This is a genomic window from Candidatus Clostridium helianthi (genome assembly GCF_045310795.1).
Lineage (GTDB): Bacteria > Bacillota > Clostridia > Clostridiales > Clostridiaceae > Clostridium > Clostridium helianthi.
Genome location: NZ_JBJIAB010000018.1, coordinates 1 through 106,937, shown reverse-complemented (window position 1 = coordinate 106,937; position 106,937 = coordinate 1). Strand labels below are relative to the sequence as shown.

Here is a 106,937-nt window from a genome sequence, read left to right as displayed (position 1 = left end):
TCAATTAGCTTTCCGCGTGCGTTAGCAATTCCATAATAATTAATCCATCCTCTTGTGATTTGATTTAATTTTAGTAGTCTGTATTCCATTCTAATTCCTTTATTTCTGTTAGTATAGAATTTAACCTTTTCCTTAAATCTATTTATGGATTTCTCATGGATTCTTATTTCTGCTCCGCTTTTCGAAAAGTAAAATGAAAATCCTAAAAATCTTCTTCTAGATACAAAGTCTACTGCACTCTTATTCTTGTTAACTTTAAGTTTCAGTTTATTCTCAATAAGATTTGTCATAGAATTCATTACTCTGACTCCTGCTCTTTTGCTTCTAACGTATACATTATTATCGTCTGCGTATCTACAGAATTTGTGTCCTCTTTTTTCAAGTTCTTTATCAAGTTCGTCTAGAATTATGTTTGCTAATAATGGACTTAATGGACCACCCTGTGGTGTTCCTTCTTCACTCGTTATCGAGATGCCGTTAATAAGAATTCCGCTTTTAAGATACTTTCTTATTAATGATAACAATCTTTTGTCTTGTATTTTCTTTTCAAGTTTACTCATGAGAATATCATGATTAACTTTATCAAAGAATTTCTCTAAATCCATATCTACAACCCATCTATTGCCTTGATTTATATATTGTTTTGATTTCGTTATAGCATCCTTTGCTCCTCTGCGAGGACGGAATCCGAAACTATTCTCTGAAAATAATGGTTCATATATTTTAGATAATACTTGAGCAATAGCCTGTTGAATCAATCTATCTTGTACAGTTGGTATCCCTAAAAGTCTAACTCCACCATCTGGTTTGGATATTTCTTTTCTCCTTACAGGTGACGGATTATACTTATTTTCTAGTAGTTTAGCTTTAATTGTTTCCCAGTGTTTCTTGATATGCTCACGAAGTTCATCGGTCTTCATTCCATCTACACCGTGGCTCCCTTTATTGCTAATTACTCTTTTAAGCGCTAAAATCATATTATTTCTTTCTAGAACTTCTTCAAGTAATCTACTATTATCAAATGCTCCACCGTTTACGCTTTCTCTATTTGGTAAAACCATAGAATTACTCGGCACCTTTGATTTACCTTGAAGTTCCACTTCTACTTCCATCAATTGGTCTCTATATTGAGTTTTCTGCTTTCTTTGCAATTTCTTTGATTTATCCAAAGTTGTAAACCTCCTAACGTTCAGTCCTTCATCCGCTATCGCGATTAGCGGAGTTACTATGACTTCTGCTGACTTCTGATAGTTCAGCTATATATCACTATATAGGTTGTATCCTAGAAATTTAATTCATTTGGTACGCATCTATCAGACCTCCCCAGGTAAGAGCACGCACTTTCACCTCATCTATCTGCCACATTTACTCTAGCTATTTCGGATGGTTATGGGGCTTTACTTTGTCTAGCAAGTTTGCCCATAGCTTTGAGCCTCATATGTGATTCGTGTACCTCAGACCAAGGTTTTGCTTTTGGCTTCCTTCAGATTCCACCTCACGATGGACACCCTTGCCGTTAGCTAAATGGTTGGCACTATCAGCCCCCATTACGGACTTTCACCGATTAGTACGTGCCCATGCTGGGCACACTAGCAAAAAGTATCACTTATCATATGATACGTGATACTTCAATTTACTATTTATTTTTACAACTGCATACAATAATTCATTATCTATTGTTATACCATTTTTTTATGACTTCTGTACTTTCTTGGCTGGGATAATAATGTTTGTCATTGCTTTGTTCACCCACTGCAAATATAGAAAATCCTAGAAACCAAGGTTCGTCTTGAAACTCTCTTCTATAGGCTTCAAAACAATTAGCTTGCTCAACATTATTAATGTCATTATTCTTATATGGATTCCAATTCCAAGGCTCATATGACGCATAATCAAATTTAGGAAAACCAAGTTCTCCAAAGAAAATAGGCTTATTCCATTTATCATAGAAGTTTTTTATTTCTTGTTTTATATTCTGGTGTCTAACTTGTCCACCAAAATCTATCTGAGAATTTTCTATTGCGCTTGTAAGATTTCCAACAGTATTTGTAGGATTGTTTGTAAGTTCGAAATAAGCTGCTATAGAAATAAAATCAACTTTTGAAAATAACTTATTATTTAACTTGTTATTATATGCGGTAATACTGTCAGGGGCCCATGAAGCAGTGTCCCATTTATTTGTTCTGTATGTTACCAATCCTTTATAATATGTTCTAACGTAATCTATCGTATCGCACCAATTGTTTTCTTCTGATTCCATGTTAACTAGATTACTTCCTATATTTAGGGCTGTTACATTATATGGCACTGCAATATCAGTTATCAGTGTCTTTAATATATTGGTTTTCCAATTTAAAAAGAAAGCATTCATGTTATTAGGTTTCCATTCAGTTTCAGCCTTTGTCCCCTGCTCTATCCAAGGATATGGCTCTAATATTACATTTATATTTGCATTTGTATTCTTCAATTGTTTAATTAAATCAATTGCCTTTTCTTCACTTATTTTATCAACTATCATATTACTCGAAGAAATATTATCAATATCTATCATTACAGGTATATTTAAGGTATTCAATTGAAACTTATTTATATCATTTAGCACTTGTTCAGTATTATAGTCTGTTGATAAACTACCTGATTTAATCTTCTTCCCATCAATTGTCCATCCGATTTTAGAATTTGATGTTTGATCATTTGTAAGAGTTGCTGCTTGTACATTAGATGAAATAATAAAAAAACTAATGAAAATAATTGCTATTAAAATTATATTTTTCATTTTATTTACTGCTTTGCAATTGTTTATATATTTCATGTATTTATTTCTCCCCTAACTGTGTGCTTTTATAAGTTCTATTTGATATTCACCTTTGTAAATATATTCCTATTATAACACAATTTAAGGTAACACATTAGTTAATTTAAAAAACATTTTTATTTGTTATGTGAGCTTTACAGATCGCTCCACCATATGAAAATAATATCAAATCTTGCTCTCTCTTTTATTAATTTCATCTGTTATTAACAATTTTGAAATATACATTGCATTTATGATATTCTTAAGGCGAGTATGATGAGATGTACCTTCCTCAAATTTTAGTTTAGCTTTTTCACATTTGCTGATAATAGAAGCTACTGGTGGTAGTGCTTCCATTAATTCTTCTTTTGTATATTTATCCACAATATCTTCATCTATTATTAATGATTTTGAAATATATAGAGCTTTTAGCCTATTTTTAAGAAGAGTATGTTGTGAGGTGCCTTCTGCAAATTTTAGCTGCGCTTTTTCACAATTATTAATAGTTGAAGACACAACTTTTAGTGCATCTACCAATTCTTCTCTTGTGTATTTTTCCATGGAATTTTACCTCCTAAATATCCTTTTGATTTATATTTTTTACTATAATGATTTTTCAAAACACTTCAAATCTTCCCATATTACATTTTGAAAATGAAATTTTGTTGTACCTACATAAAGATATCCAATCTTAGGATATAGCGTTGCAGCTGGAATATTGCCTTCGTAAGTATCAAGGCGAATAACTTTATATCCTTGCTCTTTTGAGTATTTTTCAATAAATTCCATCATTATTTTTGCTTTACCTTTGCCACTTGCAGAAGGTCGAATACACAAAGTATGAATGACCATAATTTCACTTGGTTTTGCCTTTGTAACCCACGAAATGTTGTCATATTCTTTGGGTTGAATACTATTAAGCACTACGCATCCATATATTCCTTCTTCGTCTTCACCAACAAACATTGTATTATTATCAATAGCACTCCTAGCATAATCAACTGTTGGATAAAGCCCCTTTTGCCAATTTGTATAAGACACTGTTTGTTCTTCATAATCCAAAATCTCATTATATATCTTTTCTATTTCCAAAATATCATCTACAGTAGCAACCCTGACCATCGTCTTTCTCCTCCACAAATCACTATTTTTTCTTTCACTTATTATAACATATCTTGTAAACACCACACTTCTAAATTTTTAAATAGCATTTTATACCTTACCTCATAAATACTATATATGTGAAATAAAAATCTTGTTTATGAAAATAGAGCAGCTTTAAGCCACTCTATAAAATTATTTATTTAATTATTATTTATGACTAAACGCTTACTACAATCTTATTTTGATTTACACCAGATCTACGTAAAAGTTGTTTCATTGCTTCACTCTTTACATAAAAGTTGGTATTTTTACATCCACCAAATGCACTCATTCCTATTTGAGTTACACTGTTAGGAATTGTCATGCTTGTTAAGTTAGTGCAACCTGCAAATATACTAGGTTCTATAGATGTCAAACCACTTGGAATGTTTGCACTTGTTAAGTTTGAACATCCGATAAATGCACTATTTACTATACTTGTTACACTATCAGGAATTTTTATCTCTGTTAAGCCTATACACCCTTCAAATGCTCTGTAATCTATGGTTTTTACACCATCAGGAATTTCTATGCTTGTTAGGTTTGTACATTTACTAAACGCACTATTTCCTATAATTATTACACCACTCGGAATTGTATAATTTTTATCTACTTTTGCAGCCGGATAACATAGTATATTAGTTCCGTTTTTACTATATAACACTCCATCAACACTTTTATAACTTATATTATTATCATCTACAGATATATTTGCTAAGCTACTACAACCTATTAATGCTTTTTCCCCTATAGATTGAACGCTTGCTGGAATATTTAAGCTTGCCAAATTTGCACAGCCATAAAATGCAGAGTCTTCTATGTTTGTTACACTATTAGGAATAATTATAGTTTTAATATTATTGTGTTTATAAAACGCCTTATTACCTATACCTGTTACTGCAACATTATCAATTTTATCTGGAATTACTACATTGCTGTCAGAACCTAGATATGCTACTATTTCACCTGATAATTTGCAAAAAGCCCATGCTCCATTTACTGTGACATTTGTAAATTGACCATCATCATTTAATCCAACTTTATCCCCAAAATCATTTGGCTTACCATGATCCATATATCCTTGTGAATCAAAAAAATATAAATACCCATCTATTACTCTAAAACCTTCAGCCCATGAGTTTCCTTCTGTATACCACCAGCCTTTTGCATCCTGTCTCCATTCTGCATTTGCTCCTATTGGATTTAATGCCAATACTGAAGCTGCTACTAATATACTAGCTATTACTTTTGTTAATTTTAACTCTTTCATATTTCTCTCCTATATCCCCTAAAACTTAATAAATATTAATAATATATTAAATTTTACCATTCCTATAAATAATTGTCTATAAATCTTTTAATCCTTTATAATAAATATAATAATCCTACTCGCATTGTCGCACTTTAAAGCTGCAAAAAAAATACCACATTTTCTAAATGCGATATTTCAATTTATTATTTATTTTTGCTTGTAAATAATTATAAAATATTATAAAGACATAAGTTTTTTAGCAAAACCTTTTGCATTTTGAAAATCCTTATCATTTGGTCTGCCTTTAGCGATTCCACCGATTAATTTAAATGGTCCAAAAGTATCATAACCCTTGCATGCAAAGCTACCAACAACATTAAACCCTTTTTCTTTTAGCTTTTGTTCAACAAAACCATTATATTTGGTTTTACCCTGTCCACTCGTAGAAAAAACAAATACTTTTTTATTAGACAAAGTTGGTAACTTGTCAATTAACTCAAGAATATTTTTATGTAACTTCCCATAATATATTCCAGAACCAAAACCTATTAGATCATATTCATTTAATGTATTTATCTTTAAATCTCTTGTTTCTATTATATCAGCATTTATAGATTCGCCCATTACCCTTGCTATTTTTTCCGTATTGCCATGATGTATAGATGAGTAGATTAATAAAACTTTCATATTAATATCCTCCTAAAAATATACTATAAACCAATTATAACATATTTTGTAAATATTCAATTGTTCTGTTTTCATATATATTACAATTCACAATGCACATTTCACAATTACGGCTAAAATTCTTGTAATATTTTTAGAATTATAATGAAGAATTATTTTTGCAACATATATATTGTGGTTAATAGTATTTTAATTTAAATATTATTATATAGATTTATTTTTAAAATATCTTCTTCTGTATCCTTCTTCACTTATACTTTCAGTTAAAAATTTATCGAGCTGCCAGGTAAAAATATTGTTATCCTAGTACCAATGCCTTTTCTGCTTAGTACAGAGAAATATCCTTTATGTCCATCAACAATCCATTTTGCTATAGATAATCCTAACCCAGTGCCACCGTTCTTTCTAACTCTTGCAGTATCTGCTCTAAAGAATCGCTCAAATATATGTGGTATGTCCTTTTCATCCATTCCTATACCATTATCCTGAATTGAAAAATAAGGTTCCCCTTTTTCATTTATTCCTGTTTTTAGCATTATAACTTCATTTTCTCCAGTATACTTAGCTGCATTTTCAATTAATATTCTAGCTGCCTGCTTAAGTAAACCAATATCACCATGAACTATTATTTCTTCCGAACTATGGTATTTATATATGTGCTTTTCATCTATCATCTTCGACTCTTCAAGTACTTCATTCATCATATCATTTAGTAAAAACTCTTTAGGGTTAATCTGTGTTTTGCCATTAATCCCTCGAGCTAAAAATAACAGCTGTTCTACTAGATTTTTCATATTTTCAGATTCACTTTTAATGGCTTCAATAGACTCGTTTAATACACTTTCATCATTTTTTCCCCAACGATCCAGCATATTAGCATAACCTTGAATTACTGAAATTGGAGTCCTAAGTTCATGGGATGCATCAGAAACAAACCTTGCTTGTTGTTTATAAGAATCTCTCATTCTTTCCAAAAGATTATTTATTGCCTCCTCTAACCCATGAAGCTCACTATCTCCTGTATATATTCTTTCATCAGAGATTACAGGGCTAATCTTAGAGATGGCCTCCTCAAGATTTTGAAACTTTTCTTCATCAAATGTCATATTACTAAGTCTGCTTGCAGTTTTAGCTATTTCATCAAGAGGTTTTAGCGTCCTTCTAATTTTCATTGTTCCAAATATGATTTCCTTCAATAAAAATATTCCCTCTATAATTGCTATAGATTGAGCTACCATTTGAATTATATATAAATAACTACTTGCATCTTTAATCATAGTTTTACCATTATCAAAAACTACTGTATATGTGGAACTTTCTATGGGAAAAATGACAAATGTTCTTTTGGCATTTAACAAAAATTCTCCATAGAAATTAATTTCCAAATCAATGCACCAATATCCAATAAGAAAGAGTATTAAAAATATGTCAATCCAAAGAAACTTTGAAAATAGCTTTCTTACAAAAATAGAATTTAGTTTTATTGCAATAGATGTAACATTTTTTGATTTATTAACCTTACTCATCTTTTATAACGTATCCAACCCCACGTACTGTGGTTATTATCTTTGTTTTAAATGCATCATCTATTTTAGTTCTTAAAAATCTTATATAAACATCTATTACATTAGTTTCTCCAATATAATCATAGCCACATACTTTTTCCATTAGTATATCTCTAGTTAATACTATGTTCTTATTTTCCAATAAAATTTTTAGTAAAGTAAACTCTCTGTTTGTTAATTCTATTTCTGTATTATCATACGTTACCTTATGTCTAATCTTATCTAAAGACAATAATCCGCAGCTTATTATGTCTGTATCTCTTTTTTCAATAACAGTTCTTCTTTTAAGCGCTGTTCTTATTCTTGCTAATAACTCTTCTATTGCAAAAGGTTTTGTTATATAATCATCTGCTCCTGCATCAAGTCCAGATACTTTATCCATAACAGCATCCCTTGCAGTAAGCATTATAACAGGCAAATCTGAACTTTTTCTAATTCTACGTAATACTTCTAATCCATTTATTTGCGGAATCATTATATCAAGAAGTACTAAATCTACTTCACCCTTCTCAGCTATTTCAAGACCTAATCTTCCATTATCCGCTTTTAAGATTTCATATCCTTCATGTAACAATTCTAACTCTACAAATCTTGCAAGTTTCTCATCATCCTCAACAATTAAAATTTTAACCATTTTTAAATCCCCTCTTTAATTTACCTTTTATCTTTTTAATATTTTCTGATATTTCCTTAAGTACATGATTAATCTTATTTATTTCTACCCTATTTCCTGATATTGAAAACTCAAAATCAAAGAAAAGACCTACTATATATAAAGGTATAACTGCCCAAAACGCAAATATTAATAATACTATAATCACTGTGACTGGAATTCTAAGAAATATCTTATTCTCTTTCTTTATCTCAAAGAAAATATTATTGCATATGTCTATTATTTTGCATACTTTTACAAAAATCCCTTCAAATCTATTATCCCTTTTTGTATTATTATAATTATTCCCTTGATTCTTATTATTAGTTAACAAGCTATTTTTATGATTTTCCTTATATTCATTGGTATAAAAGATACTAACAGAGGGCTTTTGAACTTTACCCTTTTCTTCCAAATAAACAAACGCATCTAAAATGTCCCAGTTTGACTGCTCAAGCGCAATTTTTGCTTCTTCATAACTTATATTAGCTTCGTTTTTTAATTTTTCTACAAGCTTATAATCTTCCATAGTAACCCTCCATATCCATAGCTATCTGATAAAGTGAAACTTTTCAGGCGGAGTATACTCCAGCTGAATTTAGTTTAACTTATACCCACAAGGAGCACCTAGTACAGTAGCGTGCAGCCGTTATCTCCAATTGGAATAAAGGGGAGCGTTACGGATGCTAGCTATCGCATAAATTATACCATTTAATCTAATTCTTTTATATATACAAAATTAGAGGCTTCGAATAATTTCAAAACCTCTAGTGCTGTCATTAGATTAATCCTATCCTTTATAGCTTTCTTTAAAATCACTTTTTATATTATCTGCTGATTCTGAAGCTTTATCCAAAATATCATTAACCTTATCAGTATTAATATCAGGACCTTCTATTGAATATTTATATCCAAAAAATAAACCAACTAATAATAATACTGAAACAGGCCAAAAACCGATTATTAAAAGTAACGCTGCTATCGTAAGTGATATCCTTATTGGCTTTTTATTTTCCTTTTTCATTTCAAAATAGTTTTCATTTCCTTTACTTATACCCTTCCCTATAAACTTAAATACTCTACCAATAATTTCTCCAATGCCCCCACTTTTCTTTTTATGATTTTTCTCATTTTCTTTTTTATTTTCTTCATTATTATCTACAGCCACTTCTATAATTGTATTGGCTCCATTATTTTCAACTTTTCCTTGTCTTTCTAAATAAATTATAGCGTCTAAAAGATCAAAGTCACATTCTTGCAACACTTCTTCTGCTTCTTCATAACTTACTTTAGTCTTTTCCATTAAAATTTTAATCATTTCATTTCTTTCCATATTAATCATCCTCCAAAACTTTGTATTGACTTATCATGTTTATATAGTACTTAGAGAAAATTAATCTAAAATATAAGAAAGATTAAAATCAGATTAAAAATGCATAATTTTTTATAATAATATGATAACAGACGCAATCAGCCAAATAATTATATCTTTCATTTTGCTATACTAATACTTAAAAATATTGTTAATTATATTATATTTTCTATAGCCTGTACCGCTTTACTTGTCCCTCCTAGATTTAATAATTTTTCTCCTGCTTTCTTAGAATTATCTGCATATATATTATTTGTACTAAATTCATTGACTATTTTCTTAATCGTTTCTGCATTAAAAATATTTGTTTCTAATGAGACACCTGCCTTCAAATTAGATATTGAAGCCGCATTATACTTTCTCTCAAATACATTTCCAGGGCATACAATTTGAGGTACGCCATATATTAAACCCGTCATAATACTATTTTGACCACCATGGTTTATATAAGCTATGGCTTCTGGCATAAGTTTGCTAAAATCAAATCTTTTATCTACATTAATATTATTTTTCGTGTATGGTTTCACTTGTTCTGTTGCAATATATATTTGAAAATTAGTTTGCTCAAATGCTTGCGTTAAAGTGTATATAACTTTCTTCGGTAAAATTGTCCCGTTGCCCATGTATGCTATAATTTTATTTTTATTATGATATTCTGATTTAAAATTAGGTACAAAAAACGGACCTGTAAAAACTAAATTTTCATCATTAATGGGTTCTAACTCATAGGAGCTCGGAACTATTTTTAGATCCGCCCAATTAAATATATCAAGTGCTGATTCGATTGGAGGTAGTTTATTTTCTTGAATAAATCTTTTAACTCCTGTGCTATATTCAGAATTAGAGGCAAAATACTTCGAAGCAGGATAACTGAATCCTGTAACAACTTTAATATTTTCAAGTTTTGAAGCAACAATAGCCGCAATTCTAAATTCGGCATATACCACATCCGGCTTAAAATCTAGTATTGCCTTTCTTATACAAGACACATCTTCTGAAAAATGCTTGTACGTAATTGCTCCAACAAAATGAAGTACCTGTTCATAACTATTAACCTTTTTCTTCTGTTGAATTCCAAGTAATTGTCCAATTTTAAACATTCTTTTTCCCAAAGACATAGGCATTCCAAATGGTGATGGAATTGGCGTATAATAATTCTTTACACTTTCTATTTTTTTATAATTTATATCTTCTGCTGCGCAAAATGCAACTTCATGTTTTCTTTCTATTAATTTATTACATAAAGCTGCTGCTCTTGAAAAAGGGCCACTTGTCTCCGCCATTGCTGCCATAGGTGCTATTAAAATTTTCATAGTTAGTCATTCCTTTTTATATATGATACAGTATTCTAATATTTTATACTTAATAAGCTTCTTATATGAATATTTTCCCTCACAATTCTATCATTATAGGCAAACCTTTTAATTATCTAAAGCAATTTGCTTTTTACAAAAGTCTTCTCTCTTTTTCAATTCAATTTTTATTTCATCCTCAATTATTTAAAAACACACTCCATAAATTTATTAATACTCTCAAAACTTTTCTCTGCTGATATTAGAACATGTTCTCATATTTTAAATAACGTAAAAATCTATGTTTTCTTAAGGTTGCGGCCTTCAACTCCGCATTATTCAAGCATATTCTGAAGAATATATATTCTAGTATTCTTCAGAATAAATATGGCTTAGAATATATATTCTTCACCATATTTATGGTAGATAATATTAGAATACAATGGTGCTTGTGAATCGTTTTTGCTTAGAAATAAAATTATAACGCTGGCAAAAGCTGCTACTACTTATTGCCAGCGTTAATTGTATACCTAATCATCTGTTTTTCCTTCTTAACTTAGCTACTTCTGCTTATAGATTATCTGTGTTGTTTTATAATTTTCTTATTTCTAAGTGAGATAAATTGTGATTTATTTAACTCTTTTGAACATTTGATGATTTTCGTTAAACTCAACCAGATCCCACAAGTTACCATATAGATCTTTAAATACTGCAACAATTCCATAATCCTGTTCTTTAGGCTCTCTCACAAATTCTATTCCTATTTCTCTCATTTCATTATAATCACGCCAAAAATCATCAGTTCCTAAGAAAAGAAAAACTCTTCCCCCTGCTTGGTTTCCTATAAAATCCTCTTGTTCAGGCTTAGATGCCCTTGCAAGCAGTATTGTTGTTCCACTTGAACCTGGCGGAGATACTACTACCCATCTTTTCTGTTGTTCTGGCTGGTATGTATCTTCCACTAATTCAAAATGAAGTTTTTTTGTGTAAAACTCTATTGCTTCATCATAATCTTTCACTACTAAAGCAATATGTACAATTGATTGAATCATTATTTATCCCTCCATTACTTCATTAAAATCAATACATGAATCACATTTATCTTTCAACATAATTATCACGAGTTTCTTTTATGGCTGACCATTCTAATTACTATTTCCATTGACTCCATGCTTCATCTGAAAAATTATTACATTCATACAAATATATTTTATAATTCCTATGACTCTTCCTAGATTATACTAGGTCAACTACATTAAAACCTTGTTTCTGTGCTTCCTCAATAAAATTTTCTCCATCAATATGAATACAATAAACTTGATTTCTATATTTGATAGGAATATTTTCACTTAACACTCTTAAAGAAGTGTGTACATTCTCTTTATTATCATTAAGGCATGCATCATGATAAACTAAATTTCCCGACTCTAGATAAGGAATTAAATCAAAGTTTGTCTCATATGTATCTCCACTATAAAAAATATCATTTTCTTTATCAAACTCTAATTTATAAGAATAAGTATTCAATGTCTTGACGTGATTAGTTACCGATGCTGAAAATTTCAATCCCAATGAGTCAATTCTCTTATTATCAGCATTATCCACAATAAAACTCTCACCTTCTTTTAATCCGAGAAGTTCTAAAAACATACTTATTTTTTCTTTTTCATTAAAATAAACCTTAGTCACTATTTTATATTTCCAATAGCAGAATCCTATAAATCCACCTAATGAACCAATATGATCTGAATGCATATGAGTGATTAATACATGTATCTCTTTAATTCCTTCAAGTAATTCTTTTTCCAAAATCCTTTTAAATACAGTTTCACCACAATCTATGAGTAAAAATATTTCGTTTTTTCTTATATAGGCAGCAGTATTTCCTTCTTTAATGTGATACCCTGATCCTCTTCCTAAAAACTCTAATCTATTCATAACTCCCTCTCATTTCTATCATAATTTATACTTCGCTCATAATATATTCCAAACAGCAGATCTTATAAACATGCTGTAATTTCATTTCTATTATAACATTTTTTAACATTCCGTTTCTTGGAATTTACATAGAAAATAATATTGCGCAACCATTAACTCTCCCTCATGGAGCTAAAACTTTTCTTTGCTGATATTAGGACTTGTTTTCCTATTTTAGTTAACATAAAAATCTATTTTTTCTGAAGAATATATATTCTTCACCATATTTATGGTAGATAATATTAAAATACAGTGGTGCTTCTGGATTATTTCTATTTAGAATCTGTGCTTATTACCATGTAACACTGATTGTAAAGTATACTTCAGCCTGTTATTCACTTTTAATCAAATTTAACTATCTCTATATCATGATGTCCACTTGAATTATTAAAGTTACATCGTGTCATTGCTAATATAATTATAATAAAATTTAGGAACCTTTTTGCTATTTATTTTCCTTTCATTAAGTGGTTGTCCAATAATTTTTTTTATGTTATATCCATCTGATATACGAAAAAAAGTAAATAATCTATAGTTAATAGCAGTTTTAGGACAAGAGTAAACACATCGCATACAACTGCAGCAAGAAAAATTAAATTTAATTTTACCATTACTCTCATATATATTTCTAGTTGGACAATTCCTTATGCAAAGTCCACAATGATTGCATAATTCGTTAGCACTTAAATCTTTTCCAAGCAAAGGAAATATCCATCGAGTTATTGACACAACTCCTGTCATAAGCACCTTAATACCAATTCCTGTTTTAAGTATTCGACTTTCACCGTTAATAACTTCTTTACACATGATAGCTATCTTTTTAGTTGTTGCCTCATAGAGTTTTTTAATAATTATATCATCAAATTTATCTATCCAATTGCTGCTTATAGAGAATATCCTCTCATAGAAAACCTCATATCCTTTTTTCGAAAGTTTTCTTATTATTGGTCTTGAGGAATTATAATTAATTGGTGCCACCCCACCTGCCGTTCTGAAAATAAACATCTTTTTGTGCAATACTTTAGGCATACTATTAATAAACTTATATACTATATTAGGTATACCAAATCCAATAACTTGACATCCAATTCCAACCAAATCATATTTCTCAACGTCTATTTCAAGATTTTTCTTTAAAACATCTTCAATTTTCACTACACTAACTCTGTATTTGTAATTCGTAAATCCTTCTTTAACCATGTTAGCAACAAGTTCTGTATTACCTGTTCCTGAAAAATAATAAATTATAACTGATTTCATATTCTAATAACCTCCTTACCATTTTTTTAAATTTTTAAATCTGATATCTTTTCTTTATTTTGCCTTTCCATTTGCTTCTGATTGCTTGATAAAATCCATACAAATTGGTATACTATCGGTATACTAATATACCATCAGTATACTTTTTTACCTATTTCTTTGTCAATAGATGGGAGAGATGTTTTTTGAAGGAATTAACAAGACAAGAGAAAGAACGATTAGAACGTGAAAATATCATAGTATCTACAGCTGAAGATCTATTTTGTAAATATGGATTTGAAAAAGTGTCAATGGATAATCTAGCTAAAGAATGTGAGTTTACTAAGAGGACAATTTACAGATATTTCACTTGCAAAGAAGACCTATTCTTTGCAGTTTCATTACGAGGCTATAAGAATCTTTTTAAGATGATACAAAGTGAAAGCCAAAAAGGGAATACAGGCTTTGAAAAAATACGCTTATCTTACTATGCTTATTATAATTATTTTTGTAACTTTCCTGAAATGGTTCAATTAACAAATACGTGTGGAGTTATAAAATCAAATTCTGAAGGGATGAATATTCCTTATCGTGACAAATTTACTGATTTAGATAAATGCTTGTTTGAGGAACTAATTAAGATATTTCGTGAAGGAAAAACTGATGGAAGTATTCGTTCTGATTTAGAAATATCTACACTTGCCCTTTCCTCAATTTTTGTTGTTACAGGCTTCTTCCAGATGCTTTCTTTATCAGGTAATACCTACACAAATTATTTTGGTTTAGACAAGGAAGCATTTATTAAATTCACAATTGAGATGCTATTAGATTCTTTTAAACATCAGTAGCCTAAGAGTTATCATTTTTGCACTTTCTCCTTAATTTTCTAAGAGTATTCCATTTCATTTCTATCAAATAAATAAAAATTATTATAGTAAAATAAAATTATAACGCTGACAAAAGCTTTTACTGCTTATTGCCAGCGTTAATTTAGATATCTTATTCATTACCACATTCTATATAATTATTGATCTTCTAAACATAAAAATATGATCTTTTTATTAACTTATAAGAAATTATTCAGCTACCACTTTATTTTCAAGAGCATCTTTTACTGCACCTATTATACCTTTAGATGAATATGTAGCACCTGAAACAACATCAACATCTGTAGACTGTTTTTCTAAAATTTCATTTATTACACCCTTTTTGGCTTTACTGTAATAATCCCAGTCATCCTGCTGCTCTAGTACAGATACTTTAGTAATCTTGCCATCACTAACTCCTACCTTAACTTTTATATTACCCTTATACCCAGCACTGTTACCAACATAATATACAGAACTATCAGCTTCTTCTTTTTTGGGCGCGGTTGTTTCTTCTTTTACTACTCCCTCTTCTGATTTTATATTAGTCTGCTGCCTGTATTGATTTATACAAAAAAACATCAATAATACACCCAGAGAGCAGGCAATTTTTATATTACGTGCTTTACCTTCAACCATCCCATATGTGAGGGTATTTTTTTTAGGACAATTTTTAATACATTCAAAGCAGTTTATACAATTAAGCGAGTTAACTGTTTTGTTGCAGGTAGATATTTTAATATTCATATCACATGCTTTATCGCAGCGCTTACAATTAATGCAGGAGTTTGCATCTCTTTTTATTGTAAACAACCTCAAATAACTAGCTAGTCCATATTTTGCTCCTTGAATACAAAAATATTTACAGAAAATTTTATTATAAAATAAAGACAAAGCGGCAAATCCTAAAATGCTTACAAACATAATAATTTTAGCTGGTTTACCCGTTAGAATTAAGAACAAATTAGATCTCGCATCAAATTTTAATAAAGAACTTATAAAACCTATAGAGAAAAAAGTTACTAAAACAAATAGTACATATCTAAGCAATCTCAATATCTTATCAAGTTTATCTGGTATTGTTTTCTTTTTTATTTTGAGCTTCTTTCCTACTGCAGAAGATAACTCTTGTAGTAAACCAAAAGGACACAAATATCCGCAATAAAAGGAGCCACAAATTGCCGCTATTATAACTAGTATAGTGGCACTATAGCTAAAATTATTTATAAGCATTATAGTTAATGGGAGCGCTGCTATTAATTGAATTATCTTTCTTATTCCGATTTTTTTTACATTTACTTTCAAGTTATTTCTCCAACTTTCTAATTATTTAGCTTTTAATAATGCTTCTAAAGTACCAATTCTAACAGCTTCACTTGATAAAGTAGCACCAGAAATAGTATCAACATCTGTAGATTGTTTTTCCACAATTCTATCTGCAATAATATCAAAAGCTCCATTAGATCTATCATCTTGAGGAGTTGCTTGATTAGCTTTTACATTTGATACTTTGCCATCCTTAACTGTGACTTTAACATTTACAGGACTTTGCATAAAACTAATTGAACTGCCTTCATATTCTCCGTCCTTAAGATCTTTTAAATCAGCTACTTGTCCACTTTTAGCTTTCTCTGCTAATTCTCTATAAGCTTGAATTTGAGCAAAAGATGCTTTCCATTGTCTCATTGCATACTCGTTATTATCTTCAAAACCTTCAAAATATGCTGGATTTTTGCTATCAACACCTTCCTTACTTATTTTATCTGTTAGTTGCAAGACTTTATCATAATCCCCATTTGAAAAAGCATAAGCTGCCGAACCTACATTTGAAGTTGCAGTCTTTAATTTGCTCTTTTCCTTAAAGTTATCTGGATTTGATGCAAATTCAAAGGTCTTATATGCTTCTTCTTTATCACCTAAAGCTCCAAGTGCAAATGCTATTGTTGAAGCATCAGTTGGGCTATCATATTCAATCTCTTTATTCTTAGCCTTAAATTCTTCATCATATCCTTCAACTGCTAATATCTTTAAAATCATAACTTTTGCATTACTACCTAAATTTAAATCTTTCTTTGTATTTTTTACTATCTTACCGTCTTTTCTAGTTTCACTAACAACTGTATCAGCTGGTAAATCTATTACTTTTGTTAAATAGTTGTATGCTAACTTATATTCACCTACTTTTAAAAGACTATCCCCAAGGTTATACATCCAATAGTAATATGAAGGAGTCTCTTCTGATGGTTTTGTATTTTCAATTAAATAACGTAGCTGTTTAATATTATCATGAGCACTTTCAAGATCAATGGAAGATCTTAATTGGAAAGTTGCATATTTCACATCCTCATCTATATCTACTGCACTTGGCTCTGCCCACTCTGGCCAAACATTTTCTTTTTTCTCCCAAGCTGCAAAAGTTGGTTTTGCAGTTGATGATTTTTCGGCTGAATTGAAATTTGCACAGCCTGTAAACACGCTGCTCCCCACAACCAATAATGATATTAATAATTTGCTTTTCTTACTAAGCATAAATGACCTCCTAAATAATAAAATATGTGTTTAAGCTATCAATTTCATTGATTTACTTAAAAGTAATGTATTAAAATAATGCCATTAAAACCTTTTTATCTTTTCGTCTTAATATAAAAATTTTATGTAAATTATTTATAAGATTAAGATATAAAAACTTTACTACAAAACAATACCATAGTTGATAATGATTTTCAATATCTTTTTTCTTGAAAACTTTTTGAGTCTCTTAGCTGACTTTCTAATATAAAATACAATTATATAAGTTGCATTAAATATTTTATAAAAGATTATCAGCAGTTAAATTTTAAAATTAACTGCACTCTAAAATTTTTATTCGAACTTATTTCATTCGCAAATTTCCTTTTAGACACATGAAAAATAATAATATATCTGAAACTTCTATCATTACACTAATGTAAATCCATCAGTTTTAAAGAAAGTAAACTCTTCCTTTAAACCTTTTGTAACATGTATTTCTTTATCTTTAGTTATAAATATAGCCTCCATATCTTCTTGGCTGTCAATTAACTTAATTCCATCCTCAAGTCCTAATATAAATATAGCTGTGGACAGTGCATCTGCAGCTATAGACTCCTTTGATACTATAGTTGTACTCATTAAAGAAGACTCAGCAGGATAACCTGTTCTAGGATCTAAAATATGGTGATATTTTTTATTATCTTTTTCAAAATATCTTACGTAGTCTCCAGACGTAACAACTGTTTTATTTGCTGCATTCACTGCTCCTAAACATTTCCCTCTTTGAAGCAATGGGTTTTGAATACCAACTCTAAAAGGATCTCCATTTGGCTTGTTACCAAGAACTGCTACGTTGCCTCCAAGATTTACAAAAGCCGATTCTACTCCATATTGTTTATATATTTCAATTGCTCTGTCAGCAGCATAACCTTTTGCAATAGCCCCCAAATCCACGCATTGCCCTGATTTTTCAAGTTTTGATGTCTTCAACTCATTATTTATACTTAGGTAATTATGCCCAGTAAGTTTTAAAGCTTCATTAATTTCTTCTTGTAAAGGAATTTTTTCACTACTAGTAAAGATTCCCCATAGTCTAGCAAGTGGAGCTATAGTAATATCAAAGCTCCCTTTACAAATCTCTGAATAATATTTCGCTTTATTTAATACAAATAAAACTTCATCACTAAGCTCAACTTCATATTGGCCAGCCGCTCTATTTAACTTACTCACTTCGCTAGATTCTAAAAAGAAACTCATAAGTCTCTCTAATCTTTTCATTTCATCCTCAACTTCAATTGCTGCTATTTTTGCATTTTCTCCGTAAACCTTCTGACTTATTATTGTTCCCATGCAAAAGCTTTCCATTTCATAAAATCTATCCATAAAAATCTCCTTTTGTAACTCTATAATACTTTGCGCAAGTTGATATTTTATATCAATTGATAAATTCTATCAACTGTTCCTTATTATATACTGTTTTGCTATTTATCACAACGGTTTATTAAAAATTTTAATATGGATATGATATGACTAGACAGTTAGAAGTGCTTGTGACGAAAAAAAGTAGCCACTACTCACATTTAGTTGCTACCATCTTTGTTTAAATTTATTTAACTTATCTACTTTTATAAATTATATGTTTTTTTAGATATCCCTATTCATTTACATGGATAGTCAAACACTTCTGCTAGTTTTAAAACAAGCTGAGTATGACTAGTCAATTCTTCATACCCGTCGTTTTGCAGGCACCACTTAATTGCAGTCATAACAAGTGCTGCATATAAGTCTGATATATAATCTAAAATTTCAGGTGACTTTTTATTTTTTGTTTCATACTGGTCATAAAAGCTTCTCTTTAAAAAATTAGACATATCATCATACAGATGAATCGTATCTGTATGAATGGTAAAAAGAGCTAAAATTTCTTCTCGTTTAACAGATAATATGTGATATAAAGGTTTTATAACCATAATTGCATCTTCTACATTAGCACAGTCAAATCTATCTTTTACACCAGTTTTTAGCAAGTCAAATACTTCATTGCAAAGAGTTTCAGCTAGTTTGTATTTATCTGCATAATGCTTGTAAAATGTAGAGCGATTAATCAAAGCCTTGTCCAATATATCTTGTACTGTTATTTTGTAAAAGTCTTTTTGCCCAAGTAAATAAATAAAAGATTCTTCTATGTTTCTTTTTGTCTTTATAACACGCAAATCATTTTCATTCATATGTAGCTCCTCCATACCATTATTTTAAAGAAGTTTATATAGATAAACAACACTTTGTATAATTTTTGTAGTTTAAGTGCATAAACACTTAGATATTGATGTTTGAAGCATTAAAGTAAATGAGTAAAATAAATAACAAAGGGGGAATGAAAAATGAATGAATTAAAATGGTTTGTATGGCTTTTTCCGTTATTATTTATTGTACACGATATGGAAGAGATTATTATGGCAAAGCATTGGTGCAAAAAGAATTTAAAACAATATGTCCGCCTTCCTATAACACCCTTTGGAGGTACAAAGAGTACAGCTGGATGTGCAATTGGTGTATATGAAGAATTGATTTTGTGGATTATAGCTACTATGATTGGTAACGTTAGCGGATTTTATGGTTTGTGGTACGGTTTACTTGTAGCAAATATCGTTCATCTGATCTTATTTCATATTATATTATTACGATTATCCTACCGTCATTATGTCCCTGGTGAAATAACAGCATGGCTAACAGTTATTCCATGTTGCTATATTTTAAAACTTGCCCAAAATATCTTGGGATACTCCGCTATTGAAATTTTTATTTGGGTAATTATAGGGATTGTATTTGTTTTTGCAAATGTAAAGATACTGCATAAAAACATTAATAAATTATCTGAATTGGTGGGATGATTATATGTTAATGAATAATAGGGTGTAACGTCCAACGTTACATCCCCTATTCAAAATTGGGATACACTATTTATCTAATTACAATATCTTTATCATACATTAATATTGCTTCTACATTTTACAAAAGTATAATTTATAAAAAAATCTCAAATCTCTATAGCTTTTTTCTTCTTTCTAAAAATGTAACATCTAAAAAAGCCAAACCAAAGGATAAACTCAAGGCATGAGAAGCAGCCTTAATTATATCTATATTAGGACTTTTAAAAATATAATCAAAAACACAGTTAAGTGCAAAAAATATCACAAACTTAATAGCAAATTTACTTAATACTTTTCTAAGATAATCCCATTTCAATTTTCTCGCATTAAATAAAGTAATTATAAGCACATACAATAACATAAATAGAGCAAACACAGCATAGCCAATCACAAATTTTAAAGCCATACTATTATCTATGTTGCCATAAACAATGATACATGTAATTATTGTACATATAAAAAATATTGAATAAATAACTTTGGTAAAGAGTAATGTTTTACTCATATAATACCCCCAACACTCTATATTAAGAACATTAATTTAGTACAACAAATAAGTTATAGTATATTTCTGTAAAATCACATTTTATAATTTTTGTTTAAAAAATTATTCTATAGTGGTATAAGTTTACCATTTGCTAGAGAATCCTGCAATTTCTACTGAAGCTCTGGTTCATTTCCTACTATTTTGTAGCTGCGTTCTTCAACAACTGTTCCATCTGATTTCGTTTCTTTAAAAGTGATTACATCATATCCATCAGCGCTCTTACTTTGAGATGTTTCATAAATTAGCCTTATTCCATTTTCCACACGCTCTTTTGTTCCTATCCAATAAGGACAGTCATTTAGAAATGAGTCATGCTTCCCCAAGTATACAAATAGTTTATTTTCTGCTGAAACATTAATATTAGGACGTTTTTTCTCAACATATTTTGAGCTTACCTCAGCAGTTCTACCAATTTGTTTTAGGTATTCTTTAGCCTCTTTCTCTTTTGATTCTGCAAGCTGCGAATAGCTTTCCTGACCTTTTAAAACCTTGTCCCATAACTTTTCTGGAAACATCTGTTTTATAGAATTTTCACATTCTTCTCCATCTTCAGGTTCTTTATATTGGATTAATGAATAACCACCATTTGAATTTTTAGAAAATGTCATTATCGTAGGAATAGCTCCACTTCCACTGATTTCTGTAAAAATCCCATTTTCAAAGCCAAAATAACCAAAACTTGAAATAGTGTAAACTTTCACGATATTATCTTTTTCTTCAACATCTAAAACTATGTGCCCTTCTGTAGCCACTTCTCCCCTTAGATAATTTTCCCCTCTACTCTTTATGGCTTTGCTTACAGCTTGGTCAATATTTTCAGTAATGTTGTTCTTGTTGATATCTGTTGTATTTACCGTATTGTTTGATGAATTGTTTTCCTTCATTTGAATCCATGCTCCATCAGCACTTAATTCATAACCGCCAACACTAGTATTTTTAGCCATTTCTCCGCTATCATATAAATAATACCAATTGTTTTTATCTTTTACCCATCCTGTTTTCATATATCCGTTGCTATCAAAATAGTACAAGTTATTATTAATAAACTTCCATCCACTTGACCATGAGCTTCCTTCTGTATACCACCATCCGTTATTATCTTTTTTCCATTCAGCATCTGCACCTATTGGAAACATTGCTAAAACTCCAACTAATATCAATCCCTTAACAATTAATTTTTCTATACTTTTTCGACCCATTTTGTATCCCACTCCCTTTACGATTGGTAATTTAAAATTTGCAATTGCAACACTTTTTAAGTAACTTTTTGTTATTAGCATGATTAAGGTACTGAAACTTAATTAATCATTTTAATTTTTTTAATGGAAACAATGCAGGTATTACAACAATAACAATCATTGAGTAAATCACAATCCCAAAAGCACTTATTAAACGAAAGTTACTATCTTCAAAAATAGGCATGGCAGAAACAAAGAATGCCATTTGTACAAAAAAGCTCCACCATGGCAGTTTACTTTTACGAAAACAATATGGACATGTGATACGTTTTGTGAAACGAGAATCACCACCAACTTTTTTCCAAAAAGTAATGGTTTTAAATTTACAATGCGGGCATTTAAACATAACTTTCACCTCAATTACGTTAATATGTAATCTAATATAATATAAAATGTCTAATTTTGACCTCCAACTCTAATACTAACTAATTTACTAATACTTTCACTTCCATTTATGCTTGGTGTATATGCAGGTCTAAATAAAAATATAATAAGAGCCAATATAATTAAAGTACTTACTCTTTGAATATTTTTCTTTTTCATATATTTTCTCCATAACAATTTCTTATATTGCGTCAATTTGTACAAATTCATAATATAAAAAGAATTTAACAAAAAAATTTTATGTGTTAAAAAGAAGAAAGATAGCAGCAAAATAATTTATTGGTGCTAAGCTAACTATAATTGCTTTATTATATAATTTTGATTTGAATAAAAGAAAAAATGACATCATTACTGATATTAATATGACTGCTGGAAGTGAGAAAGTGGATAGGAAAAATATCCATGTATATATGCTTTCCGTCGAACCTGGTGAATCAAATGCCATAGGTGAAACCATTGCTATTACTATCGCTACTACCACTGCGATACAAATAAACTTAATAAGTATTGACATAAAATTAATTGCTGTAGAATTAATTTGCATACAAATCCCCCCAGTAGTTAAAAAAATATTCTCACAACCAAATTCCAACAAATATATTCCTAATTATAACATATATTACAAGTATCCTATTGTTCAATTTTCAAAAAACACTATTTTTACTAATTATCTTGCATTCATATACCATTTTCTAATATGTCAGTTCCAAAGCCTTTTCTCAAATCTCTTATATCTCTAAGTGGTGGCTTTCCATTTTCAAGGCCTTATAAATAAATCCAGAAGTTCCTCATCTGCTTTTCCTACAAATGCTCCTAAATAAAGTTTCTTATTATTTATATTAAAAAGGCGTATCCTTGAAGATGAATCAATTGTTTCTATTGGTGATCCAGCAAAAATGGTCAAAGCTATGATTAACAGTGTAGACCAGCAAGAGGCTCCAAAAAGAATTACTCTCGGTAGTGATGCCTATGATTCAATTCATCAAGCACTATTTGATCATCTTAAAGAACTTGAAGCACAAAAAGAGCTTGCTTTTTCCACTGATTTTACTGTCTAAGTCCAAACTATACTGTTTTGGAATAGAAATATTAGTGTATTTTAAAATTCGCGGTAACTCATTGAGTTACCGCGAATTATTATATATCAAAAATCAATATCAATATATTTCTTATTAGATTTTTATAAGCAAATATCAAATCATATTTTAATCTTAATTTTTCAAAATATATCTCAGTTTTAATTCTTACTTTTCTATTTATTGCCATCTATTAATTCTTTCAAACTAATACTAGGATTAGTATAACGTCCCCTGCTTTGTGTCTTATTCTTATAGTTAATAGCCTGCTTTGGACACCATTGAACGCACGCCATACATTGTTCGCAATTGTGCTTAAAACTCGGCTTTTTGTTTTTCATTACTATGTTGGAAACAGGACAAACTGCCTCACATGTTCTACAGCCTGTACAACTATCAGAAACATTAAAACCTTTGTCTTTTCTGGCATATATTAATTTTTGACCAATAGCAGTCGATATATTAAGTGGCTCGTTCACCTTACCCACTGGCTGCTGTGTTTTAGCTACTATCTTTTGTACTAATGCAGGTATATTATCAGTAGCAATTTGATATTTCTCTGAATTTCTCTCGTTCATTTTATACATCGCGACATAATTTTCAACCATAATAATTTTCTCTGCGAAATTAAGTGTCGCACCTTTTTTTGCTAAAATTTTAGCAGGGACAGTTAACGCAACACCACTTATATTACCACATCCAGTCACAGCAAAAAAATATGCGTTTTTACTTTTTTCAAGCGACATTTCGCTTATAAATTGTGTTACTCTTCATGGCAAATTCAAGGCATATGTAGGATATACAAAACCGATATAATCGTACACTTCATTGCTGTCATGTTTCCCTTTACCCATGGATACCAACTTGCAATCCGGCAATGCCTCAGCTATTTTTTTAGCTACCTGTAAATTGTTTCCTGTTCCTGTAAAATAATAAATAACACTTTTCAATTTTAATTACCTCCTTATTTCTTATAATCAATATCATCCATATACTTATTTTTTATAGTTATTATCAAAAATCACTATTATTAGCTATTCCTTGAAGGAACTTTCATATTCTCCTCACTTAATTTATCCCATTGTAATATCATATTTTTTATTTATCTTGGATATAAACCTTTTAATGGTTGCTTCATTTTAAACAAAAAATCATGTGCAACCACCCAAAATATGTCGAATATAGTTATGGCTAATCGTAATTGCTCGCGCAAACTCTGTTAAAGCTCTGAACGAATATTACAAGTTACATTAATATATTTTTGTAACCTATGATGCTAATATATCACACTCCACTACAAATTACAATATACTAAATATGTAACTTATTATAAATTTTATACTAAGAATGTTTTTCTTTTTTCATTTTGACCATGCTTTTATAAAGTGTAGTCAAAGTATTAGACTGCAAATAAATAAAGTCCTCAGCAATTCTTCTCAGAAAGTCAAGGACTAAAAATTTTAGCTCATCATATTTGGATTTTGGATTCATTTATCTTGCACTATAATCTCTTTAATACTATTTATCCCGTCTTTTATACTTTTTCTATTGAACCCAACATCATAAAATCATCTGCACTTACTGTCTAATCACTATCATTGATATCTCAAATACTTCTTTTATTGTACTCTTTTTCAAAACTGATTAACTATAGATATTAAACTCAAATCCATGTTCTGGTTCCCCTATTTCAAAACCTAATATTGTCGAACACTTCGTCTTAAATAATTCAAACCATTTATCCCATTCTTCTTGCTGCATTTCAGCATAGAATTGCAAACCACTAGGTTCAACTGAAGCATTAATCATTCTTTTGTCATTATCTTTTGCATACCAATGAGGAATTCCATCAATAAAACCACTCCATCCTGGCATTTCAGAATATAATTCAGCTAATTTATCCCATATATAATCTGGTGATGAGTAATGAATATTCAAATTATGATTGTGTATTTCCATAAGGAATTCTCCTCCCCCTTAACATTGCAATCTAATCATTACTAGCCTAATTTTGAGCCACTACAGCACATCCAATTATATGAATAATTAGAAATTGTATTTTATTTATGACATGGTTACCGTAAGTCTAATAACTATACTTTAATGCAAATCTTATTAAATATCGATTTTTGAGGAGACTTCAATAACAAAATCTTTAAATATTTTTGCAGAAGGAATCATATATCCATTCTTCAGCCATCCCATATGCACTGTTCTATAACAGTAAGGTTCTTTTATTCTTAGTACTGATAATCCATCAGTTATTAAATTAGGGGTATCGGGAACTATAGAAATACCAAGACCTGCACTAACAAAACCTGTTACAACCATACTGCTCTCACTAGGTTTCATAGATACTTTGGGAATAAAACCAGCACTTTTAAAAATAGAACACATTTTTCCTTTTATTCCTTCTGAAAAAAACACAAAAGATTCTTCTTTTAAATCTTTTAGTAATACTTCTCTTTTATCAGCAAGGTGATGATTTTTAGGTACTATTATAACAAGTTCCTCATTTTTTATAGGAATTGACTCGATTTCCTCATATTCTTTAATATCTCCGAATTCATCATAAAAGCCTAAATCAAACTTCCCAGCCTTAAGGCCGTTTAAGATATTGGAAGTTGATTCAATCCCAAACTCGAATTTCGTATTTGGACTTTCCTTCAAAAAATCACTTATAATCGAAGGAATAAAATGTGTTCCAATAGTGTAAAGTGAAGATACGGAAACTGTACCTGCCATAGGATTAATTATATCCTGTAATTCCTTTACTCCTTCATTTATCTCTCTTATTGCAGCATTTGCACGTATTAAAAACATATCTCCAAAACGAGTTAATCTTATATTACGACCCTTCTTTTCAAATAATGGTACATTTAGCTCTTCTTCTAATTTTGAAATAGCTTTACTCAAAGCTGGTTGAGTTACAGAAAGCAAATTAGCCGCTGATGTAAAATTCTGTGTTTCCGCTACGGTTTTAAAATATTCTAATTGCTGCCAGTTCATAAATACACTCCTTAATTTATAATATTTTAAGTTATAAAGCATTAATAACAATCTATAACTTTTAGTTATTAATTCAATGAAAAATATTAATTAGACATATGATATACATATTGATATCATTATATTACTTTATAAATTACATTTAAATTTTGATAGATTAATTATAAATTTAATTTATGTATTAGTCAAAGGTGATGATGTTTTTTTATTAAGCAAAAATCTTATATATTTATTACCATTTAGTAAATATAAAAATTAAATTAAAATGTCTTTTAAATTGAAAGGAGAAAAACTATGAATGAAATAATTCAAAATATCTTAACAAGAAGAAGTATAAGAACTTATAAAGAAGATCAAATTTCTGATGCAGACTTAAATACTGTTTTAGAGGCTGCCCAATTTGCTCCAACAGCTATGGGCAAACAAGGCTGGCATTTCACAGCAGTTCAAAATAAAGAAAAGATTGAAAAGCTAATTTCTGCAATAAAAGATGCTATGTTAAAGTCGTCTATAGAACAATATAGAAAAATGGGCGAAAATCCCAATTTTAATCCATTTTATAACGCACCTACAATAGTCATTACGGCTTATGATAAAACTTTACCTACAAAGGAATCTGATTGTGCTGCTGCACTTCAAAACATGCTTTTAGCTGCTCATTCACTTAATATTGGATCTTGCTGGATTCATATATTAGCTATTACTGGAGAAGATCCTAAAGTTAAAAGCGTACTTACAGAACTAGGTGTTCCTGAAGATTATGCAGTGTTTGGTACTGCTGTTTTGGGCTATAACAGTAAAGAAGAAACTAAAGCAGCACCTAGAAAAGAAGGAACTTTTAATATAGTAAAATAAAACTCTAATCTGGTTTCCTTGATAGTATCCTGCTATGGTAATGTAAACTCCCAGCTAAATGTAGAAACCAGAATAAATAGATACTCTTCCGCCAGAAATGGCGGTTTCTTTTTTGTACTCTCAATTCATGCAAAGTCATTTTTGAAAATAAAAATAGATGAGCCCACTAGCTACGTACAATATCTCCAAATAACTACTAATATCTTAATGCGTTGATACAATAATTTACTTTTTTCATAATATCAATGCTAATTAAATTCACAAACTGTTTCCACTATCTTAAGCCTATACCAATGAAATGTAATGCAAAGATAGGATGCCACCTACGTTTATTGAAAAAATAACCATTTCTATCAATCCAACTTTATAATAAAAATTACAGAGCCATCTGCTTTTTACAAAAGTCTTTTCTCTTTTTAATTCAATTTTTATTTCACCCCTAATCATTTAACAAATGCATTCCGTAATTTTATTACTCGATTAAAATTTTTCTCTACTAATATTTAAGGCGTATTTTCCTATCTTAAACCACATAAAAATCGAACTTTTTTTAAGTCCAAAACCTTCAAACCCGCATTATTCAAGCATATTCTTCAGAATATTAGAATATCAGAATATATATTCTAGTATTCTGAAGAATAAATATGGTGGAGAATATATATTCTTTACCATATAAGAATATTGACTAAATGTTTTTGAGCTTGTTTTAAATCTCTCTCTAAATTTTACAAAGCCTTATGAAAATTCTTGCGCCCTATTGCTTATTAGCTTAGTACATTCATAAAAATAAAAAAGGAATACCAAAAGCTCTTATTGCTCTAAGTATTCCTTCTAATTATATTGGTGTATTATCATAATATACGTTTATTTTTATTCTTGCTTCTCTATAGGGTTTCTCATTGAAAATTTGAAATGTCTCAATCAGATAAATTTGATACATATTTGTGAAATTTTCATAGTCATATGGAACAAATATGTATTCAATTTCCCCCAATATGCACATAAGCTCAACTCTCAGTTCAGAGCCCCTATATAATAAAACAATTACAATCTGAATCTATACTCTGAAATATATCCCAACTAGAAAGCAGAAACATTTTTATGCAGCAGGCATTTAAAAATAAGCTGTTAAAAGTTCTTAAGCAGAGAACCCGAATCTTTGATTTGGTGAGAATCGCTTACTCAGCGAACGAACGTGAGTCGAGTTTCCGCTAGCGGTTGTTCCACTAATGCTTGTCACAATGAAATCGGGAACAAGCACTAGTGATGCAATCTGCAATTTAGTACTTTCAGCGAAATTTTCATAGTCCTGCGAAATAACAATGTTTCTACTTTCGGGGGATTATTACATAAGCTTAAATCTAATGTTGTTTATCTAGGGTTTCTATTTTTATCTTTTAACTAAAGGAAATGCAATAACATCTTTTATTGTATTTGATCCAGTTAGAAACATTATCATTCTATCAATACCAATACCTAGGCCTCCAGTTGGTGGCATTGCTGTGTCAATAGCTATAGCAAATTCTTCGTCCATTGGACTTGCTGTTTCTAGTCCTCCTCTTAATTTTTCAGCTTGGTCATGTAATAATATACGCTGTCTTAATGGATCATTTAATTCTGAATAAGCATTTCCAAGCTCTACTCCATAGGCATATGGTTCAAATCTTTCAATTAAATCTGGATTTTCTCTATGAACCTTACAAAGTGGTGATGATTCTTTTGGAAAATCTATAACAAAAGTAGGTTGTATTAATTTCTTCTCGCTATATGCCTCAAAAAGGTTTGTTATTAATTCTCCTTTAGAAGCTTCATTTATATTTAAACCTTCATTTTGTTCTTCAATCAAAAGAGAATTCTCTTTAATTTTACTTATAATTTCTTCTTTAGTTAAATTCTCTACATCAATTCCTGTATCTTGTTTTACAAGATTGCACATAGTTTCTCTTTTCCATGGAGCTTTAAAATCAATTTCTTCTTCACCATATTTTATTTTAGTAGAGCCATTAACAGACATAAACACATATTCATATATTCCTTCCATAATTCTCATCATATCTTCATAATCCGCATAGGACATATAACATTCCATTAGAGTAAATTCTGGATAATGTGTTCTATCAATGCCTTCATTTCTAAAAGATCTTGCAAATGTATAAACTCTTTCTATTCCTCCAACAATAAGTCTTTTTAAATATAATTCTGGAGAAACATTCATATATACTTCACAATCTAAATCATTAACAAAAGTTTTAAATGGTTTTGCTTCTCCTCCACCATATTTAGTGTCAAGTACAGGAGTATCACATTCAATAAAATTCATATTATTTAAATACTCTCTAATTGCAGTAATTGCTTTAGAACGTTTAATAAATCTTTCTTTAACGTCTGAATTCATTATCATATCTAAGGATCTATGTCTCTGTCTTAAATCTGAATCTTGAATCCCATGATATTTTTCAGGAAGGGTTCTTATCGATTTAGATAACAATTCAAATTTGTTTGCTCTAATAGTTATTTCCCCTGTCTGAGTCTTAAATACGGTTCCCTCTACCCCAATAATATCACCGACATCGATTAATTTTAAAACATTATAATTTTCACTTCCAATTAACTTTTTACTGAAAAATATTTGTATATTTCCTCTTTCATCTACTATATTAGCAAAAGTTGCATTTCCCATTCTTCTAAGAAACATTATTCTTCCTGCTAAAGAAAACACTTTACTTTCATCAATAGTATCAAAATTATCACATATCTCTTTTGTATAAGTTTTTTTGTTAAAATCGTAATTATAAGGATATGGATTTATTCCTAGCTCACTAAGTTTATTTAACTTTTTTATTCTCTCCACTATAAATTCATTTGCATCTGTCATTATATTTTCTAATTCATTTAGATTTTCATATTGCTCATACATTTTTGTTACCACCTTTACTTATTTATTGATTAATTTAGGCATATAAAAGAAAATAACACTTTCAATTTTGCCTTAAGTTTTTTATCAGGCAAGAAAGCGGATTTACTTGTTATTCTTCTGATATCGCCTTAATACAAATAAAAAAACCTTCACCTCCAAGATTTCTAATCTTGAGGACGAAAGTTATAAATTCGTGGTACCACCTCAGTTTATGTATGCGTTGCCGTATACACCTCTTCAAGTACATCAAAAATGAGATACTCTATACCTATAACGGGGTATTCCGTCACATCCTACCTCTATTAAGTGAAACTTAATTCATGTTGGGTTTTTATCCCAATCTAAATTCTAGTTTAACTTATACCCTCAATGGGTACCCTGTCCAAGAGCGTGCGTAGCCGTTATCTTCCACTTATGTGTGAGAATACCACGGATACTAGCTATAGGATAAAATAGACTCAGTGTGCAGCTCCAAGACCTTCTTCAATAAAAATCCATTGCCCCATTCCACCATCTAGAGCTCTCTGAAAATGAATTATTTTATCTACTCTTCTTTTCATTGCTTTTAATATAGTTTACAATAAAAGCCTGTTTTTGTAAATATAATACTAAAAAACTCTCTTCATAGTGTTTTATCTTAAATTAACAATCTTCTGTTTTTCTTTTTGTATATTTTAATATAGTAATGCCATTCTCAACAAAAACCTCATCTAGATGCAGCTTTATTGTTGGATTGTTTTCTAAAAACAAAGGTCTTCCTTTGCCCAGTATAGTTGGAATTATTCCAACTATAAATTCATCAATAATATCAGCTTTAATAAAATTATCTACAAGACCTCCACCACCAAATAAGTAGATATCTTTGCCGTCCTTTTCTTTTTCTTCTTGAATTATCTTAATAATATCTCCGCTAATAAAATAGAGATTATCTTGATCTTCAATCTTTTAAAATGATACCTATAGACTGGACACATGAAAAAAAGTGTTTAGTCTGTAGGTATTTTTTTATATAATGAAAATAACAACGGAGGATTAGAATGAGTAAGATTTTATTTTCAAAAGAAGACATTATAAATTTAGAAAAAAATAATAATATTCTTAGAGTTAGTGAACGTTCAATAACATATACAAATGAATTTAAAAGACTTTTTATTGAAGAATATATGGGTGGAAAATTGCCTAGAGAAATATTTGCTGAAAATGGATTTGATATTGATATCATAGGGTTAAAAAGAATTGAGCAATCAGCAGCCAGATGGAAGAACTTATATGAGAAAGATGGAATTATAGGTTTAGATGACAGCCGAAAATGCGCTAGCGGACGGCCACGTTCAAGAGAATTGAGCAAAGAAGAAATAATTGAAAGACAAGAAGCTAAAATAAAGTTACTTGAATCACAGGTAGAACTATTAAAAAAATTAGACACGACAGAAAGGTTGCTGATAAACAGAAGTAAAAATCTAAAAATTAATGATATATTTGAATTAATAGGTACTACAATAAAGGAAAATAATTTTAAAAATTTAACAGGATATTTTTGCAATTTGCTATCTGTTTCACGGTCGGGATATTACAATTATATTAATTCCAAAGAGCATAGAGCAGCCCGTGAAAACAAAGATTTAGAAGCTAAGAATATAATTCTAAAAGCATTTAATCGTCGTGGATACAAAAAAGGCTCTCGTTCTATAAAAATGATTTTAGACAATGAATTTAATATAGTCTATAGTCTTAAGAAAATACAAAGAATAATGAGGAAGTACAACATTGTATGTCCTCATAGAAAAGCAAATCCATATAAGCAAATGGCTAAAGCTACTAAGGAACACAGGACTGTCCCTAATATACTGCAAAGAAACTTTAAGCAAGATATACCTGGAAAGATATTATTAACTGATATTACATACTTGCCATATAACGGAAGTGATATGGCTTATTTATCGACCATTCTAGATTCATCAACTGGTGAAATACTAGCCCATCACATATCTAAAAGAATTACCATTGATATAGCAACTGAAACAATTTATAAATTAACAAGGCAACGAAGAGTTAAATTGCATAAAAATGCCTTCGTCCATTCCGATCAGGGATGTCATTACACAAGCCCTATATTTCAGGACTTACTCAAAAAAAGTCACTTAGGGCAATCAATGTCACGACGTGGAAACTGTTGGGATAATGCACCTCAAGAATCTTTTTTCGGCCATTTGAAGGATTCTGTTAAAACACGAATATGCAAAACTTTTGAAGAACTTAAAAGTAAAATAGACAAATATATAATATATTACAATAATTATAGGTATAAATGGGATCTAAAAAAGATGACTCCTGTTCAATACAGAAATCATCTTTTAAGTGCTTAACACTCTTTTTTAAATTGTCCTTGACATAGGTATCAGATTATTTTGTGATGTTGCTACATACACTTTTTTATTTTTATAATCATTATGCATATTTTGGTCATAGCATTTTTTACCCATAACTACTATATCTATACCCTCTAGAAAGTTATTAAAATCGAATTTATTTTTAGTATTTAATGTATCGTCTCCATCTCCAACTATCCAATCATATCCACCATCTTCTGAAGCTATATATCCATCAAGACTTATTGCCAGATTTAAAATTATCTTTCTTTTCATATAAGGGTCCTCCTTAATTATCTAAGTTATTTTAATTTTCACCTGTTTTATTACTATTATTGTTTGATTGTATAACTAATAATAATTCATGATAATTGACATCCTATGTCATATAACATGAGGAAAATAGTGATGGTAGACAAATTAATTGTTCGCATTTATTATTTCCTTCAATGTAACATTTTGATTAACAAATCTAGCCTTACTTTTTTCCTTTTTAACTCTTATTGCATTATGCGGACAATTATTAGTACATGCCAAACATCGTTGACAATTATTCATAAATAAAGGTTTATTATCTACTTTTATATTATTTACAGGGCATACTCTTTCACAAGTTTTGCAGCCAGTACAAGTATTTTCTACAGTAAAATTCTTTTCAAATTGATCATCATAAGATAATTTTTCAATTAGTATTCTAAGACCACTTGCAATAAAAGAATGTTTTTTAATATATTTCTTTTCTTCATTAATATCTTTAATTATTTTTTCTAAGTTCTCTTCTATCTTTTTCTTAGGTTCTTTTTCTAGCTCCTTATTTATATCAAACCCTGGAAGATAATTATCAATCATAACTATTTCATTAATATAAGAAAATTCAATTCCATTTCTATTTCCGATTTCTAAAAGATGTCTTGTTGCAGCTCCTGCATACATTCCATAAGTTGCTATTCCAAAAATATATTTACTTTTAAATTTTGCTTTATTTAGAAATTCTTCAACGATTTTAGGAACCCCTCCACCATAAATTGGAAATACAATCCCGATTTTTTCGTCTTCTAAATCATATTTACCTTCTTTTATTAATTTAGGAATTGAATAATAATCACTTCCAAGGCTTTTTGCTATATATAAACTATTACCTGTTGCTGTGAAATATAAAATTTTCATGATATCCTCCTTAAATTTCAACGTTACAATTGTAACACTTATTTGTGTATAGTATAATGTGAGCAAAAGAATATTTCAATAGAAGATAGATCAAACGTTACAAAAGAAAGGATATTGTTATGGTAAATAAATCTACTAATATACAGAATATGATAACAAAGGAAAGTATTTTTACTTCACTTATGATTTTAATGGAAAAAAAGAATTTCAAAGAAATTTCCATTACAGAAATAACAAAAAAAGCTGGAGTCTCTCGAATGGCTTTTTATAGAAATTATAATATAAAGGAAGATATTATAACCACATACCTTGATGAACTCTTTAATGAATATTCAAAGGAAGTAATGCAAAAAGAAACCCTATACAATTATGAAAATCTACGCCTATACTTTTCTTACTTTAGAAAACATGAAAAATTAATTTCTAATTTAATCAATTCCAGTTTAACTAATATACTTCTTGAAAAATGTATTGAATCTTTTTATGAGCTATCCCAAACGATTTTCTGCAAGAATTCACTTCTTCCAGAGAAGCATAAATTTTGGATTGAGTATATGGCAGGTGGATTATATAATGTATTAATTGAATGGGCTAAAAATGGTATGAAACAAAGTGATGACTATATGGCAACGACAGTTTCTGAATTTATAAATAAGTAATATAGGGGTTATCTATATTAGAATCTCTTTTCTTTAATAGTTCCAGTGTTTTCTATTAATACTTATTTATTTTCAAGCATATCATACGAAAAATCGGCCATATCTAATTATTGATTAGGATTACCAGATTTATAGTATTCAGGTACTTTAGTTGGGTCATATCCTTCAAACATTTTATACCTCAATTTAAAATTTACACGAACTAAAAAACTGCCTAGTTATTTGTGTTTAAAAACCACTAAAATTATTTATAAATAGGTGAGTCTAAAGATTCAAGCCTGGGAAGTGATATCCCTAGTCTACGTGCTTCAGCAAGAGTATCGCGCACAAATATCACATTACTTTCAGCTTTTAGATTTTCTCTCCCACTAGCACTTCTCATTATTTCTCTTGGCAGCTTACCTTCAGCTAATGCTAATTTCATTACAAAAGCCACAAGACCTGCAGGTAAATTCACTGCGATATTTATTATTGTACTGACCTTAGAGCCCTTAGCTGCCATCAATGGTGTAAGTTCCCTTAATATTAAAGCAAAATCTTTAAGGGCATTTGCAGAATCAAATAGATTATTAAGCGAACCTACTTTTGATGCTGCCGCCATCATGCTTGCGTTAGTAATCACGTGAAACCATAGCCAATTACGCATATCTTTCTGTTCAGAAATACCAAAACCTGCATTTTTAAATAAGCGAGTTACCATATCATATCTAGCTTTATTAGTAGTATTATCAATGTAGCCCATAAATATGTTTTTCATGAACCCACCATCTAATGTGTTTTTATTTATAAAAGATCCACCAGCTCCAGGAAATCCCCAAACAACTTGCTCTTTTGGAATTGATCCAATTGAATTTAACGGTTCATCAATAATATTATTAAATATTAGAACAGTTGAATTCTTAACAAGTGGTTCTAACCAATTTATTATAGTACTTAATTGATTATGGTTTACGCTAATCATAATCAAATCAAAATCATGGTCAGATGGCAATTCTTCTATCATTTTAATTTTCCAAGATTTATTTACTAAATCACCTTTTTTATTCTTTCTGCCATCTAATATTTTTAAATTCACTATATTACCATACTGATTGATTCTTCCTTTACGCACATAAAATGTCACATCATTGCCTGCTTGTTCTAAAGCCCATCCATATTGTGTTGAAATTACTCCTCTACCTATCATTAAAATTTTCATTATATTTCCTCCTATTAAACATGTGTTGTTTAAAATATAAGTGTATGTTAATATAATATCTGATTACTCATAAAGCTACAACCAATAGATTTTTAGCTATGTTGTATAAACAACATTTTATTAAATCTGTTGTTTTGTCAAAGGAGATTAATGATAAATTATGAATGAAAAAGATCCAAGAGCAGTAAGAACTAAAAATTTGATTAAAGAGTCGTTTATCCAATTACTTGAGGAAAAAGATTTTAAATATATAACAATTAAAGATATTACAACAAAGGCAACTATAAATAGAGCAACTTTTTATGCTCACTATTTAGATAAGTATATTTTGCTAGAAGAACTTGTTATAGATTGTTTTGAAGAAATGTTACCAACAGAAATTTTAAATGCTACAGATTTAAATGAAGAAATTATAAAGGAACTTATTTTCTTCCTTTATGAATACAATATCTCATTTTATCAAAAGCGTAAAATTGATTCTACATCTATAGCTTCTACTGTAGATAATTTATTAAAATACAAAATAGATAATCTTATCGAAAAAATATTAAGTAGTATGGTATCTAGAAATGAGTTAGATTTTAGAGACACAAATATATTAGTCAAACTAATTTCCTCATCAGTCTATAGTTGTGCTCAATATTGCTATTTTAGTAAAAATAATAAAGAATACAATATTGAAAAAACTATTAGCTTTATTATGAATGGGATGAAGGCTGTTAAATAAAACCTTTCTCTAAATAAACCATACTTTTTCTCCCTGATATTTTCCTCCTCTTACATATGTAAGAGGAAATTTATCAATTATTCTTAGTCTAAGTTTAATATTGTTTCATCTTTATTTAGTTTTGATAATTCAACGCTTGTCCTCCATAAATCTCTTCTATTTTCTTTATTATAGGAAAGCCTCGAAGTTTTTATTTCCCTTGTGCCTTTAAAATATTTACCTGTAATTTCATTAAGTTCAGGATTAATTATGAGTGATGCTAATGCTTTACCTGATTTGCTAGCAGTATTAGCACTTGGACGAACTAAAGTAAAAATAGGAAGAATATAATCACAGACAAATTTCATTAAAGGAGGAAAAGTGCGTGAAAACCCTGTACCTGGCATCTGTCCAGGATCAAAAGCATTTACTGTAATATTTTTATTAGTTTGTTCTTTTATTCTTTCGGCTAACTCATATGAGCAGTATATATTGCATAATTTTGAAGTTGTGTAGCGACGTTGACCAATTATCATCATATTTTTACTTTCATGAGCATCCTTAGGATAAGCTAATAATCTTGCATTTTCATATACAGGCTCAGCTATACCTGTTTTTTGCAATGGATCATGAGTTCCACTACTAACAAAGACTATTCTACCTGAATCAGTCATCTTTTCTAGCAGCATATTGGATAGTAGAAAATGTCCAAGATGATTTATTCCAAAGGTACTTTCAAAGCCATCTTTAGTATAATGAGTTTTATCAACCATAATTAATCCTGCATTGCAAACTAAAGCATATAGTGGTGGATAATTTGATTTTGAAAATTTGCTCACAAAATTTCTTACTGATTCTAAGGATGCAAGGTCAAGTTCCAAAGAAGTTATGTTGTTATTGTTTGTTTCTTTAATTAGTGAATTAACTGCATCATTTGCTTTAGCTGCATTACGGCAAGCTAGTATAACATGATTATTAATATTAGCTTTAGCAATGTTTTTAGCACATTCATAACCTAATCCTGAGTTCCCCCCAGTTATAATAATTGTTTTTTTATTTGAATTCATTTCATTTAACATAATAACACTCCTTCTTTGCAAGTAAAGTTAACATATTTTATCATTGACACCGTCAACTTGAATTTATTATAATCCCTAACATTGACGGTGTCAACATAGTGTTGTAAAATTATTTATAAATATATTGGTAAAAGAGGTTCATATGAAAAATAGTAATGATACAAAACAAAAATTGATTGATGTCACAAGGCAAATGATTGATACAAGTGGTGTTGATTCGGTTAGTATGCGTGACCTTGGAAAAGAAACGAATTTATCTAGAAGTGCAGTTTATGTATATTTTAAAAATAAAGATGATTTACTTGCAGCCATTGTAACTGAAAATTTTGATACGCTAAAAAACCGTATTTCAAAATTAATTGGAGAAATAAATGATCCTAAAAAACTTGTTTATGAAGTCTTATATGCATTTTATGATTTTGGCATAAAGAATCAAGAGCATTATCCATTAATGTTCCGCAAGCAATGGAATAAGGAGCAATATCCTACCCTGCACATTTCAGCCATTGAAGTATTTGCACTCTTGTATGAATGTTTGGAAAAAGCTCATGAACAAAAATGTACTGTTAATAAATCGCCGAAACAATTAACAGCAATGGTATCTTCATTTATTCTTGGTCTTGTTGAGCTTAACTCTACTGGACATCTAGAACCAGAAAAAGGATTAGATGATCCAACTGATTTAATTAATTCATTTGTAGATGTGATTTTTATTTAAGTAATAAAACATTAACATGAAATTTTAGAATTTATTTTATGAGTTATTTACTATATAAGATGGGGTGGCGGTTTTAATTCGGACTTTACAAATTGTCCCCCCTCATTTCCTAAAAACTTTGAGCATAAAAAAACACACCATTCATTTTAAATAAGCGTGTCTCTTGAACCAAAGTCGGAAGGTCTGTACGCAATCCCATCAAATGCAGAAGAATGGCCATTGCAGTCAGGTTTACCTTTTGGATAATTTACAGTTGCAATACCAACCATATTTTCATATGCTCTTGATCTCAACTGTGAAATGCGGTTTATCTCCATAGGGCAAGCATTTGGTACTAAAATAATCTCAACGCCTTTTAACCTAAGAATTCTTGCGCTTTCTGGAAATTCCCTGTCATAGCAAATCATTGCACCTATTTTTACATTACCTTGGGAAGTGCCTAAATCGGCAACATAAAAATCATCACCGGCTGTTAATCTGCATTCATCTCCAAAATCACAGGTATGAACCTTTGCATAGGTAAGTTAATTATATTCGTTTATATTATCCATTCTTTTAAATAGTCTGTTATACCTATCTAATTCTGCTTTATCCTCGACTATAATTCCTGAATTATAGAAAGTGATATTGCCATGCCCTTCATTCAATAAATTCATTTCTTTCAAAATTCTTTTAAGATTTTTTGCAGTACCAATATTTCCATCAATTATACTAACATTTGAAGGCACTAATTTTCTAACCATATCTTTATAGTACGAAAAATGGGTACATCCTAAAACAATAGCCTCATAATTATTTAAATCAAATTTAAATAACTCATCTTTAAGATACGGTAATACTATTTCTTCATCAAACTCTAGTTTTTCTGAGAATTGAACTAATCCTGGAAGAGGCAGTAAGTCAACAACATGTTCGTTATCTAATTTATAAATAAGATTATGTAATTTTTCTTCCTTTAACGTCAAAGCAGTAGCAGTTACCAAAACTCGTTTATTCATATCTTTGTTTTTCTCAATGGCGGGCTTTACTGCAGGCTCCATACCAATAATCGGAATGCTATATTTACTTCTCAACTCCTCTATTGCCACACTTGTAGCAGTATTACAAGCAATAACTACTGCCTTAACTCCTTGTTTAACAATAAAATCTATAGCATTTAAAATATACTTTTTAACTTCATCTTTTGGTTTTGGTCCATATGGAACATTTGATGTATCTGCATAATATATATAATCTTCATTAGGTAACACTTTTAACGTATCATATAATACAGTAATACCACCGATACCTGAATCAAAAAAACCTATTTTCATTTTTTCTATTCCTCCAATAAATAAAATTTATATGCTACTCCACTGAAGCTTTATTTCATCATTGTTTCACATAAATTTACTTCAGCAAAACAATTATAACATATTTGGTAAATATCACATCATTCAATTTTTAAAATAAAACTACTTTAAAAGATTATTTTCAAATTTTTGATTATCGCAAAAAATAAGAAATCTACTAATATAAAAATTATCTTATTAGTAAAGACAGGACTGATGGTGTTTTATATACTCAAATTACATGTGGAGCTGGCATAACTAATTATAAGTTACATATTTATAAACTTGTAATTAATTTTATTGTATGATAAAATTAAATTACAAGTTACATACTTAAGCATTTGTAACTTTCAATTAAATTCTATAATCATCTCAAGGGGAGGAATTATAATATGGAAAAAGATAATAGAAATTTGATACAGGTTGATCAATCTAAATGTACTAAGTGTGGAAGCTGCTCCAAAGTCTGTCCAACTGATTTTATAGGTATGGATGAAAATGGGCCAAAGGTAGTAGGACAATTTTGTATCTCCTGTGGGCACTGTGTGGCTGTTTGTCACAGTGCAGCACTTGACAATGTAAAAACACCTTTAGCAAATCAAGTAGAACTAGAAAAAACACCAGTTCTTGACGAAGATACTGCATCTAACTTTCTCCGCAGCAGACGTTCTATTAGGGAATTTCAAAATAAACCAGTTCCTAGAGAAAAGATAGAACAGCTTTTAAATGTTGCCAGATTTGCGCCAACAAGTGGTAATTCACAAGGAGTTTCCTATCATGTAATTGATAATCCTGATACATTACGCAAAATCACATCAGTTGCTGTTGATTGGTTAGAAGAGGCATTGAAACACCCACCTTATGCTGGATCACCATTAGAAGCACCATTTACCAGTCATGTAAGACACTATCGTGAGACTGGTGATGATGTTGTATTGCGTAATGCTCCTTGTCTAGTGATACCAATAGTTCATAAAAGTTCTTCATCAATGGGACATGACAGCACGCTTTTTTCTCTAGCATATGCTGAACTTTATGCGACTTCAATTGGACTTGGAAGTTGCATTACTGGATTTTTTGACGCTTGTGCTGCTGCTGGCTATAAACCATTACTTGATATTTTAAATTTGCCAGAAAATATGAAGGTTACAGGAGGACTTATGGTCGGCTTTCCCAAATACACTTATAAACGTTTGGTAGATAGAAGCCCATTGCAGGTTACTTGGGGAAAATAATAAGAACGAAATTGTATGAATTGCATTAATTTATATTTTAATGTGACTGTGATTTAGATAAGCATATAAGAAATGGCCGGCAATAGTCGGCCATTTCTTATATAAAATATTTATTAATTGGAATTCTTAAGTCCTTTTATTAGAAGATTTATAACAGATTCTATGTTTTGTTTTCTGTCAGGATCTTCAAATGTGTTTGGATGAATAAAAACGCTGGTTGCAAGATATACAGATCTCGCCTCTTGATAAGGAGATTCTGTAAAGAATATACCTTCTGTAATTCCTTGCACTATAACCTTCTCAATAGAATTAATTCCCTCTTCTATACCCTTTTTTATTACTTCCATTGATCTCTGAGCTAGTTTTATGTAGTTCGCAAACATTTCCGGATCATTAATAGCACTGTGATGTTTAGCTTCGACAAAACTTTCGAGTAAATTACTAAGTTTAACATCTGCAGGACTATCTTCTTTTAATATGTTATTTGACGGAGCATGCAAACGTGTAAGCCAACGCTCGGTAACAGCGTTCCATAGATCTGTTTTTCCATTATAATATCTATAAATAGCAGCATGACTTACTTTTAATAATTTTGCCACATCAGTGATATTCGCTTTATCTGGTCCGAAACGGCGAATTATTTCTTCTGTTGCATTAAGGATCGTTTCTTTATCTAGCGATATTTTATCCAAATTTATCACCGCTTTCTTATTTTATTTTTAATTATATCATTTTTAGTTTTATGTTTCAAATTACATTAATTGTAACAGAATTAAATCAAATGAATTATAGTATATCTTCAATTACAAAAAGTTTTTTTGTGTCAGTCATAAATATTAGATATAATTTTGAAGAATCACCATACTTCTTTTCAATATAGTATCTATAGTCATTCTGAAAATTGGGCATATTCTCCTTTGGAACATTTAATCCAGACAAAACTTTATCTATTTCTGCTTCGATAGATTTATCTTTATTACTTTCCCAATTTAGATATTGGTCAATATCATCTTCTTTTGTATATTCAAAAATATGATATCGTTCACCATCCCCATGAACACTTGCTATACTCTCCATTGAATAAATTTCTTTATATGAGTCCGGTAATTTAATAGACCAATTGATATCAATAACCTCAGTATATGGTCTATTTATTTGTATATATAAAAATACAGAAATTAAGATCACAACTATTAATAAAAAAACACCTATAAATTCAAATAATTTTTTCACTGATTTCCTCCATCAAAAGCAATATAGCATTCTATCTATAAAAAATTAAACTCACTTATGATTTTGATTTATTTATGGATAATTATAACATATCTTTTGAATATCCTATTATTCAATTTTCAAAAATCTATTTTTATTAATTGCTATGCAAAATCCACATGTGGCTTAATATTACACAAATTTAATATTAATATGAATTTTCTATTTACATTTCTTTTTAATATTTGGATACTTTATGCATTAATCATTATAATTGACTATTTATTTGAATATAAACGTTATTACTAGTCAATAATTCATTTATATTTATTACTTTTTATACTGCACTATTTTCTTTACATAAAGATTATTTTCACTATAACTTTAGGAGGTAATACCAATGATCCCAACAAACACACCTGACGTCTTACTAAGAACATTTATACTTTTTATAACATTACTAGTTTTAACCAGAATATTAGGAAAAAAACAAATGAGCCACCTAACATTTTTTAATTATTTTACTGGAATTACAATTGGCTCAATAGCAGCTAATATGATTCGTGAAACCGAAGAACCTTTTTGGGATGATTTTATAGGGTTAATTTTTTGGTGTGTGTTAACTCTTTTAGTTGAATACATTAGCTTAAAATTCAGTAAATTAAGACAAATAATTGATGGTCAACCTACAATAGTTATAAAAAGAGGGGTAATTTTAAAAGCTTCTTTAACCTCTAATCGTGTTAATTTAGATGATTTATTAATGCTACTTAGGAAACAAAATATATTCTCTATTAAAGAAGTAGAATATGCTATATTAGAGCCTAACGGAAACTTAAGTGTAATGAAAAAGCCACAAGATCAGCAAATTACTAAATCTGATATGAACATTACTATTCCTACACCAAAATATTTACCATCTGAAATAATTTCTGACGGAAAAATAGTTAAACATAATTTGAAAGAATTAAATTTAAGCGAAGATTGGTTATATTCTCAACTTAAAATTCAAAATATATCTAATTTAGCTGATATAATATATGGAGAACTTCAAAGTGATGGTACATTATTCTTACAAAAGAAATAATTTATATGCAAAATCTTCTTCTTAACATTTTTATATAACTTATTTCACATAACCTCACTAACCTTTATACTAACTAAAAATACATTACATGATGTTTCAAAATTAATCAGGTCAAAAAAAAAACACCAATTATTTATATTTCTCATATAAAATCAGTGTTTCTTCGCTTTTGATAATTATTTTCTTAAAATCTTATCCATCGCTTTTCCTTTTGCTAGCTCATCTATTAGCTTATCTAAATAGCGAATTTCCTTCATAGTTGGTTCTTCAATATCTTCCACTCGAACACCACAGACAACTCCTTTAATCAAGGTTCGTAAAGGATTCATTTTAGGAGCTTCTGCAAAGAAAGTCTCAAAATCAGTCTGTTTTTTCAGCTCAGCTTCTAGCTCCTCTTTGCTATATCCTGTCAGCCATCGAATTATTTCATCAACCTCTGTTTTTGTACGTCCCTTTTTCTCCGCCTTCGTAACATAAAGAGGGTAGACACTTGCTACACTCGTTGTATAAATCTTATGTTTTGTCATAATACATCCTCACTTATGTAATTTTCTTTATTTATAATATTTAAAGCATTTCTCTGAAATTTTCACTAAAAAACTCCTCCTAATAATATTAGGAATTTATAAGTTTAATTGAAACTATTGAACATAAGAACAAAAATATGCTAACTCCTATTAATAAGGTGTATTCTTTTTTCTTATTTAACTTGAAATAATTAATACCCATTATTAATTGTTGTATTCCTGATAACATAAGTACAATTAGCATAATAATCATTTTTAGATTATGGTTCACAATAGAAAATATTGCTGTTAAAATAGTTACTATTGATATTGTTATATTAATAATCTTGAATTTACTATTATAATACATAATTATCCCCTCGAAATCCATAGCGAGTTTATTTGCATTTATTCACATTAATCTAATTATATACCAATTACTTTCAAATATTCAATAAAATCGCTTTCTACTTATAATATGATCCTCCCATAATTAGAAATTAATAAAACTTTTATTACTTCCTTTTAGTATTACGAATTAAAAAAATCGTAAATTCATTTTCTTGAATAATACGATTTTAAAATTTGCTATTTAATTTTACTGATTCATAACTATATGGAAAATATTCAACAAATACTTTATAGGACTATACATATTATTTCATATTAATTTTTCATACAGTTTAAACGAATCCAATCCGTAGTTTCCAAGGCCCAAATCAACAGTATCAATATATTTAAATCCACATTTTTCATAAAGCCTAATGGCAGGCATATTACCTTCAAAAACATCCAATCTAATTGATTTAACTTTTGACTTAACACTATGTTTATCAGCAAAGTCCATTAGTGCTTTACCTACACCACATTTCATAAATCTTGGATGAACAGCAAATGTATGTATAACAAAAACATCTGAATAGTCATACTCAAATCCCCATTTAACATTATAATATGCCGGTTCAGGCTCATGGCTTAAAATAATAGAACCAATGATTGTTCCATTATGCTTTGCTACATAAAGATTTCCGTTTTTAATGCCATCAATTGCATTTTGTCTTACAGGATATATACCCTTTATCCATCCCGGATAATTTACTCCATCTGCCAAATAATCATTTAAATCATTATAAAGATTTTCTAATTCATCAATATCATTTACTTGCCCAAATTCAATAGTAATATTCATATGTATCACCTCCAAATCAATTCGAAATATAAATTTTGTTTTATTACAATAATTTACCATTGCAAATTGATTATAACATATCTTGTAAAAGCTATATTACTCAATTTTCAAAGAACATTTTCGTAATTTACTGCATTAAATATGCAGATTGTAAACTACCTTAACTAGAAATTTGAATTTATCGCTCATAATTTTTTAATATCCTCAATACAAAACTTATAAATTAGGACTTTAATCAAATTAATATTTTAGTATATATAAGTATTAAATTTCTTCATAATGATTTAGAATCTCTTTAATTTTTTCATAAATAATAGATTTTAATGATTGTGGTTTCACTGACTTAATAGAAGTACCGTATCTAAGGAAATAATTAGATATGAATTCTTCTTCACCCACATTAAAAAATCCCTTTATAATTGTCTTTGTCCCTAATTCTATTTTCATAGAAGGATAGTTTTCCTTATAAAAAATATCTTTTGCACTATCTAAAATTTCTACTTCGAATTGAATACTTTTATCAGATTGGTAGAACTCTAAGGGAGAGTTTATTAATTTTTCAATTGGAAATTCTAACTTATCATTGCTAAATTTTAATGAGGTCATTTTATCACATCTAAAAACTTTGTATTTATTACTCTTAAGCTCTATTCCACTAGCATACCACTGTCCAAATTTAGAGGAAATTTCAAAAAACTGTATGTGATAATTTACAGTTTTGTTATTTTTCAAATACTTAATCTTACAGCTAATTTCATTAATAATGCTTTCTAAAATCTTATCTAAGAATTGACTAACACTATTATGCTTGGATGCTTCAAATTTTAAGACCTTTCTCATCTTATTAATTTCTTTTATTTGTTCTCCTGATAGGCAGTTTTCAAATTTTTCATTTAATTTTTCTATACTTAAATGAAAAGGTGTAGACTCGTAGGCTTTCAGTGTGAGCATTGCAAAATATAAAGCGTATACTTCATCTATGGTAAATATAATAGGTGACAATAATCTATTTTTCAATATAACATATCTTACGTACCTACCTTGCTCTGCATAAATAGGCATTCCCAATTCTTCTAATGAAGCAATGTCACGCAAAGCTGTACTTCTTGAAATGCTATATTTATTTATTAAATCACTTAAATTAAAGTAATCGAAGTCATTCAAATACATCATCATATGGTTTAATCTTTCTGATTTTTTCATATATCCTCCGTTGTAAAATTTTCCCGAATAAAGATTTCATATTTTGACACCTTTAAGTATTATACTCTAATTATATCAATAATATAGTCATTGATATCTAATTTATTATACAAAGGAGATTAATATTATGAGTACAACGCTAGAAATTGCTATTTTCCTTTCAATGAATGGAGAAGCACAAGATGCTATTAATTTTTACACGAAACACTTTAATGCAGAACAGTTAATGATTGTAACATATGCAGACCTGGTAAAGATGGGGGATAAATCAATAGAAATTAATGACGAAAACAAAAATCACATCTCTCACTCTGTTTTGAAAATAGGTAAGACTAAAATTATGCTTAATGAAAATCCAATGGATGTTAATGAAAAGTACCAAGCTGGTAATAATACTTCTCTATGTATTCAAAGTGCTGATTTGGAGGAAATCCAACAATTCTACAAGAGCTTAATTACAGATGAAAGAGTCAACATAATTGTACCATTATCCAGTAATATATTTAGTAAAGCATATGGTATTATTGAAGACCCATTTGGTATTAAAATTCAATTATGTTTTGATGAGAGATTAAAGTAACAATTATTCAATGTATGAGAAACATGAGGTTTGGAATTGGTTTATAATATGGTGTTTACGGGTAAACTGTATTCTAATAAAGGAGGTGCAGTATTGGATATTAAAAAGATTCTTGAAATCCTCATAATAGTTTTACAGGGCTTATCCATAACAATCATAGTTTGGGGAGTTTTTCTTTGCTTGATAAATTTTATTAAATTGGAGATATCCACTAATAATAGATCAAATATAGTTAAAAAGATCACATCTGCAAAAAATTATTTAGGCTCTTATATACTATTAGGTTTGGAGATCTTAATAAGTGCAGATATTATAGATTCTATATTAAATCCTACCATGCATGATATTTTGAGACTAGCTGCTATAGTTATAATTAGAACAGTGATATCTTATTTCCTAAATAAAGAAATGAAAGCTACTGAAAATAATCAGTCAAGTTAATTACTATAACCTAAAAATAAGCTATAGCACAATAATTTATAATACATCGAGTAGGATGAAAACAATTATTTTGTTTCCATCCTCTCACACCACTATACTTCAGCAATCACCCTACAATGGAGCCCTGAAAATCCGCTCATATTTACTGGGAAAGTATATACTTTTAATCATTATTTTCTTAAGATCTTATCCATAGCTTTTACTTTTACTAACTCGTCTATTAGCTTATCTAAATAGCAACTTTCCTTCATGATTAGTTCTTCAATGTCTTCTACTTTGACACAGCAGACACCCCAATTAATAAGTAACATTACATAATTATTTTGAAATAACTTCTACCCCATCTTCTGTTACAAGAACTGTGTGTTCCCATTGTGCTGAAAGAGAACCATCAGCTGTCAATGCAGTCCATCCATTATCCTCATCTATAAATATTTCATGACTTCCTGCATTTATCATTGGTTCAATTGTGAACACCATTCCAGGCGCCAAAACCATATCTGTTCCCCTTTTTCCAAAATGAAAAACAAATGGATCTTCATGAATATCTAATCCAACTCCATGTCCTCCAAATTCTCTAACTACTGAATAGCCATTACTTTCTGCATGTTCCTGAATTGCTGCTCCAATGTCTCCTAAAAATGCCCAAGGTTTAACTGCTTCCAGTCCTTTATTTACGCATTCTTTAGTTACTTGAACCAATTTTCTGGCTTCTTCACTTACTTCACCAATCATAAACATTCTTGATGCATCTGAATAATATCCATTTAATATAGTAGTAGCATCTACATTTACAATATCCCCATTTTTAAGGACAACATCGTCACTTGGTATTCCATGACATACTTCATTATTTATTGATATACAAATACTTTTAGGAAAACCATCATAATTAAGGTCTGCTGGAATTCCACCCTTTGATATAGTATAATCATATGCTAACTTATCTATCTGCTCTGTTGTCATGCCTTCTTTGATGTTTTCACTAATCAAGTCTAAAAGACCATTATTAACCTCTGCACTCTTTCTTATTCCTTCAATTTGCTCTTTTGTTTTTATAAGATCTCTTGTTGGTACTATATGTCCTTTTCTTTTTAAGTCACTTAATTTCTTATCAAATTCTAAATGACAATTTTTATATTTCGCTCCACTTTTACACCAACATAAATCATTTCTGTTTAATATCATAATATTACTCCTTGTTTTAACTATTTAATTGATCCTCCATGAAAATAACATTCATAAACTTTAATATTACCAAAATATATTTCCTCATGCCCTTGAAACCACTTAAATTCACCATTTATAATGCAATGATATTTATACTGTCCATTTTGATAAATAATAGGACCTCTATATGGATTATCTTCCGTTACTAAACTCAAAGCTTCCTTTAAAAAACTACCTGAAAATCTTTCATCCAAAACTCTTCCAGTATAATTCATTGACCAAAATGGAATATCATCTTGCCACAAACCTTCTTCCCCTGAAAATCTTTCTCCACCTAAATAGGTATCAATATATTTTAAGTTTCCTTCTACATATTCTAAATCATGAGAATTTGGCCTTGAAGATCTACACTCTGCACCATTTCCAGCATACGTGGATCTTTTAGCTCTACATAGAAAATCAATTATATTTTTATTTATATTATTAATTTTATTTTCTTCTATTGATAACCTACAATTTTCTTCATAATCATTGACTAATTTATCAATGCTTACTTTAAAGAACTCACTTAATGCAATTAATCTAGCTATATCTGGATAGGACTGCCCAACTTCCCATTTTGCAACTGATTGTCTTGATATACCTAAGAATTCAGCCAATTTCTCCTGCGATAGACCTTTTGCTTTTCTAAGTGTTTGCAATTGTTCCTGAAAACTCATAGTTTAATCCCTCCTGGTATTAGTATACTTACAATATTATCATATTTCTACCACCTAAATATAACACAGTTGACAACTAAAAGTTGCATTTAGTAAAAAAGTAATTCTAATACCAAACATTCTCTGCCTTATTATTTGCTTATGATGAAGTTCTCCGTAACATCATCAAATAATAGAACTACTCATCTTTTTTATTCTGATTCATTGTCGGTCATTGCTGATATTTTGTTGTCCTCCATCACCTTGTTGGTTATAAGGTTATAAACAAAGATGGAATAATGCCTATCACTATGAATATTATACTTATAATAAAACCTGCATGATAAGCGGCTGAAATATTGGCAGCAGTAGCCTCCTTCATTTTCAAAGCACTGCTTACAACAGTTGCCAGAATAGCAGAACCAAATGCGGAACCAATGTTTTGTATGATTCTTGTTGAAACACTAGCTTGTGCGACCTGCGTTTTTTCAAGTCCTACATAAGAATCACTCATAAGAGGGATTGTCACACCTCCAACACCCATACCACGCAACAACAGTATAAACCATATATACCACTGATTTGTACCCATATCAAAGAAAACAAATGGAAGAGTACCGATGATTGTAATAGCAATTGAAGGAAGAACTACAAAGCGAGCGCCTATCTTATCGGTCGTCTTTCCAACAAGTGAACGTGTCACCAACATACCCACTCCTTGAGGGATCAACCACAGTGCCGAAGTGATGACATCCAAACCTCTAACATTTTGGAAAAACATTGGAAACAGGAGCATTGGACCATTGGTGGCAAACCCAGCCAGAAACAAGGAGATAAATGCGGCACAGAAGTTTTTTGACTTGAACAGTTTCAGCGGAATTAACGCCTTTTCTTTCATTCTCCATGCATAAATGACATACGCCATCATTGAAACTCCCCCAATAGCAATAGTCAAAATACCAGATATATTATCATTTGACCCTTTGATTTTAGTTATGCCATAGATAAACATTCCAGATGTTAGAGCTAACATTAAAATTCCGAACCAATCCATTTTCGCATCAATGTTAGCAGCTTCAAATTTAGGAAGCTTCCACTGAAGTAGAATCAATGCAATGATCCCAATAGGAAGGTTCACAAAAAACAACCAGCGCCAAGTCATATACTCCAATATTGAGCCACCGATAATGGGACCGACGATAGGGCCAAAAACAATTGGAATTCCTACAATGGACATTAACTGACCAAGGTTATCCGCTCCCGCTACATGAACTATCATGGTTGTTAATGTAGGAATCATTAGACCGGATGCGAACCCCTGCATAGCGCGGAATGCTATTAAGCTTTGTATATCCCACGCAAAGCCAGAGAGCAATGAAGTTATCATGAAGAGCCCCAATGCGCTCATGAATATTTTCTTGCCATCATATTTTTGGATCAACCATCCGGAAAATGGAACAGCAATCCCCAATGCTAAGGTATATCCAGTAACTACCCATTGCACTACCCCAAATGTGGTTGAGAACAATTTAGCTAAATCATTGACTGCAATATTGACAATAGTGGCATCCAACATTGGAGGAAGTGCTCCCAATACTAAAATCATTGAGATACCAATTATACCTTTGGAAAGTTTATTTTCTTTCAAGCTAACATCTCCTTACGGTACACTGTGTACCTAATTTTATTTTATTTTATTATACATCGCCTTCAATTAAGATACAATATGTATCTTAATTATTTTTAAAAGATATGTTATAATGTTGTTAGAGTCTTATTAAAGGAGATGCGCATTAATGAGAGAATCAGATAAGAATACCCGCAAGCGTGGAGATATGCTAAACGAAAGTATTTATGAAGCTACCGTGGAGATTATCAAAGAAGTTGGTTATGCCAATCTCACATTTCAACAAATAGCACAAAGAGCAAAAACTAGCCGCACTGTACTCTACCGCCGCTGGAATACAACCTATGACCTGATTCGAGAAATCATGGTGTACAAATTCAATGCGGCGCTGGATGGTGAGTTAATTGATAAAATAGAGGATACTGGTAGCCTGCGAGGTGACTTATTATATTTACTTACAATCTACCAAAGAGTTTATACATACGTCGGTTTGGAAATCATGAACGCTTTAATTTTCGAGATGAGCCAAAACAATGAAAAGCTTGATGAGGTCAAAATAAATGCTACAGAAAAGAATATCATAACCATGAGAGCATTATTGAAATTAGCTAAGGCTCGTGGTGAGCAAATAAAGGATGTCAGCAATCAGACTCTGTCTTTGCCATTTGATTTGATTCGTATGGAATATATTATGTACAATAATGTGGTTGACGCAGAACGGCTCAAATTATTGGTTGATGAAATATTGCTTCCGGTGTTTAAAGCCTGATGCCTCTTTTTTGTAACACAAGTGTCGGTCTTTCTGCTTATCACCAATATTCCTTAATATAAAGCAGCCCAGAAGCATTGTAATATATTGCTTCTGGGCTGTTTTCGTATTTATTTACAATACGGTTCACCGTATCCCTGTCAATCTCCATTTTCTCTTAAAAGACGATACTTAATGATTGCATGCTATTTAGAGAAACTTAATATAATTTCAATGTCTATTTATCAATTAATCCAAGTTCAATCATACTTTTTGCAGTTGCCACGATTGCTTCTTCTGCTGATCTTGGCTGCCAGCCAAGTAACTTTTTAGCTTTTGCGTTGCTACAAGCTGTGTTTTGTCCTAAAAACGTTGCTGGCATGCGCAAATCATTTTTAAAAATCGCCATAAATTTAATCATGAAATCCGGCAGTGCCTTAGTAGATACTTTTTTTGCTGTACTTCCTAAGTATCTCTGCAAAATTTTCGCTTCTTCTTTATATGTCAAATTTTCACCTGTAGTAGCAATAAATCGCTCTCCAGCTGCTTCTGGACATGTCATCGCAAGCAAATGTAATTCTGCAACATCTCTCACATCAACGTAATCAAATCCAATATTTAAGAGGAATGGCATATCCCCCTTTAGCATCGCACGAATAATTTGATTAGAGTGAGAAAAATCCTGTCCAAGTACAGGTCCCATTACCGCCACAGGATTAACAGCAGCGAGTTCCATATTCTCTTTCTTTGCAAATTCCCAAGCTGCAAGCTCTGCCATAGTTTTTGAACGTTGGTATGCATCAATATTGCCTGACAAGTCAGTCCAATCTTCCTCTGTGAAAATCTCCGGATGAGATTTATGGCCTGCAAGCACTGCCCCTGAAGCAGAAGTTAGGACTACACGTTTAACACCTGCCGCTTTCGCTGCCTTCATCACTCGCAATACACCATCAACCGCCATTTTCACCATTTCATCACCATCATCAGGACGTGTGGCTGGTGTTGGTGATGCCACATGAATAACATAATTTGCATCAGTTGCAGCCTCTATCCAGTTTATATCACTTGTCAAATCTGTCTGTATAAACTCAAGATTTTCAAAATTAACTGCTCCGCCTTTTGCAAGCATTGACTTAACCTCATCCTGGCGTGAAAATGTACGAAGTGTTGTACGAACTCTATATCCCCGTTCCAAAAGCTTTAATATTATGTGTACGGCAATGAAGCCACTTCCTCCTGTTACTAAAACTAATTCTTTTTCCATAATAAATCCCCCTCACTAAAGTTTCACTTGTAACCTCTGTGCAATTAGAATATACTATTATCAAAATGAAATCAACACAGAAACGATCATATGTGACAATAAGGGAGGTATTGTAATGGCAGCAACAAATCACTCGCAAGCCATCAAAAAAGATACAAAGGATTTTATAACAACAGCTGTGCTGCAGTTGCTTGCAACAGAAAAATTGTCGGAATTAACAGTTTCACAAGTTTGTAAACGGGCAGGGGTAAGCCGCATGGCTTTTTATCGAAATTTTAACGATCTCGAGCAGATTTTATATGAGTATTATCAACCAAAGATTGCAGCTGTATTTTATACGATTCATCAAAATCCATCCTTCTCTGATAAATTTGATATCCAATTAAAGTTTTTCAGTACCTTTAGTGATGATTTACTCTCATCTGTTGACCGTGGATATGAACCAATCATTCAGCAGATTTTCATAGAAGAAATAAACAAATTTTATGCTCCTGATAGTGGTGAATACTGGACAACTTTCATGTCAGCAGGCGTTTATGCTGTTTGGCGAAAATGGTTTCTAAGTGGACAGCAAAAACCGCTCCAAGAAATAATGGAATTCTTTAAGCAATTTGATACATTAAAAAAGACTTTTTAAAATTTCTGCCTTTATCACTTGTCGTATATTGTTATTAATTGTTGGGCAAATAGCTCTTAGTACTCAATCTTTTTATCAGGTATAAAGGCAGATTTTTAACCAAAATATCTTTCGATAAGCAATACAATATCTAACATACTAGTATAGTGAGAAGTTCATAAATAATTCTGTATAATTTATGTTTAAATATTAAAAAAGATAGAACAATTATCTCTAAATGTTCTATCTTCATTACGCTTTATTTTTTATAAGTTTTATATTGATTTCCTATATTATTATCTATAATATTTTTCTAGGATTCTATCCAACTAGATTTTCCCCAGCCTTAAATGCTCTTAAAGAAAATTCCTCTAACGCTTTTGAATCAGGAACAAGAGTAGCTCCACAAACGTGAATATTATCCTCTAGTTTCCAGCCATATGTGTTGAAGACATTAGTAACATATTTAATACCTTCTGCACCTACTTCAGGATTTGAATTAGCTTGAGTAAATATTGTTACTACCTTTTTACCTGGATGTCTAGGTGTAATGGTGTTTCCATCATGGTCAATCAATGGAAATGTACGGTCTAACCAAACTTTTGCTTGGCCTGTAATTTGATAGTAGTAGATTGGAGATCCAAATACAATAGCATCTGCTTCTTTAATAGCCTCATACATTGGTTTAAGATAATCATTGATAGCACAACCATCATGAGTACGGCAATAGAAGCAGCTTTGACATCCACGAATTCCAGTATCGTTTAAATTAAATTCTATAATCTCAGCACCTTTAGACTCAGCACCTTTTGCCACTTGTTCTAATAATTTTGAATTATATCCATTCTTTCTTGGACTAGCATTAAAAATAACCACTTTTGACATTTAATATCTCTCCTTTTAAATACAAATATTTCTTAAATTAGATTAACTATCTACTTACCATATTTATTCTCCTTCATTTGATATTTACTCAAATAAAAGTACTTGATATAATTATTGTACTTAAATAAATTTATGTTAACAAGAACGCAGAATTTAATGATCAGGTATTATTTTTCTTACCTAGGAGGAGTAGATATGGCAAGCAAACAAGAATCAGAGAAATATTTAAATATAGTGAAAGAATCAAATTTTAATGAAAAATGCCCTATAAAAGATGCATTGGAAGTAATCGGAGGCAAATGGAAACTGAATATATTAGGGCAGTTACTAAGAAAGGACGTATGCCGCTTTAATCAATTAAAGAGAGACGTATCAGGAATAACAAATACAATGCTAGCAAATTCATTACGTGAACTTGAGAGTGATGAATTAATTATTAGAAATCAATATAACGAAATGCCTGTAAGAGTAGAATACACTTTAACTGATAAGGGAAGAAATCTATTGCCATTACTTTATGAATTAACAGTTTGGTGGGATGATTATATAAAGAATAAAGAAATTTCAAAATAATATATTGAAATAAAACAGGCTACATTTTGGAACTTATATCCACAATGTAGCCTATCTTTATACATTTACTAAATAAAGCCCTTCGTGTAATTCCTCGGAGCTTATTTTTATCCTATAACTTCCTTTGCCATATTGATCATATCATCCTTGCTTAATTCAGTATAATCCATATTAATAATGCAATAAGATAGTCCATCTTCATACCACATAACCGATTGATTTTGACTAACCTTTATTTCATCTTTTTCGCTTCCATATCCAATTTCAAGAAGCCCCTTATCTTCTAAGTCTTTTTCTTCGTCTGTTGGTTTATATCCTTCTGGAACTGATTTGTATTGACTACTAGTATATATGATTTTAACTCCATTATATTCTACTTCAGAAGCATTTTTTGGCATGTTTCCATAAAAAGATTTGTCATCTGTTTTTTCAGCTGACATGGCTAAAATCTGCCCATTTTTAGAACCATCTTTTTTATAATCAAAATCTGCGCTCTTGTATTTTTCAGTAGCATCTCCTTTTTCATTACGAACTTCATTGTTTGCGTAGTTAAATGTATCAAATTTAAATCCATTATTAAAGGATTCAACATATTTAGGTGTAAAGCCAACAGTCTCGTTTACTTTATCTTTACTTGGAAAAGTTTTAATTTCAGTTAGATGAGATGATGAACTAAATATTCCAGAAAGATTAGTTGCTGCAACACATGTTACGGTTGTTGCAATAATGACCATTCCTGCAATTATAAATGTCTTTGGTTTTAAGAATTTATGTTTCATAGTAAAAACTCCCTTATTATCTTTTTCTTTTAATATTTCATTTCTAATTTTGAAAAACATATTCTCAGATACTGAAGCATCATCTGCTTTATGAATTAAGGCCTCTTTAATTTTTTGATCTATATTTTCATCAAAATTTTTATCCATCAAGTCCCACCCTCTTTAAATTTCTATGATTATATTCATCGTCACATTTAATTAAACTGCTTTTTAATTTTTTTCTTGCACTATGAAGCCTCGATTTGACTGTTCCTTCAAAGCACCCCATTACTTTTGCTATTTCATTAACTGTAAGACCATTAAAATAATATAGAACTATTACTGTTTTTTGTTTTAAATCAAGCTTTTCAATTTCTGCATAAAGATTATTATTTTTCTCTTTTCTCAAATATTGCTCTATAGAAGTATCAATATTTTTTTCATCTACCTTTTCAAAAATATTATCAACTGGCATTGATTTTTTATCGTTCTTTGCATATCTCCATGCAATTCTAGTAAGCATTTTAAAAAACCATGATTTAAAAAATTTAGGATTTTTAAGACTTCTTATATTGTTATAACAGCTTATAAATGCTTCTTGTACAATATCTTCACTTGTATACTTACTACCTGTAATAAGATATGAGTATTTGAATGATTCATTTTTATATATTTCAAACAATTCACCTAATGCGTTCATATCACCAGACTGGATTTTTATGACAAGTTCTTCTTCAGACACTTTGCTCTCTCCCTTCGATTCTTATCGATGCATCTATATATTAGAGACATTAAGTTATTAATTGGTTCATTTTCAGAAAAAATTTTTGACGCCTCAATTTATACCATTTATAGTCACAATTTTTAATGCTACCTTTAAAATACCTTACAAATTATTGCTTTTCCTATTCTTATTAAAATCCTTTTACTACTATATGACAATCAAACATCCACCAATTTCAATTATATTTCTTGTAATTGAGAACCTATACTATCAAAATTACTATATACATATCTTTCTATTAAGAGAATTTATCATAATCTTTCTTCTAAAGTCAAAATAGAAAGGAGAACCGCCTCCATAATATGGACTTGGTTCTCCTCTATTACTTAGATACATTATTAAATTATCATTGATGTTAATCTCTATTGATTCTACATATCTAGTTTTGCTTATAGTTATTTTAGAGATTAACATATGCATTACTATCTTTGTTATTTCTTTGTAGATAGCTTAGTACATCCCTATTTTCTTACGTAGAAAATAGCACATATCATAATGCAGTATTTTTATTATCCTATAATATAATAATCAGCTCTAATAATTTTAATATATATTGTAATTATCTTTATGCAGTAAAAAATGTAACTATACTACATATGAATTGTATAATTGAAAAGGGAGTCATTACATATTTCTCTTTTTTACTTTTTGTCAGTATTCCATTCCCTATAATTGCATATCCTAGAAATAGAGTATTAACTATTATAATTATTTTTACAAACATAGAGTTAAACCCTATAGACAGTATATTACCCCACTGCAAATAAGCCATACCTACAAAGATAAATACAAAAAAGAAAGTACAACTTATTAAACGCATCTTTTGGGGTAGCACTTTACTTGTTCCTCCAAGTGCATATTCACCAAATGGAGCACCAAGTGTAATTGACAACTGTAATAAAGCCATTCCAAAAGTAATAATCGCACATATCAATGAAACAATATAACCTATCATATTAACATCACCTCTTTTTTATATTGTATTTGTTAATATAATAAACCCTGTAGTATACTACCTAGTCAATATTAATTTTATTTTGTTTCTTTATTTCAATACACCTTCTTATATTATAATTTTCAATATCATATACAACCTTTTCTAATCCCTCTCTTAGACTATGTAAATCTTGTATTTTCTTTTTAATAAATGCTATTTTTTTTAATATCATTTCCTTATATAAATCATTTTGAGAAATTTCATTTTCTTCTTGAATAGAAATAAAATCTTTTACTTCCTTTAGAGTAAACCCTGAGTCTTTTACTATTAAAATTATTTCCATCATCTCAATATGACGCTTGGTATATATTTTATAACCATTGCTCTTCCTTTCAGGTAGTGGTAATAATCCAAACTTTTCATAATACCTAATTGTCTCCTTCTTCACACCTACCATTTTAGCAATTTGACTAATTGTATATTCCTCCATATAACTATCTTTCTCCCATTTTACAAACATTTACTTTTTATTACTAATTATAGCATACAATGCAGATCATTAAATTTATATTGGGCTTGTTAACACCAGTATTTTTACATATAATTGTAATTTCATCAAAATTAACATTTATTATCATACCATAAACAATAAATAAAGTAGCATATTTATCTATTATTTTCCAGTTACTCATTGTAAAAATTATGGTAAATTTAAGATGAAAAATTTGAAGAAATGGTATACAATACCAATGAAGACAAAATTGCTTACAAAGTTTTACATACAAACTATAGTAAAGGAGATAGATATTTATGATAAATAAAAAATTGAGCAAAACTCTTGGTCCTATATTGGGGATTATGACATTTATGTTAGCTTCCGGTATAACTTATACATCAGCTTTTGCTGATGATACTATAGCAGCAATGGCGCCTGCTACTACTACAACCACTAGTGCTAGTGCTACTTATACAGATAATACAGCCACACCAATTAAAGATTATTCTATAGCTATAAATAAAAGTTCAGAAGAAAATGGAATTAAGGTGACTGTTAATAGTGTACTAGCCACAAAACATAATTTAAAAGTAACTCTTAAAATTGAAGGAATTACTGATCCTAAAGCAATTGAACATAATAATTCGCTTTTTGAAGTATCATATGGTGACAAAGATTACGGCTTTAGCTCTACCTCTTCTAGACAATATGCAGATGATAAAACTATGTTTTTAACCTTAGAAAAGAATAATTATGAAGGTGAATATCCTGAAAGTGGAAACTTAAGAGTTGATGTAGTACTTTCAAATTATAAAGTTAATATTGGCATGGATGTACCTGTAGATTTCACTAATTCTATTAATAAAGTATTTACTAAAGATATTACAGGCACAATACCTGAAATTAATTATACTTTAAAACAATTAGATTCAGATTCTATGGGGACAACCGTAAGTTATACTCGACCTAAACACAGTGGACATAACATTGATGACAATAATGATTTTTGGGATTCACAAATATTATTAAAAGTTGATAACAATTTTTATAAATTAGATTCTAGGGGCGATAGCATTGGAGACGACGGAACAATTATTGGACATTATTCATCTAAATTGCCAACTTATGATAATATTAAAAACGGAAAGGATATTAGTGTAATTCCAATGCTTTATAAAGTGTCAATGGATGACTCTGATATAATATCCAATAATAGTAATAAAAACACTAGCAATGATTCTGCAAACAACTTAAGCTACGAAAAAGAGTTCAGCTCTTCTAGCGGATTGAAAGGCACAATATACAATGTTGAAAGAAATGATAATAGTGTAAAGGTATATTGCAAAGGACAGTCTGAGTTAGAAAGTTTAATTATAGCAAGCAATATTTCTTTGAACTATAATCATGTTAAAGGACAAAAGGATGCTACTATTTATCATTACAATAGATTTGTAAGTTTTTATAAAGATCCAAAAGATTCTCTTGGCTACATTGTAGAATTTGATAATGTTGATAATGATAAAGCTGCTACTTTAAATATTAGTTATATGCTAAAAGAAATTAGTATGTACAAAATGGGTGATGAAATAAAACTATCAAATTAATGAACCCTATATTAAGTTTATGGAAAATTGTATCAATATAAAAAATTATTAAAGTGAGGAGATTTTATGATAAACAAAAAAACAAATAGGCTATTAAGCTCCATACTGGGGGCTGCTTTAATTGTTGGCCTTATTCAAATGCCTGCCTTTGCTGTTGATAATGTACAAGCTCAATCATCCTATGCAGTTAACTCTGGATTAATTGGAAATAACAATTCTGTTGAGCAAAATGGAGTCAAGATAACTCTAAACAGTGTTGTTGGAACAAAAAATGACCTCAAAGCTACAATCACAATACAAACCCCAACGCCTTTTGATAAAGATGACAGAGAAGAAACAAATGTTTTATTAAATTATGGTGACAATAAATTTAATGGTGGAAGTACGTCATTTATACATACAGATGACAAGACATTAGTTATAACCATTGAATATAGATTGAATAAATCTGTATTACCTGAAAAAGGCCCTTTAAGAATTGATGTAGTAATGCAAAAATACAAGGTTAATGTTGGATTAGATGCAAACGTTGATTTTTCAGACTCATTAAAAAATTCAATGGAAAAGGATTATTCAATTAAAATTCCTCAATTTAATTCTACATTTAATAAGTTAGAATCCGATATTTTGGGGACTCATCTTTCTTTCAGTGAACCGGAAGAAACTTCTTTAATGAGGAATAATGATGTATTAACAGAACATTCCTTTATCTTAAAAGCTGGAGATAAAATGTATTTGTTGAGACATTCTAATAGCTATTCATCTGGCAGTGATGAAAATGACAGGTCAATGGTAACTACTTATGACGCAGAAGGAGCAACTTATGAAAAGATCAAAGATCAAACAGCTATAAGCTTAATCCCTATAAGTTTTACTATTAACTCAAAGGATCAAAAAAACTTATATAAAGAAGAACATAATGATAAAGACATGCAGACTATCAATAATGTAAGTTATGCCAAGACTTTTGATTTTTCTGATGGAAGTAAAGGCGAAATCTATAATATTCAAAGAGACGATAATAGCGTAAAAGTTTATCTAAAAGGCGTAAATGAAAAAGAAAGTTTATTACTTGCAAGTAGTTTGTTTATGGATTATAAACATGAGAATAGTAAAAAAGATTATTATGATCATGATTATTACGACGGTAACGAACGCACTACTTTCTCTAAGGACCCAAATGATTCTTTGGGTTATATTGTAGAATTTAGTAATGTAAAAAAAGATGTAAATACTCAAATAGACTATGATCCAACTATAAGTTTAATTAATGCATATACTGTTGGGGATGAGATTCAATTATCTAAATAAATATATCAAAGTTATAGTCTAAATCTAGATACCTGATATTTATTTAAACAAATGAAGCCTCACTATAGATATCTAATTTATAGTGAGGCTTCATTTTATTAAGAATCTTAAATTATTATTAAATACATAATTTCTTGTGTCTATTAATTTAAGAGACTCAAGAACATCTTAATGATTCATTCCATAAACAAAGTGTTTAAAACTTTAGAAATACATTTCTCAAATTCATATTCCATTATATCCCATTAGAATTCTTTATTCTAAACTTTAAATTTATTTGCTTCCTCTATCATTTCATTAGTCATATCACTAAGCATTTGTGCAGAAGAAGATACTTCTTCTGTTGAAGCATTCACTTCCTCTGATGATGCTGAAATTTCTTCTGCTGATGCCGAGACTTCTACTGAAATTGAAGATAATCCATTTATTCTATTTAAAATGGCATTCTTATCATTTTCTATATTATCAGCAGAACTTTTAACTGTTTCAATTTTAGGAATTACTTCATCCACTGCTTGTATTATTTTCTTGAAAGATGCTATTGAATTATCTATAATTTTACCTTGATTTCTCATTTCATCATCCATAGTGGTCGATTCTTGGACTATGATATCAGCATTATTAGATATTAAACTTATTAATTTACTAATATTTTCAGATGATTCTTTTGATTGTTCAGCAAGCTTTCTTATTTCATCAGCAACTACTGAAAATCCTCTTCCTGCTTCTCCTGCCCTAGCTGCTTCAATAGCAGCATTTAGTGCCAATAAATCTGTTTGTTCTGCAATACTATTTATAAGGCTTGTAATCTCATTTATTTCATTTATGTCTTTTCCAAGCGATATAACTTTACTATAAAACTCTTTAAATGAATTACTCACATTTATTACTGATTGATTTAATCCTTTCATCTCGCTACTGCTATCATTTGCCATTAAACTTATTTCTCTAGAATTCGAATCTACAACTTGTATCTCTTTAACCATTCTCGACAACTTATTACTAAATTCATCAAGAATATCTGTTATATTTATTAACTCTTCAGATTGATTACTTGTCCCTTTCGCAACTTCAGATATTGCTTCTGCAACATTATGTGATACGCTTGCTATCTCTTCTGATATCGATGCTAGATTTTCTGATTGTGAATTAATATTTGAAGAATTTTCTTTTATTTTTTTAATCATTGTTCCTAAGGATTCTTGCATTGATTTCATCGCATTAGTCATAACACCAATTTCATCTTTTGAATTCAAATACCTAGTAGAAATCTCCTCACATAAATTACCTTCTGCTAATAATTCCAAGTGCTTTGATGTAGACTTTATTCCCTTAGATATACTGTTTGCAATTATGTATACTATCCCAAGTCCAATTAATATGAATACTATAGATGATAATGCAACTGAAATTTCCAAGGTGCTTAATTCTGATAATATTTCATTTCTTGCTATTGTAACTGCTACAGACCAATTAGTCTCTTTTACTGGAGCATAACTTACAAACTTATCTACACCTTCATATTGATATTCGCCCAACCCTGTTTCTCCAGAGATCATTTTCTTTTCAATATTTGCTAGCCCCTGTAAATTAGCATCCTTTTCTGCTGCCTCAATTCCATTATACATTTGAGTAACTAAGTCCCTATTTTTATGGGCTATTACTACTCCACTGTTATTTATCATAAATGAAGCGCCTGTTTGCCCAAACTTAACTTGATCTGTTAAATCACTTAAGTCATTACCATCTTGTGATTCTGCTAATACTCCTATAATCTCATTATTGTATTTAATAGGAACTGCATATATAACCATAAGACTTCCATCAGTTTTATTTATTAACGGATCTGATACGCTGCTTGTACCACTCATAGCTTTCTTAAAATAGTCTCTATCTTTTACATTAGCTGTTAATCCCAATGTATTTATAAGATTTCCATCTTTATCTATATAACTTAGTCTACTGCAACCAATCCTCTTAACTTCACCTAAAAGAATCGATACTTTGTCTTGTAATAAGCTATTAGGATTATTTATATCTGGTCTTGCAGCAATGGCCTCTAGTGAATTTAATTCTCCCTCAATTCTTCCTTGAATATTACTTGCAGTTTGCTCTGCAATTCTAGGTAAAGTCTTATTTAAATTTGACTTTAATCCATTTAATGAGCTTATAACCGAAACTATGCCTAATCCAATACATGCAATTCCTATTATCAGCCCAAAGAATACCGTTAATTTTGTTTTTATACTTCTCATAATATCCCCCTTTAATATAATTAATACTTGAACTTAAGATGATTAATCCTCTTTAATATCGATCCTAAATTCATATTTTATACAATTTTTGACCTAATAATATTATTATACCATCTTTTCATCAAAATTCGTATTATTATTATCATTGGTTTTCATGAAATATTTTGTTATTTTAAAGCTATTCTCTATATTATTGAAAAAGCATCTCTATACATGGTCGAATTTGCTCCCATAAGTCATATTTCTTTAAATATTCCGCAGCCAGCCTAAAATTTCTTATTATCTTTTAATAAAATTCATCATTACTGTTTTCTTTTAATTACAAACCTTATCCATCAATTTATATTTGTTCTTTAATAATCTTATTTCTATTAGAATTTTATGTTCATTAAAAACATAACAACTATTATTAGCTCAACCCTATAGCAAATTTTGATTATTATAGGATAAAAAAAAGACTCCAGGTTTAAATCCCCGAGCCTTTTTGCCTATCTTTACTTTTTTCACCGCTAGCTATAATAAACGTCTTTCCATATCTCGTATCTACATAAAACTTTTCATATGATAGTGCCAATTTTTGAAGGAATTTATCATAAAATTTTATAACATCATTTTTTCCTTCATTTGTTTTAAGCACTTTCCCCATCTCCATCTATTTTCTCCTTAGTATCATAATTTAGAAATCCAACTTTCAGCTTCTGCAATGTTCTTAAAAGTTCTTAAATTGTTTCCTTTGTTAGATTCCATTATCATTTCTTTAAATCTATCATTAAGTTTTTCCTCATCTTCTATAATAACTGCGACTTTCACGTGATAATTTATAAATTTTTGCAACGCCATACCCGCAAGCCTAGTTTTAAGATTGAAAAAATCTTCTGATAATACATTTGAACTAAGCATGATTGTATAAATATCTTTTTCCATACAAATAGATATACAATCTACCACATCTTGCTCTGAAGAAAGTTTCCATACTTCAGAATCAAATTCTATATATTTAATATTATTTTTATTTACCACTTTATAATTCAAAACATTCACTCTCCTCTATATATTAGTTTGTTCCACAAGCATAGAAATAGATTTTAGCATTTCTTCAATGAAGCTTACATTTCCCCATAATAAAACTCTTAGCCTGTTTTCTTTTTCATCATATTTCATATTAATTGTTGATTTCCCCATTTTAGGGTCTTTACAATTCATTACTGCTATAAGCGTATTTGATATTCTAAAGTATTGTTCTTTATCCACATCATTTATATCAACAACAGTAGATACATTTATTTTTTGTTTTTCGGTTTCTTTAACTTCTCCATTAGTAAGAAAATCAATACTTGATTCATCACTAGCTTTTTTATTATTTATATTAACATTATTCTTTTCCATAAAAAGACTTAAATCATGACCAGAAATTCTCCATTGCTTTCCCACTTTACTTGCAGCAAGCTTTCCTTCTGTTATAAACTTTCTAATAGTTTTGTGATGCATGCCTAATATTTCTGCTACTTTATCTATTGTATAAAATTGATTCTCCATAAAAAATCTACCCTTTCAAAATTAATCTATGGTCAAATTATAATAATTCTTTTTACTTACGTCAAGCATTTTATTGTATTTTGTTATACTTTATTGTATTTTATTGAGCCATGATATAAAAATCTCACTACGTTCATGCCTTTTCTTAACTACGATTTAGTAAAATCTATATATACTACAATTCACAATGCACATTCCACAATTACGGCTAAAATTCTTGTAATATTCTTAGAATTATGATGAAGAATTAGTTTTGCAAAATATTATATAAATCTTTATATTCACAACATTTATCATAAACTTTCTTGCATAAACAAGATAATAAGAAGGAGAACCACATCCATAATCCGGACTTGGTTCTCCTCCATTACTTAAATATATTATTAAATTGCAATTTATAAAGTACACTTAACTTGTGCACACTTATTGAGTAGTAACAGTGTAATCGACCATTATTAAATCATTTCTTTGATTTTAGAAAATTACTTTAAGTTCAATTTTTCAATTGCCCACTCTGCCATTTCTCGTACCTTTGAATTACTATCATTACAAGCATACAGTATATGTTCTTTATATTGCTCTTTATAGTCATTTACCATTACATTAATAGTATTAACTTTCCATTTCCAAACACTTGATTTATCTATATACCAAAACTTAGGCTGCATAACTTCTTCTAAAAATTTATAATCCATTTTGATTATTTTTTCTAGAGATATTTGTTCACTTAACTCATGCAGATTAGGAAATTCTTCTGTTTCCTGCCAACGATTTTTATTCATAGGGCATGCATCTTGGCAGGCATCACATCCATAAACCCAATTTCCTATTTCTTCTCTATATTTTTCATTAATCATATCTCTTCCCATAAATGTAGTTATACAAGATACACATGCTATAGGATTCATTGTATATGGTTTTGATAAAGACGCTGAAGGACATGCTTTCATGCATAGATTACACTTATCAGAACAAGGTCTTACATTTGGTATTTCTACTGCTTCTAATTCCTTATCAATAAGCCATGCATCCAAATACACTGATGAGCCATTTTCAGTATAAAAGAAATTATTCTTTCGAACTATTCCAAGCCCAGCTTTCATAGCTGCAAAACGTAATGGTACAAGACCAAAACCTCTTTCAGTTTCTGCTCTAAGCCCTAACTCTTGCATATATTCTTCAAATTTTACGCTATCTTGAAAATCTTTAGAATTCTTATCTTTTCTTGCATCAACCAAATAGTATTTTGCAATCATGCCTTTTAAATGTTCTGGAATATGATATTTGCCATATCTTCTCACACATATTACAATTGATTTTGCCAAGGATAAGTATCTTGTAATTGTGTAAAACGATATTGACCTTGATAAAAACCTTTGGACTCTGGAACACGTTCAACACGTTCATCAAGTCTTTCTTTATAGCCATCTATATCAGATATTTTAATGATTCCACACTTTTCATATCCTAAATTTAATGCTGCACTTTTTATTTTATCTGCTAATAAAGTCATTTTCTCTACACCCTTTCTTAGGTTAGGTAAAAAGATAATAAATTATATATGTTGCAATTTAATTTCTATATTTAACTCTTTATTAAGCTCTTTGTTTACTAGAATAATAAATGTAAGTTTATTATTGCAACATATATAGTATGCTTGTTTGTTATTTATTTCACATATCCTAATTAATGATTATAATTATTCTCTTTCAACTATTAAGGCAGTTCCTTGACCTCCACCAATGCACAATGTTGCAAGTCCTTTTTTTGCATCTCTTTTTTCCATAGCATGTAGCAAAGTTACTAAAATACGTGCTCCAGATGCACCAATAGGATGTCCAAGAGCTATGGCTCCCCCATTAACATTTACTTTATTCATGTCTAAGTTTAAATCTCTAGCTATTGCTATACTTTGTGATGCATAAGCTTCATTTGCTTCGATTAAATCTAAGTCTTCAGCTTTTAAATTGATTTTATCTAAGGCCGCTTTTGTTGCATAAAATGCACCATATCCCATTATTGCTGGGTCTAATCCTGCTGATCCATAAGAAATGATTTTAGCAAGTGGTTTTATTCCTAGCGCTTTAGCTTTATCTGCACTCATAATTACTAATGCTGCTGCTCCATCATTTAATCCAGATGCATTTCCTGCTGTAACTGTACCATTTTCCTTAAAAATAGGTTTAAGTTTTTTTAATGCTTCTATAGTATTCCCGAACCTAGGGAATTCATCTTGGTCAAATATTATTTCACCTTTTTTAGTTTTAATTACTACAGGAACTATTTCATCTTTGAATTCTCCACTCTTTATAGCTTTTTCAGCTTTTTGTTGTGATAAAAGTGAAAATTCGTCTTGTTCTTCTCTTGTTACATTCCATTTCTCAGCCACGTTTTCTGCAGTTACTCCCATATGATAATCATTGAATGCATCCCATAAACCATCTTTTATCATTTCATCAATGAATTCTCCATGTCCCATTCTTTGTCCCCATCTTGCATTATCAAGTAAAAATGGTGCACTAGACATGTTTTCCATACCACCTACTACAATAGCATCAGCATCACCAGCTTTTATAATTTGAGCTGCTAAACTTATAGCTCTTAATCCTGAACCACAAACCTTATTAATTGTAAATGCAGGTATTTCTACAGGTAGTCCAGCTTTCACAGCTGCTTGCCTTGCTGGGTTTTGTCCAAGGCCTGCTTGAAGCACATTTCCAAAGATAACTTCATTAATTTCCTCTGGTTTAATCTTTGCTCTTTTAACAGCTTCTTTTATTACTATTGCACCTAATTCAACTGCTGGTACATCTTTTAAAGTCTTTCCATAAGCTCCAATTGCAGTTCTTACTGCACTTACTATTACTACATCTTTCATTTCTTATTCCTCCCATATTGAAAAGTTACTTGTTATTTTTTTAACAAATTTTGATATAAAAAATTTATTCGCATTAATTATTTAAGAGTTTTCATAAAAATTAAAACTTACTAAATTGATTTGCAGCTGCTCTATGACTTTATATTATCAGATGATTATATATTTGTAAAATTGATATATTCGAATTGACAATTCGATTTTTTCAATATATCATTAAATTAACATAAAGATCGGAGTGAAATTAATGGATATAAGACATTTCAAAACTTTTAAAAGTATTATAGAAGAAGGTAATTTTTCAAATGCAGCAATGAAATTAGGGTATACTCAATCTACTGTTACCTCACAAATTCAGCAGCTAGAGCAGGAACTCTCAATAAAGTTATTCGAAAAAATTGGACGTAATATGGTATTAACTCCTTTAGGAAAAGAATTAATACCATACGCCGATGAATTGCTTAATACAGTGAAAAAGATTGAAAGCATTGGTAAATATGGCGATAACATTACAGGAGAATTAAAAATTGCTGTTGCAGAATCTTTAATGTCTTATAAATTACAAAATGTATTAGCTATGTTTAAAGAAAAAGCCCCTAATGTAAGACTTTCTATGGTTGCGCTAAATTGCTATGACATAAAAAATATGTTAGCCAGTGGTGAAGTAGACCTTGGCTTGATGTATAATGTGGGAAGTAAAAATGAAAGTTTAAATGCTGTGAAGCTTTCTGATTTCGATGTAGCTTTAGTATGCTCACCGCAATTTGAACAAGAAAAATTAGATTTCAGCACGCCTAACCAAAAAATAAATACAAGCCTTATCATCAATGAAGTTGAATCCATTTATCGAAAAATACTTGAAAGTTATTTTTTTGATAAAAATATATTCCTAGATAACACAATCGAACTTGGCAGCATTGAGGCGATAAAAAAATGTGTTGCAAGTAATCTTGGAATTTCGTTTTTACCTCGTTTTACTATAGAGGAGGAGCTTGAAAATGGTAAATTAAAAGAACTCAAAGCAGGCGACTTAAATGCTAAAATCACAGCAATATATGCTTATCACAAGAATAAGTGGATCAGCCCTGCAATGTCTTTGTTTATTGAATTAGTGAGAAAAGATTTTAATATTCAATAACTATAGATATCTAGCTTTAAAATTATATTTATGTGTGGCAAAACCGAAATTAGATACAAATTTGTTCCAGCGGACTAATGAAATTTTCGCTGGATAGTTCTAAGTTGAAGGTTGAACCCATTTCTGCATGCTCCAAAAGCAAGTTTAGGACAAGCAGAAAATGGAACAACCTTCAACTAAGAACCAATCACAACTCAATTTCAAATGCCGCTTTCACAAACATGTATCTAATTTCTAGTATGATTCGCAAATATTAAAGTATATCTTTTGGTTTAGATAACTATATTTCTATATAAAATTTTACCCACCAGAAAATATGAACTTTTCTGGTGGGTTCATTTTATCACTTGGGTCACGCTTCAACTGGGCATGGATTTTTTGATTCTTACAAATTTTATATTTTTCTTCTAAATATATATTTAGATCCTTGAGATACTGATCCTAAATTGAGCCTATCATTATTAATAGTCCGCCTAATTTACCATTCAATGTTTTTTATTTTCTACGTAGGTAATAATATCTTCTACATATCCATCATTAAACTCGTTTTCGCTTAATATATAATAATTATTTTTACTTATACCATCTATATCAACCTTGTCTTTTATATATGGAGATATTAAGAGTAAGGTATCTTCATCATGAATTAAATTTTTTAGGTCATCATATGTAGAATCAACATGAACTTTATAATCCATATTTTTTTCTTTCAATTTTTGATTTAACTTTTCTTTCAGAGTTTCAGAAAGAGATTTTTTAAAAATATTTAATCCCCCATCCATTCCAAAAGGATTAGGTCTAACCCCTACTATTACTTTGGCGATGATAATAATATCTTTCAATTTCATTCCCTCCAATATTTTCCTATATACTATATAATACCATAAACTTAATTAAATCCTATACTCTTTATCAAATGTAGCAATAAAATTGGACTTCAGCACTCAAAACAAAAAAATAGTAGCCCCATGATGACACATGGATAGCTACTAATTTTTTAACTATTATAAAATTATAGTGATACCAGTTGCCTAAGCAACTAGAATTATGTGCTATATTGTTTTAAAACATATTCCTGTATGTTTATTTGCCAAATTGTTCTTCCATAATATCAATTGTCGGAAAGTTACCAGCACCACTTTACTTTTTAAATTAGTCAACTCAAGATTATAATCTCTTGTTGATCAAGAATAGTATCTTTTAATTATAGTAAAGTACCACCAGATGCTTCAATACGTTGACCTGTAACCCATCCCATTTCATCCGTGCATAGACTAGCGACAACACCTCCAATATCAGAAGCTTCTCCAATTCTTCCGAGTGCAGCATGAGAACCAACAATATCTTTCAAACCTGGATTTTTAATATAAGTATCTCCGCTAAATTCAGTGTTAACAGCTCCAGGCGCTATAGTATTCACTCTTATACCTCTAGCTCCTAATTCTACAGCTAAATATCTAGAAAAAACTTCTACTGCACCTTTTGCAGAAGCATAAAGTCCAGAACCTGGGAATGTAAAGCGAGTTAATCCTGTTGAAGTGTTCACAATTCCACCTTTGTCAGCAATAAGCGGAATTAGTTTTTGTGTCAAAAAGAAAACTCCTTTAAAGTGTATATTAACTATTTTGTCAAATTCCTCTTCTGTAACTTCTAAAATAGGAGTGTGATTTGAGATCCCTGCATTATTAATTAAAAAATTAAACTGCTCTCTATTCCATTTATCCTTTAAAACATCTGATAACTTAGATGCAAAGGAATCAAAGGAAGATATATTACTTACATCAAGCTGAATAGCAGCAGCTTTACCACCATTTGCTTCAATTTCTTTTACAACTTCATCTGCTTTTTCTTTTTGATTATTGTAAGTGATAATTACATCTATTCCTTTTTTAGATAATGATATTGCAGAATTTCTGCCAATTCCACGACTTCCACCTGTAACTAATGCAATTTTATTATTGGGGTTCATAAAAACCTCTCCTTTAAATATTTATTAACCATTTAGAAATTAATATCTCATTATTTATACTGCTACTTATATTTCAAAGATAGTATTAGTCATCAGTTTTAATGTTAATCCAAGAAGGTATAAGTTACTTGAAATTTAATTTCCTATGATTTATACTCATGTTAATACCTAGAGATATCTCTAGGTCAAGCTTTTTTTTATAAATTTTAAAGGGGGATTTTAAAATTGACTTATACAATAAAAGATATATCAAAAATGTTTGGAATTTCTATATATACAATTCGTTTTTATGACAAAGAAGGACTCCTACCATTTGTCATGAGAAATAAGTCCGGAAACAGAGTTTTTACTGAATCAGACGTAGGTCTGTTTAGAACAATTTGCTGTTTAAAGAATACTGGCATGCAACTTAAAGATATAAAAAAGTATATTGATTTCTGCATGGAAGGTACTAGCACCATAGATTCACGAAAAGAATTACTTTTAAAACATCAAGAAGTAATTTTAAATCAAATAAATGAACTCAATGAAAATTTAGACCTTATTCATTTTAAAATAGAAAGGTATTCATCTCCTGACTCAGTCCAAATTATTAACGCAGAAAGAAAAAAATTTTATGATGAGAAACGTGAAAATAACTTGCTATAGTAATCAAACTTGTTCCACTTAAACCTAATACTTCCTCTAAATATTTATATGTGTATCTATGAAAACAGTTTTAATGGTGCATATTTGTATTTAAAACTGTTCTCCTATAAACATATAATAAGTTATAAAGTGGTTCATGTGTAAATGTATTGTAATTCTTCATAAAAATTATAATAGATGAAATATTCAATGTCTAACCATTATTTCTTCTACTAAAATTAGCTATTTACAATTTTTCAAGAAGATATTATTAAAACATATACGCTAAATTCTGCTAACTATTAATTGTTATATACTAATTTCACATTACTTATGATACGGTATTTTCACCTATGAAAATAGTCCGAAGCAAGTCATATACATACCTCAGACTATAAATCTTATTTACTTATAATATAATTCACTCTTTATTATTCTAAACTCTTTTTACTGATTAAAAAGTTTGTATAGTCATATAAATTTCTGACTATACAGTTCTTATAATTCTTTTTTCCAGATATAAAATAGTCTAAGTTATTATCATAGGCGCCTTATATTGAAAGATATACATTAATCAAATCTATTAACCTGAAAAAGTTTCAAATCTTCAGAAGCAGTTCCTAAATACAATTGACTAAGCATAATTCCACCCAGTATAGCAAATAAAATACCATTTGCTCCATAGCCTAAGCAATACCATAATTTTTTATTGTTTGGGTCCTTTCCTAAAAAGCCTAAATTATCTTGTGTTGATGCAAATGCTCCACAATACCTATAATCTATTTCTATATTCAAGTCCGGAAATAAATTTTTAAGTCTTTGTTCTAATTTATCATATTGTTTTTCACATAATTTCTCATTAAATATGTCTGGCATAAAATTTATATCTTTTCCTCCAATTATTATCCGATTGTCATTAGTAGTCCTAAAATAATTGTATGGAACTTCATTATCTCTAATTACTACACTCTTATAGATTTCTCTAAGGTTTTCTATTGGTTTTGTTGCTATATTGAATGCTGTGGTTTTGATTCCAAATGCTCTTTTTGTAAAAAGTTCAGTATTATATCCTGTTGCGACTAATAAAATTTTGCCTCTAACTTTATGTCCATACACGGTTTCTGATATAACTTCATTTTCAGTGTAATTAATACATGTTACTTCTGAGTTTTCATATACTCTTAATCCTTTTTTGCAACTTGAATCAAGTAGTGCATGAGTAAATTTATATGGATCAAATTGCGCTCCTCCACCTTTGCTAAGTACTCCAGCCTTTACATCAAAAGAAAAAGGATTATTAGTTTCATCAATAAATTCTACCGGAAATCCAGCCTCATATCTAATCTTATATTCCTGCTCAATTTCCTTTATCTCAATCTTTTTATCTGTATACAGGAAGCTATCAGTTTTCTTAAACTCGCATGTATTTCCATACTCATTTATAAATTCCTCTATTTCATCTAATGCTTTTATTCCTAATTTATATGACTTTATAACATTATCTATAGACGTATAGGCTTTTAATTCCATAGCCTTACTATCGAGTTCATATTGAAGAAGTGAAGTAGTTATGCTAGTACTGCCATGAGCTATTCTTGATTTTTCTAGAATAACAGCATCAATATTATTTTTAGTAAAATAATACCCTAAAATTGCTCCAGTGACTCCCCCTCCAACTATTATAACCTCTGTATTAATATCTTCTGTTAGATACTCATATTGTTTTTTAAGTTTATTAATTCTTCTAAAGAAACACTCTCCCTGTACATACTGTATATTCATAATAACTATCTACTCCCTTAAGCTTTAACTAAATTATAATAAAATTATTATTTGCCAAAATACTTTTAATATGTATAACAATAAATTGATACACATAACGTCAGCATCAGAAGTCATATTTCAGGAAATACTCACTTATGTGCTCTTTTTAATGGAGTAGGTAATTTTTTATAAAGAGTATGTCAATATAATCTGCATTGAGGAGTAAAAGCATCGTCTCCCCCCCCCCCAAAAAAAACAAATAGCCTTAAACATGTTATATCAATGTGTAAGCAAATGAACTTAATAATTTCTGTGCAGGTAACACAATGTTCATAAAATCAGAAAATTATAAAACTATAAGTAACTAAAATGGTTAATCATAGTATTATTTTCCAAATCTTATATTGAAAACCAATATTTTTCGACTTACAATAAAAATGAATTTGAATTCAAATTCATTTTTATAAGGAGTGAATTTTTATGGATAATATTATTTCAAGAAAAACTGAAGATAAAAAAGAATTAAAGAGACAAGCAATCTTAAAAGCAGCTGCTGATGTTTTTTCCAAAAAGGGCTATATAGAAACTTCTATAAAAGATATCACTAATGAAGCTTCTATTTCTGTGGGTTCTTTTTATTCTTACTTTAACAACAAAGAAGAAATATTGCTACAGATCTTTGATGAAATTTCAAATATGAGTATGAATGCAGCTTCAGAAAGTTCAAAGGCGTTAAAAGATAATGTAATCGAACAATTTACAACTTCCATGACAAGTGCAATCTGTATATATGCAAAAAATAAAGAGTTTGCCAAAATATTATTTGTAAAATCTATGGGCATTAACGAATTATTTGAAAATAAACGTACAGAAATCCTAGACAGAACAACTATCTATTTAAAAAAGCTGTTAGAACATTTAAACACAAAACACTTATGCGGTATAGATAATATAGAGATATCTTCGGTTCTTATTACACATAGCATATTTGGTGTAATAACCAATTGGCTTGATGAAAGACTTAAATGTAATATAAAAGATATAATTTCCTCTTTATGCACTTATCATCTCAAAGCTCTAAATATAGATTACACAGCAGAAAATATTAATAAATATATAGATAACGTTCTTGAAGCATATTACAAAGAACTTCTTAACTAAATAATTTAAATTAATGGAGGTATTTAAAATGAAACAATACAGATCAAAAGAAATTTACGCAGACTTTTACGAAAATGAAGGAAAACCATTAGCAGTTATTATGAGCGGAAGTAGACCTGGACTTCCAGCTAATATAAGCGATGATTTATCTAATTATTTAAAGCAGAATTTTAATCTTTTACTCTTAGCGTACTATGGAGTCGGAGAACTTACAAAGTCTTTAGAACTGGTTCCAATGGAGTATTTTACGAATTCCATAAACTTTATTAAAGATAAATATAACATACCTGACAATAAAGTAATTATTATAGGTCAGTCTAAAGGCGGAGAAGCTGCTTTAGTGTTAACAAATTATATGAAATCAGCAATCACTATTGCCTGTGTTCCTAGTTCATATGTTTTTCAAGGCTTGCCAGAAGATTTATTCAGCATCTTAAAAGCACAGCCAAAAGCTTCATGGTCCTTTAACAATAAGGAATTACCATATATCAAATTTAATATTGATGATGAGGCTATGAATAATGCAAAAAATAATAATTTTTGCAGATGTTATGAAACTTCCATAGAAAAGAATTTTAATCCAGATGCCATAATAAATATAGATTCTTATAAAGGCAAGGTACTGCTTATTTCATCTGAAAATGATTCATACTGGCCAAGCAAAAATATGTGCAATACTCTAGTTGAAAATAGCAAAAACAGTAATAATATTAATCATGTTTCCTTAAACTTAGAAGGACATAGCTTTTTAAAGTATGATGAATCTGTAAGAGAAATAATAAACTATTTAAAGGCAAATGTAGAATAATTTCAATAATCCATCCACTTTTTTTAGAAGTCTTAATGATTCTAAACTTTTTAATAATGTCATAAATCTACAAAAAGAAAACTACCCGCTTAAATTTAACAGGTTGTTTTCTTTTTTATCAAAAGTGCTTCTCTTTTCAGACTTAATTTTTTATTTTGTCCTAGCCTATTTGAAAATATCCACCGCAAACTTATTATCCGAGAACTTGAACTTTGCAAATTTAAAATCCTTCTCCCATTATGTTACTATTTCATCATATATCATTTAGTAAAACTCTCTATCGAAAGTAATGATACTCCTATAAGAAGGATTAATACCATATATCACATCTTGTATTTGAGCTTGTAGTTCCTTTTTTTCGCTATCTTTAAAACTAGTCTTGTCCAATACCACATCAAATAATATGGTTTTTTCTTCACTTTTTCCAACAACTCTAAAATCATGCATAGATACTACGCCCTTTATTACTTTAATCTTTTCATAAACTTCTTCTTTTAAGGCTGTAATCTCAGGGCTGTCTGTGTTAATTGGGTCCATATGAATTGAAAGATATACATTCATTCGTTTACCAATTTCCTTCTCAGCCTTATCTATAACATCATGCAGTTCCATAATAGATATATTACTTGGAACCTCAGCATGCAAAGAAGCCATGTATCTACCTGGACCATAATTATGGATTACAAGATCATGTACTCCGCATATATATTTATAACTTATTACGCTACTTTTTAGTTCTTCTACAAATTCTTTTTCTGGTGCTTTCCCAATTATAGTACCAAGCATTTCTCTTCCAAGTTCTATACCTGAATGGAGAATAAAAAGAGATACAATTAATCCTATATATCCATCAATGGGAAAGGTTGTAAACTTTGTAATAAGCAAAGAAAATGTAACCATAGATAGAACTAATATATCAGTAAATGATTCTAATGCTGATGCTTTGAGTGCAGACGAATCAATAACATTACCTATATAATTTGTAAACCTGTTAAGAAAAATTTGCAATGGTATTGCACACATCATGCAAATAAAACTTACTTTATCAAAAGGTATAGTTACTGGATGTAAAACACGCAAAAATGAGCTTCTTAGAAATTCAAATCCTACTACAAGTATGGCACCAGAAAATAGGAGCGCAGTTATATACTCTATTCTTCCATAACCAAAAGGATGTTTATCATCTGCCGGACGATTTGCAAGTTTAAAACTAAATATTGTAACTAACGAAGATAATGCATCTGTAAGATTATGAAAAGCATCTGCTGTAATGGCTATACTATTTAGAAATAAACCAATAACAATTTCTAGAATAAGAATAGAAGAATTTATTATTATCCCGACATTTCCTCCAAGAGTCCCGTAAGATTGTCTAACTGATTGGGAACTTACATTTTTGTAGTCTTTCACAAATTTTCTTATTAAAAAATCAAAAATAGATTTCATATATTTCGCCTTCCACCGTTTTATCTTATTTATTCCACGTATGTTTATATATGCGTTTAATCAATAAATTAACACTATAAACTAACTCAATAATTCAGCGTATTATCAAATATTATACCATAAAGTTCCTTATACAGTATAATAAACAGCTCATATACTAATGAGCTGTTTATCTTATTATATATTTAGAGCAAATGATCGGGAAAAACCTCACTTATTACTGATATGGTTCACCGTATCAGTAATAAGTGATACTCCATTTTCATTACTCGCTTATTATATTTAGGCAAAATCAAATAAATAACAAGTCCATTTGCCAGTGTATTTTCCATGGCAATTTCGCACTTGTTATTTATTTTCATGTGCCTTACTTTATTAAATCTAGGTAGTTATACAGACACAATATTTATTAATGCTAGTTTGCTACTACTTGATTCTTTTTTATTTTATTATTAAAAATAATATATAGTATTGCTCCAGTTAAAAAGGTAATTATTTCTGTAATAGTCATAGACCATATAACACCATGCAATCCATAGAAATTATTCAATACTATTATGACAGGAATAAAAAGAATTCCTTGTGTAATTCCCATAATTGTTGATGGTATTCCTTGACCTGATGCTTGAAAAATTCCTGTAAATAATGTAGTAAATCCATTGAAAAGTGCGGAAATAAGCATGGCTGCCATGATATAAACTCCAACACTTAATACTGCTGAATCATTAGAAAACAGACGAATAATTACATTTCTAAAAATAAAAACTAAAGTAACAAATCCACCTGATAATCCTAAAATCCATAAAGCTGATTGTTTTATACTGTCTTTTAATCTCTTAAAGTTTTCATTAGAAAAATTATATGCAATTAAAGGGATAATTCCTAATGCGAGTCCCATTGCAAGGAATTCTGGTACTTGTACAAGTCTCAAAGCAATACCAAAACTAGCTACTACACTTTCTCCATATCTAATTGAATAATTATTCAAAAGAAGTGTTGTAATAATTAGAAAACCAGCTAGGAACAATTCAGAAACCCCAACTTTATATATCTCTATTTTATCTTTAAGGGAAATATTAAAATTCTTAATAAATCCTTTTAAATTCTCGCTTTTTGTTTCCAAGTAGTAAATATAATAAATTGATGAAGCTATATTAGCCAAAATCATTGATACTGCTACTCCAATAACATTAAATTTAAATACTAGTATAAATAATGGGTCAAATATAAGACCAAAAATTGTACTTACAACCATTCCGAACATTGATTCTTTTGATGCTCCTTCCGCTCTCACAACTTGCTCCAATGCGAAGTTCATTATAATTGCAAAACCACCAATAAACATAGTTAAAGAATAACTTTTTGTATAATTAATAATAGCAGAAGTATCTGCCCCCAAAATCTTAACAATAGGATTAAGTGCTATCATGGCAATTATTCCAAGCAAAATTCCTATAATAATACTACTATAAAAAGAATATCCAGCTATCTTCTTAGCTTTCTCTTTATCTTGTTTAGCAATAAGACGGGTTATAAATGTTCCGCCTCCTGCCCCTAACATATTTCCAAAAGCCATTAGTATAGTGAAGATTGGTAGTCCTAAAGTGATAGCAGTTAACATATCTGTATTGTTTAATAGTCCAATAAAAAAAGCATTAATAACGTTATATATTGTACCTACTGACATACCGATCATCATAGGAATAGATAAATGTGCAATTGCCTTAGTAATCGGTGCACTTTCTAAATAATATTCGTTTGAAAATTTTTGTTTCATAATTTCATCCTCCATAATAAGTATTATTAGAATTCGTATTCTTAGAATTCTAAGTTTTTAGTTATAAGTTATTATATTAATAACTTATAGATTTCTATCTACTTTCAATAACAAAGCTAACAAAGTTTCCTTCTCTTGTTCCGTCAAGTTTGCAATAATATTTTCCTCTGCCTCAGCTACCAATTTATTAAAATCTTCTATGAGTTCAGCACCTTTAGGCAGTACATATATATATTTTTGTCTCTCATTTTCTTTAGGAATTCTTCTTTCAATATATCCTTTTTTCTCTAATCCTTGCAGCATACTTGTAATACTTGCTTCTGTACGTTGAAAGACTTTTGCCAAATCTTTTTGAATAATACCACTGTCTTGGTGTTCATAAATATAACCAATCATACGTCCTTGTTGAGAATTCAATCCTAACTTTTTTACTTTTTCATCAGAAGTGAGTTTCATTTTTATCGCAATACTTCTAATTACTTCTGAATATGGTGTTTCTATAGAGTATCCAGAATTAGTCATTCAAATTCCTCCTAAACTTCACTTAGAATTCTAACTATTTATAGTTTAACAATTAGACCTTCAAGTGTCAATATTTATTTCTTATAATTATTTTTATATTTATAATATTTCTTTTTTTACATGCTATCTTTTACTTATGATATGGTTCACCGTATCAATGGTAAGTGATAACCTTTTTATTAAAATAAGATGTCCATTCTTTGAATATCCTATTTGTTATCATATTTTAGTTACTTTTCGCTCTTCTAAGTATATTTATTTCTTTATATGTAAGTCCTGTAAGCTTAGTTATTGCTTCATTATCTAATCCCATTTCTATTGCTTTTATCGCCGTTTTAGACACTTTTTAAGTTATACATAATTATTATTTTTAAAATATTTACTCCTAATTCAGTAAGCTAAATTATTACACTTTAATAAGCTTAATAAACTCTTCAGTTGCTGTAGAAATAGGAATATTTTTGTGGGTTGCTATTCCTAAAACTCTTTCAGGAATTTTTTCTTTAATAGAAACCTTATATAATTGTTTTTCTTCTAGTTCTTTTTGAATATAATCTTCTACAACACATGAAACTCCTAATCCTTTTTTAGCAAATTCAATTAATAAATCCATACTGCTCAACTGTATTTGCGGAAATACTTTTAATCCATATGAACTAATATAATTATCTATAGAATCTCTTCTATCACTACCTTTTTCAGGAAGAATAATAGGATAGCCATCAAGCATTTCTTTTAGTGATATTTCTTTTTCAGAAACAGTCTTATACTTTTCTCCTACTACAAAACAGTCTTGCAATTTAAATACTTTATTAATATTAAGAGAATCTGTATTTTCTATATTCATATTTAAAATTCCAATATCTACTTCACCAGCCTCTAAGGCCCGAACTATTTTATATGTTGGCTGATCTTTAATATATATTTTTATATTTGGGAAGTTAATACTATATTCTTCTAAATATTTCATAAGATAGTATTTGCATGTTGTACTGCATGCAGCTATCCTTATTTGGCCTAAAGTAAGATTCTTTAATTCTAAAAATTTTCTTTCTGCTGTCTGCATAAGTCCATAACCCTGTTCTATATATTTAAACAATACTTCACCCTCTAAGGTGAGAGAAACTCCTCTCGGAGTTCTATAAAACAATTGTCCTCCTAATTTTTCTTCTAATAATTTTATGGACTGACTAACCGCTGGCTGTGATGTGAAAAGTTCTTTTGCTGCTTTAGATATACTCCCTAATTGTGCAGTAATATAAAAAATTCTGTAAAGTTCAAGATTAATATGCATATAAAAATTTAATATACCTCCTATACTTAATATTAATTTTACTTATATCTATTTGTTAATTATAATTAATTTGTAAAAGTTAATCAAGGACTAAAAGTATTGGAGGTGATATTATGATTAACGAAAATTGTAGTTGTCCAAACAAAAATTGTGAAAGACACGGAAATTGTTCTTCTTGTATAGAATTCCATAAGAATACCGAAGTTTCTGTATTTTGCTTACGTTTGAAAAATACTGATAATAAATTAGAAAAGTAAAATTAGTTGTAAATGTATTTTATATAATAAGGCACAAGCTTTCTTTTAATTTATTTTTTAATGCTTTTGCCCTTTTCCATCATTATACATTGTCAATTGCAGATTGTCTCATGATTATTTTAGCTTTTAGCATTATTACATTTATGTTGTTTTATAGGAATTTCATAAATTACTATACACTAGAAAAACTGTTTCTATAAAAGTTGAATAATTCTAAGAGCAAATATATAGGAGTGTATGAAAATGACTACAAATAAAAATCAGAATACTAATAGCGGTATCTCAACCTTGCTAATTCTACTTTTAGCTGTTTCATGTGGTGTAATAGTTGCTAACCTTTACTATGCTCAACCATTAATTGAATTAATCAGCTCTGATATAGGATTACCTTCCAGTACGGCAGGATTGGTAGTTACGCTGACGCAAATGGGATATTGTATCGGGTTATTATTTATCGTGCCTTTAGGCGATATTTTGGAAAACCGAAAGCTAGTAGTATCTTCATTATTATTAACTGTTTTTGCTTTAATAATTGGAGCTTCATCTAATGTTGCAACACTATTTTTGATAGCTACATTTTTCATTGGACTTGGATCTGTAGCTGCTCAGATATTGGTTCCTTATGCAGCTCACGTATCACCAGAAGCCTCACGTGGTCGAATAGTTGGTAATGTCATGAGTGGACTATTACTTGGTATTATGCTTGCTCGTCCTGTGGCTAGTCTTGTAGCTGGATTTTTTGGCTGGAGATTAATGTTTTTTCTATCTGCAGGATTCGTTCTTATTCTAATTCTAATATTATACAAGTTATTACCTTATAGAAAACCGTCAATAAATACACAATATCCGCTACTGCTTGCTTCTATGTGGAAACTAGTTAAAACTGTACCTATTTTACGCCGTCGTGCTATTTATCATGTATGTGTATTTGGAGCCTATAGTCTGTTTTGGACCACAGTTCCCATGCTGCTTAGAAGCCCTGCTTTTCATCTTTCACAAACTGGCATTGCTCTATTTGCACTAGTAGGGGTTTCAGGAGCTGCAGCATCACCAGTGGCTGGATGGTTAGCTGACAAAGGATTAGTTAAGATCTCAACTGCCATTGCTCTAATTATTGTTATTATTTCATTGTTGTTATGTTTATTAGCACAAACTGGCTATTCATTAGCATTATTAATTTTGGTTATTGCATCTATTTTATTAGACATGGGTGTTTCAGCAAATCTTGTCCTTGGTCAACGAGTTATTTTCTCTTTGGGTGCTGAATATCGCAGCCGTTTAAATGGATTATATATGGCTTTTTTCTTTGTAGGTGGTGCTATTGGATCAGCTGTTGGAGGATGGGCATATGCAGTTGGCGGTTGGAATACGGCCTTATATATAGGAATAGCTTTTCAAATTATTGCATTAATTTATTTTGCTACAGAAAAGTAGACTGTTAGTTACTACACTAAAAGAATAGTCTGTTGCAAAATGAACTATACCATATCAATTAGACAGTAAAAATAATAAATCTTTATTTGTCTACTTGACATAGTTAAGTTCACTTTTTGATTGTCATGGAATTTCATAACGAAAGCAAAACATCTGTTATCTTTCCATTTTATTATCCAAACTTAATAAATTTATCTTTTACTTATGATATGGTTCACCGTATCATAAGTAAATGAGATTATCTGTTTCGTTAAGTTTTCCATAAAACTGTAATTTAAACATATGTGTTTAAATTTTTGTTTTTGATGCAGCTGCGACAACAAAATTTTTAAATATTTCAGCGGCTGGAGTTATATAAGCATTCTTTAACCACCCCATATGTATAGTCCTGTAGCATTGAGGTTCTTTTATTCTAATTACTGACACTTTATCTGTTATTAAATTAGGTATGTTTGGAATAATAGAAATACCGAGTCCTGCACCAACAAAGCCAGCAACCACCATACTGCTCTCATTAGGTTTTACTATAGTCTTTGGCATAATACCAGCCCTTCTAAAAATAGAACACATTTTATTTGCTATATTTTCAGAAAAAAGTGCAAAAGTTTCATCTTTTAAATCTTTTAACATTACCTCTGATTGGTCAGCAAGCCTATGATTTTTAGGTACTATTATAACAAGCTCATCATTTTTTATTGGAACTGACTCTATTTTTTCATATTCTTCAATATTTTCAAGTTCATCATAAAAACCTAAGTCAAATTTACCATTCTCTAATCCCTCTAAAATACTGCTAGTCGAATTTATTCCAAATTCAAATTTTACATTTGGATTTTCCTTTAAAAAGTCGCTTATAATCGTTGGAATAAAATGTGTTCCAATAGTATAAAGTGATGAAATAGAAACTGTGCCTGTCATAGGATTGATTATATTCTGTAATTCCTGGATACCATCATTAATTTCTTTTATTGCAGCTTCTGCATGCTTTAAAAACATACTGCCAAAGCGGGTTAATTTTATATTCCTCCCATTCTTTTCAAACAAATGAACTTCCAACTCTTCTTCTAATTTCGAAATTGCCTTGCTTAAAGCTGATTGAGTTACCAATAGTAAGTCAGCCGCTGTAGTATAATTTTGCGTTTCTGCTATAACTTTAAAGTATTCCAATTGCTGCCAGTTCATATTATATATAACCTCCTTAGTTTATAATCTTTAAACTCAATTGGTAAGGTAACATTTCTACTTAGTACTCAAACCTCTCGTTAGAAAATTACTATACTAAAATAATATATTACTTTCAACCTTTGCATAAATTATTTGCCAAATACAAATTTATTAAAACATATCCTAGGTAAAAGTTTAAGTATTAAATAACCATAACTATGTATGACTTTTATTCATATATATTATGAAAAAGTTCCATTAGACGTCTTAGAATTTTATTGATATCATTATATTACTTTCTTAATAAATTTCAAAACTCAATAAATTAATTATAAAATATACTCATATATTTATAAAGATTATAAGCTAGTTTATTAAGGTATTATAATTTTTAAATGCATATTCAATAATAACCACTAAGGTAAAATAAAATATTTCTTTAAAGAAGGAGAAAAATTATGAATGAAGTAATCAAAAATATTTTAACAAGAAGAAGTATAAGATCTTATACGGATGAGCAGATTTCCGATGAGGATTTAAATATAATCTTAGAAACTGCAAAATTTGCTCCAAGTTATAAAGGCACTCAAAGCTGGCATTTCGCTGTAGTTCAAAATAAAGAGAAAATCAATCAGCTAATTTCTGTAATAAAAGAAGCCTTGCAAAATTCTTCTATAGAGCAATATAAAAAGATGGGGAATATACCCAATTTCAATCCATTCTATAACGCTCCTACTATAATCATCACAGCTTGTGATAAAAACTCGCCAGAAAAAGAAGCAGACTCTGCTGTAGCACTTGAAAATATAATGCTAGCTGCTCACTCGCTTAATATTAGTTCATGCTGGATATCGTCTTTAAGTATCGTTCGAGATGACCCTAAGGTTATAGGTATACTTTCAGAACTTGGTATTCCTGAAAATTATACTATATTGGGTACTGCTGCTTTAGGTTTTAGCAATAATAGTAATGCAAAGGCGGCACCTAGAAAAGAAGGAACTATAAGCATTGTAAAATAAATTTAAAAGCTGAGCGAAAGTTATTATCGCTCACAACTGAATAAAAGTATGTGCATAAATCATATACTTTTATTCAATTTTAGTTTCGCATTTATTTATGATACGGTTCCCCCTCCATTATCCTAGATTTTCTTTGCAAATTAAAAATTTTATTTAGTCATATTAATTTCCAATTATATATATTCTTATAATTCTCTCTTCCAAATATAAAATAGTCTAAACTATTACCATAGATAAGTCTTCTAATTATCCAATGGAATCTGTTTTATCAACAGCTTCTCTCTTTTTACATTTCATCTTTATTTTACCCTGACCCATTTGAAAATCTCCTCTACAATTTTATTATCTACTCAAAATTTTTTTCTCTCAACATGAAAATCTCTTTTACTATCATAAAAGCAAATGCACAATAACTTTTTAATCCCACAGCCTTCAAACTCGCATTATACAAGCATATTCTTCAGAATATTAGAATATTAGAATATATATTCTGGTATTCTGAAGAGTAAATATTTTGAAGAATATATCTTCTCTACAACACGAAGTTTATATATTAGGTTTGCTGTAGATTATACTTAATTTCTACGTTTCTTTTGTGTAGATCATCTTTTTGAATATCTAATAAAGATATTTAGAATCTCATTTTCATTATGAATAAATAAAATAATATACGTGGCAATGCAATAACAGATAGTATTGCAATCGCAGTATGTACTTTTTTCTCATCTCGTAATATAAACAAGAAAAACTTATATCCTACAATACCAATGAATCCACCCAAACAATTTAGAATTATGTCATCAATGTCTGATGCTCCAATTCCAAGGATCCCCTGAATGATTTCAACAAGCAAACTTACTATAAATACAAACAACAAATTGGTCATTACTCCTTTATTATTTTTGAATAATATCAAATATGCACCAAGAGGAATAAATATAGCTATATTTCCAACTACATTACCAAATGCGAACTTTTTTATAGAGACAGAGCTACTAAATATATATTCCTTTATACTATAAAAAGGAATGAGGTTAATTGACCTATATTCCAAATTAGAGATTCTTGATAAAAACAATATTTTAATTAGCAAAAGTATGTAGCAAATGAAAACACCGTATAAAAAGAATGTTTTAATTCGTTCTCGTTTATTCATAATAATACCTCCATTTTTCATTTGATTACTATTTATTCTCCGATGTTCAGTTTATAAATAATCTTCCGTTCGCATTTATATACAAATATTCACTATTATTATATATAAAATGAGTAGCAGAATCCGTATCACCATGGCATATTAATATACCATTTACATACTCCGCAGTAAGGCGCAGATTAAATATCTTATTTTCCTAATATTTCATATCAGAGCCTGTCCTGTTCGATAATTTCATCTTACCGAAATCAGGTAAGCAATGTTGGAATTTTTGCTTATGAAAATCTTAATAAATTTTTATGAATAACTTATTATTTTCCTATGCTGCTATATACAGCTAATGCATCGGTAATATTATACTGTTCCGTATGGTGATTCCCTTTAGCACCAGCTGAAATCAGAATATATTCTTGTTTACCCACTTTGGCAAGACTCGCAAGACATAGACCTGCCTCATCGGTATACCCAGTTTTTCCTCCTAAAATTTGCCCACCAGTAATGTTTTGATTGTTAAGTTCTTCAAACATGGTACTGTTAAAGGTTATCCCACGAGGGTGCTTATTCGTAGGTGGTGTGGAGTGACGAGATGAAGTAAAAATCTCTCTGAAAGTATCATTTTGCAAAGCATAACTTAGAAAAATAGACAGATCTTTGACTGTTGTATAATGGTTTTCGTTCTGAAGACCTGTGGCATTTTCAAAATGAGTGTTTTTCATACCAAGTTCAGCCGCCTTTTGATTCATCATCTTTACAAAATTCTGCTCTGACCCCGCAATTTGATTGGCAAGCCCAATACAACACTCCGCTCCGCTTGGCAGCAGGGCCCCATATAACAGGTCGATTGCCCTAACCTGCTCTCCTGGTTTAAAACCTGCCATTGATGCATCTTGTCCGTATAACCCCTGAAACGCAGAATTGTTCAGTTTAATTTCTTCCTTTAGATTAGGTAAATTTTCTATGGCAACAATGGCTGTCATCATTTTAGTCAAAGAAGCAGGATAGATTTTTTCTTCACTATTTTTCTGCATCATGATGGTATTATCTTTTAGACTGATCAGAATCGCATTAGGACTGTTCAGCTTGTCAGGAGATATAGGAACAGAGGAATCAAACGATGAAACCGATGTTATTCTACCACCATATTCTTTCTCAAAGATGTGATGATATCCTGGAACAATAATATATTTATAAACAAAAGCAGCAATTCCAATCATCAACAGAAATGCTACAGATATGAATATTTTTGACTTTTTCTTTTTTACTTTTCGTACCATAATAAAACAACTCCTTCTTCTGTTCTAATATTATTTAAACATAGAATAAAGAGCCATTTGGGAATTCTATCTTATGGAATTCTTAAGATTTTCTTATTGCAGAAGCTTTACTGTATTGAATAGAATTCATATTCCATCTGCTGCTTTCAATTATTCGTTTATATAAGTACTTACTCTGTCCTGGATAGTCTTTGCTGTAGCATCAGCAGTCTTTTGACCATCAAAAAAGTCTTTACTCTCTTCTTGTACAATATTTAATACTTTTTGGTCTACAGGTGCATATTTTTTTGCCTTGCTAATTAGTTCAGGAACTATATTAACATCTTCCTCAGTAAGAGGTTTGGTAATTTTTATAACTTGACCCTTATTAGCGAACTTTAGCTTATCATTCCCTATAGCTTTCTTTGACATATCTATTGTGTCCTGTGCAGCTTTCGAAGATGCAGTCTTCTTAATTGGAAAGCTAGTCCAAGAAGACTCCGACATCATCTCATCAGAAACTAAAAATTTAAGGAAATCCCAGGCAAGATCTTTATTTGAGGATTTATTATTAATTCCGAAAGTTGCAGTGGCAGTGAAAGACAAATTGTCTCCTTCGCCTGGATACTTTAGGAAATCCACTCCGCCCTCATAAACTTGTTTTGTAAGCATTAAATCAAAATACATGCTTAGCTTAGTTGGGCTAAATACTACTCCTCCTCTATTAGTCAGGTCATCTGTTTTCCCATCAGTAGTATCTGTATTTACATAATTTTTATCTATCATGGATTTTGCTAAATTAAGAATATCAATAAATTCTTTTGAATCAAAGCTTAAAGTTTTTTTGTTTTTATCTGCAAATTTATTATAGTTTTCAGAAACAAGGTAAGATACTAGCATACTTCCATCTACTCCTGACAAGGCATATATTCCTTGCATGCCATCTTTTTTGCTGCCGTCTACAATATTAGCTGCGATACCCTCAAAGTCGTTCCAGTTCCATTTATCATCATCCACCTTAATATTGTATTTATCTAGTAATGCCTTGTTAGCCTCCAAAACATTAATGTTTATGCTTAGAGGAAAACTATACAAATTTCCATTATACTTCATGGCATCAAGAACATTTGAGTAATAATTATTTAAGTCGAAGCTCTTGTCATCTTTAATCATATCACTTAAATTTGCAAGCAGATTTTTATCAATATATTTTTCATATGGGAGAGTGTTTAAGGATATAATATCGGTGCCTTTTCCTGACATAAGTTCTGTGTTCATGGCAGTAACATATTTTTCAATATCCTCAGATTTTTCATCTTCTACACGCCTAGAAACTTTCCCCTCATTTCCTCCTTGCAGTGGATCAGACGTATATTCTTTAACGTTAATAATTGTACCTGGATGCTGCTCCTGGTATTTTTTTATGGCCGTATCAAGATAATTATCTTTTGTTATTACAGAAATAGTTAAGGTATTATCACCCGAAGTATTTGTCGCACTGCTGTTATTTGCTGTACTTTTACAACCAACTGTCCCAATTGCCGTTAACACGACTAGGCCTAGACATGTAAGTTTTTTTGAAATATTGATTCTAAATAATTTGTTTTTATACATTTTAAATACACTCCTCTTTGTTATCTATATAAATTTTATTTTTTATGGCCAAATACCGTAGTAGCGTAAGAAATATAAAAGTAAAAACTAATATTACCCCTTTAACATTAATTGTGATAGGCATTTTCAATATGAGTAAGATAATTAAAGCTAGTATTACTAATAAAATGAGTAAAATACAGCAATATAACAATGTTTTAAATACATTTTCCTCCTTGAGCTTTAAAAGTTTAAGTGCAAGGAAATATAATGGAAAACCTGTCAGCAGCTCAATGGAAAAACTTATGTTTTGCATTATGCTTAACAAATTTAACTTCATCTCAGGATAGGTAGGAACGTAGCCTACATTTCTGACTTTATCTTGTATTAAACTCTTAAAAAGATCAGAGTAAAAGGTTGTATCAATTAGTTCAGAAGGCACAAAGTTTGGTGGAATATATATATTGAATTTTACTGTGACCCAAATAAGATATATAAAGGTTACAAGTAAAGCTATTTCTACTACTGAAATGATAACCAGAGCAGATCTCATTCTTAAAACATCTTTCAAATAATTCCCTTTGAGATCTGATTTTATCATTGAACATATATATACTGACTTATCTTTTACAGCAAGCAGTAATATGAGAATTGAAACTATGCCTAAGATAAAGACCATCAACAAATCTTTCTGTGCCAAAATTACTTTTTCAATATTGTAATCAATGATCTTATAATTATCTGCGCTTTTTCCAATAGAAGTTAGAGCTTCAGTGACTTTACTAATATTCTGACCCGTTGTGCCACTGCTTGAGAGATTTACCTCAAAGGAAGTAATCTTTGAATCCATATCATATAAGAGCATTTGCTCAACTGGTATGTAAACACTACCAAGGCCATTTTCAGTGAGAATCTGCAGAATAGATTTATCTGAGTCTATAACACCAATTATTTTAAACTTCTGGTTAAAGAGTTCTATATGCATTCCTACCACATTATCATTATTAAAAAGTGCTTCAGCACAGGTTTCATCTACTACTGCAACAAGTTCATTTTTATCTCCTGGAGTTACAAGACTTCCAGATTTCAGCTTAATTTGATGAAACATAGCATATTTATCACTAATACCATAAATTTCAGCATCACTATGGCTATTTTTATAGGAAACAGAGGATTTCTTCTCAGCTACATATGCTGTGGTAGTATTTTTAAAAGCGAACTTTTGGAGATGCTGCATATCATCTTGACTAAATGAGCTGTTTTCTAGTGAATTTGAATTATTTAGTACATTGACTTCGACTTTGTTTGTTTTATAGCTTCCGTTTATTTCGCTATATTTTGATGTTAAGGAGCCTCCAAGTATGATATTAAAAATTAAAATAAATACACCTGCTGCCAGAATAATATAAGGTAGCTTAAACGACTTCAACCTTTCACCTCTTTTCTTTAGGCTATATGCCTATTTCTCTACTACTGCTCTGTCGCCATCGGATAAGGATTTCGTACTTTTAGCCACTATCTTATCCCTAGAGTCTAGACCTTTTATCACTGCTGAATTAGTACTGTCAGAGTCTTCCACAATAATATCTACTCTTTTAACAAAACTTTCTTTTCCAAGCGGGCCTTCCTTTTCTATTACTGAGAATACATAAGTGCCATTATTGTCTGTATAAACAGCACTGTTTGGCACCAAGGTAGAATACTGTTTAGTCTGTTTAATTATGTTAACCTCCGCATTCTCTCCACCTTGAAGATCTGGATCATTTAAGTCTATAATAAGTTCTTTGTTATCTCCATTTTTAGAATCTGCTTTTATTTGAGATACTTTTCCGGCGATTATTTTATCTTCAAGAGAGGTAATCTCCACATCTACTGAGTCTCCTGATTTAACAAAAGTTACAAGGTCACTGTTTACTGAAATAGAAACCTGAAAGCCTCCTGATGTTTCAGCTAATTTGAATAAAGCTTTGGAGCTATTTGCCAAGGAACCTTCATTGAAATTTAGCTCTGTGATTACTCCATCAGAGGGTGCTGTATATACTCCACCATTAGCAATTTGCTTGTTTAAAGAATCTATTTTTCTTGCTTCAATTTCTAAGTTAAGCTGTGCATTTTCAATATCCTCTTGATTTGTTTTTATATATGCTTCTTTAGTCTGTACTGCTAGGTTATAGTTCCTTTCAGCCTCATCCATATCAGCTTTAGCATTTTGCAGATTATTTGCAGTTTCAAAGTCAGAATCAAAGAGGGTTTTTATATCTTGGTAGCTCTTGGATTTTTGGTTTTTATTTTTTAGAGCAGTTTCAATATCATTATTTAGTTTCAGCAGATTAGAGCTATCATTTAGTTTATCAATGACTATTTGCATCTGACGGTATTTTGCATTCTCATCCTGTAAGCTTGATTTGATATCTCCTATATCAAGGGTTATTATTGGCTGTCCTTCTTTTACGGTATCGTTAAGTTTGACATTAACATTCTTTACTAAAAGATTGTTTCCTACATCTATATACTGTTCGAAAATTGAGTTGGCTGTTACAGTACCTTTACCGCTTATTTCTTTAATAAGTGCTCCGCTCACTGCTGTATCAACAGTGATTCTTGATAGAGTAAAATTATTAATAGTATTTGAGAAAAAAGTTAACAATGCCATCATCACTATGAATGTAATTAACAATTTGCCTGTAAGCTTCTTTCTTTTCGTATACTCAATGAGTTGCGCACGGATCAATTCTTCATACCTCCATTAATAGATTGTTTTATTCTTTGATTCCGGAACGTTCAATTCCTTCAATTAAATAGTTTACTCCAAACAAGAAGATTAGGAGCATGGGCAGCATATATATTGCAGATGCTGAAAAGGCAAGTCCTCTTTCACCGCTGATTATTCTGGATAGATATACCGAAAGAGGCTGCTTGGCAGCATCTCTAAGAAAAACAAGAGGCTGTTCTACCATATTCCAGTTGTCTATAAAAACTAAAATAAACATTGCTGCTATTCCGTTTTTGCACATAGGTAAAATGATTTTAAAAAATATTGTAAACTGACTTGCTCCATCTACTTTTGCAGCTTCTATGTAAGAATCGGGTATCTGGTCCATATACTGTTTCATAAGAAATACTCCAAAGGTATTAAAAATTCCAGGTAATATAATGGATAGATAGTTGTTAACAAGACCTAATTTATCAGCAACCAAATAGTTGGGAACTAAGGTTACCTGAAAGGGCAAGAGCATTACGATTATGTATATAAAAAACAACTGATCCCGACCTTTGAATTTAAGCTTAGCAAAAGCAAAAGCTGTCAAACAAGAAACAACTATTTGTCCAAGGACAATAGGAACAGTAATAATCACTGAATTCCAAAACATAAAAAGAAACTGAGGCTTCTTAACGAGCACATTATAATACTGTTCTATTACAACGACCTCTGGGATAAGCCTCAAACTGGCATATTTATTTGACGAATCAGCTATAGATGAACTTGTACTGCTTGACTCTGAAATCATGCTGTAATTATATGTTATTTCAGTCTCACTCATGAAAGAGTTTGAAACTGTAAGCACTAAAGGAAAAAGAAAGCCTATCGCCATTAATGATAGTAATGCTGTAATCAGTATCCTCTTAAATCTGTATTTCATTGAGTTTCTCCTTTCATTCAAAACAATGGATAGCCTATCTCAATCGGTCTCCACTTACTAGGATTCCTACAAAAGTCCATTTACATTTAGAACTTTTATCTCCTTTCTTCGAAGTATAATACTAATTTGTACTAGTTTAGTGATTTATTAATTTTTCTTTCTATAAAAAATAGTATAAAAACGATGAATACTATGAAGAATGCCATAATAAAGGCTGCTGAAGTTAGTTTTTCATAATCTAACTGCACAAACATATTATTCATGTAATGCTGCAGCATATAAATACTGCTGTTAGGGTGGTCTCCTGAGATGAGATAAGTCTCTCTGAAAACCTTAAAGGAATTTATTATAGACATAATAAAAACAAAAAATGTTGTTGGTGTAAGGTAAACTAAGGTTATACCTGTAAATTGCTTAAATGGAGTTGCGCCATCAATTTTAGCGGCTTCATAGTATTCAGCAGGTATATTTTGCAATCCTGCCAAAAAAAGCACCATACTGTACCCAATATTTTTCCACAGGTAAACAATGACTATAACAATCCTCGCCAAGTCGCTTTCCATCCAATCCACAGGGGCATATCCGAATAGAGTTATCACACCATTTAAAGCTCCATTAATATCAAACAAAGACTGCCAAACAAGAACTACCGAGGCAACCGGGACAACCAGTGGTGTTATGAACAAGGTTCTGAAAATTTCTCTGCCTATTATTGCTTTATTGGATAGAATAAGCGCAAGCAGTAAGGATAACACAATATTGAGAGGCACGCTCAAGCAAGTAAATAAAGCCGTGTTGGTTACAGCTTTAATAAAACTTGGATTCTTTATCAAATCTATATAATTTTTAAGACCTACGAATTCCCCATTAATTGGACTGCTTACAATAGAATAGTAAAAACCTCCAATAAAAGGAACTGCGTAAAAAATAGAAAAACCTATTATGCTGGGGGCAAGAAAAAGTATAGCCAATTTAGCATCCTTTGATTTAAAGTTCTCCTTTTTTGCATTTCGTTCCATAATAAAACAACTCCTTATTCTGTGCTGATATTATTTAAACACAGAATAAGGAGCTATTTTGGAATTCCATCTTATGAACTTCTTAAGATTTTCTTATGATGGAATACTTATAGTAAATGTGGTATTTTCTAGGTTGCTTTCCACAGAGATTGTTCCATTGTGAGCCTTGACAATTTCTTGTGCGATTGCCAAACCTAACCCTGCTCCACCAGTGTTCGTGGAACGTGCAGAATCTAATCTATAAAACTTTTCAAAAATAGTGTCAAGCTTTCCTTGTGGGATTGGATTCCCTTGATTAATAAAAGTTATAACAATATTTTTCTGCTGTTGCTTAGCAGAAATGTCGATAATACTGTTTTCATAGCTATAGGCTATAGCATTTTTCAAAATATTATTGAACACGCGAGCCAGTTTGTCTGCATCTCCTAGCAGTACAAGGCCATCAGGTACATTGACGGATACCTTTTTTTCCTGTGCAGTTAGCATTGGATAAAATTCATCTGCCAACTGCTGGAGCATGAACAGTAAATTAATTTTTTCTTTATTCAAAATAATGGTTTGAAGATTAAATCTTGTGATCTCAAAAAACTCATTTATAAGTTCCTCTAATCTATAAGCTTTTTCCAAGGTAATACCCACATATTTTGCCTTCTGCTCTGGAGGCATATCAGAAGCTTCATCCAGAAGGCTTAAGTATCCTATAACGGAGGTCAGAGGTGTCTTTATATCATGAGCCAAGTAAACTACTAAATCATTTTTGCGCTGCTCTGCATCAAGAGCAGCCTTCTTTTGTTTTTCCAAGTTACTTTTTATCTGATTTAGCTTATTTTCCATAAAATCCAATTCTGGAGATAATGTAATTTCATCATCAGATTCCTCAGAAAGTTTATCCATTCCAGCACTAATTTCATCAAAATACTTGGTAAACCACGAAATTGTAAATTTAAGTAATATAACTAAGAATATTAGAATTACAAAAAATGTAATAACGCTCATATTATTAAGAAATGCATACCGATAAATTTTCACAGCATCATTATCATTCAAAAGAAACGTATTCTTAAAAAAACGGACAATGCTATCACTAATACTAAAATTCTTTTGAATTATAAAGCGCAGGAAGATAACAGTTGCAACCGCGGTAAAAATAATAAGGAGCATTTGAAAAAATACTTTCCTTTTTAATTTTATATAGTCATTCTTTCTTTTATCTGTCTCACTTTTCAATTTTATAGCCACCCCCCCATACCGTTTTGATATATTTAGGATGTTCCGCGTTGTCGTGCATTTTTTCTCTTAGATGCCTAATATGAACCATTACAGTATTATTACTGTTAGTGAAATACTTATCTCCCCATACTTCATGGAACAAGTCTTCCGAGCTTACTACTCGTCCGCGATTTGAGCAAAGAACCCAAAGAATTGAAAACTCTGTAGGAGTGAGAGATAGCTTTTTTTCATTTAGCATACATTCATGGGTATCCCTATCCAATACTAAGCCGGAAAAGGCAATTAAGTGTTCTTCCTGGTTTGGCTCTGAAGAATTATATTTGGTAAATCTCCTGAGCTGTGCCTTTACACGGGCGACAAGCTCCAAAGGGCGAAACGGTTTTGTTATGTAATCATCTGCACCTAGTGTCAATCCGGTAATTTTATCAATTTCTTCTTCTTTAGCAGTCAACATAATAATAGGAAAATTATGATTTTCCCTAATTTTCTGACAGAGAGTAAAGCCATCAATATCCGGCAGCATGACATCAAGTATCGCAAGATCTAACTGTTCCGACTGAACACACTGTAATGCATCTTGACCGTTATAAAATTTGTATATCGTAAACCCTTCATTTTTTAAATAAACTTCAATTAGGTCCGCTATGGACTGTTCATCGTCTACAATCAAAATATTTATATTCATAAGTTTTATCCCCTCTTCCTGATTAACACTCATTATTATAATAATTCAAAACAAAAATTTATATCATATTAATTTTCTTATGAAAACCTTAAGGCTTTATTAATATATGCTTTAATCTTTATGTAAATCATTTAAATACTCCTTAAAATTCTCTAATGTTTTTTATAAAAGTTAGAATAAAATTTCTCATCTGATTTTGTTTCTCTTAAATATTCATCCCTTTTACAAAGTTATAATATATATTTAGTTTCTATTTTAATTTAATTCGTTATATTTTAACATAATCCAATTTACTTAATAACTAATTTCATTTATTTGTAATAATCATTTAAGATTTCTATACTCTTATCTTAAATGTTATATAAAAATTTAACTTATCATTTAAATTTAATCTCTAATTGTGTTTAATTTATGAAGCAGATACTCTTTTTTATTCAATGGATCATAAGTTGTTTTTTGACGTGTCTTTGCAAATTCAGCTGGAACTTCCTTATGTCCATAAAATTTTGTCATAAACATTCCCTTACCTTCTGTATATGAAGCTATTTTCATTTTATATTCCTTCGAATTTTCTACTGGAATCAACCCTTTTATTGAAAATTCATCCTCTATAACAATAGGATTATCAAAGGTAGCTCTCATAGATTCTAAATCCCAAATCGCTTTACTTAAAACATTTTGAGGAATTCTTAATTCAAATTCATGTAATGGTTCTAATAAAACAGTTTGTGCTTTATATAATGCTTCCATGAATACCATAGGCGTCACATTCCTGAAATCTGCTGGGGTGCTGGCTGGACTAAAAAATTCACCACAGGTAAGTGTAACTTTCACATCTGTAACCTCCCATCCAAATAGTCCTTGTTTGCTAGTCTTAATAACTGCTTCTTCAATTGCATTTTGAAAAGATTTCGGCAATGACCCTACTGAAACATTAGATATATATCTAAGACCTGCACCTCTTCCTGCTGGTTCTATTTTCAATCCTACTGTTGCCCAAAAAGGATTCAAGCCTTCCTGCATATGCATTATTGATGTTCCAACACCTTTAGGTGCCTCCTTATAGATAGTTTGAATATTAGAATACTCTACTTTTATTCCATATAAATCATTTAGTATAGAACTTAGTATTTCCATTTGAACTTCGCCGAATAAATTCACATAAATCTCTTTATCTATATCATTCATCTCTAATTCTAATAGTGGATCTTCCTCTGTAAGTAGTGTTAATGCCCTAAATAACTCTGAATTCTTTTCTTTGTCAATTGCAGAAATCGTTGTTTTTAATGTTGGTTTAGCCATGGATATATTCTTAATTTTATTATTTGAAATTCCGATTACATCTCCAACTTGGAAACTCGCAAGGCCATATAAAATACCTATATCCCCTGCTTCTATGCTCTGAGCCTCAATAATTTTCCCATTTTCTAAACTATTAATTTTTTTTACTTTCTCTGTTATATCCTTATTGGGTACTTGAATTTTATCTCTTACAGATATTTTTCCATTAAATAATCTTACATAAACATTCTTTTCGTTTGCACTTGTTCTTTCGATTTTAAATACAACTCCAGATAAATCATCTTCAGAATCACCATTTGCACACGGAAGATGGCTGCAAATTCCATCTAATAACTCTTCAATGCCGAGTCCAATTGCTGCAGCACCACAAAATACTGGATATAGATTTCCTTCCCTTGCATATAATGAAAGTTTTTCTTGTATTTCTTCTTTATCAGTCTCTATCCCACTTATATATCTTTCCAAAAACACTTCATCTAAATCTGATATAACATCAATTGCATCATTATTTATCATGCATATATCAGATAAATTTTTTAAATAAACATCTTTACTTCCCACATCATATGCTTCTTGTAATCTAACAACTTTATTAGACATATTCTTTTTTATTTCTTCAAATACTTTATTGAAATCTGCTCCAATTCTATCCAGCTTATTCACAAAAATTATTGTTGGAATATTTAATTCCTTTAATGTATTAAATAATATTCTTGTTTGAGACTGAATCCCCTCTACTCCTGATATAACTATTATTGCTCCATCTAAAACTCTTAATGAACGTTCAACTTCTGAAATAAAATCTACATGTCCTGGAGTATCAACAATATTTACTTTAATATCATTCCAAGTGAAAGATATGGTTGAAGATTTAATAGTAATTCCTCTCCTACGTTCAAGCTCCATAGAATCTGTCTGTGTGTTACCTAAATCAACCCTTCCAACAGATTTTATGGCCCCACTATAATATAATAAATTCTCTGTTATTGTTGTTTTTCCAGCATCCACGTGTGCAACGATTCCTATATTAATTATTTTCTTCATAATCGTCACCTCCAACTCTATCAGACACCTTTTTATCCATTATCATAGAAACAATATATAGAACCAATACTAGTGTCACTAATAACGAAGTACATGCTATACCAATACTTACTGAAATATTTGTAGCTATAATCCCTATAATTGGCCCACCTAAAATTTGACCTAAGGCATTTATTTGTCCATTTATAGAAAGTACAGTAGCTCTAGCCTTATCGTCTATATGTCCATTAAGCCATGCACTAAATATAGGTTCATTTATAGTTCTAAAGGTATTTGTCGCTAAATACGCTATTAACATTAAATTAAAGTTTTTTGTAATAGCAAATATGAACATAAATAATATATAAACTATATTTATACCTAGCAAAAGCTTTCCATTATTACTCTTATCATCATCAAGCCTATTTGACATAAAATGCATAACCATTGCACTTAATAACATTCCTGCAATTCCAAAAATCCCAAACCAAGTGACTGGGTTAAGATTCCAAAGCTTAGGAAGCGCAGTATCTTGCAGAAAATGTGCATTAGAAAGTCTATCATACCCTTCACTCGACAATCCATAAAACAAAGTTACAGAAAGTAAAATCATAATTATAGATTTACTTTTTATAAATTTAAGACCAGACTTAAAAGTATATCCCATCTTTTTGAATGTATTTAAATCCTCTGGAGCAGAAGGCTTAAAATTATTTTCTGGCATATATAGCCCTAAAAATAATGAAAGAATAATAAATAAAACTCCACTAACTATAATAGGCAATCTTACAGAAAAATTAGCTATTACAGTGCTTAATACTATTCCAATAACTGATCCTATCTGTCCTACTTGTGCCCCCTTCATATAAATTTGATCCAAATCTTTAATCCTCTCTTCTTCTGCAATCCATGCTTCAAGAGATCCGCTGATGAAAGTAGAACCCACTCCCCATACTATCTGTGCTGCAAGTACGAAAATAAAACTAGAAATAGAGCCCTCTAAAATAAGTCCTAACCCTGTTAAAACTGCACCTATAACAATAGATAGTTTACGACTATATACATCCGCAACTATACCTGTAGGAATTTCAAATATGAAACATGCTGTCTCTAAAGTAGTTCCAACAAGTATAAGCTGAAGTGGATTTAAATGAACATTTTCAATGTGATACACTATCATAACTGTCGCTATCAACGAAAAACACATTGCAGTAATAGCTGAAAATAATAAATAAATTTTATATGCTGAAAGTTTATTAACCATTAATAATCACCATCCTAGTATTTCTTAAAAAATTTGTCTTTCTTTTGTAATCTGCAATTTTAAATATATAAATTTTCATAATATTCTCCTTAAAAATAAATAAAAAAAAAGCTGCAAATGAACATAATAATTCACTTACAGCCTTATAATCATATAACCTAAATACAAACATGAAATATACAACTTTAATTTATATAACTTATTGGTAAAGGATACTAAAGAAAATAACAATCCAAAATGCCATGATTATTTTCATCAGGCAAGGAAGCAGATTGATCTCATAGCGGACCTACTAGGGCAATCTGCTGACCCAGTATAATGAAAAATAGGCTCCGCAGATTGACTTGTTATTTTTTTAAACGTTCCAAAATTATACAAATTAAAATCTCATAACATATCTATAAATGTAGCAAAAATAGGCATAAAAATACCGTGTTTAGAACACGGCTTCCTATTATGCAGATAAAGACGTAACATGCTCATTATAATACTGATTATTTTTAGAGTACACAAATAAACATGGCAATATCAATATTTTCATTAATTGATTCTACCACAAATAAAACTTGAGTTATTCAAGCTTTTTTCATATACTTTTTAAAATAATCCTTATTCAGTTAGTTTAGTTAAAAACTACCTCTTTGCGCATATTTACATCACCTTTACATTTATATTCTTTTCATGTTTATATTTTAGTATAGTTACATCATATATGAATTTTAAATTTTTTTCAATGCTTTTATTTTTTAGGCTATGTTAAATAATAGTGTTGATAATGAAGAATATTATCTACTCTATCCATTCACTTGTTCCTTTTTTAATGAAAGTGCTATTACGCCTATGATTAGCCCGCAAGCCATTATCAGTGCAGCGATTAAAAAAGTATTATGTATACCTGCTGTGATATTCTCAGGACTTGAACTATCCATTGCTTTAGTTTTATTAAAAAGATAGAATATTGCACCTATTACAGCAGCCCCTGTAGTTTGTCCAATAGAGCGCGATAAATTAAAAGATACTATGGATTGTGGAATTGTATTAGCTATATTCATAATTCCAAAGTCTTTAGCAGCATCTTTTTCATTTGGTAGAATTCTTGCTATAAGTGCAGTATCAACTGCTAAGAACATACCATAACCAAAGCCGTAAAATATAGCACTTATCATTATGTAAATTACCGAAGGAGCAAAAATATTAATTGAAACCCCTATCACGAGTATAATTCCAGAAATAATTATAAATAGCTTTTGTTTTCTAAATTTATCCGAAAGTATCCCTCCAATCACACAACCTACTGCTAGAGATGACATCATTATAACTATAAACTACCTTATCCTCTTTAATCAATGCAACGCCTACTAAATCCGTTATTATACCAATTACAGCCAAAACTGTAAACCTTAGAATTAATGGAGTCTGTCCCATAATATTCATAATAAGCATCCCAATAATTCCCGAAAATGGGACAATCAAACCTATAAGCCCTGATGTCGTCCCCTACATGATTCATCTACTTAGTCAGGTACTAATGCTGTAGCTGAAGCAGTACCAAAATTGAAAAATAGATTTGCTGCACACCAAAACATACCTATGAACCAAACATTTGTTGATAAAGCGATCCCCATAAGCGAAGCAGAACCAAGCACAGAACCCATTAGTATCCAAGTACGTCTACGCCCAAATTTCAAACTAGTGCGATCAATTAAAGCATCTCCATTTGGATTTGCAAAAGCTGCAACTAAAGCACCAAATCCTGTGATAATTCCAAATGATATTGTATAGTGCTCCGGATCAATTTCCATGACTTTGAAAACAAAAATTATCATCAAAGGGGCCATTAAGGCAATAAACTGACTTCCCTCACTTATTAGTATCCCTGCGATTAATCTCTTAAAAGGTGTTTTTATCGATTCCAAGGCTGTTTCTCTATCCATATTTTTCTCCATATTATGTGATTATAAATGTTCTATAAGTTTCAGCGTGCAGTCAACTTACTATCGTAAGTGATTTATAAGCTATACAATATCAAGTTTTTCTGATTAAATAAACTTTACATTCGTCAGTTTTTCAGATACTTCCCAAAGCTTTGAAGCCACCTTAACATCCAGAGCTTGTGGTGCAATTTTAGCTATGGTAGGATATCCTCTCATCTCTTTCATTTTTGAAGGACCATAATATGTTCCGCCTGTTGCATTTTCTGCTGTCGCAGCATAAAGTGATGGCCATGCTCCATGAGCTGCTGGCTGAAATAAAAACGGACCCATTAAACGTCTTACAATTCCAGTTGGGCTATTCTTTCCAGCTCCATTAGGGATTAATTCCGTTCTTGATATCCCTGGATGTGTACTCATACTGGTAATCCCCCAGCCAGCCGCATCACTTCGTCGTTGCAATTCAAATGCAAACATAAGGCATGCGAGTTTTGACTGAGAATAGGTTACCATTGGGTTGTAGCTGCTTTCTGCTTGAAGATCATCGAAATCTATAACTCCTGAAAGATGAGCTAAGCTACTCAAGGTGATTACTCTTGGCTTATTTCCTTTCTTCAAAAGAGGAAGCATATGTGCTGTTAATGCAAAATGTCCAAAATAATTTGTGCCCATTTGCAGTTCAAATCCATCTTTTGTAACCAAACGCTTAGGCGGAGCCATTACTGCCGCATTGTTTATAAGAATATCTACACTTTTGCGCTCAGATCTCATTCGTTCACCAAATGCTTCTATAGAGGCAAGATCCGCTAGGTCAAGCTTTTCAAAACGTATATTGCCAGAAGGATTTATTTTCTTAATCTTTCTTATAGCTTCTTCTCCTTTATCCTTATTCCTACCTGCCATTATAACTTCAGCTCCTGCACGAGTCATCTCCAATGCTGTTTCATAACCAATTCCACCTGTTCCTGTAATAACAACTGATCGACCTTTTTGTGAAGTAATATCTTTTGAAGTCCAATTTTGTTTCATATTTTCTGCCATAATAACAGCTCCTTATTATTTTATAATTATTGAGATTCCGTAAATGAGTATTGTGTATACTTCATACCTTTATGTTAATCTATTGGTTTTATTGTAACTGTTGAGTATAACGCAATTTAATTGCTAATAGGTAACTTAATATGTATTCTTATCATATCATCCTCACAGTCAGCCCAAATCTCACCATTATGAAGTGCTATAATTTTTTGTGATATTGCCAATCCCAGTCCTGAACCTTCAATTTTGCTGGATCTTGAAATATCAACTCTATAAAATTTCTCAAACATTTTATTTAACTTATCCTGTTCAATATGTCTACCCTTGTTTGAAATAGAAATATGAGTATAGTCTGATATGTTTTCTGCCTTGATAATTATTTCTGATGGTTTAATACTATACTTTTCTGCATTATTTAAAATATTATCAAAAACTCTCACTATTTTTTCAATATCTATTTTAATAGGAATTTCTTCAGCTATATCTGTTATAATGCTTAAACCTTTAGTTTCAAGCACTGGAGTATATTCTCCCAGCATTTGAATAAGTATAGAACTCAAATCCACTTCTTCAAGTTTTAAGGTTATATCTCTACTGGATAGCTTTGTGTACTCGAATAATTCATCAATAAGATTTTTCAATTTTATTGATAGGTTATATGTTGAGATTAAATATTCCATCTCTTCTTCTCTACTTTTATATTTTTCATTTTTTAAAATATCTATATATCCAATTATTGCTGTTAAGGGAGTTCTTAAATCATGAGAAACATTGGTTATTAGCTCAGTTTTTGTATTTTCTATTCCTCTTTCATGTTCAAACTTATCCTTTAGCTCCAAAGACATAGAATTTATGCTTTTGCAAAGTTCTGCTAATTCATCATTTCCACGTACTTTCAAGGTTGAACCTAATTGTTCATTTGCAATTTTAGAGACTTCTTCAGAAATATATTTGATATATTTTATTTTCTTATTTACTAATAATAAGAAAATGGCCAAAAAAGCTGCTATTCCAATTGCAGAGATAAGAAAGCTTATAATACAATAATCTATTACTTGCCCAGCGTTATTTCTTGCCAAGAAATAAGGTATAGTAATAAAAGTCGAAGATATATATACTAACAAAAATGCAAATGAGACAGAAATTATAATTGATAATATAAGTTCAAAACTGATTTTTCTTGTAAATATAGAAAATTTCATATCTTATACCCAACTCCCCAAACAGTCTTAATATATATAGGTCTTCTTGGATCTTCTTCAATTTTTTCTCTTATCTTCGTAATATGCACCATCACTGCATTATCTGATTTATAAAATATTTCTCCCCATACTCTTTCGTAAATCTTTTTTATACTAAAAACTATTCCTTTATTGCTTGCAAGAAGCTCAAGTATATCAAATTCTTTTGGTGTAAGTCTGACCTCATTGCCTCCTGAATACACTTGCCTTGTATCGGTATTTATTATCAAGTTACCAATTTCAATTATATTCTTAGCTAAATTTTGAGGCGTGGAGTATCTTGTGTATCTTCTAATCTGTGACTTAACTCTTGCTATAAGTTCCATAGCATTAAAGGGCTTTGTTATATAGTCATCAGCACCTGATGCCAGACCATGAATTTTATCAAGGTCTTCTGATTTTGCAGATAGAAATATAATAGGCATCATATTAACTTCTCTAATTTTCATACAGAGCTCTATTCCATCCATGATCGGCATCATAATATCTAAAAGAATAAGATCAATATTATTTTCATCAATAAATTTAAGAGCCTGTTCTCCATTTTCTGCTTTTAACACCTCATAGCCTTCGTTTTCTAAATATATCCCTGTAATTTTTCTTATTTCACTATCATCATCAACTATTAAAATTTTGTTTGACATAAAGTTACTCCTTTGCTTTAAGAATTTTGACATTTTAGTACATAAGCTGGAGGAAGATTAAGTACCACTCTTTCTAAATCTATTTTTTTAAAAAAACCTGCAATAAATTCTTTCTTTAAAAGAGTGTACTGAAAAGTTATAAATACCCCATCTTTCTTCAATATACTTCTAGTTTTTCTTAATATTTTATTTGAAGCATTCTTAGGTAAACTTGCAAAAGGTAAACCTGAAACTACATAATCAACTTCATTAATATTGTGCTCTTTTAAATATTTATCTACATTTTCAGCAGAGTCATTTTTTAAGATAATTTTATCATATCCCTTATATCTTTCCTCTAGTTGCTTACAAAATTCTTTATTAAATTCTAACAGCAGTAATATTGTGTCTTTTCTTTTCCCCTCTACAAGCTTGTCTGTAAAAACACCTGTACCTGGTCCGTATTCAACTATGCACTTTGCATTTTCAAAATCAATATCGCTGATCATTTTCTCAGCTAGCCTTTTCGAACTAGGAGCCACGGCTCCAACAATTCTTGGCGATTTAAAATATTCTCTCAGAAACTTCACTATCTTCACACTAAATCTTCCCCTTATTTTTAATAATTGATGGACAGCTATCAAAATTATTACATGGTCCTAGTATAAAGATAAAAGCTTAATATTCTCCCCCAAAAAATCTTAAGAATTCTTAAGAAAATATTGTTAACTCATAAATGAGTTAACTAAGTTCAAGGAAGAAAGTCGAAGATTTTGATTTTCACTTTATATAATAAGCATAGGGAGGTCTGTATGGATTTTAATTTCATTAAAGAATTAGTTTATAAATGTAAAAATGGAGATATGTTATCAATAGATATATTAGCTGTTCAACTATATTTCCCTAAATTATCAAGCTTAAGAGCTCCAAGATTACTAAATTCTTGGAGCTTTTATTTTCATAATGAGATTATTAAGTTCAGATATACTGTCAAATGAACTTGTTATTTTTTGATTTTGCTGACGCACTCTTGTTAAATGTATGAAAGTTCTGAATTGCAGTATAGCTGCTTTTTTTATAGGTGTATATTCTTCTATGGTAATATTCTTCGAGAATAAATATTGTTTAGAATATCTATTCTAGTATTCTTTAGATGCATCCAGCAAAATTCTCAGCAACTGGAATAAATGCATGCACCTTATTTCGGTAAGTTCTATGCTAAAGTATAGTTTTCAACTTGTTTATCTATATCTAAGCTCATTTGAATTGTATATCGTTATGGCGGAGAGAATACTTACAAACATCATAGTAAATACACAAACTAAGCCCATCGAACTAAATATTTCTCTATTTCCCGTTTCCACCAAAGCTTGTCCTATAAAGCTCAAGCCTTGTATCCCATATATGATTGATGCTTCAAGCCAGAACGTTTTCTTAAAATCGTCCTTTTTTTCCACGATATCATATTTTGAGATGTAAATTGAAAAAATCTGTAGAAATATATAGACTACTAAAAACCAACCTAAATAATTTGAAATTGGAACGTTAAAGTAACTGCCTCCATCCTCCCATATCCATACTTTATAAACTGTTGCAGTAATAGGATCCATAACTACATCCCACATTACCATAATAAAAGATGCAATTAACGGTACTAGGAATACATGAGCACCTTTAAGTCTTTTGCCAGTCTGTCCGTTTAGTATGTTTGATAAAGTCCATGCCATATAACCCATTCCAAAGTAAGCAGGCATTATTAATAATGGGACTTCCAATATTCGTGGACCAGACATGGTATAGTGATAATTCCCAAAAGGAAACCCCATGTAAATACTTAAAGCCTCAAAGGAATTACTGACTATCCACGTAACCACAAAAAATATAGCCATATTTTTGAATCCATAACGCTTACCCCCATGCATAAACGCCAAAAGGCATATGCAAAGAGCACCCGCAGGCCTTGCAACGTCACTTAAAAGGTTGCGTGGGGCAGCTAGAATTGAAGTATACAGTATAAATATAACTGCAATTAATGACCATCTTAAAAAACTAAATTCTTTATTTTTATTCGTTGTTATTATATTTTCATTTAAACTAATTGAACTATTTGACATAGCTTTTCCTCCTTATTTTTATTTTTCACACATTGATGCTATCTTGTCAAAATCTACACGCGTTAACTGTTTTGAAACTTCCCATAAGCGTTTTGCAACATTTACATCTTGTGCTTTAGTCGGTATCTTAGCTTGTCCAGGTAGGCCTTTAATTTCATAAAACCCACCCGGTCCGTAATACCCTCCGCCTTCAGCATTTGGTGCAGCTGCTGCGTACAGGGAAGGTAACGCTCCATCCCCAGCCGATTGTCGCATAAATGTAAAGATATTTAACATCCTTGCTAAAAAACTGTTTTCACCTGGACCATTAGCCATCAAATCCGTACTTGAAATTCCCGGATGAGATGCGATGCTCATGATACCCCAACCTGCTGCATCACTACGACGTTGAAGTTCTAAAGTAAACATTAAATCTGCAAGTTTTGATTGATCATAAGCCTCCATTGAGTCGTAATTACGCTCTGACTGCAAGTCATCAAAATTAATTTTAGCTTTTCTTTCTCTGTTTGCCATACTGCTGACAGTGACCACTCGCGGTTTATTTCCTTTTCTTAAAAGCGGCATTAGATGAGCAGTTAATGCAAAGTGCCCAAGGTAATTTGTCCCAAATTGCAACTCAAATCCATCCTTAGTGACTTTTCGCTGTGGTGGCGTCATCACACCTGCATTATTGATAAGTAAGTCGAGGCTTTGACGCTGTTTTTTTATACGAACACCAAACGCTTCTATGGATGCAAGATCAGCTAAGTCGATACTCTCAAAGCGGATATTAGCTGAAGGAACTATTGTACGAATTTTATTTACTGATTCAGCTCCCTTTTTTTCATTACGACCTGCCAAAATGACCTCTGCTCCTGCACGAACCAAAACCAATGCCGTCTCGTATCCCAATCCACCTGTACCTGTAATGATAACTGAACGACCATGTTGTTTGGGAATATTGATATCTATCCATTCTTCTGATTTTTTCATGCTTTTTCCCCTTCCTATCTCTAATTAATGTAATAAGTTGCGACTCCCTTGTGGTAAGTGTTCTTGAAATCTCCTGTAATTGGACATTGTTGTTTTTTACTTGAGATAAAATCCCGTTAATTTATGATAATTTTTATTATGCCGTTATAATTGTAACGTTACATTTGCAACGGATTAATTCTTATATTATATCGCTAATTGCTTAAAGTCAATACTGTCAAGGTCGTCTGTTACAATAGAGAAAAATTTGTTACGCATGACTTATATACTAAAGCTCAAAAAATCACATGATTTCAATATGGTTGCAATGGGACATCATAAGGTATACCTCTGTTTGAGTTTACTTGTACCTTATGCAATAACCTCCCCCTTATAAATCTTAGAAAATCACTGAAGAAGAAATGATATTTGTAGAATTGTTATTTCTGAACACTGGTAGTCATCCATTTTTTAAATTACATTTGTAACGTTACACTTGTAACAAATTGATTCTTATATTATAATGTTAATTGTTGAAATTTATATTCCCAAAGCCGTCTGATACATAAAGGAGGAATTTGTTTTGCCTGATTCTTATACCGAAGTCCAAAAAAAAATCACAAAAGAAAGTATATTCACTGCGCTGATGAAATTATTAGAAAAAAATCAGTTTAATGAAGTAACCATAACACAGATAACTAATCTTGCAGGTGTATCAAGAATGGCTTTCTATAGAAACTATAATGTTAAAGAAGATATCATCATTATCTATCTGGATGAGCTGTTCGATGAATTTATGAATGAAGTTAAAAGTTCAAGGTCCAGCGAAAAATACGATGTTGCATTGCTTTACTTTTCTTATTTTAAAGAAAGGAAAGATTTTATTGAAGTATTAATTAAGTCAGGATTGATATATATCTTTTATGATAGATTGAGTTGTTATTTATTCAACTTTCTTGAGAGTATTGGCGGTAATAACTTGCCGTATAATAATTATCTTACAAGATACGCATCGGGTGGCCTCTACAGCATTTTAATAGAATGGATAAATAATGATACTAAGGAGAGTGTTGAAGAAATGGCTAAACTTATTGCTGAAATCAATATTTAATGTCAATTCTTCTAACAAAGAAATACATATAAAATACTACAAAATGAAAAAAACTAATCATAGTAGAGACAGTTTTTAAATGCTCTCCAGTTACTAAAGGATAATTAAGCCTCACCATTTCAATTCTTTAAAACTATAAAGTAACTTAAAACACCACTTTACAAGTAATTAAAAAGAAATCCCATAAAATACAATGAACCAAACTCCGATTTCTGTACAAACTAATCATAACCACACAAATAATCTTTACAGGACGGTG

Annotated in this window: 105 protein-coding genes, 5 pseudogenes and 1 other annotated feature; of the genes and pseudogenes, 26 read left to right on the top strand and 84 right to left on the bottom strand. The window is 30.2% G+C overall.

Features of this window, described 5'->3' with window-relative positions; translation table 11 throughout:
* The 14 genes from ltrA to ACJDTP_RS14855 all read right to left on the bottom strand — a co-directional run.
* A partial coding sequence (ltrA, locus tag ACJDTP_RS14920; protein ID WP_406761686.1) for a group II intron reverse transcriptase/maturase occupies positions 1-1,169 on the bottom strand: 1,169 nt, incomplete at its 3' end.
* A 500-nt stretch (positions 1,170-1,669) separates the two neighbouring features.
* Complete coding sequence (locus ACJDTP_RS14915) at positions 1,670-2,812, bottom strand: glycoside hydrolase family 113 (RefSeq protein ID WP_406761685.1); 1,143 nt, start codon at positions 2,810-2,812, stop codon at positions 1,670-1,672.
* Between the two features lie 168 nt (positions 2,813-2,980).
* Positions 2,981-3,355 (bottom strand): hypothetical protein, encoded by a 375-nt coding sequence (locus tag ACJDTP_RS14910; RefSeq protein ID WP_077843577.1) that lies wholly within the window; start codon positions 3,353-3,355, stop codon positions 2,981-2,983.
* A gap of 42 nt (positions 3,356-3,397) precedes the next feature.
* Positions 3,398-3,916 (bottom strand): GNAT family N-acetyltransferase, encoded by a 519-nt coding sequence (locus tag ACJDTP_RS14905; protein ID WP_406761684.1) that lies wholly within the window; start codon positions 3,914-3,916, stop codon positions 3,398-3,400.
* A gap of 199 nt (positions 3,917-4,115) precedes the next feature.
* Positions 4,116-5,207, bottom strand: a complete 1,092-nt coding sequence (locus ACJDTP_RS14900; protein ID WP_406761683.1) for a leucine-rich repeat domain-containing protein — start codon at positions 5,205-5,207, stop codon at positions 4,116-4,118.
* Between the two features lie 219 nt (positions 5,208-5,426).
* A complete protein-coding gene (locus ACJDTP_RS14895; RefSeq protein ID WP_406761682.1) occupies positions 5,427-5,876 on the bottom strand; it encodes a flavodoxin family protein in 450 nt (149 codons plus the stop codon).
* A 263-nt stretch (positions 5,877-6,139) separates the two neighbouring features.
* Positions 6,140-7,402: a sensor histidine kinase gene (locus tag ACJDTP_RS14890; protein ID WP_406761681.1), complete on the bottom strand. Its 1,263-nt coding sequence runs from the start codon at positions 7,400-7,402 to the stop codon at positions 6,140-6,142.
* The gene (locus ACJDTP_RS14885; RefSeq protein ID WP_406761680.1) at positions 7,395-8,075 is read right to left on the bottom strand and encodes a response regulator transcription factor; all 681 of its coding nucleotides are present in this window, start codon (positions 8,073-8,075) and stop codon (positions 7,395-7,397) included. The genes ACJDTP_RS14890 and ACJDTP_RS14885 overlap by 8 nt, the downstream gene beginning before the upstream one ends.
* The gene (locus ACJDTP_RS14880; RefSeq protein WP_406761679.1) at positions 8,068-8,622 is read right to left on the bottom strand and encodes a UBA domain-containing protein; all 555 of its coding nucleotides are present in this window, start codon (positions 8,620-8,622) and stop codon (positions 8,068-8,070) included. The genes ACJDTP_RS14885 and ACJDTP_RS14880 overlap by 8 nt, the downstream gene beginning before the upstream one ends.
* 261 nt (positions 8,623-8,883) lie before the next feature.
* On the bottom strand, positions 8,884-9,426 hold the full coding sequence (locus ACJDTP_RS14875; RefSeq protein WP_406761678.1) for a UBA domain-containing protein: 543 nt from the start codon (positions 9,424-9,426) through the stop codon (positions 8,884-8,886).
* A gap of 194 nt (positions 9,427-9,620) precedes the next feature.
* Complete coding sequence (locus ACJDTP_RS14870) at positions 9,621-10,778, bottom strand: glycosyltransferase (RefSeq protein ID WP_406761677.1); 1,158 nt, start codon at positions 10,776-10,778, stop codon at positions 9,621-9,623.
* Positions 10,779-11,386: 608 nt separating this feature from the next.
* Positions 11,387-11,809 carry a VOC family protein gene (locus tag ACJDTP_RS14865; RefSeq protein ID WP_077867840.1) on the bottom strand — a complete coding sequence of 141 codons (423 nt, stop codon included), beginning with the start codon at positions 11,807-11,809 and terminating at the stop codon, positions 11,387-11,389.
* A gap of 184 nt (positions 11,810-11,993) precedes the next feature.
* The gene (locus ACJDTP_RS14860; protein WP_406761676.1) at positions 11,994-12,695 is read right to left on the bottom strand and encodes an MBL fold metallo-hydrolase; all 702 of its coding nucleotides are present in this window, start codon (positions 12,693-12,695) and stop codon (positions 11,994-11,996) included.
* 432 nt (positions 12,696-13,127) lie between these two features.
* Positions 13,128-13,994: an EFR1 family ferrodoxin gene (locus tag ACJDTP_RS14855; protein ID WP_406761675.1), complete on the bottom strand. Its 867-nt coding sequence runs from the start codon at positions 13,992-13,994 to the stop codon at positions 13,128-13,130.
* A 185-nt stretch (positions 13,995-14,179) separates the two neighbouring features.
* On the opposite strand from ACJDTP_RS14855, the gene ACJDTP_RS14850 reads away from it, so the two are divergent.
* Positions 14,180-14,821, top strand: a complete 642-nt coding sequence (locus tag ACJDTP_RS14850; RefSeq protein ID WP_077308167.1) for a TetR/AcrR family transcriptional regulator — start codon at positions 14,180-14,182, stop codon at positions 14,819-14,821.
* A 228-nt stretch (positions 14,822-15,049) separates the two neighbouring features.
* Here the strand turns inward: ACJDTP_RS14850 and ACJDTP_RS14845 are convergent, their stop codons facing one another.
* The 4 genes from ACJDTP_RS14845 to ACJDTP_RS14830 all read right to left on the bottom strand — a co-directional run bounded on the left by ACJDTP_RS14845 (position 15,050) and on the right by ACJDTP_RS14830 (position 19,578).
* Positions 15,050-16,144: an FMN-binding protein gene (locus tag ACJDTP_RS14845; RefSeq protein WP_406761674.1), complete on the bottom strand. Its 1,095-nt coding sequence runs from the start codon at positions 16,142-16,144 to the stop codon at positions 15,050-15,052.
* Positions 16,145-16,165: 21 nt separating this feature from the next.
* On the bottom strand, positions 16,166-17,368 hold the full coding sequence (locus ACJDTP_RS14840) for an FMN-binding protein (protein WP_406761673.1): 1,203 nt from the start codon (positions 17,366-17,368) through the stop codon (positions 16,166-16,168).
* Between the two features lie 408 nt (positions 17,369-17,776).
* Positions 17,777-18,733, bottom strand: coding sequence for an FAD:protein FMN transferase (locus ACJDTP_RS14835; RefSeq protein ID WP_406761672.1), 957 nt, complete (start codon positions 18,731-18,733; stop codon positions 17,777-17,779).
* 275 nt (positions 18,734-19,008) lie between these two features.
* Positions 19,009-19,578, bottom strand: coding sequence for a TetR/AcrR family transcriptional regulator (locus ACJDTP_RS14830; RefSeq protein WP_173709939.1), 570 nt, complete (start codon positions 19,576-19,578; stop codon positions 19,009-19,011).
* Between the two features lie 153 nt (positions 19,579-19,731).
* On the opposite strand from ACJDTP_RS14830, the gene ACJDTP_RS14825 reads away from it, so the two are divergent.
* Complete coding sequence (locus tag ACJDTP_RS14825) at positions 19,732-20,241, top strand: HXXEE domain-containing protein (RefSeq protein ID WP_171772088.1); 510 nt, start codon at positions 19,732-19,734, stop codon at positions 20,239-20,241.
* 154 nt (positions 20,242-20,395) lie between these two features.
* Here the strand turns inward: ACJDTP_RS14825 and ACJDTP_RS14820 are convergent, their stop codons facing one another.
* From ACJDTP_RS14820 to ACJDTP_RS14800, 5 genes are all read right to left on the bottom strand, one after another.
* Positions 20,396-20,785 (bottom strand): hypothetical protein, encoded by a 390-nt coding sequence (locus ACJDTP_RS14820; protein WP_171772089.1) that lies wholly within the window; start codon positions 20,783-20,785, stop codon positions 20,396-20,398.
* Between the two features lie 152 nt (positions 20,786-20,937).
* Positions 20,938-22,026, bottom strand: a complete 1,089-nt coding sequence (locus tag ACJDTP_RS14815) for an N-acetylmuramoyl-L-alanine amidase family protein (protein ID WP_406761671.1) — start codon at positions 22,024-22,026, stop codon at positions 20,938-20,940.
* A 106-nt stretch (positions 22,027-22,132) separates the two neighbouring features.
* Entirely contained in the window at positions 22,133-22,411 is a 279-nt protein-coding gene (locus ACJDTP_RS14810) for a hypothetical protein (RefSeq protein WP_103698005.1), read from the bottom strand.
* A 50-nt stretch (positions 22,412-22,461) separates the two neighbouring features.
* The gene (locus ACJDTP_RS14805; RefSeq protein ID WP_406761670.1) at positions 22,462-22,608 is read right to left on the bottom strand and encodes a hypothetical protein; all 147 of its coding nucleotides are present in this window, start codon (positions 22,606-22,608) and stop codon (positions 22,462-22,464) included.
* Between the two features lie 79 nt (positions 22,609-22,687).
* Positions 22,688-22,993: a hypothetical protein gene (locus ACJDTP_RS14800; RefSeq protein WP_406761669.1), complete on the bottom strand. Its 306-nt coding sequence runs from the start codon at positions 22,991-22,993 to the stop codon at positions 22,688-22,690.
* A 352-nt stretch (positions 22,994-23,345) separates the two neighbouring features.
* On the opposite strand from ACJDTP_RS14800, the gene ACJDTP_RS14795 reads away from it, so the two are divergent.
* On the top strand, positions 23,346-23,507 hold the full coding sequence (locus ACJDTP_RS14795; RefSeq protein WP_406761668.1) for a hypothetical protein: 162 nt from the start codon (positions 23,346-23,348) through the stop codon (positions 23,505-23,507).
* A 194-nt stretch (positions 23,508-23,701) separates the two neighbouring features.
* On the opposite strand, the gene ACJDTP_RS14790 is transcribed toward ACJDTP_RS14795, so the two are convergent.
* The 4 genes from ACJDTP_RS14790 to ACJDTP_RS14775 form a co-directional block, all read right to left on the bottom strand.
* Positions 23,702-24,280 carry an EFR1 family ferrodoxin gene (locus ACJDTP_RS14790; protein ID WP_406761687.1) on the bottom strand — a complete coding sequence of 193 codons (579 nt, stop codon included), beginning with the start codon at positions 24,278-24,280 and terminating at the stop codon, positions 23,702-23,704.
* Positions 24,281-24,295: 15 nt separating this feature from the next.
* Positions 24,296-24,475 (bottom strand): hypothetical protein, encoded by a 180-nt coding sequence (locus ACJDTP_RS14785; RefSeq protein WP_406761667.1) that lies wholly within the window; start codon positions 24,473-24,475, stop codon positions 24,296-24,298.
* 694 nt (positions 24,476-25,169) lie between these two features.
* Positions 25,170-25,484 (bottom strand): hypothetical protein, encoded by a 315-nt coding sequence (locus ACJDTP_RS14780; protein ID WP_406761666.1) that lies wholly within the window; start codon positions 25,482-25,484, stop codon positions 25,170-25,172.
* Positions 25,485-25,640: 156 nt separating this feature from the next.
* Positions 25,641-26,534, bottom strand: a complete 894-nt coding sequence (locus tag ACJDTP_RS14775; protein WP_406761665.1) for a LysR family transcriptional regulator — start codon at positions 26,532-26,534, stop codon at positions 25,641-25,643.
* A gap of 294 nt (positions 26,535-26,828) precedes the next feature.
* On the opposite strand from ACJDTP_RS14775, the gene ACJDTP_RS14770 reads away from it, so the two are divergent.
* Positions 26,829-27,389, top strand: a complete 561-nt coding sequence (locus ACJDTP_RS14770; protein ID WP_406761664.1) for a nitroreductase family protein — start codon at positions 26,829-26,831, stop codon at positions 27,387-27,389.
* A 1,390-nt stretch (positions 27,390-28,779) separates the two neighbouring features.
* On the opposite strand, the gene lysS is transcribed toward ACJDTP_RS14770, so the two are convergent.
* Both lysS and ACJDTP_RS14760 read right to left on the bottom strand, forming a co-directional pair.
* Entirely contained in the window at positions 28,780-30,306 is a 1,527-nt protein-coding gene (gene lysS / locus ACJDTP_RS14765; RefSeq protein ID WP_406761663.1) for a lysine--tRNA ligase, read from the bottom strand.
* A gap of 169 nt (positions 30,307-30,475) precedes the next feature.
* Positions 30,476-30,875, bottom strand: a binding site (T-box leader).
* 73 nt (positions 30,876-30,948) lie between these two features.
* Positions 30,949-31,251, bottom strand: a pseudogene (locus ACJDTP_RS14760) (dihydrofolate reductase family protein); the annotation flags it as partial.
* 92 nt (positions 31,252-31,343) lie between these two features.
* Here ACJDTP_RS14760 and ACJDTP_RS14755 point away from each other — a divergent pair.
* The gene (locus ACJDTP_RS14755) at positions 31,344-32,672 is read left to right on the top strand and encodes an IS3 family transposase (protein WP_406761662.1); all 1,329 of its coding nucleotides are present in this window, start codon (positions 31,344-31,346) and stop codon (positions 32,670-32,672) included.
* Between the two features lie 42 nt (positions 32,673-32,714).
* On the opposite strand, the pseudogene ACJDTP_RS14750 reads toward ACJDTP_RS14755, so the two are convergent.
* Together ACJDTP_RS14750 and ACJDTP_RS14745 are read right to left on the bottom strand one after the other, a co-directional pair.
* A pseudogene (locus tag ACJDTP_RS14750) lies at positions 32,715-32,951 on the bottom strand (dihydrofolate reductase family protein); the annotation flags it as partial.
* Between the two features lie 144 nt (positions 32,952-33,095).
* Complete coding sequence (locus ACJDTP_RS14745; RefSeq protein WP_406761661.1) at positions 33,096-33,842, bottom strand: EFR1 family ferrodoxin; 747 nt, start codon at positions 33,840-33,842, stop codon at positions 33,096-33,098.
* A 119-nt stretch (positions 33,843-33,961) separates the two neighbouring features.
* Here ACJDTP_RS14745 and ACJDTP_RS14740 point away from each other — a divergent pair, with 119 nt between their 5' ends.
* Positions 33,962-34,501 carry a TetR/AcrR family transcriptional regulator gene (locus ACJDTP_RS14740; protein WP_103697995.1) on the top strand — a complete coding sequence of 180 codons (540 nt, stop codon included), beginning with the start codon at positions 33,962-33,964 and terminating at the stop codon, positions 34,499-34,501.
* A gap of 244 nt (positions 34,502-34,745) precedes the next feature.
* On the opposite strand, the gene ACJDTP_RS14735 is transcribed toward ACJDTP_RS14740, so the two are convergent.
* Positions 34,746-35,699, bottom strand: a complete 954-nt coding sequence (locus ACJDTP_RS14735; RefSeq protein WP_406761660.1) for a ketopantoate reductase family protein — start codon at positions 35,697-35,699, stop codon at positions 34,746-34,748.
* Between the two features lie 160 nt (positions 35,700-35,859).
* Here ACJDTP_RS14735 and ACJDTP_RS14730 point away from each other — a divergent pair, with 160 nt between their 5' ends.
* Positions 35,860-36,426, top strand: a complete 567-nt coding sequence (locus tag ACJDTP_RS14730) for a TetR/AcrR family transcriptional regulator (protein WP_271813313.1) — start codon at positions 35,860-35,862, stop codon at positions 36,424-36,426.
* Positions 36,427-36,509: 83 nt separating this feature from the next.
* Here the strand turns inward: ACJDTP_RS14730 and ACJDTP_RS14725 are convergent, their stop codons facing one another.
* Positions 36,510-37,484, bottom strand: a complete 975-nt coding sequence (locus ACJDTP_RS14725) for an SDR family NAD(P)-dependent oxidoreductase (RefSeq protein WP_406761659.1) — start codon at positions 37,482-37,484, stop codon at positions 36,510-36,512.
* A gap of 142 nt (positions 37,485-37,626) precedes the next feature.
* On the opposite strand from ACJDTP_RS14725, the gene ACJDTP_RS14720 reads away from it, so the two are divergent.
* A complete protein-coding gene (locus tag ACJDTP_RS14720; protein ID WP_078116725.1) occupies positions 37,627-38,202 on the top strand; it encodes a TetR/AcrR family transcriptional regulator in 576 nt (191 codons plus the stop codon).
* Positions 38,203-38,348: 146 nt separating this feature from the next.
* Here the strand turns inward: ACJDTP_RS14720 and ACJDTP_RS14715 are convergent.
* Together ACJDTP_RS14715 and murI are read right to left on the bottom strand one after the other, a co-directional pair.
* A pseudogene (locus ACJDTP_RS14715) lies at positions 38,349-38,684 on the bottom strand (carbon-nitrogen hydrolase family protein); the annotation flags it as partial.
* A 42-nt stretch (positions 38,685-38,726) separates the two neighbouring features.
* Entirely contained in the window at positions 38,727-39,515 is a 789-nt protein-coding gene (gene murI / locus ACJDTP_RS14710) for a glutamate racemase (protein WP_103697985.1), read from the bottom strand.
* Positions 39,516-39,925: 410 nt separating this feature from the next.
* Between murI and ACJDTP_RS14705 the strand changes: the two genes are divergently transcribed.
* Positions 39,926-40,768, top strand: coding sequence for a nitroreductase family protein (locus tag ACJDTP_RS14705; RefSeq protein ID WP_406761658.1), 843 nt, complete (start codon positions 39,926-39,928; stop codon positions 40,766-40,768).
* Between the two features lie 113 nt (positions 40,769-40,881).
* On the opposite strand, the gene ACJDTP_RS14700 is transcribed toward ACJDTP_RS14705, so the two are convergent.
* A complete protein-coding gene (locus tag ACJDTP_RS14700) occupies positions 40,882-41,469 on the bottom strand; it encodes a TetR/AcrR family transcriptional regulator (RefSeq protein WP_406761657.1) in 588 nt (195 codons plus the stop codon).
* 85 nt (positions 41,470-41,554) lie between these two features.
* Positions 41,555-42,001, bottom strand: coding sequence for a hypothetical protein (locus ACJDTP_RS14695; RefSeq protein WP_271813305.1), 447 nt, complete (start codon positions 41,999-42,001; stop codon positions 41,555-41,557).
* A 379-nt stretch (positions 42,002-42,380) separates the two neighbouring features.
* Between ACJDTP_RS14695 and ACJDTP_RS14690 the strand changes: the two genes are divergently transcribed.
* Positions 42,381-43,067, top strand: coding sequence for a YetF domain-containing protein (locus ACJDTP_RS14690; RefSeq protein WP_406761656.1), 687 nt, complete (start codon positions 42,381-42,383; stop codon positions 43,065-43,067).
* Positions 43,068-43,243: 176 nt separating this feature from the next.
* Here ACJDTP_RS14690 and ACJDTP_RS14685 read toward each other — a convergent pair whose 3' ends face one another.
* From ACJDTP_RS14685 to ACJDTP_RS14675, 3 genes are all read right to left on the bottom strand, one after another.
* On the bottom strand, positions 43,244-43,594 hold the full coding sequence (locus ACJDTP_RS14685) for a DUF2200 domain-containing protein (protein WP_406761655.1): 351 nt from the start codon (positions 43,592-43,594) through the stop codon (positions 43,244-43,246).
* Positions 43,595-44,234: 640 nt separating this feature from the next.
* Positions 44,235-44,762 (bottom strand): GNAT family N-acetyltransferase, encoded by a 528-nt coding sequence (locus tag ACJDTP_RS14680; protein ID WP_171772111.1) that lies wholly within the window; start codon positions 44,760-44,762, stop codon positions 44,235-44,237.
* Between the two features lie 264 nt (positions 44,763-45,026).
* The gene (locus ACJDTP_RS14675) at positions 45,027-45,965 is read right to left on the bottom strand and encodes a helix-turn-helix transcriptional regulator (protein ID WP_406761654.1); all 939 of its coding nucleotides are present in this window, start codon (positions 45,963-45,965) and stop codon (positions 45,027-45,029) included.
* Between the two features lie 127 nt (positions 45,966-46,092).
* Here ACJDTP_RS14675 and ACJDTP_RS14670 point away from each other — a divergent pair, with 127 nt between their 5' ends.
* Together ACJDTP_RS14670 and ACJDTP_RS14665 are read left to right on the top strand one after the other, a co-directional pair.
* Positions 46,093-46,545 carry a VOC family protein gene (locus tag ACJDTP_RS14670; RefSeq protein WP_406761653.1) on the top strand — a complete coding sequence of 151 codons (453 nt, stop codon included), beginning with the start codon at positions 46,093-46,095 and terminating at the stop codon, positions 46,543-46,545.
* Positions 46,546-46,593: 48 nt separating this feature from the next.
* Complete coding sequence (locus ACJDTP_RS14665) at positions 46,594-46,986, top strand: DUF1622 domain-containing protein (protein WP_171773030.1); 393 nt, start codon at positions 46,594-46,596, stop codon at positions 46,984-46,986.
* A 170-nt stretch (positions 46,987-47,156) separates the two neighbouring features.
* On the opposite strand, the pseudogene ACJDTP_RS14660 reads toward ACJDTP_RS14665, so the two are convergent.
* The 4 genes and pseudogenes from ACJDTP_RS14660 to ACJDTP_RS14645 all read right to left on the bottom strand — a co-directional run.
* A pseudogene (locus ACJDTP_RS14660) lies at positions 47,157-47,291 on the bottom strand (DUF2200 family protein); the annotation flags it as partial.
* Positions 47,292-47,304: 13 nt separating this feature from the next.
* Complete coding sequence (locus ACJDTP_RS14655) at positions 47,305-48,174, bottom strand: methionyl aminopeptidase (protein WP_406761652.1); 870 nt, start codon at positions 48,172-48,174, stop codon at positions 47,305-47,307.
* A 20-nt stretch (positions 48,175-48,194) separates the two neighbouring features.
* Positions 48,195-48,875, bottom strand: coding sequence for a DUF5680 domain-containing protein (locus ACJDTP_RS14650; protein ID WP_406761651.1), 681 nt, complete (start codon positions 48,873-48,875; stop codon positions 48,195-48,197).
* 250 nt (positions 48,876-49,125) lie between these two features.
* Positions 49,126-50,502, bottom strand: a complete 1,377-nt coding sequence (locus ACJDTP_RS14645; RefSeq protein WP_406761650.1) for an MDR family MFS transporter — start codon at positions 50,500-50,502, stop codon at positions 49,126-49,128.
* Between the two features lie 148 nt (positions 50,503-50,650).
* On the opposite strand from ACJDTP_RS14645, the gene ACJDTP_RS14640 reads away from it, so the two are divergent.
* Positions 50,651-51,250 carry a TetR/AcrR family transcriptional regulator gene (locus ACJDTP_RS14640; protein WP_041898485.1) on the top strand — a complete coding sequence of 200 codons (600 nt, stop codon included), beginning with the start codon at positions 50,651-50,653 and terminating at the stop codon, positions 51,248-51,250.
* Between the two features lie 217 nt (positions 51,251-51,467).
* Here the strand turns inward: ACJDTP_RS14640 and ACJDTP_RS14635 are convergent, their stop codons facing one another.
* On the bottom strand, positions 51,468-52,493 hold the full coding sequence (locus ACJDTP_RS14635) for an SDR family oxidoreductase (protein WP_406761649.1): 1,026 nt from the start codon (positions 52,491-52,493) through the stop codon (positions 51,468-51,470).
* A 115-nt stretch (positions 52,494-52,608) separates the two neighbouring features.
* Between ACJDTP_RS14635 and ACJDTP_RS14630 the strand changes: the two genes are divergently transcribed.
* Positions 52,609-53,130 (top strand): TetR/AcrR family transcriptional regulator, encoded by a 522-nt coding sequence (locus ACJDTP_RS14630; protein WP_406761648.1) that lies wholly within the window; start codon positions 52,609-52,611, stop codon positions 53,128-53,130.
* 300 nt (positions 53,131-53,430) lie between these two features.
* On the opposite strand, the gene ACJDTP_RS14625 is transcribed toward ACJDTP_RS14630, so the two are convergent.
* A complete protein-coding gene (locus tag ACJDTP_RS14625) occupies positions 53,431-53,994 on the bottom strand; it encodes a flavodoxin family protein (protein WP_406761647.1) in 564 nt (187 codons plus the stop codon).
* A 195-nt stretch (positions 53,995-54,189) separates the two neighbouring features.
* On the opposite strand from ACJDTP_RS14625, the gene ACJDTP_RS14620 reads away from it, so the two are divergent.
* A complete protein-coding gene (locus ACJDTP_RS14620; RefSeq protein WP_406761646.1) occupies positions 54,190-54,567 on the top strand; it encodes a winged helix-turn-helix transcriptional regulator in 378 nt (125 codons plus the stop codon).
* A 107-nt stretch (positions 54,568-54,674) separates the two neighbouring features.
* Here ACJDTP_RS14620 and ACJDTP_RS14615 read toward each other — a convergent pair whose 3' ends face one another.
* The 4 genes from ACJDTP_RS14615 to ACJDTP_RS14600 all read right to left on the bottom strand — a co-directional run bounded on the left by ACJDTP_RS14615 (position 54,675) and on the right by ACJDTP_RS14600 (position 57,536).
* Positions 54,675-55,493, bottom strand: a complete 819-nt coding sequence (locus ACJDTP_RS14615) for a hypothetical protein (protein ID WP_406761645.1) — start codon at positions 55,491-55,493, stop codon at positions 54,675-54,677.
* On the bottom strand, positions 55,486-56,067 hold the full coding sequence (locus tag ACJDTP_RS14610) for an RNA polymerase sigma factor (protein ID WP_406761644.1): 582 nt from the start codon (positions 56,065-56,067) through the stop codon (positions 55,486-55,488). The genes ACJDTP_RS14615 and ACJDTP_RS14610 overlap by 8 nt, the downstream gene beginning before the upstream one ends.
* Positions 56,068-56,674: 607 nt before the next feature.
* Positions 56,675-57,064 (bottom strand): hypothetical protein, encoded by a 390-nt coding sequence (locus ACJDTP_RS14605; protein ID WP_406761643.1) that lies wholly within the window; start codon positions 57,062-57,064, stop codon positions 56,675-56,677.
* A 61-nt stretch (positions 57,065-57,125) separates the two neighbouring features.
* Complete coding sequence (locus ACJDTP_RS14600; protein ID WP_406761642.1) at positions 57,126-57,536, bottom strand: helix-turn-helix domain-containing protein; 411 nt, start codon at positions 57,534-57,536, stop codon at positions 57,126-57,128.
* A gap of 320 nt (positions 57,537-57,856) precedes the next feature.
* Here ACJDTP_RS14600 and ACJDTP_RS14595 point away from each other — a divergent pair, with 320 nt between their 5' ends.
* Both ACJDTP_RS14595 and ACJDTP_RS14590 read left to right on the top strand, forming a co-directional pair.
* Positions 57,857-59,146 (top strand): DUF4179 domain-containing protein, encoded by a 1,290-nt coding sequence (locus ACJDTP_RS14595; protein ID WP_406761641.1) that lies wholly within the window; start codon positions 57,857-57,859, stop codon positions 59,144-59,146.
* Between the two features lie 66 nt (positions 59,147-59,212).
* On the top strand, positions 59,213-60,457 hold the full coding sequence (locus ACJDTP_RS14590; RefSeq protein ID WP_103697969.1) for a DUF4179 domain-containing protein: 1,245 nt from the start codon (positions 59,213-59,215) through the stop codon (positions 60,455-60,457).
* A gap of 260 nt (positions 60,458-60,717) precedes the next feature.
* Here the strand turns inward: ACJDTP_RS14590 and ACJDTP_RS14585 are convergent, their stop codons facing one another.
* From ACJDTP_RS14585 to ACJDTP_RS14560, 6 genes and pseudogenes are all read right to left on the bottom strand, one after another.
* Entirely contained in the window at positions 60,718-62,712 is a 1,995-nt protein-coding gene (locus ACJDTP_RS14585) for a methyl-accepting chemotaxis protein (protein ID WP_406761640.1), read from the bottom strand.
* Positions 62,713-63,178: 466 nt separating this feature from the next.
* On the bottom strand, positions 63,179-63,364 hold the full coding sequence (locus tag ACJDTP_RS14580) for a hypothetical protein (protein WP_406761639.1): 186 nt from the start codon (positions 63,362-63,364) through the stop codon (positions 63,179-63,181).
* 17 nt (positions 63,365-63,381) lie between these two features.
* The gene (locus ACJDTP_RS14575) at positions 63,382-63,744 is read right to left on the bottom strand and encodes a DUF4180 domain-containing protein (protein WP_406761638.1); all 363 of its coding nucleotides are present in this window, start codon (positions 63,742-63,744) and stop codon (positions 63,382-63,384) included.
* Positions 63,745-63,759: 15 nt separating this feature from the next.
* Entirely contained in the window at positions 63,760-64,248 is a 489-nt protein-coding gene (locus tag ACJDTP_RS14570) for a helix-turn-helix domain-containing protein (RefSeq protein WP_039771611.1), read from the bottom strand.
* 482 nt (positions 64,249-64,730) lie between these two features.
* Positions 64,731-65,761, bottom strand: a pseudogene (locus ACJDTP_RS14565) (epoxyqueuosine reductase).
* 186 nt (positions 65,762-65,947) lie between these two features.
* On the bottom strand, positions 65,948-67,126 hold the full coding sequence (locus ACJDTP_RS14560) for an acetyl-CoA C-acetyltransferase (protein WP_406761637.1): 1,179 nt from the start codon (positions 67,124-67,126) through the stop codon (positions 65,948-65,950).
* 244 nt (positions 67,127-67,370) lie between these two features.
* Here ACJDTP_RS14560 and ACJDTP_RS14555 point away from each other — a divergent pair, with 244 nt between their 5' ends.
* A complete protein-coding gene (locus ACJDTP_RS14555) occupies positions 67,371-68,261 on the top strand; it encodes a LysR family transcriptional regulator (RefSeq protein ID WP_168982783.1) in 891 nt (296 codons plus the stop codon).
* 485 nt (positions 68,262-68,746) lie between these two features.
* On the opposite strand, the gene ACJDTP_RS14550 is transcribed toward ACJDTP_RS14555, so the two are convergent.
* On the bottom strand, positions 68,747-69,103 hold the full coding sequence (locus ACJDTP_RS14550) for a hypothetical protein (protein WP_077838244.1): 357 nt from the start codon (positions 69,101-69,103) through the stop codon (positions 68,747-68,749).
* Between the two features lie 362 nt (positions 69,104-69,465).
* A complete protein-coding gene (locus tag ACJDTP_RS14545) occupies positions 69,466-70,230 on the bottom strand; it encodes an SDR family NAD(P)-dependent oxidoreductase (RefSeq protein ID WP_173712322.1) in 765 nt (254 codons plus the stop codon).
* 225 nt (positions 70,231-70,455) lie between these two features.
* Between ACJDTP_RS14545 and ACJDTP_RS14540 the strand changes: the two genes are divergently transcribed.
* Positions 70,456-70,878, top strand: coding sequence for a MerR family transcriptional regulator (locus tag ACJDTP_RS14540; protein WP_077853734.1), 423 nt, complete (start codon positions 70,456-70,458; stop codon positions 70,876-70,878).
* A 549-nt stretch (positions 70,879-71,427) separates the two neighbouring features.
* Here the strand turns inward: ACJDTP_RS14540 and ACJDTP_RS14535 are convergent.
* On the bottom strand, positions 71,428-72,639 hold the full coding sequence (locus ACJDTP_RS14535) for an NAD(P)/FAD-dependent oxidoreductase (protein ID WP_406761636.1): 1,212 nt from the start codon (positions 72,637-72,639) through the stop codon (positions 71,428-71,430).
* A gap of 462 nt (positions 72,640-73,101) precedes the next feature.
* Here ACJDTP_RS14535 and ACJDTP_RS14530 point away from each other — a divergent pair, with 462 nt between their 5' ends.
* The gene (locus ACJDTP_RS14530; RefSeq protein ID WP_406761635.1) at positions 73,102-73,782 is read left to right on the top strand and encodes a TetR/AcrR family transcriptional regulator; all 681 of its coding nucleotides are present in this window, start codon (positions 73,102-73,104) and stop codon (positions 73,780-73,782) included.
* 28 nt (positions 73,783-73,810) lie between these two features.
* On the top strand, positions 73,811-74,590 hold the full coding sequence (locus ACJDTP_RS14525) for an acyl-CoA thioester hydrolase/BAAT C-terminal domain-containing protein (protein WP_406761634.1): 780 nt from the start codon (positions 73,811-73,813) through the stop codon (positions 74,588-74,590).
* Positions 74,591-74,854: 264 nt separating this feature from the next.
* Here ACJDTP_RS14525 and ACJDTP_RS14520 read toward each other — a convergent pair whose 3' ends face one another.
* The 4 genes from ACJDTP_RS14520 to ACJDTP_RS14505 form a co-directional block, all read right to left on the bottom strand.
* The gene (locus ACJDTP_RS14520; RefSeq protein ID WP_406761633.1) at positions 74,855-76,036 is read right to left on the bottom strand and encodes a cation diffusion facilitator family transporter; all 1,182 of its coding nucleotides are present in this window, start codon (positions 76,034-76,036) and stop codon (positions 74,855-74,857) included.
* A gap of 415 nt (positions 76,037-76,451) precedes the next feature.
* The gene (locus ACJDTP_RS14515) at positions 76,452-77,813 is read right to left on the bottom strand and encodes an MATE family efflux transporter (protein WP_406761632.1); all 1,362 of its coding nucleotides are present in this window, start codon (positions 77,811-77,813) and stop codon (positions 76,452-76,454) included.
* An 84-nt stretch (positions 77,814-77,897) separates the two neighbouring features.
* The gene (locus ACJDTP_RS14510) at positions 77,898-78,335 is read right to left on the bottom strand and encodes a MarR family winged helix-turn-helix transcriptional regulator (protein ID WP_406761631.1); all 438 of its coding nucleotides are present in this window, start codon (positions 78,333-78,335) and stop codon (positions 77,898-77,900) included.
* 406 nt (positions 78,336-78,741) lie between these two features.
* Entirely contained in the window at positions 78,742-79,629 is an 888-nt protein-coding gene (locus ACJDTP_RS14505; protein WP_103697959.1) for a LysR family transcriptional regulator, read from the bottom strand.
* Between the two features lie 113 nt (positions 79,630-79,742).
* Here ACJDTP_RS14505 and ACJDTP_RS14500 point away from each other — a divergent pair, with 113 nt between their 5' ends.
* Positions 79,743-79,886: a hypothetical protein gene (locus ACJDTP_RS14500; RefSeq protein ID WP_181005983.1), complete on the top strand. Its 144-nt coding sequence runs from the start codon at positions 79,743-79,745 to the stop codon at positions 79,884-79,886.
* 237 nt (positions 79,887-80,123) lie between these two features.
* Entirely contained in the window at positions 80,124-81,320 is a 1,197-nt protein-coding gene (locus tag ACJDTP_RS14495; RefSeq protein ID WP_406761630.1) for an MFS transporter, read from the top strand.
* Positions 81,321-81,608: 288 nt separating this feature from the next.
* On the opposite strand, the gene ACJDTP_RS14490 is transcribed toward ACJDTP_RS14495, so the two are convergent.
* Positions 81,609-82,502, bottom strand: coding sequence for a LysR family transcriptional regulator (locus tag ACJDTP_RS14490; protein WP_406761629.1), 894 nt, complete (start codon positions 82,500-82,502; stop codon positions 81,609-81,611).
* A gap of 440 nt (positions 82,503-82,942) precedes the next feature.
* Between ACJDTP_RS14490 and ACJDTP_RS14485 the strand changes: the two genes are divergently transcribed.
* Complete coding sequence (locus tag ACJDTP_RS14485) at positions 82,943-83,503, top strand: nitroreductase family protein (RefSeq protein ID WP_406761628.1); 561 nt, start codon at positions 82,943-82,945, stop codon at positions 83,501-83,503.
* A 631-nt stretch (positions 83,504-84,134) separates the two neighbouring features.
* On the opposite strand, the gene ACJDTP_RS14480 is transcribed toward ACJDTP_RS14485, so the two are convergent.
* The 18 genes from ACJDTP_RS14480 to ACJDTP_RS14395 form a co-directional block, all read right to left on the bottom strand.
* Positions 84,135-84,659, bottom strand: coding sequence for a VanZ family protein (locus ACJDTP_RS14480; protein WP_406761627.1), 525 nt, complete (start codon positions 84,657-84,659; stop codon positions 84,135-84,137).
* Positions 84,660-84,970: 311 nt separating this feature from the next.
* Positions 84,971-85,933, bottom strand: coding sequence for a D-alanyl-D-alanine carboxypeptidase family protein (locus ACJDTP_RS14475; protein WP_406761626.1), 963 nt, complete (start codon positions 85,931-85,933; stop codon positions 84,971-84,973).
* 150 nt (positions 85,934-86,083) lie between these two features.
* Positions 86,084-87,526, bottom strand: a complete 1,443-nt coding sequence (locus tag ACJDTP_RS14470; RefSeq protein ID WP_406761625.1) for an ABC transporter substrate-binding protein — start codon at positions 87,524-87,526, stop codon at positions 86,084-86,086.
* 1 nt (position 87,527) lies between these two features.
* A complete protein-coding gene (locus tag ACJDTP_RS14465) occupies positions 87,528-88,934 on the bottom strand; it encodes an ABC transporter permease (protein ID WP_406761624.1) in 1,407 nt (468 codons plus the stop codon).
* Between the two features lie 30 nt (positions 88,935-88,964).
* Positions 88,965-90,236, bottom strand: coding sequence for an efflux RND transporter periplasmic adaptor subunit (locus ACJDTP_RS14460; RefSeq protein WP_242984860.1), 1,272 nt, complete (start codon positions 90,234-90,236; stop codon positions 88,965-88,967).
* Between the two features lie 28 nt (positions 90,237-90,264).
* Positions 90,265-91,146 carry a carbohydrate ABC transporter permease gene (locus tag ACJDTP_RS14455; protein ID WP_103698726.1) on the bottom strand — a complete coding sequence of 294 codons (882 nt, stop codon included), beginning with the start codon at positions 91,144-91,146 and terminating at the stop codon, positions 90,265-90,267.
* 131 nt (positions 91,147-91,277) lie between these two features.
* Positions 91,278-92,165 (bottom strand): carbohydrate ABC transporter permease, encoded by an 888-nt coding sequence (locus tag ACJDTP_RS14450; RefSeq protein WP_406761623.1) that lies wholly within the window; start codon positions 92,163-92,165, stop codon positions 91,278-91,280.
* Positions 92,166-92,258: 93 nt separating this feature from the next.
* The gene (gene vanS / locus ACJDTP_RS14445; protein WP_406761622.1) at positions 92,259-93,404 is read right to left on the bottom strand and encodes a vancomycin resistance histidine kinase VanS; all 1,146 of its coding nucleotides are present in this window, start codon (positions 93,402-93,404) and stop codon (positions 92,259-92,261) included.
* Positions 93,382-94,080, bottom strand: a complete 699-nt coding sequence (gene vanR / locus ACJDTP_RS14440; protein ID WP_406761621.1) for a VanR-ABDEGLN family response regulator transcription factor — start codon at positions 94,078-94,080, stop codon at positions 93,382-93,384. The genes vanS and vanR overlap by 23 nt, the downstream gene beginning before the upstream one ends.
* A 387-nt stretch (positions 94,081-94,467) precedes the next feature.
* Entirely contained in the window at positions 94,468-96,426 is a 1,959-nt protein-coding gene (tet, locus tag ACJDTP_RS14435; protein ID WP_406761620.1) for a tetracycline resistance ribosomal protection protein, read from the bottom strand.
* Positions 96,410-97,669 (bottom strand): tetracycline efflux MFS transporter TetA(P), encoded by a 1,260-nt coding sequence (gene tetA(P) / locus ACJDTP_RS14430; protein WP_406761619.1) that lies wholly within the window; start codon positions 97,667-97,669, stop codon positions 96,410-96,412. Before tetA(P) ends, tet begins: the two co-directional genes overlap by 17 nt.
* Positions 97,670-98,463: 794 nt before the next feature.
* Positions 98,464-98,955, bottom strand: a complete 492-nt coding sequence (locus tag ACJDTP_RS14425; RefSeq protein WP_406761618.1) for an MFS transporter — start codon at positions 98,953-98,955, stop codon at positions 98,464-98,466.
* Positions 98,930-99,103: a hypothetical protein gene (locus ACJDTP_RS14420; protein ID WP_406761617.1), complete on the bottom strand. Its 174-nt coding sequence runs from the start codon at positions 99,101-99,103 to the stop codon at positions 98,930-98,932. The genes ACJDTP_RS14425 and ACJDTP_RS14420 overlap by 26 nt, the downstream gene beginning before the upstream one ends.
* Before the next feature lie 80 nt (positions 99,104-99,183).
* A complete protein-coding gene (locus tag ACJDTP_RS14415; protein WP_406761616.1) occupies positions 99,184-99,603 on the bottom strand; it encodes an MFS transporter in 420 nt (139 codons plus the stop codon).
* Between the two features lie 105 nt (positions 99,604-99,708).
* Positions 99,709-100,641, bottom strand: coding sequence for an oxidoreductase (locus ACJDTP_RS14410; protein ID WP_406761615.1), 933 nt, complete (start codon positions 100,639-100,641; stop codon positions 99,709-99,711).
* Positions 100,642-100,757: 116 nt separating this feature from the next.
* Positions 100,758-101,840: a HAMP domain-containing sensor histidine kinase gene (locus ACJDTP_RS14405; RefSeq protein ID WP_406761614.1), complete on the bottom strand. Its 1,083-nt coding sequence runs from the start codon at positions 101,838-101,840 to the stop codon at positions 100,758-100,760.
* A complete protein-coding gene (locus ACJDTP_RS14400; RefSeq protein ID WP_406761613.1) occupies positions 101,837-102,523 on the bottom strand; it encodes a response regulator transcription factor in 687 nt (228 codons plus the stop codon). Before ACJDTP_RS14400 ends, ACJDTP_RS14405 begins: the two co-directional genes overlap by 4 nt.
* A gap of 17 nt (positions 102,524-102,540) precedes the next feature.
* Entirely contained in the window at positions 102,541-103,101 is a 561-nt protein-coding gene (locus ACJDTP_RS14395) for a class I SAM-dependent methyltransferase (protein ID WP_406761612.1), read from the bottom strand.
* Between the two features lie 213 nt (positions 103,102-103,314).
* On the opposite strand from ACJDTP_RS14395, the gene ACJDTP_RS14390 reads away from it, so the two are divergent.
* Positions 103,315-103,500, top strand: coding sequence for a hypothetical protein (locus ACJDTP_RS14390; protein ID WP_406761611.1), 186 nt, complete (start codon positions 103,315-103,317; stop codon positions 103,498-103,500).
* Positions 103,501-103,743: 243 nt separating this feature from the next.
* Here ACJDTP_RS14390 and ACJDTP_RS14385 read toward each other — a convergent pair whose 3' ends face one another.
* The gene (locus tag ACJDTP_RS14385) at positions 103,744-104,616 is read right to left on the bottom strand and encodes a carotenoid biosynthesis protein (RefSeq protein ID WP_406761610.1); all 873 of its coding nucleotides are present in this window, start codon (positions 104,614-104,616) and stop codon (positions 103,744-103,746) included.
* Positions 104,617-104,634: 18 nt separating this feature from the next.
* Positions 104,635-105,588, bottom strand: coding sequence for an SDR family oxidoreductase (locus tag ACJDTP_RS14380; RefSeq protein WP_406761609.1), 954 nt, complete (start codon positions 105,586-105,588; stop codon positions 104,635-104,637).
* A 562-nt stretch (positions 105,589-106,150) separates the two neighbouring features.
* On the opposite strand from ACJDTP_RS14380, the gene ACJDTP_RS14375 reads away from it, so the two are divergent.
* Complete coding sequence (locus ACJDTP_RS14375) at positions 106,151-106,678, top strand: TetR/AcrR family transcriptional regulator (RefSeq protein WP_406761608.1); 528 nt, start codon at positions 106,151-106,153, stop codon at positions 106,676-106,678.
* The last annotated feature ends 259 nt before the right edge of the window (positions 106,679-106,937 follow it).

What these genes read in the sequence shown, in the direction of transcription:
- ACJDTP_RS14915 (WP_406761685.1), bottom strand. Translation starts at nt 2,812, where the DNA reads ATGAAATATATAAACAATTGCAAAGCAGTAAATAAAATGAAAAATATA.
- ACJDTP_RS14910 (WP_077843577.1), bottom strand. Translation starts at nt 3,355, where the DNA reads ATGGAAAAATACACAAGAGAAGAATTGGTAGATGCACTAAAAGTTGTG.
- ACJDTP_RS14905 (WP_406761684.1), bottom strand. Translation starts at nt 3,916, where the DNA reads ATGGTCAGGGTTGCTACTGTAGATGATATTTTGGAAATAGAAAAGATA.
- ACJDTP_RS14900 (WP_406761683.1), bottom strand. Translation starts at nt 5,207, where the DNA reads ATGAAAGAGTTAAAATTAACAAAAGTAATAGCTAGTATATTAGTAGCA.
- ACJDTP_RS14895 (WP_406761682.1), bottom strand. Translation starts at nt 5,876, where the DNA reads ATGAAAGTTTTATTAATCTACTCATCTATACATCATGGCAATACGGAA.
- ACJDTP_RS14890 (WP_406761681.1), bottom strand. Translation starts at nt 7,402, where the DNA reads ATGAGTAAGGTTAATAAATCAAAAAATGTTACATCTATTGCAATAAAA.
- ACJDTP_RS14885 (WP_406761680.1), bottom strand. Translation starts at nt 8,075, where the DNA reads ATGGTTAAAATTTTAATTGTTGAGGATGATGAGAAACTTGCAAGATTT.
- ACJDTP_RS14880 (WP_406761679.1), bottom strand. Translation starts at nt 8,622, where the DNA reads ATGGAAGATTATAAGCTTGTAGAAAAATTAAAAAACGAAGCTAATATA.
- ACJDTP_RS14875 (WP_406761678.1), bottom strand. Translation starts at nt 9,426, where the DNA reads ATGGAAAGAAATGAAATGATTAAAATTTTAATGGAAAAGACTAAAGTA.
- ACJDTP_RS14870 (WP_406761677.1), bottom strand. Translation starts at nt 10,778, where the DNA reads ATGAAAATTTTAATAGCACCTATGGCAGCAATGGCGGAGACAAGTGGC.
- ACJDTP_RS14865 (WP_077867840.1), bottom strand. Translation starts at nt 11,809, where the DNA reads ATGATTCAATCAATTGTACATATTGCTTTAGTAGTGAAAGATTATGAT.
- ACJDTP_RS14860 (WP_406761676.1), bottom strand. Translation starts at nt 12,695, where the DNA reads ATGAATAGATTAGAGTTTTTAGGAAGAGGATCAGGGTATCACATTAAA.
- ACJDTP_RS14855 (WP_406761675.1), bottom strand. Translation starts at nt 13,994, where the DNA reads ATGAAATCAGTTATAATTTATTATTTTTCAGGAACAGGTAATACAGAA.
- ACJDTP_RS14840 (WP_406761673.1), bottom strand. Translation starts at nt 17,368, where the DNA reads ATGCTTAGTAAGAAAAGCAAATTATTAATATCATTATTGGTTGTGGGG.
- ACJDTP_RS14835 (WP_406761672.1), bottom strand. Translation starts at nt 18,733, where the DNA reads ATGGATAGATTTTATGAAATGGAAAGCTTTTGCATGGGAACAATAATA.
- ACJDTP_RS14830 (WP_173709939.1), bottom strand. Translation starts at nt 19,578, where the DNA reads ATGAATGAAAATGATTTGCGTGTTATAAAGACAAAAAGAAACATAGAA.
- ACJDTP_RS14825 (WP_171772088.1), top strand. Translation starts at nt 19,732, where the DNA reads ATGAATGAATTAAAATGGTTTGTATGGCTTTTTCCGTTATTATTTATT.
- ACJDTP_RS14820 (WP_171772089.1), bottom strand. Translation starts at nt 20,785, where the DNA reads ATGAGTAAAACATTACTCTTTACCAAAGTTATTTATTCAATATTTTTT.
- ACJDTP_RS14815 (WP_406761671.1), bottom strand. Translation starts at nt 22,026, where the DNA reads ATGGGTCGAAAAAGTATAGAAAAATTAATTGTTAAGGGATTGATATTA.
- ACJDTP_RS14810 (WP_103698005.1), bottom strand. Translation starts at nt 22,411, where the DNA reads ATGTTTAAATGCCCGCATTGTAAATTTAAAACCATTACTTTTTGGAAA.
- ACJDTP_RS14805 (WP_406761670.1), bottom strand. Translation starts at nt 22,608, where the DNA reads ATGAAAAAGAAAAATATTCAAAGAGTAAGTACTTTAATTATATTGGCT.
- ACJDTP_RS14800 (WP_406761669.1), bottom strand. Translation starts at nt 22,993, where the DNA reads ATGCAAATTAATTCTACAGCAATTAATTTTATGTCAATACTTATTAAG.
- ACJDTP_RS14795 (WP_406761668.1), top strand. Translation starts at nt 23,346, where the DNA reads ATGGTCAAAGCTATGATTAACAGTGTAGACCAGCAAGAGGCTCCAAAA.
- ACJDTP_RS14780 (WP_406761666.1), bottom strand. Translation starts at nt 25,484, where the DNA reads ATGGAAATACACAATCATAATTTGAATATTCATTACTCATCACCAGAT.
- ACJDTP_RS14775 (WP_406761665.1), bottom strand. Translation starts at nt 26,534, where the DNA reads ATGAACTGGCAGCAATTAGAATATTTTAAAACCGTAGCGGAAACACAG.
- ACJDTP_RS14770 (WP_406761664.1), top strand. Translation starts at nt 26,829, where the DNA reads ATGAATGAAATAATTCAAAATATCTTAACAAGAAGAAGTATAAGAACT.
- lysS (WP_406761663.1), bottom strand. Translation starts at nt 30,306, where the DNA reads ATGTATGAGCAATATGAAAATCTAAATGAATTAGAAAATATAATGACA.
- ACJDTP_RS14755 (WP_406761662.1), top strand. Translation starts at nt 31,344, where the DNA reads ATGAGTAAGATTTTATTTTCAAAAGAAGACATTATAAATTTAGAAAAA.
- ACJDTP_RS14745 (WP_406761661.1), bottom strand. Translation starts at nt 33,842, where the DNA reads ATGAAAATTTTATATTTCACAGCAACAGGTAATAGTTTATATATAGCA.
- ACJDTP_RS14740 (WP_103697995.1), top strand. Translation starts at nt 33,962, where the DNA reads ATGGTAAATAAATCTACTAATATACAGAATATGATAACAAAGGAAAGT.
- ACJDTP_RS14735 (WP_406761660.1), bottom strand. Translation starts at nt 35,699, where the DNA reads ATGAAAATTTTAATGATAGGTAGAGGAGTAATTTCAACACAATATGGA.
- ACJDTP_RS14730 (WP_271813313.1), top strand. Translation starts at nt 35,860, where the DNA reads ATGAATGAAAAAGATCCAAGAGCAGTAAGAACTAAAAATTTGATTAAA.
- ACJDTP_RS14725 (WP_406761659.1), bottom strand. Translation starts at nt 37,484, where the DNA reads ATGTTAAATGAAATGAATTCAAATAAAAAAACAATTATTATAACTGGG.
- ACJDTP_RS14720 (WP_078116725.1), top strand. Translation starts at nt 37,627, where the DNA reads ATGAAAAATAGTAATGATACAAAACAAAAATTGATTGATGTCACAAGG.
- murI (WP_103697985.1), bottom strand. Translation starts at nt 39,515, where the DNA reads ATGAAAATAGGTTTTTTTGATTCAGGTATCGGTGGTATTACTGTATTA.
- ACJDTP_RS14705 (WP_406761658.1), top strand. Translation starts at nt 39,926, where the DNA reads ATGGAAAAAGATAATAGAAATTTGATACAGGTTGATCAATCTAAATGT.
- ACJDTP_RS14690 (WP_406761656.1), top strand. Translation starts at nt 42,381, where the DNA reads ATGATCCCAACAAACACACCTGACGTCTTACTAAGAACATTTATACTT.
- ACJDTP_RS14685 (WP_406761655.1), bottom strand. Translation starts at nt 43,594, where the DNA reads ATGACAAAACATAAGATTTATACAACGAGTGTAGCAAGTGTCTACCCT.
- ACJDTP_RS14680 (WP_171772111.1), bottom strand. Translation starts at nt 44,762, where the DNA reads ATGAATATTACTATTGAATTTGGGCAAGTAAATGATATTGATGAATTA.
- ACJDTP_RS14675 (WP_406761654.1), bottom strand. Translation starts at nt 45,965, where the DNA reads ATGAAAAAATCAGAAAGATTAAACCATATGATGATGTATTTGAATGAC.
- ACJDTP_RS14670 (WP_406761653.1), top strand. Translation starts at nt 46,093, where the DNA reads ATGAGTACAACGCTAGAAATTGCTATTTTCCTTTCAATGAATGGAGAA.
- ACJDTP_RS14665 (WP_171773030.1), top strand. Translation starts at nt 46,594, where the DNA reads ATGGTGTTTACGGGTAAACTGTATTCTAATAAAGGAGGTGCAGTATTG.
- ACJDTP_RS14655 (WP_406761652.1), bottom strand. Translation starts at nt 48,174, where the DNA reads ATGATATTAAACAGAAATGATTTATGTTGGTGTAAAAGTGGAGCGAAA.
- ACJDTP_RS14650 (WP_406761651.1), bottom strand. Translation starts at nt 48,875, where the DNA reads ATGAGTTTTCAGGAACAATTGCAAACACTTAGAAAAGCAAAAGGTCTA.
- ACJDTP_RS14640 (WP_041898485.1), top strand. Translation starts at nt 50,651, where the DNA reads ATGAGAGAATCAGATAAGAATACCCGCAAGCGTGGAGATATGCTAAAC.
- ACJDTP_RS14635 (WP_406761649.1), bottom strand. Translation starts at nt 52,493, where the DNA reads ATGGAAAAAGAATTAGTTTTAGTAACAGGAGGAAGTGGCTTCATTGCC.
- ACJDTP_RS14630 (WP_406761648.1), top strand. Translation starts at nt 52,609, where the DNA reads ATGGCAGCAACAAATCACTCGCAAGCCATCAAAAAAGATACAAAGGAT.
- ACJDTP_RS14625 (WP_406761647.1), bottom strand. Translation starts at nt 53,994, where the DNA reads ATGTCAAAAGTGGTTATTTTTAATGCTAGTCCAAGAAAGAATGGATAT.
- ACJDTP_RS14620 (WP_406761646.1), top strand. Translation starts at nt 54,190, where the DNA reads ATGGCAAGCAAACAAGAATCAGAGAAATATTTAAATATAGTGAAAGAA.
- ACJDTP_RS14615 (WP_406761645.1), bottom strand. Translation starts at nt 55,493, where the DNA reads ATGGATAAAAATTTTGATGAAAATATAGATCAAAAAATTAAAGAGGCC.
- ACJDTP_RS14605 (WP_406761643.1), bottom strand. Translation starts at nt 57,064, where the DNA reads ATGATAGGTTATATTGTTTCATTGATATGTGCGATTATTACTTTTGGA.
- ACJDTP_RS14600 (WP_406761642.1), bottom strand. Translation starts at nt 57,536, where the DNA reads ATGGAGGAATATACAATTAGTCAAATTGCTAAAATGGTAGGTGTGAAG.
- ACJDTP_RS14595 (WP_406761641.1), top strand. Translation starts at nt 57,857, where the DNA reads ATGATAAATAAAAAATTGAGCAAAACTCTTGGTCCTATATTGGGGATT.
- ACJDTP_RS14590 (WP_103697969.1), top strand. Translation starts at nt 59,213, where the DNA reads ATGATAAACAAAAAAACAAATAGGCTATTAAGCTCCATACTGGGGGCT.
- ACJDTP_RS14585 (WP_406761640.1), bottom strand. Translation starts at nt 62,712, where the DNA reads ATGAGAAGTATAAAAACAAAATTAACGGTATTCTTTGGGCTGATAATA.
- ACJDTP_RS14580 (WP_406761639.1), bottom strand. Translation starts at nt 63,364, where the DNA reads ATGGAGATGGGGAAAGTGCTTAAAACAAATGAAGGAAAAAATGATGTT.
- ACJDTP_RS14570 (WP_039771611.1), bottom strand. Translation starts at nt 64,248, where the DNA reads ATGGAGAATCAATTTTATACAATAGATAAAGTAGCAGAAATATTAGGC.
- ACJDTP_RS14560 (WP_406761637.1), bottom strand. Translation starts at nt 67,126, where the DNA reads ATGAAAGATGTAGTAATAGTAAGTGCAGTAAGAACTGCAATTGGAGCT.
- ACJDTP_RS14555 (WP_168982783.1), top strand. Translation starts at nt 67,371, where the DNA reads ATGGATATAAGACATTTCAAAACTTTTAAAAGTATTATAGAAGAAGGT.
- ACJDTP_RS14545 (WP_173712322.1), bottom strand. Translation starts at nt 70,230, where the DNA reads ATGAACCCCAATAATAAAATTGCATTAGTTACAGGTGGAAGTCGTGGA.
- ACJDTP_RS14535 (WP_406761636.1), bottom strand. Translation starts at nt 72,639, where the DNA reads ATGAATATACAGTATGTACAGGGAGAGTGTTTCTTTAGAAGAATTAAT.
- ACJDTP_RS14530 (WP_406761635.1), top strand. Translation starts at nt 73,102, where the DNA reads ATGGATAATATTATTTCAAGAAAAACTGAAGATAAAAAAGAATTAAAG.
- ACJDTP_RS14525 (WP_406761634.1), top strand. Translation starts at nt 73,811, where the DNA reads ATGAAACAATACAGATCAAAAGAAATTTACGCAGACTTTTACGAAAAT.
- ACJDTP_RS14520 (WP_406761633.1), bottom strand. Translation starts at nt 76,036, where the DNA reads ATGAAATCTATTTTTGATTTTTTAATAAGAAAATTTGTGAAAGACTAC.
- ACJDTP_RS14515 (WP_406761632.1), bottom strand. Translation starts at nt 77,813, where the DNA reads ATGAAACAAAAATTTTCAAACGAATATTATTTAGAAAGTGCACCGATT.
- ACJDTP_RS14510 (WP_406761631.1), bottom strand. Translation starts at nt 78,335, where the DNA reads ATGACTAATTCTGGATACTCTATAGAAACACCATATTCAGAAGTAATT.
- ACJDTP_RS14505 (WP_103697959.1), bottom strand. Translation starts at nt 79,629, where the DNA reads ATGCATATTAATCTTGAACTTTACAGAATTTTTTATATTACTGCACAA.
- ACJDTP_RS14500 (WP_181005983.1), top strand. Translation starts at nt 79,743, where the DNA reads ATGATTAACGAAAATTGTAGTTGTCCAAACAAAAATTGTGAAAGACAC.
- ACJDTP_RS14495 (WP_406761630.1), top strand. Translation starts at nt 80,124, where the DNA reads ATGAAAATGACTACAAATAAAAATCAGAATACTAATAGCGGTATCTCA.
- ACJDTP_RS14490 (WP_406761629.1), bottom strand. Translation starts at nt 82,502, where the DNA reads ATGAACTGGCAGCAATTGGAATACTTTAAAGTTATAGCAGAAACGCAA.
- ACJDTP_RS14485 (WP_406761628.1), top strand. Translation starts at nt 82,943, where the DNA reads ATGAATGAAGTAATCAAAAATATTTTAACAAGAAGAAGTATAAGATCT.
- ACJDTP_RS14480 (WP_406761627.1), bottom strand. Translation starts at nt 84,659, where the DNA reads ATGAATAAACGAGAACGAATTAAAACATTCTTTTTATACGGTGTTTTC.
- ACJDTP_RS14475 (WP_406761626.1), bottom strand. Translation starts at nt 85,933, where the DNA reads ATGGTACGAAAAGTAAAAAAGAAAAAGTCAAAAATATTCATATCTGTA.
- ACJDTP_RS14470 (WP_406761625.1), bottom strand. Translation starts at nt 87,526, where the DNA reads ATGTATAAAAACAAATTATTTAGAATCAATATTTCAAAAAAACTTACA.
- ACJDTP_RS14455 (WP_103698726.1), bottom strand. Translation starts at nt 91,146, where the DNA reads ATGAAATACAGATTTAAGAGGATACTGATTACAGCATTACTATCATTA.
- ACJDTP_RS14450 (WP_406761623.1), bottom strand. Translation starts at nt 92,165, where the DNA reads ATGGAACGAAATGCAAAAAAGGAGAACTTTAAATCAAAGGATGCTAAA.
- vanR (WP_406761621.1), bottom strand. Translation starts at nt 94,080, where the DNA reads ATGAATATAAATATTTTGATTGTAGACGATGAACAGTCCATAGCGGAC.
- tet (WP_406761620.1), bottom strand. Translation starts at nt 96,426, where the DNA reads ATGAAGAAAATAATTAATATAGGAATCGTTGCACACGTGGATGCTGGA.
- ACJDTP_RS14420 (WP_406761617.1), bottom strand. Translation starts at nt 99,103, where the DNA reads ATGAATATTATGGGACAGACTCCATTAATTCTAAGGTTTACAGTTTTG.
- ACJDTP_RS14415 (WP_406761616.1), bottom strand. Translation starts at nt 99,603, where the DNA reads ATGGATAGAGAAACAGCCTTGGAATCGATAAAAACACCTTTTAAGAGA.
- ACJDTP_RS14410 (WP_406761615.1), bottom strand. Translation starts at nt 100,641, where the DNA reads ATGGCAGAAAATATGAAACAAAATTGGACTTCAAAAGATATTACTTCA.
- ACJDTP_RS14405 (WP_406761614.1), bottom strand. Translation starts at nt 101,840, where the DNA reads ATGAAATTTTCTATATTTACAAGAAAAATCAGTTTTGAACTTATATTA.
- ACJDTP_RS14400 (WP_406761613.1), bottom strand. Translation starts at nt 102,523, where the DNA reads ATGTCAAACAAAATTTTAATAGTTGATGATGATAGTGAAATAAGAAAA.
- ACJDTP_RS14390 (WP_406761611.1), top strand. Translation starts at nt 103,315, where the DNA reads ATGGATTTTAATTTCATTAAAGAATTAGTTTATAAATGTAAAAATGGA.
- ACJDTP_RS14385 (WP_406761610.1), bottom strand. Translation starts at nt 104,616, where the DNA reads ATGTCAAATAGTTCAATTAGTTTAAATGAAAATATAATAACAACGAAT.
- ACJDTP_RS14380 (WP_406761609.1), bottom strand. Translation starts at nt 105,588, where the DNA reads ATGAAAAAATCAGAAGAATGGATAGATATCAATATTCCCAAACAACAT.